This is a genomic window from Gracilibacillus timonensis (assembly GCF_900086715.1).
GTDB lineage: Bacteria > Bacillota > Bacilli > Bacillales > Amphibacillaceae > Gracilibacillus > Gracilibacillus timonensis.
In genome coordinates this window covers 461,374-576,716 of the sequence record NZ_FLKH01000011.1, presented here as the reverse complement: position 1 = coordinate 576,716, position 115,343 = coordinate 461,374, and the positions used below count along the sequence as shown (strand labels likewise).

At 40.9% G+C, this 115,343-nt stretch carries 117 protein-coding genes and 1 pseudogene (2 of these 118 only partly in view); 44 read left to right on the top strand and 74 right to left on the bottom strand.

The window, feature by feature from the left end; all coding sequences use genetic code 11:
- Window positions 1-804: the 5' portion of a murein biosynthesis integral membrane protein MurJ gene (murJ, locus tag BN6556_RS10100; protein WP_066190572.1), read on the bottom strand. The gene continues 702 nt to the left of window position 1, outside the view; only the first 804 of its 1,506 coding nucleotides appear in the window; it begins with the start codon at window positions 802-804; its stop codon lies off the left edge, out of view.
- A gap of 220 nt (window positions 805-1,024) precedes the next feature.
- On the opposite strand from murJ, the gene BN6556_RS10095 reads away from it, so the two are divergent.
- Window positions 1,025-1,933: a nuclease-related domain-containing protein gene (locus BN6556_RS10095; RefSeq protein ID WP_066190570.1), complete on the top strand. Its 909-nt coding sequence runs from the start codon at window positions 1,025-1,027 to the stop codon at window positions 1,931-1,933.
- Here the strand turns inward: BN6556_RS10095 and BN6556_RS21580 are convergent.
- From BN6556_RS21580 to BN6556_RS10080, 3 genes are all read right to left on the bottom strand, one after another.
- Entirely contained in the window at window positions 1,877-2,545 is a 669-nt protein-coding gene (locus BN6556_RS21580; protein WP_161485686.1) for a hypothetical protein, read from the bottom strand. The two genes, BN6556_RS10095 and BN6556_RS21580, sit on opposite strands and share 57 nt — an antisense overlap.
- A gap of 93 nt (window positions 2,546-2,638) precedes the next feature.
- Complete coding sequence (gene ade, locus BN6556_RS10085; protein WP_066190565.1) at window positions 2,639-4,405, bottom strand: adenine deaminase; 1,767 nt, start codon at window positions 4,403-4,405, stop codon at window positions 2,639-2,641.
- Window positions 4,406-4,426: 21 nt separating this feature from the next.
- Window positions 4,427-5,740 carry an NCS2 family permease gene (locus BN6556_RS10080; protein WP_066190561.1) on the bottom strand — a complete coding sequence of 438 codons (1,314 nt, stop codon included), beginning with the start codon at window positions 5,738-5,740 and terminating at the stop codon, window positions 4,427-4,429.
- Window positions 5,741-6,295: 555 nt separating this feature from the next.
- Between BN6556_RS10080 and BN6556_RS10075 the strand changes: the two genes are divergently transcribed.
- Window positions 6,296-6,946 (top strand): YehR family lipoprotein, encoded by a 651-nt coding sequence (locus BN6556_RS10075; protein WP_066190558.1) that lies wholly within the window; start codon window positions 6,296-6,298, stop codon window positions 6,944-6,946.
- 81 nt (window positions 6,947-7,027) lie between these two features.
- Here BN6556_RS10075 and BN6556_RS10070 read toward each other — a convergent pair whose 3' ends face one another.
- From BN6556_RS10070 to BN6556_RS10055, 4 genes are all read right to left on the bottom strand, one after another.
- Window positions 7,028-7,876 carry an SDR family oxidoreductase gene (locus BN6556_RS10070; protein ID WP_066190556.1) on the bottom strand — a complete coding sequence of 283 codons (849 nt, stop codon included), beginning with the start codon at window positions 7,874-7,876 and terminating at the stop codon, window positions 7,028-7,030.
- Window positions 7,877-8,019: 143 nt separating this feature from the next.
- Window positions 8,020-9,216 carry an MFS transporter gene (locus tag BN6556_RS10065; protein ID WP_066190554.1) on the bottom strand — a complete coding sequence of 399 codons (1,197 nt, stop codon included), beginning with the start codon at window positions 9,214-9,216 and terminating at the stop codon, window positions 8,020-8,022.
- Window positions 9,209-9,640 carry a MarR family winged helix-turn-helix transcriptional regulator gene (locus BN6556_RS10060; protein ID WP_066190550.1) on the bottom strand — a complete coding sequence of 144 codons (432 nt, stop codon included), beginning with the start codon at window positions 9,638-9,640 and terminating at the stop codon, window positions 9,209-9,211. The genes BN6556_RS10065 and BN6556_RS10060 overlap by 8 nt, the downstream gene beginning before the upstream one ends.
- Before the next feature lie 137 nt (window positions 9,641-9,777).
- On the bottom strand, window positions 9,778-10,242 hold the full coding sequence (locus tag BN6556_RS10055; RefSeq protein ID WP_148436727.1) for a hypothetical protein: 465 nt from the start codon (window positions 10,240-10,242) through the stop codon (window positions 9,778-9,780).
- 53 nt (window positions 10,243-10,295) lie between these two features.
- On the opposite strand from BN6556_RS10055, the gene BN6556_RS10050 reads away from it, so the two are divergent.
- Window positions 10,296-11,468: an IS256 family transposase gene (locus tag BN6556_RS10050; RefSeq protein WP_066190544.1), complete on the top strand. Its 1,173-nt coding sequence runs from the start codon at window positions 10,296-10,298 to the stop codon at window positions 11,466-11,468.
- Between the two features lie 329 nt (window positions 11,469-11,797).
- Here the strand turns inward: BN6556_RS10050 and BN6556_RS10045 are convergent, their stop codons facing one another.
- The 6 genes from BN6556_RS10045 to BN6556_RS10020 all read right to left on the bottom strand — a co-directional run bounded on the left by BN6556_RS10045 (window position 11,798) and on the right by BN6556_RS10020 (window position 18,048).
- Window positions 11,798-12,439 carry an endonuclease III domain-containing protein gene (locus BN6556_RS10045; protein WP_066190540.1) on the bottom strand — a complete coding sequence of 214 codons (642 nt, stop codon included), beginning with the start codon at window positions 12,437-12,439 and terminating at the stop codon, window positions 11,798-11,800.
- Window positions 12,436-12,912 carry a GNAT family N-acetyltransferase gene (locus tag BN6556_RS10040; protein WP_066190537.1) on the bottom strand — a complete coding sequence of 159 codons (477 nt, stop codon included), beginning with the start codon at window positions 12,910-12,912 and terminating at the stop codon, window positions 12,436-12,438. Before BN6556_RS10040 ends, BN6556_RS10045 begins: the two co-directional genes overlap by 4 nt.
- 95 nt (window positions 12,913-13,007) lie before the next feature.
- Complete coding sequence (locus tag BN6556_RS10035; RefSeq protein ID WP_066190535.1) at window positions 13,008-15,584, bottom strand: ABC transporter permease; 2,577 nt, start codon at window positions 15,582-15,584, stop codon at window positions 13,008-13,010.
- Window positions 15,581-16,264, bottom strand: coding sequence for an ABC transporter ATP-binding protein (locus tag BN6556_RS10030; RefSeq protein WP_066190533.1), 684 nt, complete (start codon window positions 16,262-16,264; stop codon window positions 15,581-15,583). Before BN6556_RS10030 ends, BN6556_RS10035 begins: the two co-directional genes overlap by 4 nt.
- Window positions 16,265-16,358: 94 nt before the next feature.
- The gene (locus BN6556_RS10025; RefSeq protein ID WP_066190531.1) at window positions 16,359-17,360 is read right to left on the bottom strand and encodes a sensor histidine kinase; all 1,002 of its coding nucleotides are present in this window, start codon (window positions 17,358-17,360) and stop codon (window positions 16,359-16,361) included.
- Window positions 17,353-18,048, bottom strand: coding sequence for a response regulator transcription factor (locus tag BN6556_RS10020; RefSeq protein WP_066190528.1), 696 nt, complete (start codon window positions 18,046-18,048; stop codon window positions 17,353-17,355). Before BN6556_RS10020 ends, BN6556_RS10025 begins: the two co-directional genes overlap by 8 nt.
- Before the next feature lie 166 nt (window positions 18,049-18,214).
- Between BN6556_RS10020 and BN6556_RS10015 the strand changes: the two genes are divergently transcribed.
- From BN6556_RS10015 to BN6556_RS10005, 3 genes are all read left to right on the top strand, one after another.
- On the top strand, window positions 18,215-18,721 hold the full coding sequence (locus BN6556_RS10015; protein ID WP_066190523.1) for an RNA polymerase sigma factor: 507 nt from the start codon (window positions 18,215-18,217) through the stop codon (window positions 18,719-18,721).
- Complete coding sequence (locus BN6556_RS10010) at window positions 18,708-19,517, top strand: hypothetical protein (protein WP_066190520.1); 810 nt, start codon at window positions 18,708-18,710, stop codon at window positions 19,515-19,517. The genes BN6556_RS10015 and BN6556_RS10010 overlap by 14 nt, the downstream gene beginning before the upstream one ends.
- Window positions 19,518-19,615: 98 nt before the next feature.
- Window positions 19,616-20,239 (top strand): NUDIX hydrolase, encoded by a 624-nt coding sequence (locus BN6556_RS10005; protein WP_066190517.1) that lies wholly within the window; start codon window positions 19,616-19,618, stop codon window positions 20,237-20,239.
- A 218-nt stretch (window positions 20,240-20,457) separates the two neighbouring features.
- Here the strand turns inward: BN6556_RS10005 and BN6556_RS10000 are convergent, their stop codons facing one another.
- Window positions 20,458-21,087, bottom strand: coding sequence for a hypothetical protein (locus BN6556_RS10000; RefSeq protein WP_148436725.1), 630 nt, complete (start codon window positions 21,085-21,087; stop codon window positions 20,458-20,460).
- Between the two features lie 56 nt (window positions 21,088-21,143).
- Window positions 21,144-22,664, bottom strand: coding sequence for a Na+/H+ antiporter NhaC family protein (locus BN6556_RS09995; RefSeq protein WP_066190509.1), 1,521 nt, complete (start codon window positions 22,662-22,664; stop codon window positions 21,144-21,146).
- A 172-nt stretch (window positions 22,665-22,836) separates the two neighbouring features.
- On the opposite strand from BN6556_RS09995, the gene BN6556_RS09990 reads away from it, so the two are divergent.
- The 3 genes from BN6556_RS09990 to BN6556_RS09980 are packed head-to-tail and all read left to right on the top strand — an operon-like array spanning window position 22,837 to window position 25,355.
- Window positions 22,837-23,538: an ABC transporter ATP-binding protein gene (locus BN6556_RS09990; RefSeq protein ID WP_066190506.1), complete on the top strand. Its 702-nt coding sequence runs from the start codon at window positions 22,837-22,839 to the stop codon at window positions 23,536-23,538.
- Window positions 23,535-24,698 carry an ABC transporter permease gene (locus tag BN6556_RS09985; protein ID WP_066190503.1) on the top strand — a complete coding sequence of 388 codons (1,164 nt, stop codon included), beginning with the start codon at window positions 23,535-23,537 and terminating at the stop codon, window positions 24,696-24,698. Before BN6556_RS09990 ends, BN6556_RS09985 begins: the two co-directional genes overlap by 4 nt.
- Before the next feature lie 9 nt (window positions 24,699-24,707).
- A complete protein-coding gene (locus BN6556_RS09980; protein ID WP_066190499.1) occupies window positions 24,708-25,355 on the top strand; it encodes a TetR/AcrR family transcriptional regulator in 648 nt (215 codons plus the stop codon).
- Window positions 25,356-25,385: 30 nt separating this feature from the next.
- Here BN6556_RS09980 and BN6556_RS09975 read toward each other — a convergent pair whose 3' ends face one another.
- The 9 genes from BN6556_RS09975 to BN6556_RS09940 form a co-directional block, all read right to left on the bottom strand.
- Window positions 25,386-27,446, bottom strand: coding sequence for a copper-translocating P-type ATPase (locus tag BN6556_RS09975; RefSeq protein WP_066190496.1), 2,061 nt, complete (start codon window positions 27,444-27,446; stop codon window positions 25,386-25,388).
- Between the two features lie 200 nt (window positions 27,447-27,646).
- Complete coding sequence (locus BN6556_RS09970) at window positions 27,647-27,835, bottom strand: hypothetical protein (protein WP_066190493.1); 189 nt, start codon at window positions 27,833-27,835, stop codon at window positions 27,647-27,649.
- A 15-nt stretch (window positions 27,836-27,850) separates the two neighbouring features.
- Window positions 27,851-27,988, bottom strand: a complete 138-nt coding sequence (locus BN6556_RS22080) for a hypothetical protein (RefSeq protein WP_161485685.1) — start codon at window positions 27,986-27,988, stop codon at window positions 27,851-27,853.
- A gap of 114 nt (window positions 27,989-28,102) precedes the next feature.
- Window positions 28,103-29,995 (bottom strand): ABC transporter permease, encoded by a 1,893-nt coding sequence (locus BN6556_RS09965; protein ID WP_066190486.1) that lies wholly within the window; start codon window positions 29,993-29,995, stop codon window positions 28,103-28,105.
- Window positions 29,970-30,734, bottom strand: coding sequence for an ABC transporter ATP-binding protein (locus BN6556_RS09960; RefSeq protein ID WP_066190484.1), 765 nt, complete (start codon window positions 30,732-30,734; stop codon window positions 29,970-29,972). The genes BN6556_RS09965 and BN6556_RS09960 overlap by 26 nt, the downstream gene beginning before the upstream one ends.
- 546 nt (window positions 30,735-31,280) lie before the next feature.
- The gene (locus BN6556_RS22075; protein ID WP_161485684.1) at window positions 31,281-31,448 is read right to left on the bottom strand and encodes a hypothetical protein; all 168 of its coding nucleotides are present in this window, start codon (window positions 31,446-31,448) and stop codon (window positions 31,281-31,283) included.
- Between the two features lie 240 nt (window positions 31,449-31,688).
- Window positions 31,689-32,684: a sensor histidine kinase gene (locus BN6556_RS09950; protein WP_066190480.1), complete on the bottom strand. Its 996-nt coding sequence runs from the start codon at window positions 32,682-32,684 to the stop codon at window positions 31,689-31,691.
- Entirely contained in the window at window positions 32,681-33,388 is a 708-nt protein-coding gene (locus BN6556_RS09945; RefSeq protein ID WP_066190477.1) for a response regulator transcription factor, read from the bottom strand. The genes BN6556_RS09950 and BN6556_RS09945 overlap by 4 nt, the downstream gene beginning before the upstream one ends.
- 388 nt (window positions 33,389-33,776) lie before the next feature.
- A complete protein-coding gene (locus BN6556_RS09940; RefSeq protein ID WP_187374476.1) occupies window positions 33,777-34,157 on the bottom strand; it encodes a hypothetical protein in 381 nt (126 codons plus the stop codon).
- Window positions 34,158-34,450: 293 nt separating this feature from the next.
- Here BN6556_RS09940 and BN6556_RS09935 point away from each other — a divergent pair, with 293 nt between their 5' ends.
- The 3 genes from BN6556_RS09935 (at window position 34,451) to BN6556_RS09925 (ending at window position 36,527) form a co-directional block, all read left to right on the top strand.
- On the top strand, window positions 34,451-34,816 hold the full coding sequence (locus BN6556_RS09935) for a YxeA family protein (RefSeq protein ID WP_066190470.1): 366 nt from the start codon (window positions 34,451-34,453) through the stop codon (window positions 34,814-34,816).
- 413 nt (window positions 34,817-35,229) lie between these two features.
- Window positions 35,230-35,913, top strand: a complete 684-nt coding sequence (locus BN6556_RS09930) for a hypothetical protein (RefSeq protein ID WP_066190467.1) — start codon at window positions 35,230-35,232, stop codon at window positions 35,911-35,913.
- 26 nt (window positions 35,914-35,939) lie between these two features.
- The gene (locus tag BN6556_RS09925) at window positions 35,940-36,527 is read left to right on the top strand and encodes an AAA family ATPase (protein ID WP_066190463.1); all 588 of its coding nucleotides are present in this window, start codon (window positions 35,940-35,942) and stop codon (window positions 36,525-36,527) included.
- A gap of 85 nt (window positions 36,528-36,612) precedes the next feature.
- Here BN6556_RS09925 and asnB read toward each other — a convergent pair.
- Window positions 36,613-38,462 (bottom strand): annotated as a pseudogene (gene asnB / locus BN6556_RS09920) (asparagine synthase (glutamine-hydrolyzing)).
- A gap of 316 nt (window positions 38,463-38,778) precedes the next feature.
- On the opposite strand from asnB, the gene BN6556_RS09915 reads away from it, so the two are divergent.
- Together BN6556_RS09915 and BN6556_RS09910 are read left to right on the top strand one after the other, a co-directional pair.
- A complete protein-coding gene (locus BN6556_RS09915) occupies window positions 38,779-38,958 on the top strand; it encodes a hypothetical protein (protein WP_066190461.1) in 180 nt (59 codons plus the stop codon).
- Window positions 38,959-39,229: 271 nt separating this feature from the next.
- Window positions 39,230-39,946 (top strand): RpnC/YadD family protein, encoded by a 717-nt coding sequence (locus BN6556_RS09910; protein WP_148436723.1) that lies wholly within the window; start codon window positions 39,230-39,232, stop codon window positions 39,944-39,946.
- 209 nt (window positions 39,947-40,155) lie between these two features.
- Here BN6556_RS09910 and BN6556_RS09905 read toward each other — a convergent pair whose 3' ends face one another.
- The 5 genes from BN6556_RS09905 to BN6556_RS22815 form a co-directional block, all read right to left on the bottom strand.
- Window positions 40,156-40,596, bottom strand: a complete 441-nt coding sequence (locus BN6556_RS09905; protein ID WP_066190451.1) for an NUDIX hydrolase — start codon at window positions 40,594-40,596, stop codon at window positions 40,156-40,158.
- A 69-nt stretch (window positions 40,597-40,665) separates the two neighbouring features.
- Window positions 40,666-40,875, bottom strand: coding sequence for a GNAT family N-acetyltransferase (locus tag BN6556_RS22485; RefSeq protein WP_235817501.1), 210 nt, complete (start codon window positions 40,873-40,875; stop codon window positions 40,666-40,668).
- Between the two features lie 472 nt (window positions 40,876-41,347).
- Window positions 41,348-41,539, bottom strand: coding sequence for a hypothetical protein (locus tag BN6556_RS09895; protein ID WP_066190449.1), 192 nt, complete (start codon window positions 41,537-41,539; stop codon window positions 41,348-41,350).
- A gap of 189 nt (window positions 41,540-41,728) precedes the next feature.
- Window positions 41,729-42,343: a GNAT family N-acetyltransferase gene (locus tag BN6556_RS09890; RefSeq protein WP_066190446.1), complete on the bottom strand. Its 615-nt coding sequence runs from the start codon at window positions 42,341-42,343 to the stop codon at window positions 41,729-41,731.
- Between the two features lie 12 nt (window positions 42,344-42,355).
- A complete protein-coding gene (locus tag BN6556_RS22815; protein WP_148436756.1) occupies window positions 42,356-42,577 on the bottom strand; it encodes a 2TM domain-containing protein in 222 nt (73 codons plus the stop codon).
- A 110-nt stretch (window positions 42,578-42,687) separates the two neighbouring features.
- Here BN6556_RS22815 and BN6556_RS09885 point away from each other — a divergent pair, with 110 nt between their 5' ends.
- Window positions 42,688-43,218: a TetR/AcrR family transcriptional regulator gene (locus BN6556_RS09885; protein ID WP_148436721.1), complete on the top strand. Its 531-nt coding sequence runs from the start codon at window positions 42,688-42,690 to the stop codon at window positions 43,216-43,218.
- Window positions 43,219-43,306: 88 nt separating this feature from the next.
- Here the strand turns inward: BN6556_RS09885 and BN6556_RS09880 are convergent, their stop codons facing one another.
- The 18 genes from BN6556_RS09880 to BN6556_RS09795 form a co-directional block, all read right to left on the bottom strand.
- Complete coding sequence (locus BN6556_RS09880) at window positions 43,307-43,954, bottom strand: hypothetical protein (RefSeq protein ID WP_066190441.1); 648 nt, start codon at window positions 43,952-43,954, stop codon at window positions 43,307-43,309.
- Window positions 43,955-43,966: 12 nt separating this feature from the next.
- A complete protein-coding gene (locus BN6556_RS09875; protein WP_066190438.1) occupies window positions 43,967-44,377 on the bottom strand; it encodes a permease prefix domain 1-containing protein in 411 nt (136 codons plus the stop codon).
- The gene (locus BN6556_RS09870) at window positions 44,374-44,703 is read right to left on the bottom strand and encodes a PadR family transcriptional regulator (protein WP_066191294.1); all 330 of its coding nucleotides are present in this window, start codon (window positions 44,701-44,703) and stop codon (window positions 44,374-44,376) included. Before BN6556_RS09870 ends, BN6556_RS09875 begins: the two co-directional genes overlap by 4 nt.
- A gap of 562 nt (window positions 44,704-45,265) precedes the next feature.
- Window positions 45,266-46,600, bottom strand: coding sequence for a GH1 family beta-glucosidase (locus BN6556_RS09865; protein WP_066190435.1), 1,335 nt, complete (start codon window positions 46,598-46,600; stop codon window positions 45,266-45,268).
- 20 nt (window positions 46,601-46,620) lie between these two features.
- The gene (locus BN6556_RS09860) at window positions 46,621-47,448 is read right to left on the bottom strand and encodes a carbohydrate ABC transporter permease (RefSeq protein ID WP_066190432.1); all 828 of its coding nucleotides are present in this window, start codon (window positions 47,446-47,448) and stop codon (window positions 46,621-46,623) included.
- Window positions 47,449-47,462: 14 nt separating this feature from the next.
- Entirely contained in the window at window positions 47,463-48,356 is an 894-nt protein-coding gene (locus tag BN6556_RS09855) for a carbohydrate ABC transporter permease (protein ID WP_066190428.1), read from the bottom strand.
- A 68-nt stretch (window positions 48,357-48,424) separates the two neighbouring features.
- The gene (locus BN6556_RS09850) at window positions 48,425-49,732 is read right to left on the bottom strand and encodes an ABC transporter substrate-binding protein (RefSeq protein WP_066190426.1); all 1,308 of its coding nucleotides are present in this window, start codon (window positions 49,730-49,732) and stop codon (window positions 48,425-48,427) included.
- A 244-nt stretch (window positions 49,733-49,976) separates the two neighbouring features.
- Window positions 49,977-50,987: a LacI family DNA-binding transcriptional regulator gene (locus BN6556_RS09845; RefSeq protein ID WP_066190424.1), complete on the bottom strand. Its 1,011-nt coding sequence runs from the start codon at window positions 50,985-50,987 to the stop codon at window positions 49,977-49,979.
- A 36-nt stretch (window positions 50,988-51,023) separates the two neighbouring features.
- Complete coding sequence (locus BN6556_RS09840) at window positions 51,024-51,692, bottom strand: YesL family protein (protein ID WP_066190421.1); 669 nt, start codon at window positions 51,690-51,692, stop codon at window positions 51,024-51,026.
- 179 nt (window positions 51,693-51,871) lie between these two features.
- Window positions 51,872-53,587, bottom strand: a complete 1,716-nt coding sequence (atzF, locus tag BN6556_RS09835) for an allophanate hydrolase (RefSeq protein WP_066190418.1) — start codon at window positions 53,585-53,587, stop codon at window positions 51,872-51,874.
- A 15-nt stretch (window positions 53,588-53,602) separates the two neighbouring features.
- On the bottom strand, window positions 53,603-54,301 hold the full coding sequence (gene biuH / locus BN6556_RS09830; protein WP_066190416.1) for a biuret amidohydrolase: 699 nt from the start codon (window positions 54,299-54,301) through the stop codon (window positions 53,603-53,605).
- Between the two features lie 29 nt (window positions 54,302-54,330).
- Window positions 54,331-55,617, bottom strand: a complete 1,287-nt coding sequence (locus tag BN6556_RS09825; RefSeq protein WP_066190411.1) for a cytosine permease — start codon at window positions 55,615-55,617, stop codon at window positions 54,331-54,333.
- A 12-nt stretch (window positions 55,618-55,629) separates the two neighbouring features.
- Window positions 55,630-56,283: a GntR family transcriptional regulator gene (locus BN6556_RS09820; protein WP_066190409.1), complete on the bottom strand. Its 654-nt coding sequence runs from the start codon at window positions 56,281-56,283 to the stop codon at window positions 55,630-55,632.
- 281 nt (window positions 56,284-56,564) lie between these two features.
- The gene (locus BN6556_RS09815; protein WP_066190408.1) at window positions 56,565-57,281 is read right to left on the bottom strand and encodes a hypothetical protein; all 717 of its coding nucleotides are present in this window, start codon (window positions 57,279-57,281) and stop codon (window positions 56,565-56,567) included.
- 89 nt (window positions 57,282-57,370) lie between these two features.
- Window positions 57,371-58,828 carry a hypothetical protein gene (locus BN6556_RS09810; RefSeq protein WP_066190405.1) on the bottom strand — a complete coding sequence of 486 codons (1,458 nt, stop codon included), beginning with the start codon at window positions 58,826-58,828 and terminating at the stop codon, window positions 57,371-57,373.
- The gene (locus BN6556_RS09805; RefSeq protein WP_066190399.1) at window positions 58,821-59,384 is read right to left on the bottom strand and encodes a GNAT family N-acetyltransferase; all 564 of its coding nucleotides are present in this window, start codon (window positions 59,382-59,384) and stop codon (window positions 58,821-58,823) included. Before BN6556_RS09805 ends, BN6556_RS09810 begins: the two co-directional genes overlap by 8 nt.
- Window positions 59,385-61,913, bottom strand: coding sequence for a class I SAM-dependent methyltransferase (locus BN6556_RS09800; protein ID WP_066190396.1), 2,529 nt, complete (start codon window positions 61,911-61,913; stop codon window positions 59,385-59,387).
- A 463-nt stretch (window positions 61,914-62,376) separates the two neighbouring features.
- Window positions 62,377-62,556 carry a hypothetical protein gene (locus BN6556_RS09795; RefSeq protein WP_066190393.1) on the bottom strand — a complete coding sequence of 60 codons (180 nt, stop codon included), beginning with the start codon at window positions 62,554-62,556 and terminating at the stop codon, window positions 62,377-62,379.
- A gap of 207 nt (window positions 62,557-62,763) precedes the next feature.
- Between BN6556_RS09795 and BN6556_RS09790 the strand changes: the two genes are divergently transcribed.
- From BN6556_RS09790 to BN6556_RS09765, 6 genes are read left to right on the top strand one after another with little or no spacing between them, the layout of a single operon-like run.
- Window positions 62,764-63,387, top strand: a complete 624-nt coding sequence (locus BN6556_RS09790; RefSeq protein WP_066190391.1) for a TetR/AcrR family transcriptional regulator — start codon at window positions 62,764-62,766, stop codon at window positions 63,385-63,387.
- The gene (locus BN6556_RS09785; RefSeq protein ID WP_066190383.1) at window positions 63,384-63,785 is read left to right on the top strand and encodes an OsmC family protein; all 402 of its coding nucleotides are present in this window, start codon (window positions 63,384-63,386) and stop codon (window positions 63,783-63,785) included. The genes BN6556_RS09790 and BN6556_RS09785 overlap by 4 nt, the downstream gene beginning before the upstream one ends.
- Complete coding sequence (locus BN6556_RS09780) at window positions 63,782-65,116, top strand: purine-cytosine permease family protein (RefSeq protein WP_066190380.1); 1,335 nt, start codon at window positions 63,782-63,784, stop codon at window positions 65,114-65,116. Before BN6556_RS09785 ends, BN6556_RS09780 begins: the two co-directional genes overlap by 4 nt.
- 32 nt (window positions 65,117-65,148) lie before the next feature.
- Window positions 65,149-67,248 carry a hydantoinase/oxoprolinase family protein gene (locus BN6556_RS09775; protein ID WP_066190377.1) on the top strand — a complete coding sequence of 700 codons (2,100 nt, stop codon included), beginning with the start codon at window positions 65,149-65,151 and terminating at the stop codon, window positions 67,246-67,248.
- The gene (locus BN6556_RS09770; RefSeq protein ID WP_066190375.1) at window positions 67,245-68,711 is read left to right on the top strand and encodes a hydantoinase B/oxoprolinase family protein; all 1,467 of its coding nucleotides are present in this window, start codon (window positions 67,245-67,247) and stop codon (window positions 68,709-68,711) included. Before BN6556_RS09775 ends, BN6556_RS09770 begins: the two co-directional genes overlap by 4 nt.
- On the top strand, window positions 68,711-70,438 hold the full coding sequence (locus BN6556_RS09765) for a hydantoinase B/oxoprolinase family protein (RefSeq protein WP_235817483.1): 1,728 nt from the start codon (window positions 68,711-68,713) through the stop codon (window positions 70,436-70,438). Before BN6556_RS09770 ends, BN6556_RS09765 begins: the two co-directional genes overlap by 1 nt.
- 49 nt (window positions 70,439-70,487) lie before the next feature.
- Here BN6556_RS09765 and BN6556_RS09760 read toward each other — a convergent pair whose 3' ends face one another.
- The gene (locus tag BN6556_RS09760) at window positions 70,488-70,832 is read right to left on the bottom strand and encodes an AAA family ATPase (protein WP_066190368.1); all 345 of its coding nucleotides are present in this window, start codon (window positions 70,830-70,832) and stop codon (window positions 70,488-70,490) included.
- Between the two features lie 456 nt (window positions 70,833-71,288).
- Between BN6556_RS09760 and BN6556_RS09755 the strand changes: the two genes are divergently transcribed.
- From BN6556_RS09755 to BN6556_RS09730, 6 genes are all read left to right on the top strand, one after another.
- Window positions 71,289-71,936 carry a hypothetical protein gene (locus tag BN6556_RS09755; protein WP_066190366.1) on the top strand — a complete coding sequence of 216 codons (648 nt, stop codon included), beginning with the start codon at window positions 71,289-71,291 and terminating at the stop codon, window positions 71,934-71,936.
- 352 nt (window positions 71,937-72,288) lie between these two features.
- On the top strand, window positions 72,289-72,579 hold the full coding sequence (locus BN6556_RS22810) for a YcxB family protein (RefSeq protein WP_066190363.1): 291 nt from the start codon (window positions 72,289-72,291) through the stop codon (window positions 72,577-72,579).
- A gap of 110 nt (window positions 72,580-72,689) precedes the next feature.
- Window positions 72,690-73,208, top strand: a complete 519-nt coding sequence (locus tag BN6556_RS09745; protein ID WP_066190361.1) for a YcxB family protein — start codon at window positions 72,690-72,692, stop codon at window positions 73,206-73,208.
- Between the two features lie 131 nt (window positions 73,209-73,339).
- On the top strand, window positions 73,340-73,864 hold the full coding sequence (locus tag BN6556_RS09740) for a YcxB family protein (protein ID WP_066190358.1): 525 nt from the start codon (window positions 73,340-73,342) through the stop codon (window positions 73,862-73,864).
- Window positions 73,865-73,999: 135 nt separating this feature from the next.
- Window positions 74,000-74,515: a YcxB family protein gene (locus BN6556_RS09735; RefSeq protein WP_066190356.1), complete on the top strand. Its 516-nt coding sequence runs from the start codon at window positions 74,000-74,002 to the stop codon at window positions 74,513-74,515.
- A 116-nt stretch (window positions 74,516-74,631) separates the two neighbouring features.
- Window positions 74,632-75,153 (top strand): YcxB family protein, encoded by a 522-nt coding sequence (locus BN6556_RS09730; protein ID WP_066190353.1) that lies wholly within the window; start codon window positions 74,632-74,634, stop codon window positions 75,151-75,153.
- Window positions 75,154-76,252: 1,099 nt separating this feature from the next.
- On the opposite strand, the gene BN6556_RS09725 is transcribed toward BN6556_RS09730, so the two are convergent.
- The 5 genes from BN6556_RS09725 to BN6556_RS09710 all read right to left on the bottom strand — a co-directional run bounded on the left by BN6556_RS09725 (window position 76,253) and on the right by BN6556_RS09710 (window position 82,180).
- Window positions 76,253-78,916, bottom strand: a complete 2,664-nt coding sequence (locus tag BN6556_RS09725; RefSeq protein ID WP_066190350.1) for a peptidoglycan-binding protein — start codon at window positions 78,914-78,916, stop codon at window positions 76,253-76,255.
- A gap of 290 nt (window positions 78,917-79,206) precedes the next feature.
- Window positions 79,207-79,911 carry a hypothetical protein gene (locus BN6556_RS09720; protein WP_066190345.1) on the bottom strand — a complete coding sequence of 235 codons (705 nt, stop codon included), beginning with the start codon at window positions 79,909-79,911 and terminating at the stop codon, window positions 79,207-79,209.
- A 220-nt stretch (window positions 79,912-80,131) separates the two neighbouring features.
- Window positions 80,132-81,208 carry an RNA-guided endonuclease InsQ/TnpB family protein gene (locus BN6556_RS09715; RefSeq protein WP_066190342.1) on the bottom strand — a complete coding sequence of 359 codons (1,077 nt, stop codon included), beginning with the start codon at window positions 81,206-81,208 and terminating at the stop codon, window positions 80,132-80,134.
- A gap of 5 nt (window positions 81,209-81,213) precedes the next feature.
- On the bottom strand, window positions 81,214-81,612 hold the full coding sequence (tnpA, locus tag BN6556_RS21570; protein WP_078060065.1) for an IS200/IS605 family transposase: 399 nt from the start codon (window positions 81,610-81,612) through the stop codon (window positions 81,214-81,216).
- A 232-nt stretch (window positions 81,613-81,844) separates the two neighbouring features.
- Window positions 81,845-82,180: a hypothetical protein gene (locus BN6556_RS09710; RefSeq protein ID WP_066190339.1), complete on the bottom strand. Its 336-nt coding sequence runs from the start codon at window positions 82,178-82,180 to the stop codon at window positions 81,845-81,847.
- A gap of 326 nt (window positions 82,181-82,506) precedes the next feature.
- Here BN6556_RS09710 and BN6556_RS09705 point away from each other — a divergent pair, with 326 nt between their 5' ends.
- Entirely contained in the window at window positions 82,507-82,779 is a 273-nt protein-coding gene (locus BN6556_RS09705) for an AbrB/MazE/SpoVT family DNA-binding domain-containing protein (RefSeq protein ID WP_066190334.1), read from the top strand.
- A 19-nt stretch (window positions 82,780-82,798) separates the two neighbouring features.
- A complete protein-coding gene (locus BN6556_RS09700) occupies window positions 82,799-83,215 on the top strand; it encodes a type II toxin-antitoxin system death-on-curing family toxin (protein WP_066190331.1) in 417 nt (138 codons plus the stop codon).
- Window positions 83,216-84,086: 871 nt separating this feature from the next.
- Here BN6556_RS09700 and BN6556_RS09690 read toward each other — a convergent pair.
- Together BN6556_RS09690 and BN6556_RS09685 are read right to left on the bottom strand one after the other, a co-directional pair.
- Window positions 84,087-85,346 (bottom strand): anaerobic sulfatase maturase, encoded by a 1,260-nt coding sequence (locus tag BN6556_RS09690; protein WP_235817482.1) that lies wholly within the window; start codon window positions 85,344-85,346, stop codon window positions 84,087-84,089.
- 554 nt (window positions 85,347-85,900) lie between these two features.
- On the bottom strand, window positions 85,901-86,089 hold the full coding sequence (locus tag BN6556_RS09685; RefSeq protein WP_066190326.1) for a hypothetical protein: 189 nt from the start codon (window positions 86,087-86,089) through the stop codon (window positions 85,901-85,903).
- On the opposite strand from BN6556_RS09685, the gene BN6556_RS22805 reads away from it, so the two are divergent.
- A complete protein-coding gene (locus BN6556_RS22805) occupies window positions 86,071-86,217 on the top strand; it encodes a putative holin-like toxin (protein WP_392388590.1) in 147 nt (48 codons plus the stop codon). The two genes, BN6556_RS09685 and BN6556_RS22805, sit on opposite strands and share 19 nt — an antisense overlap.
- Before the next feature lie 203 nt (window positions 86,218-86,420).
- Here the strand turns inward: BN6556_RS22805 and BN6556_RS09680 are convergent, their stop codons facing one another.
- Complete coding sequence (locus tag BN6556_RS09680; protein ID WP_066190324.1) at window positions 86,421-87,896, bottom strand: Msr family ABC-F type ribosomal protection protein; 1,476 nt, start codon at window positions 87,894-87,896, stop codon at window positions 86,421-86,423.
- A 472-nt stretch (window positions 87,897-88,368) separates the two neighbouring features.
- Between BN6556_RS09680 and BN6556_RS09675 the strand changes: the two genes are divergently transcribed.
- Genes BN6556_RS09675 through BN6556_RS09660 form a run of 4 tightly spaced genes read left to right on the top strand, consistent with a single transcriptional unit; the run spans window position 88,369 to window position 90,776 of the window.
- Complete coding sequence (locus BN6556_RS09675) at window positions 88,369-89,409, top strand: YdcF family protein (protein ID WP_066190320.1); 1,041 nt, start codon at window positions 88,369-88,371, stop codon at window positions 89,407-89,409.
- A gap of 19 nt (window positions 89,410-89,428) precedes the next feature.
- Window positions 89,429-89,758 carry a DUF4870 domain-containing protein gene (locus tag BN6556_RS09670; protein WP_066190317.1) on the top strand — a complete coding sequence of 110 codons (330 nt, stop codon included), beginning with the start codon at window positions 89,429-89,431 and terminating at the stop codon, window positions 89,756-89,758.
- Between the two features lie 51 nt (window positions 89,759-89,809).
- Entirely contained in the window at window positions 89,810-90,529 is a 720-nt protein-coding gene (locus tag BN6556_RS09665; protein ID WP_066191287.1) for an AAA family ATPase, read from the top strand.
- Window positions 90,530-90,572: 43 nt separating this feature from the next.
- Entirely contained in the window at window positions 90,573-90,776 is a 204-nt protein-coding gene (locus tag BN6556_RS09660) for a DUF3951 domain-containing protein (RefSeq protein WP_066190314.1), read from the top strand.
- A gap of 16 nt (window positions 90,777-90,792) precedes the next feature.
- On the opposite strand, the gene BN6556_RS22070 is transcribed toward BN6556_RS09660, so the two are convergent.
- On the bottom strand, window positions 90,793-90,933 hold the full coding sequence (locus tag BN6556_RS22070; protein WP_161485683.1) for a hypothetical protein: 141 nt from the start codon (window positions 90,931-90,933) through the stop codon (window positions 90,793-90,795).
- Window positions 90,934-91,013: 80 nt separating this feature from the next.
- On the opposite strand from BN6556_RS22070, the gene BN6556_RS21890 reads away from it, so the two are divergent.
- Entirely contained in the window at window positions 91,014-91,340 is a 327-nt protein-coding gene (locus tag BN6556_RS21890) for a hypothetical protein (RefSeq protein ID WP_148436717.1), read from the top strand.
- A 95-nt stretch (window positions 91,341-91,435) separates the two neighbouring features.
- Here the strand turns inward: BN6556_RS21890 and BN6556_RS09650 are convergent, their stop codons facing one another.
- Window positions 91,436-92,170, bottom strand: coding sequence for a class I SAM-dependent methyltransferase (locus BN6556_RS09650; RefSeq protein WP_066190310.1), 735 nt, complete (start codon window positions 92,168-92,170; stop codon window positions 91,436-91,438).
- 71 nt (window positions 92,171-92,241) lie between these two features.
- On the bottom strand, window positions 92,242-92,991 hold the full coding sequence (locus BN6556_RS09645; RefSeq protein WP_205410320.1) for a Fic family protein: 750 nt from the start codon (window positions 92,989-92,991) through the stop codon (window positions 92,242-92,244).
- Between the two features lie 246 nt (window positions 92,992-93,237).
- On the opposite strand from BN6556_RS09645, the gene BN6556_RS09640 reads away from it, so the two are divergent.
- The 6 genes from BN6556_RS09640 to BN6556_RS09615 all read left to right on the top strand — a co-directional run bounded on the left by BN6556_RS09640 (window position 93,238) and on the right by BN6556_RS09615 (window position 99,162).
- Window positions 93,238-94,023 (top strand): tyrosine-protein phosphatase, encoded by a 786-nt coding sequence (locus tag BN6556_RS09640; RefSeq protein ID WP_066191285.1) that lies wholly within the window; start codon window positions 93,238-93,240, stop codon window positions 94,021-94,023.
- Between the two features lie 31 nt (window positions 94,024-94,054).
- Window positions 94,055-94,864 carry a metallophosphoesterase family protein gene (locus BN6556_RS09635; RefSeq protein ID WP_066190306.1) on the top strand — a complete coding sequence of 270 codons (810 nt, stop codon included), beginning with the start codon at window positions 94,055-94,057 and terminating at the stop codon, window positions 94,862-94,864.
- Window positions 94,865-94,910: 46 nt separating this feature from the next.
- Window positions 94,911-96,236, top strand: a complete 1,326-nt coding sequence (locus tag BN6556_RS09630; protein ID WP_066190303.1) for an ABC transporter substrate-binding protein — start codon at window positions 94,911-94,913, stop codon at window positions 96,234-96,236.
- Between the two features lie 65 nt (window positions 96,237-96,301).
- Window positions 96,302-97,261 (top strand): carbohydrate ABC transporter permease, encoded by a 960-nt coding sequence (locus tag BN6556_RS09625; protein WP_066190302.1) that lies wholly within the window; start codon window positions 96,302-96,304, stop codon window positions 97,259-97,261.
- Between the two features lie 15 nt (window positions 97,262-97,276).
- Window positions 97,277-98,098 carry a carbohydrate ABC transporter permease gene (locus BN6556_RS09620; protein ID WP_066190299.1) on the top strand — a complete coding sequence of 274 codons (822 nt, stop codon included), beginning with the start codon at window positions 97,277-97,279 and terminating at the stop codon, window positions 98,096-98,098.
- Window positions 98,099-98,112: 14 nt separating this feature from the next.
- On the top strand, window positions 98,113-99,162 hold the full coding sequence (locus BN6556_RS09615; protein WP_066190296.1) for an ABC transporter ATP-binding protein: 1,050 nt from the start codon (window positions 98,113-98,115) through the stop codon (window positions 99,160-99,162).
- Window positions 99,163-99,484: 322 nt separating this feature from the next.
- Here the strand turns inward: BN6556_RS09615 and BN6556_RS09610 are convergent, their stop codons facing one another.
- The 3 genes from BN6556_RS09610 to BN6556_RS09600 all read right to left on the bottom strand — a co-directional run bounded on the left by BN6556_RS09610 (window position 99,485) and on the right by BN6556_RS09600 (window position 101,300).
- The gene (locus BN6556_RS09610; protein WP_066190293.1) at window positions 99,485-100,105 is read right to left on the bottom strand and encodes a histidine phosphatase family protein; all 621 of its coding nucleotides are present in this window, start codon (window positions 100,103-100,105) and stop codon (window positions 99,485-99,487) included.
- Window positions 100,106-100,699, bottom strand: a complete 594-nt coding sequence (locus BN6556_RS09605) for a histidine phosphatase family protein (protein WP_066190290.1) — start codon at window positions 100,697-100,699, stop codon at window positions 100,106-100,108.
- A 166-nt stretch (window positions 100,700-100,865) separates the two neighbouring features.
- Entirely contained in the window at window positions 100,866-101,300 is a 435-nt protein-coding gene (locus BN6556_RS09600) for an Lrp/AsnC family transcriptional regulator (protein ID WP_066190287.1), read from the bottom strand.
- 239 nt (window positions 101,301-101,539) lie between these two features.
- On the opposite strand from BN6556_RS09600, the gene BN6556_RS09595 reads away from it, so the two are divergent.
- Both BN6556_RS09595 and speB read left to right on the top strand, forming a co-directional pair.
- Window positions 101,540-102,613 carry a YkvI family membrane protein gene (locus tag BN6556_RS09595; protein ID WP_066190284.1) on the top strand — a complete coding sequence of 358 codons (1,074 nt, stop codon included), beginning with the start codon at window positions 101,540-101,542 and terminating at the stop codon, window positions 102,611-102,613.
- Between the two features lie 2 nt (window positions 102,614-102,615).
- Window positions 102,616-103,584 carry an agmatinase gene (gene speB / locus BN6556_RS09590; RefSeq protein ID WP_066190280.1) on the top strand — a complete coding sequence of 323 codons (969 nt, stop codon included), beginning with the start codon at window positions 102,616-102,618 and terminating at the stop codon, window positions 103,582-103,584.
- A gap of 539 nt (window positions 103,585-104,123) precedes the next feature.
- Here speB and BN6556_RS09585 read toward each other — a convergent pair.
- The 8 genes from BN6556_RS09585 to BN6556_RS09550 form a co-directional block, all read right to left on the bottom strand.
- Window positions 104,124-104,618 (bottom strand): GNAT family N-acetyltransferase, encoded by a 495-nt coding sequence (locus tag BN6556_RS09585; RefSeq protein WP_078060018.1) that lies wholly within the window; start codon window positions 104,616-104,618, stop codon window positions 104,124-104,126.
- Window positions 104,619-104,631: 13 nt separating this feature from the next.
- Window positions 104,632-105,057 carry a DUF1801 domain-containing protein gene (locus BN6556_RS09580; protein WP_066190277.1) on the bottom strand — a complete coding sequence of 142 codons (426 nt, stop codon included), beginning with the start codon at window positions 105,055-105,057 and terminating at the stop codon, window positions 104,632-104,634.
- A gap of 286 nt (window positions 105,058-105,343) precedes the next feature.
- Window positions 105,344-106,093, bottom strand: coding sequence for a glucosamine-6-phosphate deaminase (locus tag BN6556_RS09575; RefSeq protein WP_161485682.1), 750 nt, complete (start codon window positions 106,091-106,093; stop codon window positions 105,344-105,346).
- Entirely contained in the window at window positions 106,090-108,597 is a 2,508-nt protein-coding gene (locus tag BN6556_RS09570; protein WP_078060017.1) for a hypothetical protein, read from the bottom strand. Before BN6556_RS09570 ends, BN6556_RS09575 begins: the two co-directional genes overlap by 4 nt.
- 16 nt (window positions 108,598-108,613) lie before the next feature.
- Window positions 108,614-109,438 (bottom strand): carbohydrate ABC transporter permease, encoded by an 825-nt coding sequence (locus tag BN6556_RS09565; protein WP_066190270.1) that lies wholly within the window; start codon window positions 109,436-109,438, stop codon window positions 108,614-108,616.
- Between the two features lies 1 nt (window position 109,439).
- Entirely contained in the window at window positions 109,440-110,300 is an 861-nt protein-coding gene (locus BN6556_RS09560) for a carbohydrate ABC transporter permease (RefSeq protein WP_066190267.1), read from the bottom strand.
- Between the two features lie 87 nt (window positions 110,301-110,387).
- Window positions 110,388-111,644 carry an ABC transporter substrate-binding protein gene (locus BN6556_RS09555; protein ID WP_066190262.1) on the bottom strand — a complete coding sequence of 419 codons (1,257 nt, stop codon included), beginning with the start codon at window positions 111,642-111,644 and terminating at the stop codon, window positions 110,388-110,390.
- A gap of 132 nt (window positions 111,645-111,776) precedes the next feature.
- Window positions 111,777-112,913 carry an ROK family transcriptional regulator gene (locus BN6556_RS09550; protein WP_066190259.1) on the bottom strand — a complete coding sequence of 379 codons (1,137 nt, stop codon included), beginning with the start codon at window positions 112,911-112,913 and terminating at the stop codon, window positions 111,777-111,779.
- Window positions 112,914-113,131: 218 nt separating this feature from the next.
- Between BN6556_RS09550 and dps the strand changes: the two genes are divergently transcribed.
- Entirely contained in the window at window positions 113,132-113,617 is a 486-nt protein-coding gene (gene dps / locus BN6556_RS09545; RefSeq protein WP_066190257.1) for a DNA starvation/stationary phase protection protein Dps, read from the top strand.
- A gap of 82 nt (window positions 113,618-113,699) precedes the next feature.
- Here the strand turns inward: dps and BN6556_RS09540 are convergent, their stop codons facing one another.
- Both BN6556_RS09540 and BN6556_RS09535 read right to left on the bottom strand, forming a co-directional pair.
- Window positions 113,700-114,695: an NAD-dependent epimerase/dehydratase family protein gene (locus BN6556_RS09540; protein ID WP_066190251.1), complete on the bottom strand. Its 996-nt coding sequence runs from the start codon at window positions 114,693-114,695 to the stop codon at window positions 113,700-113,702.
- Window positions 114,696-114,711: 16 nt separating this feature from the next.
- Window positions 114,712-115,343: the end of a M20 family metallo-hydrolase gene (locus tag BN6556_RS09535; protein WP_066190246.1), read on the bottom strand. It continues 634 nt past the right edge of the window; 632 of the gene's 1,266 nt are visible here — the last part of the coding sequence; its start codon lies off the right edge, out of view — the gene reads right to left on this strand; its stop codon occupies window positions 114,712-114,714.

Here is a 115,343-nt window from a genome sequence, read left to right as displayed (position 1 = left end):
CGTCTGTGGCAGATGCACAAGATTCTTGGCGTAATTAACATAGGTGATCACCCCTTCTCGAAAGTAACTGGCATAGACGTTGTCTACCATCAGATTCAACTGCCCAATCATGATGGTGATACCCACTGGAAGTAACTCCAGGTAATAACGGCTGGCTAAGCGAATATGGAGCTTATGTTTCGTCAGCTGGAGCCGTCTGATGAACAACTTTTTAAACAGAAAGGAAATGAGGCTTCCTAGTAAATAGCCCCATGCCAGGACATAGACGCCTAATTGTGTGACAAAGAGTATCGTAAAACCTATCATGGTAACCCAGACAAACATCTGGGAGAGAGCCGAGAGATGGTAACGATAGGTCGCGTCCAGATAGCTTTCCAGGACGGCATTGATACAGACGATACATACGGCGATCATCAGAATCCGCATTATTCGAGTGGCAACTGTCGCTGTTTCTTCGTTAAAAGCGGGATAAAGCAAATCTATTAAAAAGGGTGCCAGGATCATCCCAAGAATGGCTAACAGTATGCCGATGACAAAGCTTGATTGGAAGATATGGCTCAAAAAGGCGACTTCCGCTTGCTTTTTTTTATATTGAAAATACTGGGGTACAAATACCTCTTTCATCCCGTTTTGCATGAATAGAATCATCATATTGGGAATAATAAAGGCGGCTAGGTAGGCCTCGGCTAGATAACTATCACCAAAATAGTTGGCAATCAAGATATCGCGAGCTAAGCCAGATATTTTCAATAATATGGTGCTGATGAACATAATCATCGCGGAGATGCCGATTTTTTTTCTCACATGATAACCTCTCTATATCTCTCATTTTTTTCACTATAACAAAGCTTTTTTTCTACTTCTATAGGTTTTGGAATTATTTACATAATCTTTACACGGGCTTCATATTCGTTTACGTGTTTGTAATAGGTTCTCCAGATGGGGTTGGGGCTATACTCAGGTTTAGGATTGCGATTGTGGTGCGGTTGTTATATGATGGGATGGAAAGGAGTTGGATATATGAATGATAATGAAAACATTACAGAAACCAGATGAATTAAGTGTGTACCAAGCACTGCATGAACGACAGCCGTTTTCCTCTGAAGAAAAGCTGGCCTTCCAAAACCTCCAGCAAGGCTACCTCGGAGAATCACGATTAGCAACGTTATTGTCAGAAAGCGTTATGGAATCCTTTTTGATCGTGCATGACCTTCGCCTCCAGATTGGCACAACCACCTTCCAAATCGACGCCCTTATTTTTACGGGTGCAACCATTTATTTGCTCGAAGTGAAGCATTATACCGGGGATTACAAGTATGATAACAAGATATGGTATAAAATCCCTGATCATGAAATCAGCAATCCGATGCTGCAATTACAACGCAGCGAATCCTTATTACGCAGATGGCTGCATGCCCACCACGTAACTACTTCGCTTGAAGCTCGCATACTGTTTACCCATGATCAATTTTTTCTCTATCAAGCCCCTGTTAGCAAGCATTTCGTATTTTCCACGCAATTATTGCGATTTATCCGTTCGATTAATCAACAAGCACCAGCAGAAATGAAGGAACAACGTATCGCTCAACAACTGATAGACGCGGATTTGGGCGCTTATCCACATCCATCGTTACCCGCCTATTCCTATGATAGGTTGCGGAAGGGGATTCGCTGTAGATCTTGCGCGCGATTGACGGTCGTTTCAACCGGTAGGAAGTTGACCTGCTCCCGCTGCGGTGCGGTGGAAAGCATGGAGGAAGGCTTGCTGCGTCATATCGGGGAATTGCGCTTGTTGTTTCCTGGGGAGAAGTTGACGTCGCAGTTGGTTTATGGGTGGAGCGAGGGTATTTATTCGATGAAAAGTATAAAGAGATTATTAGAAAAACACTTCACACCAGTTGGGAAGCATAAGTGGACCTACTATATAGATTAATGGTAATAGCTTGGAGGTAAAATGGTGGGTTTTGTAGATAGGTTTTGTTAAATGATGTTTTTGGGGGATGAGTTTCGGCTGTTGGAGGGTTCTTACGGACGGAATTTCGCCTGTGAGCGATTTTTTGTCTGTTAGATTCATTCTTACGGACAAAATTTTACCTGTGAGCGATTTTTTGTCTGTTAGATTCATTCTTACGGACAGAATTTCGCCTGTGAGCGATTTTCTGTCTGTTAGATTCATTCTTACGGACAGAATTTCGCCTGTGAGCGATTTTCTGTCTGTTAGATTCATTCTTACGGACAGAATTTCGCCTGTGAGCGATTTTCTGTCTGTTAGATTCATTCTTACGGACAGAATTTCGCCTGTGAGCGATTTTCTGTCTGTTAGATTCATTCTTACGGACAGAATTTCGCCTGTGAGCGATTTTTTGTCTGTTAGATTCGTTCTTACGGACAAAATTTTACCTGTGAGCGATTTTCTGTCTGTTAGATTCATTCTTACGGACAAAATTTCGCCTGTGAGCGATTTTCTGTCTGTTAGATTCATTCTTACGGACAAAATTTCGCCTGTGAGCGATTTTTTGTCTGTTAGATTCGTTCTTACGGACAAAATTTTGCGATTCGGCGTTTTTTTCCGTAAGAGCCTAAGCTTGTAAAAAGATTCATCCGCGACGCTGTAACAAGCTGCACGGATGAATCTTTTTTAAGCTTCGATAAATAACGGCAGAAACGCTTGGGTGGCTACGTCCACTAGGCCGAGATCTGAAATGCGTATTTCTGGGATGACGGTTAAGGTTAAGGAGGAAAAGGCCATGGCTGGTGAACGCCTACCTACTTGCACTCCCATGGATCTGGCGGTTGTGCTGAATTGCTCCACTTTTTTTGCCATCGATTCTATTGGTTCGGGGGACATCAGCCCGGCTAGTGGTAATTCCAATAGCTCGCGAACCTCTCCGTTCTCCACTAAGCAGAGGCCGCCGCCTGCTTGCTTGATTTGTTCCACAGCGAGCAACATATCTGTCGCATTGGTTCCAGTAACTACCAAGTTGTGGCTATCATGGGCCACCGTGGTTGCGTATGCCCCTTGGTGAAGCCCTGAATTCTTCAATACACCAACAAAAGGTTGTCTGCCTTGGCCATGCCTACCGATAACCGAAGTAAAGGCGTAATCATCCGGCAGAGAGGCAATCTGCCCATCCTCGACCTCGACTGTTAATACCCCTTTTGCGGTTGTGCCATTTTTGAGGAACTCCATTGTTTGCAGTTTCACTTGCCCAGTTGGAACAGGCGCCTGAATAACCATATCCGTCTCCGTTAACGCTGGAATATCTACTGTATTTCTCAATAATGGTGGTACGTTGCTGGTGATGTCTGCTTGCAGGATGCCACTTTTGACTTGTTGTTTACCCGCAACAAACACATCCTGCACTTCCATCGTTTCTAATGAATCGACTAATGAAAAGTCAGCACGGAATCCGGCTGCAATGGCACCGCGATCACGCAATCCAAAGCGTATTGCTCCATTAAGCGAGGCATAACGAATCGCCAAAGGTGCTGGTATCCCCTCTTCAATACAACGACGGACGACGCGATTCATCTGACCATTTTTCAGCATATCACTTGGTTCTACATCATCGGTACACATCGCAATATTCGTGGCATGCGGCACCTCTTGCCAGGCCTCGGCTGCAATATCCGCAAATTGACTGATACTGGATTCGCGAATATAGACCAGCATGCCGGCGCGTAATTTTTCTAAAATCTCATCGGTGCTCCGGCATTCATGATCGGTATCCACGCCTGCTGTTAAATAGGCAGCCAAATCCGAGCCATATACTCGCGGTAAGTGCCCTTCATTCCTGACTCCAGCTTGCAGCCCTTTCTCCACAATGCCTGCCATTCGCGGGTTTTGATTAATTACTCCGACATAATCCATGACTTCTGCAATCCCTACTACATTCGGAAGTTTTAACATTTTCTCGATATCTTCTGGATAGAATTCCGCTCCCGCTGTTTCCATACCTGGTACAGCCGGTACACAAGATGGGATCGTAGTCAGAATCTCAACTGGCAGATTCTTGCTGGCATGAACCATATATTCGACCCCCTCTGTCCCCATGACATTGCCGATTTCATGGGGATCGATCACTGCGACCGTTGTACCATGACGAAGCACCGCCCTCGCAAACATATCCGGGGGAATCATCGTGCTCTCAATATGAACATGGCAGTCGATCAGACCTGGCACGGCATATTTCCCTTCCCCGTTGATCTCTTGCTTTCCTGACATTGCAAAGGAAGGCAGGCCCTCTTGATAGGGCGCAACCGCCGCAAAGCGATCGTCTTTCACCCCAATATCAGCCTTGTATACCTCTGCAGTAAAGACATTGACCAGATTAACACCGCGGATCAGCCAATCCATCGGCTCGTCGCCACGTGCAGCGGCTACCATATGCTTTCGTGAATACATCGTTTCGCTTCCCCCTTTTCATTAATGAGCTAATGACACAAAATAAATAATTAATGGAATCAATAATACATATAAACCCCAGTGCAGTTCCTTATATCTACCGGAAAATAATTTAACGACGACATAAATAATGATACCTGCCGCGATCCCATTCCCAAAGTTAAAGGTAAAAATAGTGATCACGATCGTCATAAACGCTGGCAGGGATTCCGTCACGTCATTAAAATTGATATTCCGAACGGCAGAGAGCATGGTTAACCCTACTAATATCAACGCTGGCGCTGTAGCCTCGGTAGGGATAATAAAAATTAACGGTGTAATAAACAAAGTTAGTAAAAATAGAATACCTGCAGATACTGCTGTTAACCCTGTTCGCCCACCAGCCTCTACACCTGCCGCAGACTCTACATAGGTCGTCATGACCGGCACAGAAAAAAAGGAACCAAGTATTGTTCCACCTGCATCGACGGAAAACGGCTTATCGATTTTCGGCAGGTTTCCGTCTTTATCCAGCATATTCCCTTTACCTGCCACACCCAACATCGTTCCCAAACTGGAAAAGAAATCCGGGATGAAAAAGGCTAGTAAGAAAGGAAAATACGTGATTTTTAGAGCTTCGATAATATCTAACTCAAAAGCAACTGGTGCAATGCTTTGTGGCATCGAAAATATTTTATCCGGGAGAGTCGTGATTCCCATTGGTATACCAATGATCGTAACAATAATAATGCCAATTAATAAATGCCCTCGCACATTTCTTGCCAATAATATACTCATTATGAAAAAGCCAATCAAGGCCAGCATGGCGTTAGGTGAACCAATATCACCCATTTGCAGTGAATTGGATTCCTCACTGGCTACCACCAATCCCGCATTTCGAAACCCGATCAGGGCAATAAACAACCCGACACCGGCGCCAATGGAAAGCTTGATCGCTGGAGGCATTAGCTTGACAATCAGCTGACGCAGGCCAAGCACCGTAAATAAAATAAACAAGACCCCTGAAATAAAGACCATCCCCATACCTACTTGCCATGGGATACCTTCTGAGACGACCAATGTGATCGCCAAAAAACCAACAGAACCAAGCCCGGGCGCTAGAGCGAAGGGACGATTACTATACAGCCCCATCACAATCGTAACAACCGCGGTCATGAGAATCACAGCGACAGTTACCGGTCCTTTTGGCATACCCGCTTCCTCCAGCATGCCTGGCACTACAATTAAGACATACAACATCGTCATAAAAATCGTTAAACCGGCGATGAGCTCTGTTTGCACATTGGTATGATTGGACTTCAATCGAAATAATCTTTCCGTCCATTTTCCCTTCATTTTCACAGCTCCTCTTTTTTTAATGAAAAATACGAACATTTTTCTATTTTAATTGTTTTTTGTTCGAATTTGATAATAGTAAACTTATCAATTTCCGTCCTAATTGTCAAGTTGCAAATCGACACATACCGACACAAGGGCGATATGGGGGATGATGCAAAACTGCTCCATTTTTTTCTGTGCTGATCAAACTACTCTAATGTCAGCCCGGTTCATTCCAGGTTAAAATCATTCCTTTTCTTATCATACCAAGAATTCTATCATTTATTGTGAAAAAAAAGGGCTAATGATCGCTGTTTGACATTTTCCAAAAACCATTAGGAAAAGCTATTCATTCAATTAGTCCTGAACATATAGACATCCATGCGCCATTTCAAATAAAAAATAGATTAATAGGCTTAATTATCTTCGCAATATCAGAAATTTACTACATAAATAAGCAAATAAAATCCCATCCTTCAGCCTATTGCTAAATATGGCATCTTTATTTATTGTTATTGATATGTTTGTATGAAAATCATACTACTTAAACTTCAATAGAGAGGGAGATCACACATGAACAAATGGTTAATGTTTTGTCTAACATTATTGCTTAGTGTTGCGTTAGTTGCTTGTGGTTCTGACGACGCAGATAGCGATGCGGATACCGGTAGTGATAATGAGACAACAGAAGACGCGGCGAATAACGAAGAGGATGCAGATGGTGACACAGACGAAGCAGCTGATGATACTACTACAGAAGAGGAGCCTGCAACAGACGAGGAACCGGCGGCTGATGCTAATGAAGAGCCTGCTTCTTCTGAATTAGATATTGATCCGAATGGGCAAAATGAGGTAACAATTGAAATGGAGCAAGGTGGCGCTGTATCTACTGTTACTTATTTAGCAGATGGTGACATGGTAACCGAACAAACCGCATATAACGAAACACCTTATAGTGCGTTGGGTGTAGCGGACAAAGAAGAAGCAGAAGCGGCATTACAAGCTGATGTAGAAGCTTATCAGTCAACAGAAGGTGTGACTCACGAAATTGAGTACCAAGACGATAAGCTTATTGAAGAGGTAACCGTTGATTATCAAGCCGTTGATTTCGAACAGCTTGCTCAATTGACTGGTTCAAGCTTTGAAGGAAATGTAGAAAATGGTATCAGCCTGCAGAGATCCGTTGAAATGCTGCTAAATCAAGGATACCAACTTGTTGAATAAGCAGATAGTAAGCTAATGTTTAGACCAGTAAAATGTATCCAAAAGAGATATTGCGTAACTGCAGTATCTCTTTTTTTACTCCTATTTTTTTCTCAATTGCCATCTGATCAATGCCTCCAGCCATCGCCAAGGAAGCAAGCCTGTCAGTATAACAGCTAACATGGAACCTCTGCCCATGGCATAACGCAGCCGAGGTTTACGTTTTGCGGAGATGTTAACGATTTTTTTTGCTACATCGATTGGCTGTCCCGCCTGTTTGGTTAACAGCTTTCCGACCGATAATACTTGTTTCATTGGATGTTGATAAGGAGAATCGGTGGGGCTCGTATTCTCGATATGGGTAAAACCTTTCGTCCAGATATCCGTCTGATAGGCGCCAGGTTCAATCAAAATGACATCCACACCATAGTTGGCCAGCTCCAGCCGCAATGATTCACTAAAGCCTTCCAAGGCGAATTTGGAGGAGGAATAAGGCCCATAACCCGGAAAGGCAATCCGCTCGCCTACACTGCTCATATTAATAATCTTACCGCTTTGTTGCTGTCGCATTAATGGTAGAATCGCCTGTGTCAAAAACACTACACCGAAAAAATTCGTTTCCATACTCAGCCGCCAATCTTCTTCACGGATTTCTTCATTAAAACCACCAATCGATACCCCTGCATTATTGACAAGTACATCAAGGCGCTGGTATGTTTCTGTCAGTTTTTCGGCGATTTCGATGATTTGCGTTCGTTTCGTTACATCTAAGGACCAGACTTGGATGCGCTCCCTTACTTGCTGTTCCTCGGCTAAAGTTAGTAAGGGCTCCTGCTTACGGGTATCGCGCATCGTAGCGATCACGAGATAACCCGATTTTGCTAATTCCACTACGGTCAGCAGACCAAAACCGCTCGAAGCTCCGGTTACCATGGCTACAGATCTCTGCATTAACCTCCTCCTTCCTTTGTCTCATATTAACATATTTCGTTACGGCTACGCTTATAAATGCGTGAGCAGTGCGACTGGATTTTTGGAAGAGTTTTATTAGAAAAAACAGGACCCCCTCTCTACGAAGAAGCCCTGCTTGCTGTCTATTCATGAACGAGATGATGCTCGGCCGCCACTTTATCTTTTTTACCATGCAATAAAAAGTAAAGACCTGCCGCCACGATAACTACCAATCCTAATATCGTATAAAGTGTACTATAGCCGGTAATTGGTACAATCAGACCTAACAAATAAGGTCCGAAGCCAAGCCCGCCATCTAGAAAAATAAAGAAGGTAGAGGTTGCCAATCCCATGCGGTGCGGTGGGGTTAACTTCACTGCAATCGCCTGCGTGCATGATTGGATGTTACCAAATCCTAAACCAATCAACACCCCTGCCAATAATAAAACAAAGCCATGCTGAACGGCGCCTAACAACAACATCCCTACCATAAATAATAGGAATGCTGGGTACATCACGTAATTAGCTCCTCTGGCATCCATTAAGCGTCCGGTAAATGGACGGGATACGAGCACCGCTACCGAATATACCAAAAAGAAGAAGCTGGCGACACTTACTAAGTTCAGTTCGATCGCATAAAAATTAATATACGATAGCACACTAGAATAACACAAGGCCGCCACTAGTGTAATAATAGCAATCGGTATCGCCCTTGGTTCAACAAAATGTGAGATATGAAACCCTTTTTTCTCGATTGCTTCTTCTCCGGCGGGCAATGGAGCGAGTTTGACCGCAAATGCGGTTAGCAAGCTTAACACACCAAGCGCCAGACAAACAGTAAAAATCGTATTCATGCCAGTATGCTGACTGAGATATAATCCAACAAATGGACCAATCGCCGTTGCCAAGGTGGCGCTCATACTATAATAGCCAATCCCTTCCCCTTTTCTAGAGGTTGGAATTACTTGTGCAACGATCGTTCCTGTTGCCGTGCTAGCCACGCCGTATGCCAGACCATGCAAGAGACGATTGACATAGAGAAATGCCAAGCCAATATTTAAGAAATAAAGCGACGTTGCCAGGATAAAGGCAACCACTCCAATAAATAAAGTACGTTTACGGCCAATCGAATCAATGCTGCGCCCTGTAAACAAACGACCAATTAATGCGCCCACAATAAATAAGCCCACAACCAGCCCCGACTGACTCGGCGTCGCTCCGAACTCCTCTACCGCAAACATGCCAATAATAACGACTAATAAATAAAATACCAATGTTAGAAAAAAGTTAATCGTTGATACGATTAAAAAATCCTTTGTCCATAATTTTGCTTTACTCACGTACGTTCCCTTCTTTGCTGATCATATTGTTTTGAATCTTGTTCAATGCTTGAAAAATGTTTTTTATCTCTTGCTCGGTACATCCTTCTAATATTTGATGTTCCAGTTTGGTTATCTTCTCCCGGCATTCCTGGTAAATAGCGGCACCATGGTCGGTTAACTGGATCACCTTTTCCCGGCGATTCTCACTGGGGATGACTTGAATAAGATTTAACTCTTCCAAGCGATGAACCCTACGCGTAATCGACGGTTTTTCCACATGATAATGAGAAGAAATCTCCACCAATGTCGAATGCCCCTCTCGTTGGACATAAAAAATCACTTGCCACAAGGAGTAAGAGAGGTGATACTCTGCTAATAATTCATTTAATTGTGTCACCATCGGACGATAAACCTGCATAAACGAGCGAAAGAACCCTTCCATGTTTTGTTCACCTTCTTTGGTTATCTTGGTTAACTGTTACTTTAGGTAACTATACACGTTTTTTTCAGTTTTGTCAATGTTGTGGGGTGGGGGGTGATGGGGTGGGCTTGCTATTGGAGGGGATGACGATCCTTTTTTCAGATTTCCCTTGATTTTTGGCCGTTATTTTTGTGATGACAACCTTTTTTGCGGGTTTCGCTCGGATTTTGGTCGTCATTTTCGGGATGACGACCTTTTTTGCGAGTTTCGCTCGGTTTTTGGTCGTCATTTTCGGGATGACGACCTTTTTTGCTAGTTTCGCTCGGATTTTGGTCGTCATTTTCGGGATGACGACCTTTTTTGCGAGTTTCGCTCGGATTTTGGTCGTCATTTTCGGGATGACGACCTTTTTTGCGAGTTTCGCTCAGATTTTGGTCGTCATTTTTAAGATGACGACCTTTTTTGCTAGTTTCGCTCGGATTTTGGTCGTCATTTTCGGGATGACGACCTTTTTTGCTAGTTTCGCTCGGTTTTTGGTCGTCATTTTCAAGATGACGACCTTTTCTGCGAGTTTCGCTGATTAAGCCCATATAATTGTGTAAAAAGGAAAAGGCCTCGTTCATTTCCTGTTATAATGTTTTTATCCCACTAAAAACTTATAAAGGAGAAATGAACGATGACCCATATCCATTTTAAACTGAATTTTGAAGAATTAAAAGAAAAAGTATTAGGATCGGATTTAGAAGATGTGATGAAATCAGCGTTAGTGATTGTGCTGAATTCGTTCATGGAGAAAGAACGGGATGACTACCTAGAGGCAGCATCTTACGAAAGAACCGAAGGGCGTAAGGACTATCGCAACGGTTACTATGAGCGCGATTATAAAGTACCTGTGGGAACCTTAAAATTACATGTTCCCCGAACGAGGAAAGGGGAATTTTCCCCATCCTTGTTTGAAAAATATACACGCTCCGATCAATCCTTGGTCTTATCGATGCTGGAAATGGTGGTGAACGGGGTATCTACTCGAAAGGTCACCAATATCATGGAAGCGCTCTGTGGAGAAGGGGTGTCTAAATCCATGGTATCGAATATCACCAAGAAATTGGATCCCCTGGTCATGGAATGGGCCAATCGCCCGTTGAATGTGAAGTATTATCCCTATATCTATACCGATGCCATGTATATCAAGGTAAGAGAGCATCATAAAGTGGTCTCTAAAGCGGTGTATATTGCGGTAGGGGTCAACGAAGAAAAGAAACGGGAAATCATCGGGATGACAGTTCAGCATGCCGAGTCGAAGGAAAGCTGGAGCCGTTTCTTGGAAAGTTTACAATCGAGAGGTCTCCAGTCGCCCAAACTGGTTATTTCGGATGCCCATGAAGGGTTAAAACAAGCCATTCAACAACGGTTCATTGGTACGAGTTGGCAGCGTTGCACGGTCCATTTCAAACGGAATCTGTTCGATACCTTGCCGAAAAAAGGGAGAGAGGAGGCCAAGAGATGGATCAAACGTGTATTTAACGCGAGCAGTGTAGAGGAAGCGCGAGCGTTAAAAGATCAGTTTTTGAAGGCGTATGAAGATCAGCCAAGATTTACGAAAGTAGGAGAATTGTTAGAAGAAGGATTTGATGATGCGGTTCAATTTATGAACGAACCCGTTGATTATCACGTGCAGTTACGGACCACCAACAATGTGGAAAGAATCAATGGAGAAGTCCGAAGAAGAGAACGAGTGATTCGCATATTTCCTAACACTCAATCCGCTTTTCGGTTAATTGGGGCCGTCCTCATGGATATCGAAGAACAATTAGACCGAGGCAATCGAATATACTTGAAAGGTACCTAAAAGCCCGCCAGCGTCGGCGCGAAAATGTGTGGAGGAAGGAGGGGGTACCCCCTCCTTCCTCCACACATTCACCATACCCTAACCGGATAAAAACATGTAAATGTATTTTACACAATAATATGGACTTGACTGTTTCGCTCAGATTTTGGTCGTCATTTTCGGGATGACGACCTTTTTTGCGAGTTTCGCTCAGATTTTGGTCGTCATTTTCAAGATGACGACCTTTTTTTCAGGTTTCGCTCGAATTTCGGCCATCATTTCCGTAATAATCATTTGCAAACAGAAAAAAGGAGCGGGGCACATTGTATATCTTGTGCTGGTGCTCCTTGTTAGTTGATTCTTTGTTGGCAAATGTCGGAGAGGGGACAGCCGCTGCATAATGGTTTCGCGCGGCAATGGCGTTTTGCGTGTTCCACTAATAGGGCGTGGAATTCATTATAGGTAGACACATCGTCAGTAAACGATTGCTCCACTTCTTGTTGGAAGAGATCGTAAGCTTTGGGCATATCATAACCCATTCGCTCGAAAATCCGACGGGTGTAGGCGTCGACCACAAACACTGGCTTTTCTAAAGCATAGAGCAAGATCGAATCGGCCGTCTCCCGGCCAATACCATAAACCTCGATTAATTCACTGCGCAATCTGTTTTTCTTCTGCTTTTTTAGCAAATCAATCGAAAAATGGTATGTTTGAAACCAGTCGATGAACGCCTTGATTCGTTTCGCTTTCAGATTATAAAAACCACTGGATTTGATCAACGGCGCCAGCTCTTCTGCGGTCATTTGATCAATCACTTCCGGCGTCATTTTTGGTCGGAAGGTATGTAAGGCCTTTTCTACGTTGAGCCAGTTGGTATTTTGAACGAGAATGGCCCCCATCATCATTTCGAATCGGCTTTCTGCCGGCCACCAATGCTGCGGTCCATAAGCGTCCAATAATCGGTGGTAAATCGGCGGATAAGGGGGTGTCATTTTTCACCTTCTTTACTTGTTTGCGATAAATCCAGAGAAAGCCGTACCATATCTACTACTTGAATGCCATTTTCCATAATCGGTTCATCGTAATGGCGCAAGAAAAAATCTCGGTCAATTGACGTCATTCGAAAACCACATTTTTGATAAAGAGCTAGCTGCTGCACACCTGAATTTCCCGTTCCTATCTCCACCGTATGGTAACCCTGTTGTCGCGCTGTTTCGATGGCGTGCAGGACCAATTTTTTACCTCGGCCTTGTCCTTGATAAGCTGGATCTACCGCCACATTAACAATTTCTACGGTATCGGGGCGGGTAGGCAGCAGGATGTAGACACCTATCGTTTGACGGTTTTCTTCCAGCACATAGCATTCGCCCCGTCTAACGTATTGGTCGACTAAACGCTCAGACGGATCGGCTAACAGCAATAAATGCATGGGTAGGTCTTCTCCATTTTCTATTAATGTGATCATATCATGGAACTCCTTTACCTCTAGTTTAGCGAACTCTTGTTCTTTTGTCAAAGGAAAAGCAGGATGCCTTGTATCAAGCTAACCTGCCTCTCCCTTTAAATATTCTCTTGTCTCAACGTCTCTATCACATTATCATCTTTGATTTTGGAAATAGAGTAAAGCATGGCCGCAGCAACAATCAAAAAGACAGCTAGTATCACAATGCCAATATATAGCCACGGCAAGCGGAAGCCGTAATCGTAAGCATTCTGTGTCTGCATGTGAATCAGGTACATTATTGCCACACTAACCGGCAGCCCGTAGAGCAGCGATTTCACCCCATAGAAAATACTTTCAAAGCGAATCATCTTGCGAAAGGCCTTTGGGGTCATACCAATTGATTTCATCGTGGCAAATTCCCGTTTTCGCAAGGCCACACTGGTGGAAATCGTATTGAAAATATTAGCAATCGAAATTAATGTAATCAATGTGATAAACCCGTAAATAAAGACAGATAACGCCAAGGCCAGCTGTTGATCTTGCTGTTGATACTGATACAGATTCGTAATGTCTACTTCATTTCCACCCTCTAACGATTCGATATCGGTGACCGTCTGCTCAGGATCGTCAGAAGAAAGATAGATTTGCGTTTCAAGATCTCGATCATCTGCTAAGGATTCATCCAGCTGCTCCAATGTGGATTGATCGAATAAAAGGAACAACGTATTGGGTGAAGGGTAAAAATCTCCCATCGGAAATTCATCCGTCAGGCTAATCAGTCCAACATCACCAGCATGATGCACTTCAAATGCTTCGGTATCTTCTTGATATTGCTCGACCTGAAGTGGCAGTTGATCCCCTACTTCCACGTCCAACATGGCGGTCTCTTCATATTTATTGTCGCTATTCATAAAGGTAACGGTATTCACGAGTACTCCTTCTATTTCCCCATCTGCTGGGTTGGGAATATCATGCTCGTTGAGATAATTTTTCCAATCAGATGCTTCCATCCCAATCATCTGAATCATATAGGGATAACCATCTTCACTTATCTCATTGGCCCAGTCTTCTCCCATCGTATCCCCCGCTATCGATTCAGGCAGACGAACCTGCACATAGCGCTGGTTATACATAACGGAATCTGTGACATCATCGATATCCGCCAGATCATCCTTTAGCTGTTGCAGTGTCCCTGTTTCCGTACTTTGGGAACGAATCGAAATATCATAATTTTGCTGGTCGGATTGCAGTTCAAATGACTTCAATAAGGTATTGGTAAAAAAGCCGACCGATAAGAACAGAATGATGCTGATCATTAAGGAAAAGACGGTGATCTGATAACGTTTTTTGTTGCGTTTTAAATTTTTCAAAGCGATATCTGCTTCATAGCCAAATAGCTTTTGCACCAAGCGATTGGTTTTAATCTTTTTCTTAGTCAGTTTCACGTCTTTAGCTTGGCGGATTGCGTCAATTGCTGTTATTCGCGAAGCGCGCAAAGCTGGGATAAAAGCAGAGATCATAATCGTTAGAAACGAAAGCACCACGGCGATGGCCATCGATGGCAGTGTTACTACTAAACGCAGCCCTTCTTCCATGCCGGACGCTTCTAACATGGGGCTGACGTAATGAATCGTAATGCCAATACCTAACAAGCCTGCTGCTATGCCGATCGGAATACTAATTACGGCTATAATCACACCCTCAAACAGAACGGAATTTCTCTTTTGACTTTTGGTGGCGCCAATACTGGAGAGCATTCCTAAATAACGGGACCGCTCAGATACCGAGATGGCAAAGGCATTATAGATGAGCGCGACAGCACCTACCATGACGATGATCATAATCATCGTGATCACCCCCGTCAAAAAGGCGACCATACCGGCATTGAGAGAAACTAAATGGGCATCTAGCAATGGCGTATTAAATCCCGCCGTAAGATCATTTGCGTTCGCTAAAGCCTCCGCATCCTCAAAAATCGACTGCTTAACATTTTTTACTTTGATAGTCGCCGTATCAACCGCAGCTAAGGATTGATCATCCGTATACGATACCAGACTTACACCTGGTGACCAGGGACGATCCCAGAATGGTTCTTTGATTTCTCCGACAATGGTATAGGTCTGTGCTTGTTGATTTCGCAACTCTTCTGCTACTTCATCATCTTCCATTTGCAAGGAATGATCTTGCGTTAGCGACTGGCCGCCATACCTTTCTTCATCCAATGCGTAGCGTTCCCCTAGCTCTAATTCAATCGTATCGCCAATCTGATATTGTCCTTCTAAAGCTTCAGACATCACGACCTCGTTCTCATTAGTAGGAAGCCGTCCGTCCATCACTTTGACCTGCATTTGTTCCATCGCCGCCTCATTCATGGCGCTCACATGAATATACGACTGCATGGCATCCTCGTTTGGTGGCGCATAGCCGATCTCGTTGGTTAGTCCAATGGTATCGGTATTGTCGTCTGACTGAATTGCCTCGAGCTGGTCTTGATCAAGTGGGCCCGCCATACTGTAATGCCAGTCCCCTTGATCAGAAATGACATCACGCTGCTGCATATCGATAAACGACATGCCTAAGGCAGCCACGGCGGTAATCATCGCTACCGAGATAATCACACCAAAAATCGTCACTAGTGTGCGACGTTTATTCTCTTTTAAGTGCCTGATCGTAACTTTATTGACGATATTCATGGCCGAACCACCTCGTCTTTGGCGATTCTGCCATCCTCAATCGAGATCACCCGATCCGCCTGCAGGGCAATACGATCATCGTGGGTGATCACCACTAACGTTTGATTATACGTTTTATTAAATAATTTCAATAGATCAATGATTTCTTTACTGTTTTTACTATCGAGATTACCGGTTGGCTCATCTGCTAAAATAATCGATGGATTGTTAATTAATGCTCGGCCAATCGACACTCGCTGTTGCTGTCCGCCTGATAATTGGTTGGGTAAATAGGATAATCGTTTCTGCAAACCAAGAATATTCACTACCTCATCTAAATGCTTTTGATCCACTTGGTGCGCATCCAATAACACCGGCAGCGTCATATTTTCCTCTACCGTTAAAATCGGAAGCAAATTATAAAATTGATAAATCAAACCAATTTGCCGGCGCCGAAAAATGGCAAGCTGTGTCTCGTTAAGATCGTATATGTCGGTATTCTCGACATATACTTTTCCATCAGAAGGTCGGTCTACCCCGCCTAACAAGTGTAACAACGTGGATTTCCCCGATCCTGATGGTCCGATAATCGCCACAAACTCCCCTTGCTTAATCGAAAAGGATACCTCGTCCAATGCCTTAACTGACGTATCGCCTTTTCCATAGATTTTTGATAAATGTTCAATCTTTAATATGTCCATGACATCGTCCTCCTTCTTTGGTCCGTTACTTTTAGCATACCTATCTAATATGACGCTTCCGTGACCATGAAGGTGACAATTTTGTCATGTAGATTTAAATAATCTGTTTATAAAACTTCACTATGAAGGACGTTCCCTCTCCCAGCCGACTCATCACCTCAATATCGCCCTGTTGACTGGTAATAATCGAATGCGACATCGCCAATCCGATGCCTACACTGCCATTGGCCGCATGACTTCCTTTGTAGAACCGTTTAAAAATATGGGGCAGATCCTCTTTACTGATGCCTTTTCCCGTATCTTGAATAATGATTTCTGTATAAAGGGTGTTTTCTTTAAAATGGATATCGATCTTTCCTGCTGTTGGAGTATGCTCGATCGCATTTTTCAGGAGGTTGATACAGGCCTCTTTGGTCCAGTTTTTATCCCCGGTAAAAGAAGTTTGTTCGTCTCCTTGAATGTTCCAGTGTAATTCCTTCAGTTCCATCGGTATTTCCATGGGCGCTATCACTTCTGCGATCAGGTCTTGCACCTGCACTTTTTCCTTAGCAAACTGCACCGTACCTGCGTCCAGTTTGGATAATGTTAACAGAGAAGACACCAGCCATTCCATCCGCTCCAGCTGTTTTTGCAAATGGCGAGTGAATTCTTGTCGTTTCGGATCAGGCAGTGTGGCATCACTTAATAAATCTGCCATCACCGTCATAGATGTTAATGGGGTCTTCAATTGATGGGAAATGTCTGAAATGGCGTCTGTCAACTGGTCTTTATCCTCTTGCAACATCTCTTGCTGCTCCGAAAGCATACGTGTCATTTTATATAGTTCATTTTTGACAATACTAAGATCGCCTTCTCTATTATCACGCACATCCAGGGATGTATCTCCTGCCATAATGCGGCGCAGGTATTGGGTCAGCTGTTGCAGCCTGTGGTAACGCCAAAACAGCAGCAACAAATAACTGACGGCTAGCAGTATTCCCGTGCCCGCTACCAGCATTGCTGTTGCCGGAGAGATACGCCAGCCTATCAAGATCCCGATAACGACAATCAACACCGAAGTCACGATAAATAAATAGATTTCCTTATTCCTAAGCATGATTGCCAGCCATCCTGTAGCCTAATCCCCGTACCGTCTCAATGATGTCAGGCTGTTGCGGGTTGTCTTCGATCTTCTGACGGAGGCGTTTAATATACACCGTCAACGTATTATCATTCACAAAATCACCCGCTACGTCCCAGATCATTTCCAGCAGCTGTTCCCGAGAAAGAACCTGTCCGCGGTGATTGATAAATATCATCAACAAACGATATTCCAGGGCGGTCAAGGCAAGCTCTTCTTGCTGTTTATATACTTTACCTGCTAATGGGTGCACCGTTATCGAGCCAATGGTGATTTCATCACTCGCATGAGGCTTATCCTTTTGATAACGCCTTAATACCGTCTTAATCCGGGCGCTCAATTCACGGATACGAAACGGCTTGGTAATATAGTCATCCGCTCCCATTTCCAGTCCCATGACCACATTCCCCTCGTCATCAACGACGGTTAGGAAAATAACCGGCAGATCGGCCTCCTTTTTGACACGACGACATAGATCATAGCCGCTGCCGTCTGGTAGGGATAAATCAAATAAACATAAGGCAATCGAATCCAGTTGTTGCTCGATTTGTTGGTTTGCTTCTTGTACACTATGACATAAGATCACTTGATAGCCTTCTTGGATTAAGGAATACTCTAATCCAGAGGCGATGGTATGATCATCTTCTACGATTAATAATTGCATGGAAAGAACCTCCACCTTTTTTTCGTGTGAATCATCTATTGCTATTATACAGACAGGTAGAAGCTAGATACAAATGGAAAATGGATACAGATTTTTTACTGTAACATTTTTGTATTCGTATCGTCTAATAGGTAAATCAATGTCAGAGTATGGAGGAGGTTAACGGATGGATAAAGAATTGATTTCGGACTGGTTTGATCATTATGCCGATGATGTGTATCGTTTTTTGATTTATTATATGTCAACGCCCGATGTAGAAGACCTCGTCCAGGAAGTATTTATGAGAGCAATCGACCGCTATCCATCTTTTAAAGGAGATTCCAGCCCAAAGACTTGGCTTATCTCCATTGCACGAAATTTAGCCATTGATGAGGCACGCCGCAAAAAACGCAAAGACTGGCGCAAGCTGATCAAGACCTATGAACATCAAACAGAGATATCCCCAGAGGATCTCCAAATCACCGAAGAAAGAAAACTGGACTTACATCAAGCCATTGAAAAATTGAAAGATGATTATCGTTCTGTTGTGATTTTACGAGGGATTGAAGAACTATCCGTTACGGAAACGGCACAGGCACTGACGTGGACGGAAGCCAAAGTGCGGGTCACCTTTCACAGGGCACTAAAGGCCTTGAAGACACAAGTAAAGGGGGGTTATTATGAGTCGCCATGAAGATGATTTGATAAAGGAGTTAAAGGCATTGAAAACGAATCGTTCATTGGATACCCAGAAAAAAGATGGCATGAGAATGGCGTTACAGGAACATGCGGCAAAAAAGCAAAAGCAGCAAAGGCGCAAAGTCAAGGTCAAACAAACTTTTATGCGATTTTCGACGGCGGCTGCTATTCTGATTTTTGGTGTATTTGTATACTATTTTGTCAGTATTGATCAACTCCCCATGCCGAGTAATGACCAGGAATCAAGCAGGGAAAATGAAATGCACCAAGAAGACTTGACTATGCCAGAAGAGGAAGAGACTACGGACGAAAATGAGGCTGCTTTTTCGATAGAGGAACAAGGAACGGAGATTGGTACTATTATGTTAGAAGATTCCGAGCAAGAAGAAACCCTGTATAATTATACGATTGAGCCATATGGTATTGATTTTCAAATGAGGGAGTTTTTGGCGAACTATACTGTGGAGGGTGAGGAAGTACACTTTTCCAACGATGTAAACTATGACTCAATAGATATACGTTTATGGGTCGCTGAATCTACTACCATCGAGGATATGATACCAGAAGTGCAGCAAAGGTTTGGCGAGGTGTTTGATAATGCCGAAGAGCCTGAGGCAACAACCGATGATAATCCTTATGAGGGCGTAACACAGTCTATTTCGGATCCACCCCAAGGTTATTACTTGTATCAAATCGATGATAATGTGCTTGTGATTCAATACGAATATGGTATTGCAGCAGCAGACGGCATGGCAGCAGCTTGGGAAGTATTGTTAAATTCGATTGAATAATGTTTGATTAATGCCTGTTTCCTTGTTTGGGAACGGGCATTTCTCTTCATTATACAAAAAACGAAATAATCGATACAATGGCACTAGAGGTGATATAGATGACAGAACCAACATGGCTGACATGGGCAAAAGAGCTTCAGGCATTAGCACAATCAGGACTGGCCTACTGCCAAGATGATTATGACATTGAACGATTTAAACGAATTCGAGCAATCAGTGTGGAGATGCTCTCGCAGCATACCGCTGACTTGGATCAAACAACGATCCACGATTTATTCGCTAGTGAAACGGGGTATGTCACACCTAAAGTCGATGTACGAGCGATTGTTTTCCAAGATGATCAGTTGTTGATGGTGCAAGAAAAGGCAGACGGGAACTGGGCTTTGCCAGGAGGCTGGGGCGACATTGGGCTTACTCCGGCAGAAGTGGCAGTAAAAGAGGTAGAAGAAGAATCGGGATTAGAAGTGAAGGCGACGAGGTTGTTAGGAGTTATCGATAAAAAATGCCACCCCCACCCGCCTTCTGCGTTTCACACCTACAAGATACTCATTCAATGTGACGTGGTTGGGGGCGAAACCAAACAAGGATTAGAAACCAGCGATGTCGGCTTTTTCGCGGAAGAACAGCTGCCGCCTTTGTCGGTTGGGCGTAATACGGAATCGCAATTACGGATGATATTTGACTATTGGCGAGATCCTGAACGCCCGGCTTATTTTGATTAGGTGGTGGGGTGGGCGCTCTCTAGTTTGCGAGATTTTCTCTTATGGACTGTAGAACAAGATTGGTGCTCTTCAGTCCGCGAGATTCGTTCTTATGGACTGTAGAACGGGATTGGCGCTCTTCAGTCCGCGAGATTCGTTCTTATGGACTGTAGAACGGGATTGGCGCTCTTCAGTCCGCGAGATTCGTTCTTATGGATGTAGAACGGGATTGGCGCTCTTCAGTCCGCGAGATTCGTTCTTATGGACTGTAGAACGGGATTGGCGCTCTTCAGTCCGCGAGATTCGTTCTTATGGACTGTAGAACGAGATTCGCGCTCTTCAGTCCGCGAGATTCTTACGGACAACATTTCGCGATTCATCGATTTTTTGTCTGTTAGATTCGTTCTTACGGACAACATTTTGTGATTCATCGATTTTTTGTCTGTTAGATTCGTTCTTACGGACAACATTTCGCGATCACGGAATTTTTTGTCTGTTAGATTCATTCTTACGGACAACATTTTACGATTTATCGATTTTTTGTCTGTTAGATTCATTCTTACGGACAACATTTTACGATTTACCGATTTTTTGTCTGTTAGATTCGTTCTTACGGACAACATTCTGCGATCACGGAATTTTTTGTCTGTTAGATTCATTCTTACGGACAACATTTTACGATTCATCGATTTTTTGTCTGTTAGATTCATTCTTACGGACAACATTTTACGATTTACCGATTTTTTGTCTGTTAGATTCATTCTTACGGACAACATTTTGCGATTCATCGATTTTTTGTCTGTTAGATTCATTCTTACGGACAACATTTTACGATTCACCGATTTTTTGTCTGTTAGATTCGTTCTCACGGACAACATTCTGCGATCACGGAATTTTTTGTCCGTAAGATCTCTGCTTGCACTCGCTAATGACTAGCTGCCTCCCCACTACGACGCACTTTCGACAGCACAAACACCGCCAGCACCAGCAATACAATCGTTAAAACAACCGTGAACGCACTGCCAGTCACACCGGCCACGATAAAACCGATAAAGGCGATCACTCCGTTCACCAGCGCATACGAGATTTGTGTCTTGACGTGGTCGATATGATCCGCCCCTGCACCAGTGGAAGATAGGATCGTTGTATCGGAAATGGGGGAACAGTGATCACCAAAGATTCCGCCAGATAACACCGCAGCAATACATACCAACAACGGGGCGTCTAAGGAAACGGCCATCGGGATTGCCAGTGGCAACATAATAGCAAAGGTACCCCATGAGGAGCCGGAAGCTATCGAAACAATGGCCCCAACGACAAAGAGAATCGCCGGGATAATAAAGGCCGGCACCCTGCCTTGCATCACTTCGACGATATAATTAGCCGTTCCCATTTCACCAATCACCGTACCGAGCGCCCACGCCAACACAAGCGTCACGCTCACATAGGCCATTTTCTGCATACCAGATGTATAGATTTCAAATATTTCCGCAAACTTTTTCAGCCGATAGCTGATTAACAAAATAATAATCGACAGAGCCGCAAACAAATAAGCTGTTGTCAATGCGATACGAAAATCATTACCATCGACCGGTTCAAAAGGAAAGCCATGGGTTAACAATAAGCCAAATAAAGTAATAAATAAGACTAACAAAGGCAGCCAGACCAAAATTGCTCGGCTCTCTGTTGTCGTTGCCTCTGATTGTTGTTCTGTTCTCCTTAAGGGCTTTGCATCCTTCCAATATAATTGACCGGTTTCCCTTACCCTTCTTTCCGCCTTCGCCATTGGCCCAAAATCCAATCTCGACAGTGCAACGAAAGGCACCATCAAAATCGCTAAAATCGGATAGAATTGAAAAGGAATCACTTGAATCAGGGTATCAAACTCTGAGGCCTGAATATTTAATGTATCAAATTCACTCTTGATCAAACCCATGATATATACACCCCAGCCAATAAACGGAATCAAGACCGCCACCGGTGAGGAGGTTGAATCAATCACCCACGCCAGTTTTTCGCGCGATAACTTAGCCTTATCAAAAATTTTTTCAAATACAGGACCAACAATTAATGGTGTTCCTATGTCCGAGAAGAAAATGATAATACCGCCAAACCATGCCGATAACTGTGCTTTGACCCGCGTATTAATAAACCGAGCTGTGCGATTAGCCAAGGCAGCACCGCCTCCCGATTTTTCCATTAATGCGACAAAACCTCCAATAAAAAATAACAGCACAAGTACGGCGGCATTATAACTGTCCGCTACTTGCGGGAAAAGAAAACTCCCAATTGTTTCTGTCGTTGCCGTTAAAGGGTTTCCCCCCACCATAATCAACACGCCTGCATACACACCTAGAAACAGGGATATGATGACATTTTTCGTTATAATAGCTAACACTACTGCTAAAATCGGCGGGATAATAGAAAGCCATCCCATATGTTCCATACGATCTCTCCTTCAATCAACTACAATCAAGCTTATTTTATTTAGTATAGGGAAAAACCCCCGCAAATACAAGCCTTTCTTGCTGATTCTATCCATCCCCTTGCATTATCCAAAGAAATCAACTACAATAAATGAGTAAGCACTCACTCATCAAAAAAAGAGGTGGATTGACATGATACAAATTCAGAATATCTCCAAAAATTACGGCAAACAGTCCGTATTACACAATATCTCTGTTCCGATCTATAATCGGCAAATTACTGGATTAATCGGTCCTTCTGGTGCCGGGAAGACCACACTGATTAAATGCTTAATGGGCATGGAGCGGTCGGATTCCGGCTCCATCTCGATGAATAATATCCAAGTGCCTAACCGCAAGCTGTTGAATCGCATCGGCTATATGGCCCAAAGCGACTCCCTTTATCATGATTTGACCGGGCTAGAGAATATTCAATTTTTTGCTAATATGTATGGGAAGAAAATTGCCAAAAGGCGTTTAAGGGAAATGTTAAACCTCGTGCAGCTCGATAAAGAACAGCACAAACTAGTGGAACATTATTCGGGTGGGATGAAACGTCGGCTTTCTCTTGCTATCGCCCTGATCAATCGACCAGAATTTCTCATACTGGATGAACCTACTGTAGGAATTGATCCTGTTCTAAAGCTGGACATTTGGGACCGGCTACACGCATTAAAGGAAGAAAGTACGATCTTGATCACCACCCATATCATGGACGAAGCGATGAAATGTGATCAGCTGTTATTAATGAAAAATAAAGGTATTGCCGCCAGTGGCACACCGCAGGAGATTTTAAGCAAATTTAACGTCGATAATATCGATCAAGTCTTCCTAAGATTGGAGGAAAAAGAATGAAAATATTATCCTTGATCAAACGCATTTGCAAACAAGTTCTTCGTGACAAACGCACCCTGGCCTTATTATTTATTGCACCGATCCTAGTTATTTCGTTACTCAACTATATTTTTCCCGATCCGGATGATGAAATTACGATTGCAACTATCAACGTGGATACGGAGATTATCGATATACTAGAAGAGGAAGATGTCCATGTGAAAGAAGAACAGGATATCGATCCGAAATCCTATTTACAAAACGGCCATGCCAACGGAGTGCTGGAAGAAACGGACGAGGAATGGACATTAACCATTCTCAATGATAATCCAATCGATGAAGGTCCAGCGATTCAACAGAGTTCACAGGCTGTCATGGAACGAAATATCACAAATCTGGCTGACAATATCGAAGAATTAGTTAGTAATATGGAGGAAATGACCCAAGCTCTCGAACAAATGCCACCAGAAATTCAGCAAAACATCGATTCGGAGATAACACCGGATACGGAAATCGATACAGACATTGATATGGATGAGGAAGCTTTGACTGTGAACTATATTTACGGTGATGAAGACCAAACGTTTTTTGATATTATTAATCCTGTATTGGTAAGTTTCTTTGTCTTCTTTTTCGTCTTTCTTATTTCAGGAATGGCAATGTTAAAGGAAAGAAGCAGCGGTACGTTGGAAAAGTTATTGTCCACCCCGATTAAGAAATCCGAAATTGTCTTTGGTTATCTATTCGGCTATGGTATTTTTGCTGTGCTTCAGACCGCCGTGATTATCCTCTTTTCCGTCTATATTCTGGATATGGATATCGCTGGATCGCTAGTCAACATGTTTATTATTAATATTTTACTTAGTTTGGTCGCCTTAGGACTTGGCTTACTGCTATCCACCTTTGTCAAAAGTGAATTTCAAATGATGCAGTTTATCCCATTGATTATCATCCCGCAAATCTTTTTCTCCGGGATGTTGAAGGTAGAGACGATGGAGCCTTGGCTGCAGTGGATTGCACCTATCATGCCGTTATATCATGCAGGTAATGCAATGATTGATATTGTGTTAAAAGGGGTGGGGCTAACCGATTTGATCTGGCCTTTATCCTTCTTAGCAGCATTGATTATCTTGTTCACACTGCTTAATATCCTTGGTATGAGAAGATATCGAAAGGTTTAGGTGAGAGAAATGAAATCTATTTTTGAAATGCTGGAAGAAACATTACCTAATATTGATGAGTTATCCGACAAACAACAAGCCGTCGCCAAGTCTGCCCTAAGCCTGTTTAGTGAGAAGGGGTTCCACCAGACATCGACCAAGGATATCGCCCATCATGCACAAGTGTCAGAGGGGACGGTCTATAAACATTTTCAAAACAAAGAGAATTTATTATTCAGTGTGATACTACCTTTATATAAAGAATTTGTTTTTCCAGTTGTCTTACATGAGTTATATCAAGCAGTTCAATCCGAGGAAGCAAAGCCCTTTTATCATTTTTTAGAAAAGGTAGTACGCAATCGCCTTGCCTTTGCTCAGCAAAATAAGGAAGCGATTATTATATTCGCAAGAGAGATTGTCTTTCGCGAAGAGTTTAAAACGATGATTAAGGATTTTATACCGAAACAGGTCGGAAGTGTGTTCCAGCCAGTATTAGCTATGTATATGCAGCGAGGCGAAATAAAAGATATGGCCGCAACGCGAATCATGTATTTTATTTTCACCAATATCTTTAGCACCGCCCTGCCTGCATTATTAGTCAACCGAGACATCACTGAACAGGAAATAAACCAGTTGATCCAATTAATCTATGATGGCTTACGCCCCGATCAGCAGTAAGCAAAGGGGGGATAATTCCCCCCTCCTTGCTTATGCTTTCAACAATCGGGCGTTAAAGGCGACAATTACCGTACTTAGTGACATCAACACGGCACCGACTGCTGGATCAAGGACAATACCCCATGGAGCCAACACCCCTGCCGCTAGTGGAATCGCAAGGATATTATAACCAGCCGCCCACCACAGATTTTGCACCATTTTACGATAAGTAAGTCGCGACAGATCGATAATGGATACAACGTCTTTTGGATTACTATTGACCAATACAACATCGGCTGTTTCCATCGCCACATCTGTACCTGCACCAATTGCCACACCTAAATCGGCCGTGGCTAAGGCAGGGGAATCGTTAATCCCATCTCCTGTCATGGCCACTTTTTTCTGATTAGCTTTTAATTGTTTGATCTGGTCGGCCTTTTGATCAGGAAGCACCTCTGCCATGACTTGATCGATACCTACCTCTTTTGCGACACCATTGGCCACTTTTTGATTATCACCAGTCAGCATTTGCGCTTCGATGCCTAGCTCATGCAGACGTTGAACCGCTTCTTTCGAGGAATCCTTGACTTGATCGGCTAGTGCAATCATTCCCAGCAGCTGTTCATTTTCGATCACAAATATCACGGTTTTACCTGCTTCCGATAATTGATTAAAGGTTGCTTGATCATAAGCAATACGTTGTTTTTGGACATAGCCTGGACTAACCGCCAACAAGTGATCTTCACCAATTTTGGCCGTAATACCGGCACCTGTAATCGAATCAAAACGATCTGGTTGTGTAATCTGCAGGTTTCGTTCTTTTGCCGAGTCAACAATTCCCGCAGCAATAGGATGCTCAGATTGTGATTCAATCGAAGCCGCCTTTTGCAGCAGCGTCTCTTCCGGTATATTTCCTTGCGGCAGGATATCGGTGACGGCAAATTCTCCCTTCGTTAAGGTACCTGTCTTATCATAGACAACTGTATCTATCTTCCGCGCGTCCTCAAAACCAATCCGGTTACGAATAAATAAGCCTTTTTGTGCAGATAAATACGTCGAACGCGCTACGACTAACGGAATTGCTAATCCAAGCGCATGGGGGCAAGAAATAACTAAAACAGTTACCATTCTCGTCATTGCCTCTTCGATTCCATATCCTAACAACAGCCAAACCACAAACGTGATAAGCCCAGCTGCAATCGCAATGTAAAACAACCATTTGGCGGCTCGATCGGATAACATTTGTGTTTTGGATTTGCTTTCCTGTGCCTCTTTTACCAATTGGACGACTTGCGATAGATACCCTTCTTCACTTGTTTTCGATACCTCTATCGTTAAGGAGCCAGAGGTATTCATCGACCCACCGATCACTTCTTCGTCGACTTGTTTCTCAACTGGCACAGATTCACCGGTAAGCATCGACTCGTCAACCGAAGATTGCCCTTTGATAATAATACCGTCTGCTGGTATTTTTTCGCCTGGTTTAATCAAGAGATGGTCTCCTTTGACTAAATCTCCTACCTTAACAACTTCTGTCTGACCTTCTTCATCGATTTTCGTCGCCTCATTTGGCATTAAGGCTACCAGAGATTCCATCGAATCGGACGCCTTGCTGACAGATTTCATTTCGATCCAATGCCCTAGCAGCATGATGACAATCAGCGTGGCTAATTCCCAAAACAAGTCGTGCCCTGCCAGACCAAATACCGTAGCGGCGCTGTAAAAGTAGGCAACCGCAATGGCAAAGCCAATTAATGTCATCATCCCAGGTGACTTCTGTTTGATTTCATCAATTGCCCCGCTCAGAAATGGCCAACCTCCATAAAAAAAGATGATCGTAGCAATAAGCAAGCTGAGCCATTGATCTCCCGGAAAGGATAGGGAATAATTAAAAAACGACTGAATCATGTCCGAGAGTATGATCACGGGTATTGCCAGTATAATAGAGATATAAAACCTCTTTTTGAAATCTTCTATCATGTGCTCATGGTGGTGTTGATGATCATGCGAACCGTGGTCGTGATCATCATGTGAACCATGGTCATGATGGTGATTGTGCTGGCGGTCATGATGGTGTTCATCCGATTCATGATTATGGTGATTGTGATTCATTTGTCATTCACTCCTCTCTTTCGATTATATTATACCCTATGGAGGTATAATATAAACATATGACTCTCGATTCTTGATGGATAACGTGATTAGAAGAGGAAATACAAACGTTTTTTTGAAAAAAGAAATGTGATGGCTGTTCGACACCATCGTTTCTATTAGAAAGACAGAGGGATGACGGCCATTTCAGTGCTTCTACCTCAGATTTTGGCCGTCATTATCAAGATGACGGCCATTTCAGCGCCTTTACCTCGGATTTTGGCCGTCATTTTCAAGATGACGGCCATTTCAGCGCTTTTACCTCGGATTTTGGCCGTCATTTTCAAGATGACGGCCATTTCAGCGCTTTTACCTCGGATTTTGGCCGTCATTTCTGCGATGACGGCCATTTCAGCGCTTTTCCCTCAGATTTTGGCCGTCATTTCTGCGATGACGGCCATTTCAGCGCCTTTACCTCGGATTTTGGCCGTCATTTTCAAGATGACGACCATTTCAGCGCCTTTACCTCGGATTTTGGCCGTCATTTTCAAGATGACGGCCATTTCAGCGCCTTTACCTCAGATTTTGGCCGTCATTATCGGGGATTCTCCTATACACCCAAAACTAACTTGGAGCAATGGATCGATGAATTTTACTATACTCCAAACAACCAAGCATTATCGAAGCGATGCCTTTATCTGCCGAGTATAATAAAACCTCACGATAAAGAAATAAAGAATCTGAATCGTCAAGAACAGACCTAACACACTGGCTGCCTCTTGAACCAAATTATAGAAGAACAAATTTGACAATGCCGTTAATGCTACTGCACCATGGATCAAGGCCACTACAATCGGTGCAAAAAAGAGGATCAGCGTCTGCCTGTTCAGTACCTGTTTCAATTCCTTATCGGTCAGCCCCATCTTGGTAATTGCCTGAAACTTGCGCTTATCTGCATCAACGTCTGCATACAAACGGAAATAAAGGAAACTACCTGCCGAGACAAAAAAGACAATACCAATAAATAAACCAACAAAGAGGATGGGGCCATACACCTTATTTAAAAGATATTCTTCATAAGTCGGATTACTAATAAATCCATCGCTTATCTCTTGATCCAATTGCTCGGATACTGCGATTGAGATATCCTCACCATTGCGTTCCTGCCAAGCAAAATAACTTTGCTCAGAAGAAGGTTCTGGTAAACTTTCAAAGTCATGATCAGATACCACATAATATTCATTTCCAGCAGTGGCAGGCAACACCTCCGATTCGATCAGCTGTTTCGGCTCTATTGTAGAACCATTTTCCAGCTCAAGTCCGGCATTCGCCAACACTTCTTCCTCTGTATCTCCAGGAGTTCCGATCATTAATAAAGGTATTTCCTTCCGCACCAGCCCAGGGGAGCCATCTGAAATGTTTAGTGTTTCTTCGTCTAATAAACTCGCAAAGCGATTATAGTCAGATGCTTTCACGATAACAACCGATTGATCACCTGTTTCATAATACCGCAGTTGAAGACGCTCGCCATCTGTCTCTAACTGATCTGCTTGCAAACTTTCCTCAATCACAGCAGCCGCCTCTTCCCCACCGGTGTCATCCGCTCTATAGCTGATCGTATAGGGACCTTGCTGCTGCGTTCCGGCGGATAAAAACGACTGAAAACCATACAATGTACCGATCGCCGAAAAGGCAACCGTTGAAATAATCGCCACTAAGAAAAAGGTTCTGGCATTATCCTTCATACGAAAAGAAAGGTCCGATAATAAAATCATATTGGTCTTATGCCAGAAGAAACGCTTCTGCTTTTTCAAACGTCGGATCAGAAAGACACTTAACTGGGTAAACAATAAGTAGGTTCCTAAGATAACAAGCAGAACAACTGGCAGTAGTGCTGCAACTACCTCGAGACCCTCTACCATTAAGGCAATGGAATACCCTGTACCAAGTAAGAGCACCGCCAGTAACGTTAGCCACAGATTGGCCTTGGGCTCCCCTTTTGACTGCTGATCCCCTTTGATCAAATCAATTAATTTCCGGCTTCTCAATATATAAGAAACAAACAAGGAAATGAGGAAAAACAGCACAATAAAACAGACAAACGTTAACAAAATGGCTTGTGTAGGAAGATAGAAAGGCAATTCATCCTCAATAATCAAGACATTTTCCGCAATCAACAGAATCGCCTTGGCAAATACTAACCCTCCACCAATACCACCAATCGTAGCAACAAACCCAATCAACATATTTTCAAGAAAAACCATCAGCCGAATCTGTCTCATGCTCATTCCTTGCATCATTAACAAGCCAAACTCTTTCTTACGAGATTGCAAAAAAGAGCTCATGGAATACAAGACAAAGAAAAAAGAGAACACGTAAATAATTCCCGAAGCCACATTCATCCCGATCGACACATATTGATTCATGCTCCCCCCTGATAAGGACGGGTGAAAGGCAAAAATCGCAAAGGTAAAAAAGACCATCACTGTAAACAGACTTGTTAAGAAATAGGCGGCATACAGCCTTTTATTGCGAATGACATTATTAAACGCGAACTGACGAAAAGTCATTAGCATCCCCTCCCATTAACGAGAGTGTATCGATAATTTTTTGGAAAAAGGCTTGACGGTTATCGCCACGATGAATTTCCGAATAAAATCGGCCATCTCGAATAAAAACAACCCGATTACAATAGCTTGCTGCCTGCGGATCATGGGTAACCAAAAGCATCGTTGTTTGTTCCTTTTGGTTCAACGTAGTCAGCATTTCCATTACGTCCTTCGAAGAACGAGAATCCAGATTACCGGTTGGTTCATCAGCCAAAAGCAATTTAGGCGAGTGGATCATCGCCCTTGCTACAGCTGCTCGTTGCGCTTGCCCACCAGAGATTTCATAGATTCTTTTTTTCATAATCTCGCTAATCCCCAGCTTCTCCGCAAACTGGTGGGCCTTCTCCTTCATCTCTTTGACCTTCTTGCCATCCAGCGTGAGCGGCAGTACCATGTTTTCCTCTACAGTGAGGGTATGCAATAAATTAAAATCTTGAAAAACAAATCCTAATTCTCGGCGGCGGAACTTGGCCAGCTTGTCTTTTTTCAAAAGATGTGGATTGTCGCCATTGATGGTAATATTTCCTGTGGTTGGTTCATCGATCGTGGCAATAATATTTAACAGCGTCGTTTTGCCACTCCCGGACGGACCCATGATTCCCACAAATTCATTGTCCTCCACGTTTAAATCAATATCCGTCAGCGCACGATAGGCGACTTTCCCTTCATATATCTTGCTTACTTGGTTTACATTTAACATGCGTATACTTCCTTTCTTGTACTTGATTAATGCCTAGTATATCGCTGATGGTGGTAACGGACGATTGATTTTTATTTCATTTGTCTTACATTAATGTAAGGTTTGTTATAACACAAACATGAAAGACCTAATCATGGTTAAAAATGCCCATAAAAAAAGAGAAGAAATAATCCCCTCTCCTACACATTTTTTATAGTTGATTGTTTTTTAAAATTAGCTTTATTTGTTCATTCGTTATATTTTCTTTGTCTTTTTTAGAATATATATCTAACAAGTATATTTCAAAGTGGTCTTCAGTTACCAAATATATTATTCTAAATCCACCTGACTTGCCCACATTTGCACTTGTATTTACAGCCCTCACTTTGTAAATAGACTGTTGCATTTTCAAACCTACATTAGGGATTTCATCACCTATAAAATTCCCTGTTTCTAGTAAATCTTATGTACGTCATTCCCCACTTTTTTATAGCGTTTTTTCCTTATTAAATACTTTATTCTTTTTTCAAATTCTGGTGTAGGAATGACAGAATACATGTTTTAACCTCAATCATTATCTTCTTTTATTTCATTGTAAAGTTCGTCCCATGTTTTTTTTCTTAATTTCCCATCTCTCATGTCTTTCACTTCTTGGATAGACTTTTCTAACGATTCTGCTGGTGTTTTAAGAGGCGTTTCTACAGACATTTCTTCTTCACCATCCTCATAACACATACAGTTACCACCTCTCTCATCAAAGAAATAGTAATAGTATATGTTGCTTATAACAAAATTATACACAAAAACAAGAGATATGATAATACATTGACCATATAGTTGTAGAGCTTTTAAAGCACTCTTATTATTAACAGTTATTCACAAAAGGTCATTTTACTTACAAGTAAATTATCAAATCAATGCCCTGTTCCATACGTTTCTCTCATCTTTTTTTGCACATACTCCATCTTCTAATTCCTAAAAAACCTTTTGCGTTTCCGAGAAGATAATCCGAAAGGTGGAGCCTTCACCGACTTGTGACTCCCATTCGATCTGATGTTGCAGGTATTCTGCTGCCTCTTTCACTAGATACAGCCCCATCCCGGTGGATTCTCGAAATTCCCTGCCGTTTTCTCCGGTGTAAAATGCATCAAAAATCCGCTTTTTATCCGTTTCTGGAATGCCTACTCCAAAATCTTTCACTTCCAATATGGCTTCTCTCTCCCTTTCATAAATCGAGATGATGATCGATTGGCTTTTTCCAGCAGAATACTTCACGGCATTTAAAACAAGCTGCGTCAGTATAAAGAATAACCACTTTTCATCGGTCTGTACGGTCACTCTTGCCGTTAATTCTTCCACTTTTGGATAAACTTTATTACGTATGTAGAATCGTTTATTTTCCCCATTCACCTCATGTACCAATGAGGCCAGCTGGATCGGTTTGATATGAAAATCCTGCTCTATTGTCCGCAATCTGGCCATATAAAGAATCGTGTTTAGGCCCGATTTCATGCGCTCCGTTTCTTCTCGAATACTCGACGAATCTGGTTCATCCAAGTTCTGTGCGGTGAGTTCGATGACCGAGATTGGTGTTTTCATCTGATGTACCCATTGATCCATCAGCTTCAGATGTTCTTCCTTCTCTTTGTCGATGGTATGTATCTGCTCTTGATAATGTTTATACTGGCTGCGCAACAGTTCATTTAATGCCTCGGAAACAGGATGTTGACTGCTTTTTTGCAATGATTCATCCAGTGACTTCAGCGGCTCACTCAAACGTTGATAAAACGCACGGCGACTGACATATTGATAAAAAAGATAACAGGTAAGAAAAAAGAATCCGATAAAAATCGCGTAGAATGCTGGCAGCAGATTTCGGTAACCGTCTAGCCAATAGATTAGCAGAATAGCCACAAATTGCACGATATTAAGAGCAATTAATAAGCTGTGTTCTTTCCAAAATAACTTCATTTGTCTTCTCCTTGTGCCAAGGGTGCGTGCAGCCGGTAACCAACGCCTCGAACCGTTTCCACACCATTATCTATCCCGACAGACTGCAACTTTTTCCGCACTCTTGTGATATTGACATTTAAGGTATTTTCATCGACATAGGTTTGGTCATCCCACAATTTTTCTAATAAGTCCTCCCTGCCGGCAACTCGCGGATAACGATTCATTAACGTTTCGATGATATCTGCTTCCTTTTTCGATAAATAGATTTCTTGCCCATTAAAGGTTAATTCCAGGCGTTCCGGCAAAAGTTTCAAACCTTCTATTTCCAAGAAACGTTCTTTCACATCCTGAGCGTACGCACCATAGGCCCGGCGCAGCTGACTGCGTATTTTGGCCATGACAATTTCGGCACTGAATGGTTTGGTGATAAAATCATCACCACCATTTTCCAGAGCCATCACCTGATCCATTTCCCCGACCCGTGCCGAGATAAAGATCACTGGACAGGTCGATACTTGCCGAATTTGCCGACACCAATAATACCCATCATAGCTGGGCAGGTTGATATCCAGTAACACCAAATCCGGCTCGATTTTTTGAAATACATCCATAACCTGATCAAAAACTTCCACCTTCTCCACGTGATAGCCATATTTTTCAATATAGGTTTGTAAATGCTCGGCAATCTTGGGGTCATCCTCGACAATCATCATCGTTTGCATGCTGTTCACTCCTTATTTTCCATTATTATGGCATAGATGATGGGAGACTACAAAGGGCAAGTGCGTTTTCTTACAACTTTGTAAGGTTAGCGAAAGGTGTCGTCTCTGGTCGCCGGTCTTGAGTTTGTAAGAATGGTTGGTACTTAGCAGGCCCGAGTCACAAGAGTTTGTTATCGCAGAATGAGGGGAGCGATTCTCGTTCCTCCGTCCATAAGATTTATTCTCGCGGACTGAAAAAGAGCGAAACTCGTTCTACAGTCCGTAAGATTCTTTCTTGCAGACGAAAATTTAATAAAAAGATATAAAAAGCCCCGATCAACAGTCAAACATGGCGATTGGCGACTTTTTCATCTAATAAACTATCTAATATTCTCCACTCACCTTTCTCCTACACTTCCATTTTTTCACTCTTTTTAAGCACAACCATAAATAACACAATAAGGGTCAGGCAGCCAATAGCATATTGCAATGGCGAAAGTGGATTGGATCCCACCATCACTGGATAGAAATAAAAAGGAAAATGCTCGATGAAGCTTGAGAGCAAGCCATTGTTGATACTCTCCAATACATTGGCTAAAATATTATGAACAAACAGCAGTAATGCCGTCAAAATCCCATAAACAGCCCCACTCCGAATACCGTATAATAATAAAACATAGCCGAACAAGAAAAAGGTTAACACTAGCAGAAAGATATTCGCTGAAAATCCTAGCAGGAAAGAAGCCTCTAATTCTCCAGGCACTCCCAATTGATCGGTGACTAGAAGCAAGCCGACACCCAGTGCTGCATAAAATAAACTGACACATAGCGCCACAACAATATCGCGAATACATAGTTTTTTCGGTTTTGTTTGGAGTTATTAATCAATGAAATCGTCTTAAAAGAATAATCTCGATTGACAAGGTATAGTGGGTGTAATACCGCCGCAGTTTATCAGCATGCAGAACATCCAAACAGTCTTACAACAATGTAAGGTTTTTGAAAGGAAAATAGATCTCTAAGCCTTCACTTCCTTGATATCATTGTATTCAGATAACCATTCATCGAAAGGAGCAAGAACATATGAAAAAAGTGGCTATTACCTGTGTTGGCTTACTGGCATTTCTCGCTATCTTGTTCGTCGGCATCCAGCAAACAACTGCTGGTATCATCCCTTTAAGCGACTGGTTGTTGCACAATAATGAAGAAAGCCTCTATTACGTGGAGACAACGACAGACTATGAAGAGCTGTGGAATGGCAACTATCGTTACGAGTTTACTGGATTTGATCAGGAAGGGAATAAGCAGCGTATTGTAAGGGTGATGGATAGAGAACTACAGCCAAACGCCTATTTAGAAATCTATGCAGCAGGCCGTTATGGCAAGGGATGGGTGGAGGTTCCGCAAGAGGCGGTGCCTGAGGGTGCTTTGATGCAGTTGAATCGGTAATTTATTAATAATACTTTTAATTTTCATAAGGAATAATCACCATATACTAGGCTCTGGTGGTTATTTTTTTGTTTAAATGACAGAATAATCATTAAGATGCAAATACCATAGCAGTGATTCCAATACTTTCATAAGAAGCCCCTTTTAAAAATAAAAAGCTATCGCCAAATCCATTTTTTTATCAAACCAAACACATTCATGACCTCCACATTTATCAGGCACTTTATACCGCTAATCTTTATCATTACTATTATTCCACATGACAGTGACTTCTTAAATAAAATTGACCATACCTCGTACGCTTAACTATAATCACCTATTTAAGACGATTCGAGATATTGTGTTGACTAGCGTTTTCTAGTATATTTAACTTTATATGGTTTTTAATATTATGAAGAAGGAAGTATGGAATCATGAAAAAATTCACCACGTCTATTTATAACAGCTTCGCCCTAATCATCCTTATATTAGTTCTAGCTGGGTGTGCTAATGAACAAGAAGAAACCGAGGCCAATCCAGAACAGGAGCCCGCTCTTGAAGAAGAAACAACTTCTCAAGACGAGCAGGATGATGAATCATCTACAGCCGATCGTTCCGAAAATGACGCTACGGATGAAACCGATACTACGGAAGAAACTACATCCACTACAGATACGGAAAATGACGAACCTAATAGCGCTAACGATAGCGCATTATCTGCCTATTCTTCAGAGGAAATCGAATATGCCCGTGTTTGGCTACAACTTGGAGACAATCAAGATATAGAAGCTGTGGATGTGACACGCATTCCAGCTGGTACTTCATTGAATCCTGGCGAAGAGGATATTGATGTCAGCTATCCGGAAGATGTGATTCAACTGCGAGGTTCTCGAATAGTAGATGGCATGATAACCTATAGCGGCAATGGAGATGGTACCATCAATGTCTATAACATTCCATATCGTTGGTACGGCGGGCTTTCCCGTCCTGATAATGTAACGGCGGATGATATCCAGCAAGAAAGAGAAGAGATCATTGAAAATACAGAGTTAGTTGAAATTGATCCTGGTAACGATGAAGAGGTTATAAATATTATTGATAAACTCTATATGCAGTAATCAACAATGGTGCGGGGAGGCTCGATATGATTATTTGGTTGAACGGTGCATTTGGATCTGGTAAAACAACGAGTGCATTCGAATTAAAACGAAGACTGCCCAACTCGTTTATTTATGATCCGGAAAATATCGGATATTTCATTCGTGAGAATATCCCAAAGCAATTGCATGAATCCAATTTTCAAGACCATGAGCAATGGAGAACCTTTAATTATGACATGTTAACGTATCTTTCGAATACCTATGAAGGAACCATTATTGTACCGATGACCCTTTTTAATCGCCAATATTATGAAGAAATCGTTCAAAAGCTGATCGATGAAGGTATTCCGTTACGGCATTATATCTTGTATGCTGATAAAAATACGCTGTTAAAACGGTTGAATAAGCGGCTGGAACGGGGTGATACCTGGACAAAGGCGCAAGTTGACCATTGTATCCATGCGTTTAATACCGACATTACGGAAGAAAAAATCATAACCGATAACCAACGTATTGACGAGATTGTGGAAGAAATCGCAGCTAGAAGTGATGTAAGGCTTTTACCAGATAACAGAACGTCCTTTAAAAAATGGTTCGATCGGATGATGGTATTAATCAAACATATCAGATGATCGCAGCACAAGTCATTTTTTGTAAACAGTTGCCTAAAAAGCCCTCCATCGCTAGTGATGGCAGGCTTTTTGCGCTGATAATAACCTATTCATTTCCTCTATGCACTTGATACCATATCGCAAAAACAAGTACTGTCCAAATCTTCCGACTGTAATCGACTTTGCCTTGAGCATGTTTGTCCAACAATTCAAGCACATATTCTTTTTTTATCCATTGCTCAATTGGACTTTCCTTGATCACACGTACAGCCCAATCGTACAACTCTTGTCTTAGCCAATGTCGGATGGGCACCGGAAATCCTAGCTTCTTTCGCTGTAAGACGTGATCAGGCACAATCCCTCTTACTGCCTCTCGCAGGATATATTTCGTTGTGCCATTTGTCACTTTCCACTCTTCTGGCAATTCACTGGCCACGCGAAACACTTCTTTATCCAAAAAGGGGACCCGTAATTCAAGGGAATGAGCCATGGTCATCCGATCTGCCTTTAATAAAATATCTCCGCGCAGCCAGGTATACATATCGACATACTGCATTTGATTGACAAGTGAATAACTGGCAGCATCTCTAAACAACGGCCGAGTAACATCCTGATAGGAAAGGGTAGAATCATAGTTTTGCAGAAGTTGCTGTAATTCTTCGCCCTCAAACATTTTGGCATTGCCGATATACCGTTCCGCTAATGGTGTGGTACCCCGCTCTAAGAAACTTTTCCCTTTTACCCCTTCCGGTAAGACATGGGCCACCTTCTTGAGCAATTGCTGAGCTGGGCCAGGTATGGATTGAAAGATCTTCAATGATTCCGGTTCACCGTAAATATTATAGCCACCAAAAAGCTCATCTGCTCCTTCTCCTGATAACACTACTTTCACTTGCTTTCTTGCCTCTCTAGCTACAAAATAAAGTGGCACACAGGATGGATCGGCTAATGGGTCATCCATGTGCCAAATGATTTCTGGCAATTTTTCAATATATTCCTCTGGTGTTACGAGATAGGAGGTATTGTTCACATCCAGTTTCTCGGCCGTTTCTTGAGCAACATCTATTTCCGAATAACCTGTCCGGTCAAATCCTACTGAAAAAGTTTGAATCGCTGGATTCACTTGCTTGGCGATTGATACGATGATCGAAGAATCGATCCCACCCGAAAGAAACGAACCAACTGGGACATCACTGCGCATATGTTTTTCCACTGAATCAAATAAGGCCTGCTGTATCCGCTTTACCCATTGATCTTTTTCTCTTGGAACGGGATGAAATGCTGGCTTCCAATAACAAGTAGTCTGCATCATATCCTCCTTTTCTTGACAAAGTAATGTCCAGGTGTCAATTTTTTAATGCCTGGTATAAGCGTGTCTGGCTCTGGTACAAATTGAAAACTAAAATATTGCTGCAAGGCAGGCTCATCTAATTCAGACTTATTTTGAAACAGGCTAATGCTTTTTCGTTCGGAAGCGCAGATCAACCGATCCTCTGTTTCTTCATAATAGAAAGGCTTGATGCCAAATGGATCGCGCGCACCATACAACGTTTCCTCCTGCTTATCCCAAATCATGATGGCAAACATACCACGTAAGTAAAAAAAAGCATCTTGCTTATACTTAGCGAACAGAGCGGCAATTACTTCTGTATCTGATTCCGTTTGGAAAGAATATCCCTCTTCCATCAGTTCCGCTCGAAGTTCTCTATAATTATAAATTTCCCCATTAAAAACCATCCATATTCGATTGTCCTGATAGCTTAATGGCTGCTCCCCTGATTCTATGTCAATAATACTCAGTCTGCGAAAACCTAGGAATATACCATTTTCGGCATAGTACCCCTCATCGTCTGGACCACGATGCCTGATCAGGTCTGTTTTCTCCTGCCAAGCTGTCATTTCTTTTTCTGAAAACGAGTAATCTTGCCTATCGATTACTCCTATAAAACCACACATCTGTGAAAACTCCTCTTTTTATATCTGACTTTTTTCTATACGTTACTTAATAGACGCATTAGGGAAGAGTTTGTTACAACAGATTCAAAAAAATGTTTACGACTATAATATTTTTCTACTGATTCGTTTCATTGAAAAACATTAATTTTCCATTTTGAAGGTATTTTCCTTATCAAAAATCATCAAATAACTAAGCACTATTCCGATTATCTCTCCTCTGCACCCTATGAAAATTCACTTTTACGGCTTTGCCTTTATCGTACAAAAGCGATAAGATGAACACACATTCATTCTAACGAAAGGATGTGGTATACTAATGTTAACCGCAGTAAAAGAAGATACGCATGATTATCGCTCGGCACCTCCCGATTATGATGGCCTATGGAAAAACATTATTCAAGAATTTATGGCCTTTTTGCGCCCGATTTGTACCCGGACATTGATTTTGACAAAGGCATCGACTTTGAAGGTACAGAGCTTCTCCCGCATATTTTGAGACAGGCAAAAGGGAAAAGATATACGGATAAAGCGAGACTTTGTTCAGTGGGGCTGATCTTCGCCCCTGAACAATAGCGAGACTTATCAGGAGGTTTAGAGACCGTTGTTTTCCATTACCACTTTGAGGTACCTCTCATACAGTCAGAAAACTTACGGTCTCTTAACGCTGTGACAAACTAGCCAAAGTAACACTAAAAAACGGGGAAAATCAATACGTCCATATCCATATTGAAGTGCAGGCAGTTGGGAATAAAAAATTTGCCCGGCGCATGTTTCCATATTTTTACCGCCTCTACGAAAACCATACAGAACCGATTTATGCGATCGCGCTGTTAACGGATGCCAGCGAAGCAAACTATGAAGATCAGTTTCATGATGCCTTTTATGGCACGGAAATCACGTATCGTTACAACACCTATCACTTTTACGGGAAAGACGAAGAAGCACTGAAACAATCGCCGAACCCCTTCGCATTAGTGGTGCTTGCCGGTATCTATGCCAGTAAAAAAATCAAAATAAAAGATGAACACAAAAAGAGTAAGGAACAAAAGAAGCAAGAACGCGAGGAAACCAAGTTTGATCATAAGAAGATACTGGTCGACCTAGCCTACGAAAAATATCGGCATCATCCCAAGTATCTTTCTGCCTTATTGTATTTTATTGATTACATCATGAAGCTACCAGACGAATTACAGGAACAATTTTACGAATCATTACCCATCATCCAAAACGAGAAGGAGGGCAAAAACGTTATGGGAATGGAAAAATTAAGAGACACCCCGACGTTTGGCCGACTGATTAGAGAGATTGAAGAAGCAGCTACAGAACAAGGATTGGAACAAGGGATGAAGCAAGGGATGGAAAAAACAGAACGTAATGTTGCAAAAAAGCTGTTAGACCGGGGTTATTCTGATAAAGAAATATCAGAACTAACCGGCCTTGAGCTTAAAGAAGTAACGAAGCTGCGAAAATCGCTGGAACATTGATGTATAAGGACTGTTGCACAATTAATGAGCTAATTGTGCAACTACGCTGATGATATCATTATTGGTTTGTGATCTATATCTTGCAGAAGGCGTACTGGTCATTCGTTAGAAAAAGGTTAAACTACTCACAAGCATTAAAAAAAGACAATTGGACCAATTCTTTTATGATGATCAATTAAATCAAATCACTGGTTAGCTAGTTATTTTCTCTATCTTCTCTCTCGAATAATTTCTAATAATTTTTCTGGAACTAACTGTAGATTACCACTTTGAAATTCACTTATAGGCTTCCATAATAACTTAAATGTAGTTCCGTCATCTTCTTCACCATTAAAGCAACTGGTTATATATAATGAAGAGTCATTAAATATTGCATCGTATACCATTACTATTTCATGCCCTATCTCACCGTTGTAAGTGAAAATGTTCTCAATCGCACCCAAATATTCCATATTAGTTATGCTTGCTTTTATCTCTTCTTGAACCTCTCTTTTTAATGCTTCAGAACTTAATTCTCCATATTCAATCCCACCGCCGATTGGGCGATAATAGTATTCTTTCATTACGGTGTCGTAACCTTCAGCTACTAAAATAGAATCATTGTTACTAAATAAACAAATAACCAATGGTCTAATGACTCTTTTTTTCAATAAAATCCCTCCATTTAAATTGATGTAATCCCTTCATTCCCTCAAAACCCATACTTGACTTATGGGAATTCAATTTTCAATGAATTCATCTTTCGTTAATCCAAACAATATGCAATCCATATATTTACCATTTATATAAACTACTTGTCTCCGTATTCTTTCTTGCACACAACCAAATTTTTTCATCATCTTAGCAGAAGCTTCATTTCCTATGAGAACATAGTCATTGAATTTATTAAGTCTACGTTCCAGAAATGCATACTTCAAGAGAATTCTCATTGCTCTTGTACCATAACCCATATTGATAGTACTTATTAATCACAATTCCAATACTGAAGGTACCATTTCTTTCATCAATACTATTTAAATTGATACCCCCCGACACTTATTCCTTTTAAATTTTCAATAATAAACATGATTCTTCCATTTATCTGAGAAGAATTAGCATTTCCCACTGCAGAATCTTTGGAATTTGTCATTGTAGGTGGTAATTCAGTAGAGCACTCCAACAGTCTACGTAAAGAAGTATCAAATTTACTAATATAATCCGTTTCCCCATCTTCACGTTCTATGGCTCACAATCTAATTTTATCATCTTGCCAAAAATAGTTACTGTAATCTATTTTATCCAAGACTCTTTCATAAAGTAAGAACTAAGATAAGAAATGATCGTTTGAATATAGATGTATCTTCAAATTTTAAACATATTCTTTTCGTGCAGACAAAAATAATCAACGAATAAACTTGCTTTTTAATGATTTCTCTTTTTGGCCTCTGCTTCTAATTCCAATAATTTGATAATACCTAATCCTGCAATAGCCGTTAAGAGAAGATCTACAAATCCAGTCGCAACAGAAAGATATCCAGCAAAGTAGAGAATCGTTAGACTTATAATCGCAACAGATACAAAATAGATACAAAAAAATAGGAATTTATCGTTCATTATTGGGCCTCCCATTTGACAGTGACTTATATGGCGAACCTGATAGCCAACTGTTCTTTGTAAAATAAAAAATATCCCTTTCGCTAATGATAGACAAAGGGATAGATTAGTGCAACTTTTTTCGCCAATGATACAGCTATGACGTAACCATTTTGAAATATCCCCCGTTCACACGGATTCCCCGTCCCCTTATTTTTTCATATATCTTAAAGACAACAGGTTGTTAATACCATTCTTCTTCGCCATCTTGTCCGAAAAAGGCTTTCTTTTATATTCTTCAAAGCCTAACTTCTTATATAATTTCATCGCAGGAACATTGGTATCAGCCACTTCTTCAATGACATAATCATGATAGGATGTGTTCTCCAAGATATACTGAATCATTTGAGAAGCTGCCCCTTGCCCTCTGAATTCGGAAGCTGTGCCAACAAATTCAATGGAACCGGTGTTATCGGGAAAGCTCTCATCAAGGGTTTCAAATTCTTTTTTCAAAAAGAGTCCCGCCATGCTTCCTTTGAAAAATCCTAAGTGTTTTCGCAACTCTTTTTTGTTTAATCTGACGGATAATGTTTTTCCATCCGTGCATGCTGTCATACCAGCAACTTTGTCATTTGCTATCACTAGATAAAATTGCTCTAAAATAAACATATGGGCAAAAGCTTGTGCGATTTTATGTTGATCCTTGGAAAAATAGCCCAACCATTGTGAAAATTCTTCCGCAAAAATAATTGACATCTGCATGCGTACATCCATATCTACTTGATCTGCTTTTACCACAGTAAACGTCCGCTTCCCTGATTGCATTTGGCTCACTCCTCACGATTTTTTCGGAAAAAGGGTATAACTAAAGCTTACCACAAAATCGATTACCAGAATGAAAGACCAAAGAAATAATATCTGCACTAATGCCTCGGTCTGTGAATAATGGTTCATATAAAGTATCATACTTCCTAATATTCCTCCGCCAATGAACCAGGACAGTAAATGACGATACCACTTTTTCCGTTCTTTTCTTGCACGTGCTTTTCCGTATTTGATTTTGACTGACTTCTCGCCATCTCCGAATCGATAACGGAAATGCCCATCTGCCTATTGAATCATTTGATGTCCAAAAACAATACTTACTGCTATATAAATGGAAAGTGATTGTGGAAGAGGGAATAGAACAAGCAAGCGTTAGGAAAATCGCTCAAGTTGCTGGATTCTCAGTTGGTGCGGTAAGGCACTATTTTGCCTCACAGTCCGAATTGCTGCACTTTTCGATGGAGCTTGTATCCGATCGGGTCATGCAACGAGCCATGACAAGGAAAATGAAAGAAAATCAGGAGCCACTAGAATTTGTGACAGAAGGGGTCTGTGAAGTGCTCCCCATCGATGACGAGCGAAAAATAGAAATGGAGGTATGGTTAGCTTTTTCTGCCAAAGTGCTTGTCGATCAAACGCTTCGGGAGCTGAGCAATAAGGTCTATCTTGATATGCACGATGGTTTGAAAAATGTGGTTATGGCATTGCAGTTATTAGACATGGCTAAAGATGAACTTGATCTGGATATGGAAGTAAACAGACTCCATGCCATCGTGGATGGAATGGCTATGCACTACTTATTAAATCCAGAACAATTTTCACATGAAAGCATGATGCAGACGTTAAACTATCATTTTCGTTCTCTTTGTAAATGAACAGGCTATAAAAAGGGGACGGAAATTATCCCCATCCCCTGTCGAGGTTAAAACGGCGTAGAATCGAAGCGCATTAGCGTCTTACTCCCTATTTTATCGTACTATGCTTTCTCCTGCCAGATCCATAAAAATACATACTCAATGGCCACCAGATCATGGCGAATATCGGATAAATCTCCCAGATGACATGTGGCGAGGAGACCACTCTAACCATCACAAAAAAGATGGCAGTTACTAAGGTAGCAAGGACAGACAAGCCAAAATATTTCTTTGCTTTTATACAATAAACAAGCATTGGCCACCACAATACGACATAGGTTGGATAGATCGCCCACGGGTAACCTGGTGACAGATAATAATTCAAGCCACTGTAATACACAATAGTGAGCACTGTCCCAATCCATGCCATCGATAATTTCCAGCTGTACTTACCTAAAAATGTGAGAACTACTAACAACATAATCGGCCATAGAGCATATAAAATCCACGGATGTTCCGGGGTGTGGATATAATTAATAGCTGATAAGTACAAAAGTGTTAACAAACTAGCCACAAGCACGAAGATTTTATAGCGACCTTTGCTTAATAAATATACACTGACAAGCCATAGTAAAAGTGGAAAAGCGGGATAGATAAACCAAATATAACTAGGACTGGTTAAATAGTTGACCAAGATAAGAAATAGTATGGTCATTACACTTCCAATTGCTGCGAAAACCACATGATGCTGTTTCATATTCATTACCTCCTATTTCCATTTTAACCATTGATAAAACAGCGCTAACGGCCACCATAAAACAGCAAACGTCGGATATACAAACCAAATCGTAGACGGTGAATGATAAAAATTAATAAAAATCATCAATCCAATGATTAACAAGCTTCCCCATATCGAAAAACTTAAATTATTTTTTGCTTTGGCCTTTTTCTTGTCTTTATTTTTCGGCTTACTAATACCCAATTCACTGGTTAATTCCTCGATGTTTCCAAATTCGACAATCGCCTTATTGATAGCATCTTCTTCTTCCTTGCCTTGTTCCATTAGATCGTAGACTTTCTCCTCCAGGTTTTGAAAAATTTCTTGTTTAAGTGTATTTTTCTCTTCGCTATCTGGCACATTTTTGAACAATTCCTCTACATGATCTTTTATCTTTATCAATGTAATCCCTCCATAAACAAATCAATAATTTCCTTGGTTTCTTTCCATTCTTCAGCCGTTTCTTTTAAATATGCCTTTCCTAACGTGGTGATACGATAATACTTCCGTTTTCTTCCATGTGTAACATTGCCATAATAGGATTCAATTAAATCTTTTTTTTCTAGGCGCTGAAAAACGGCATATAAGGTTGCTTCTTTGATCTGAAATCGATTATCGGTGCGCAGGCTAATTTGTTTCGATATTTCGTAACCATATTGATCCTTTTCATAAATCAATCGCAAGATAATCGACTCCAGATGACCACGAATAATATCACTTCTAATCATCATGACCCGACCTCGCTTTTTATTAATTCTATCTGATAGAGTAATATTAGCACTTATTACTCTGTCTGTCAAAGTAATTTAAAAATTGTTTTAACCTATACATTATAAAGGTTTATTTATTAAATTACATAATTTTTTTGTTTATTAGAGTAAAATCATTGAATATTACTCTATCTAAATAAGTAATTATTTGTTGTTAGGGATAAGCTCCAAAATAGAAAATGGGGTGACATGGAGTTGAGACCGTTTTTCTGTAAATATTTCAGTCATGTAATTATCTAGGTTTGAGATAAGCATGCGAAAATGAAAGTTTTGTTCTATTTTGATCCGTTAGATTGATTCTTATGGACTCAGGAACTCGGTTTCCTCTCTTCAGTTCACGAGATTCATTCTTATGGACTGAAAAACAGGATTTCCTCTCTTCAGTCCGCAAGATCCCCTTTTTCAAGAATACCGGCGTTCTTTTTTTGATCGACCTGCTTCTATCAAACCAGCATCAAAAAAGCCACCACCTTGCTCCATAATCCATGGAGGCCATAGTGATGGCTAATCGTGTTCTATATTATACTTGCCGTTCCCTGACCACGCCCCGATAGTAATGGGCACTATCCTTCCAATAACGCTCCTGCGTCTCAAAGTCGACATAAACAATGCCGAATCGTTTATCGTAACCAAAGGCCCATTCAAAATTATCAAACAGAGACCAGAGGAAATAGGCGGAAATGTTCATTCCTTCTTCATTTAGTTCAGCGATGGCTTGTAAATGCTGTTCTATATATTCGGTTCTTTCCACATCATGGACCTGTTTATCTTCGGTCAATTGATCGGGATAGGAGGCGCCATTTTCTGTTATAATAATCGGCAAATCGGTATATTCCTCACGTAAACGTCGAATCAGATCTTGAAACTCCCTTGGTGAGATATCCCAGCCCATCCCTGTCTTCTCATAGTCAGAATAAGCAGGTGCCTGCATAAAATCATTTGCGCCGTTAAACTCAACGATTCCCCTGCTGTAATAATTAATACCAAAGAAATCACATGATGCAGCAATCACCTCTAGATCACCATCCTGAACAAAAGAAAAGTCATGCACATACTTCGAAAACAGGTTAATCATATCAAGTGGATAGCTGCCTTTGAAAATCGGATCCAAAAACCAGCGATTGCTATAGCCGTCTGCATTATTTCGAGCAATTTGGTCATTCAAACGATTACTCGCTGCATAAATCGGACTCAAATTCAAGGTTATTCCGATTGGCGTATCCGACTGAAAGGTCTCTTTCAACAGCTTCACCGTTTGTCCGTGCGACAATAAGATATGATGGGCCGCCTTTAAGGCCTCTTCCATATTGCGATGTCCTGGGGCATGAATCCCTTGGTGATACCCAAGAAAGGCTGCACACCACGGTTCATTTTGTGTAATCCAGCTATCGACTAAACCATCGAGCTCTTCAAATACCTTTCCTGCATACTCCGCAAACCATTGTATTGATTTACGAGAAACCCAGCCCCCTTGATCCTGCGCCCATTGCGGTAGATCCCAGTGATATAAGGTCACGACTGGTTTGATATCATTTGTCCTTAGCTCCTCCATTAATGCCTTATAGAACGCCATGCCCTCTTCATTATAAACACCCTCTTGCGGAAAAATCCGTGGCCAAGCAATGGAAAAGCGATAGCTCTCTACACCAAGCTGCTTAATCGTCTGAACATCTTCCTTATAGCGATGATAGTGGTCGCATGCTACCTTACCATCATCTCCTTGAAACACCTTACCAGGAATCGTCGCAAAGGTATCCCAAATCGAATCACTTCTCCCGCCTTTGTCAGCTCCACCCTCGATTTGGTAAGAGGATGTTGCCGTACCAAACGTAAATGCTGTATCAAATTTCTTCACTGTCTGTTTCCTCCTCTCGGTCAACCCTTCACTGCTCCAGCAGAAATACTATTGATGATATACTTGGATAAAAATAAGAATGCAATCATGATTGGTACGACAGAAATGGCAATTCCTAAATACATTGCCCCTAAATTCGTAGCAACCGGCGAACCTCGTAAAGCCCCCATCATTACCGGCAATGTGAAGAGTTCTGGTGTACGCAAGATGACCAATGGTGTAATATAGTTATTCCATGAGCCAATAAAGGTGAATATTCCCATTGTCGCAATGGCTGGCATTAATATCGGAATGACAATGCGATGAAACATATGCATTTCAGAAGCCCCATCGATACGCCCTGCCTCCAGTAAAGACATCGGCATCGTCGTAATTAAATACTGCCGAAAGAAAAACACGGTAAAAGGAGCAGCCACTGCCGGGATAATTAACGGCCAGTACGTATCCAACATCCCTAACGCCTCGCTTAAATCATAGAGTCCTATTAATCCTAATTGACCAGGCACCATCATCATCACAATAAAAGTGACAAAGATCACGTTTTTCCATTTAAAATGATAAACTACCAGAGCAAATGCCGTCAGCGCGGAAAAATAGGCATTCAATATGGTGACAGAAACGGAAACGATCGAACTATTTAAGAAGCCACGCCAAACATCCATATAACTGATTAATGTAGTGTAATTCTCCATAATCGCCGCTCCGGGAATTAAGGAAAAGCCTTGTAATATCTCTGAATTGGATCTGGTCGCATTAATAATCATCATGTAAAAAGGGATAAAACAGATAATCACCAGCACAATCAACGCAATATAAATAAACAATTTGGCTAATTGAATTTTTTTCATATGCACGCTACCTCCTATCTTACTTCTTTTCGGTACATGGTACGGAAGGTAATGGCCGAGAATAACACGGTAATAATAAACAGGCCGTATGCCAAAGTTGCACCGTATCCGAAGTTGTTGTATTTGAACGCTTGATTATAGAGATATAGCACCATCGTATTTAACGAGCCTTGCGGTGCTCCGCGTGTATCCGTTAATAACATCGGCAGATCAAACAACTGCAGACCACCGATAATTGAGGTAATTAACACATACAATAAAATTGGTTTTAATTGCGGCAAGGTGATATTCGTAAAGGACTTCCACCAATTTGCACCATCGATCAGCGCCGCCTCATAATAATCCCTTGATATACCTCCTATGCCAGCTAATAAAATAATAAAAGAATTTCCAAACCACATCCAGGCTCCAATCAACGCCACAGCTGACTGCGCATAGGTCGGGCTGTTCAGCCAATTAATCGGACTATCAATCATACCTAGGCTAAGTAATAGCTGGTTCAAAGCCCCATGATTCCAATCTAATAAAATATTGAATAAAATAGCTACAGAGGCAATCGTAATAATATTTGGCAGGTAAAATAATGCCCGGAATACGCCTACCCCTTTTAACTTCAAACGAATATCCGAAAATAACAAAGCTAGTCCAAGCGCAATTAACATCTGAACAATAAAGTTAAAACCCCAGATCTTAATCGTATTCAGAAAGGCCTCATAAAAATAAGTATCGGTGATCAAACGAAGATAATTGCTCAAGCCGATAAATTCTGCATTGGCTATTCCGCCCATTCCGCTGTAATTTGTTAAGCTATAATAAAAGGTAAGAAAAATCGGATAGATGTTAAATACCAAAAAAACAATGACAAACGGCGCAATGAATAGGTAAGCTTTTTTGTTTGTTTTGGACAATGCTGCTTCCTCCCCTCCTAAAATCTTCTATGGAAAGGGGACACACGAACGGATGCATCCCCCACATTTTACTCTGGAACAATGAGATCAGGATAGGCATTTTCAACTTGATTATAGAATTCTTGTAAAGCCTCTTCCTTGGTAACATTGCCCTCTACATAATTACCAACTTCGGTGCCAAATAGATCGCCTATCTGCTGGTCATACTTCGTGATCGTACTGGAATCAATCTTTTGGGCTTCTTCCAGGAAGAACTTATAATGATTCTGTCCGCCTAAATATTCTTCTGAGTAGTCCTCACCGATTTTGTTCGTGACTGGAAGATAAGACAAAACATCACCTGTTGTTTCCGTTACCCATTCGGTTAAAAACTCCTCATCATGCACTAGCATTTGGATAAACTCCCACGCCAGATCTTTATTTTCGGAGTCTTTATACATTCCAATCCACGTTCCACCTGAAAAATATGGTGTAGGGCCACTAGTAACCGCCCAATCTCCTGCTGTTTCCTCCGCCTCTGTCTTTAGTACAGAATTCAAAGCCCAAGTTGGCAGGGATACGGCAAATACCTCGGTCTGATCACTATCGTCTTCTACATCTTCCAACTCATCCCAACCAACGTTATAGCTAATCGGTCCGACAAACGATTCATACCATGCTGGAGACCAGGCAGGTGCTAATGCTGTATATTGTTTATCGCGCAACTCTTTTGCATAGTCGAAATAGGATAAACGGGCATCGGTCATTACCAACTCGTTATTTTCATTGACCCATGGCTGTGGATCTTGCCCGTTGGTAAACGGCTGAATCGAACCTTCATCTGGGAATAAACGATAATTGTGTTCTTTCATTTGCTCTCCGACATCCATTAAGCCATCCATTGTAGCAAACATTTCTCCTACCTCATCTGGATCATCGGTTCCAAGCACCTCTTCAGCAATACTGCGTCGGTAGTAAATCCCCCCTGGTGTAGTTTGCCACGAAACCGCTCTTACTTCGCCCGCATCGTTCTTACCTAAATCCCAGACATATTCCATATAATCATCTTCCCACTCGTCAACATTGTAGGGATCGGCAGAGAGGTTTGCCCAATAATCTTGTTCAATCCAATCTTTCAAGTAAACTATTTCACCCGTAAATACATCTGGCGCTCCTTTTCCACTCTCTAGTGCTGGTCGTAACGTGGTCGTATAGTTTTCTGTCGGTATAATCTGCAAATCTACCGTGACGTCATGTAACTCTTCAAATCGATCAATCGGTTCTTGTAATTCATCGGTAAAGGATGTCACAACCAAATCTGCATTACTTCCTGATGAGCAAGCCCCTAATAATACGAGAACCATTGCAACTGCTGCTAAGTACAATAATCTCTTCATTTCTTTCCCTCCTGGAAATCTTTTATCGTGATAAAGGAACCTTAGAACTTCAATCTATATAGTAAAGCGCTTTATAAAATAAATATGACTAATAATATGAAAACATTACTTAAAATAGCTGTAAATTTAAATTTTAGTCATAAAGTAAGCGCTTTTTTATACAATAAATAGAATAGAAGTCTTTTCTTTTATCTAATATAATTAGTAAAGCGCTTTACATTATGATAGAAAAAATAAGCAATACCTATTTTTTCGCATCCACTGCCTGACATGTGCCTCTTTTTACTAATTGGACGGGGATTACATGATTTTCCCGGCCTTTACTTAAGTGATTAATCTCGTCTAAGAGAACAATCGCCGCCTGTTTGCCAATGACTTCGGTATTTTGTCTAATCGTCGTTAAAGGTGGATCAATGTGCCCGGTGACGGGAATATCATCAAAACCTATCACAGAGATATCCTCTGGGACTCGCAATCCCGCCTCTCTAATCACTTTCATCGCACCAATGGCCATCAAATCCCCTGAAACATAGACAGCCGTTGGTCTATCACGTAACAGCAACAACTTCAGCATCGCCTCTCGTCCGCCTTCATAAGAATAATAGCCGCCATTTACAATATAACTATCTGGTACAACAAGTCCGCGACTCTCCATCGCAGCTTTATAAGCTTCAGTACGCTCGATTGCCGTATACATGCTTTGAGTACCAGTAATATGGGCAATTTTGCGGTGCCCCAGCTCATATAAATAATCGACCGCGAGCTTGCTACCTTGACGATTATCACTATAAACCGCCTTTGCCCCTTTTTCCGGCATATCAATAAAAACAGTCGGCATATTGAATTCCGTGAAATCCAACGCATCATCACCTAGTGATTGGATAACCACCACTCCATCCACACCACGATGTCTCAAGTGTTTATAGGTCTCCTCTTTCAAGCCCATTTTCCGAGAAATAAATAATAAGTCATAGTTGTACAACTCAATTTGCTTCTTGAAACTCTCAATTACTTCACTGAAAAAAGGATGAGCCAATCCCACTCCTAAATGCTCGGCAAACACCACTCCAATCATCCATGACTTATTGGTAGCAAGTGTCCGGGCGGAAGAATTGGGTGTATACTTGAGTTCTTCCACAGCGGCTAATACTTTGCGTTTTGCCTTCTCACTTACATTGGCAGATTCATTGAGTACTTTAGAAACGGTTGTAATAGAATAACCTGATTTTTTTGCAATATCGTATATCGTAGCCATGTCATACTCCTATCGAAAGCGCTTTACACTTTTATTTTAGACAGGGTTATTCGGTTTGTCAATAGCTTCTTTTTCTAATTGTAAATTTTTCGCAGCAGTGAATGCGTCAAACGCCCGATTGGCACAGCTTATAACGATAAGTGCCGGAATACTTATCCCGTAAAAAGGTAAAACAGCAGGAAAAATAAACAAAATGACACTGAACACACTGAGCCCTGCAAAAATGAAGATGGATGATAGTGGATATAGTCCAACCATCAATAAAGCATTTTTGATGTGGCGGCCATAAGGATATTCAACATACACATATAGTGCAAATACATAACTTGACCCTAATATAAACAAGGTAGTCAACAACAGTAAAGCCGGGAATACGACGTAATCGATAACAAAACTAGACGGTAATGCCTGAACAAATAAAAAATCCAAATAAATAAAAGCCCCTACTACATAAATAGGAATCATTAATTGGTTCAACCGCCAAAAAGATTGGCGGTACACATCATGAAAACGTCTCCAAATAGTGTAATCATCATTTCCTTTTAGCTTATCTCTCATAATAGTAAACAAACTAGCGGTTGCTGGCCCTATCCCGAGAACAAATAAACCGGCCAAGGAATACAAAATCCACAATATATTCAGATAGGCTAACTTTACCGCCCACTCAAAAAAATACTGAAATCCATTGGAATGCTGACTATTCATAAGACTCCCCCCTTTTTTCTAACAAGTGTATTAAGTGCCTTAACCGTACCACTTTGTTGAGGTTTGCGCAACTAGAAAAAGTAAAAAGGGACACACCTGTTAGAAGGCTTTTGCCTATCGCCTTTTAACCGTGTATCCCTCGTTGTCCTTTAGCTTCCTGCACCAATCAGATGGACTTATCAGCTTATACTTCGCCAGCTTTTATATTGAGTAATATCCTCCACATCAGAAAGCTCCTGTACATATGCCTCACACAAGAAGCCTAAGACTTCTCTTCCATCCGCTAATTCGACTTTGCCAAGTCCTAATGGAGCTGGAATCGAATTCGCAAAAGCGCCTAGCTGATCCACAGGCATTTTCCATACTTCCAATTCGATCGATTCTCCATTCTCACGAACTCTTATTAAGCCAGGCTTCTCTACATTTCCTGATAATCTAACCATTCGATAGACAGGAGCAGTCGTTGCTTCTTCAGAAAAAATAGCTAGGTGCTCCTTCATTTGTTTTTCAAAAGGAAAGCCTCTCATATGCAACCCACAAACAGCAACCTCCACAAATTCGGACTGTTGTTGCTGGAATAAATCAGCCGCTCCCTGGATAACGGCATCCTGCCCCGCTAATCCAAATATCGTTAAACCAAACGGGACAGTATCCGCTGCTTCACCTGCTGGGACGGCAATCGCACATAAATCCAATAGATTACAATGATTGGTGTAGAGTCCCATCTTACTATTCGTTTCGATTGGATCCTTGGCTACTTGCTCTCTTGTCCACGTCCCACCACAAGTAGGCAATACAAGAACGGCATCCTTCAATATTTTTCGCACTTCTAATTGCAGCTCTTTTAATCGATGCATTGCTTGAAACAAGGCAGCTGCTGAATAGTTTTCAGGTTTACCATTAGTCAATACTTGTTTCGTTTCTGGTAAGACTTCCTCCGTATGATTGGTGACAAAATCACCAACCGCCGCCCACCTCTCCGCAATCCAAGGACCATCGTATAAAATAGCAGCAGCTTCAAGAAACAGATCCAACTCTACATATTCCTTAGCAAACGGGAGCGCTTCCCATTGTCTGACGTTTTTCTCCCATGCCGTTTGATACTCTTCTTGATATGGACCATAAAAGGTGAACGGCTGTTTAGGTAGCACTATTTTTTTCGGTAAACCTGATGCTTTTTTAGCATAAGGCTTCGACCATGGGTCCTGTTTGTCTTCACCTTGGATGATCTCATGAATCAACTGAACATCACTAAGCTGATGGGCAAAAACGGCTACACAGTCCAAGCTGGCACATGCAGGAACTACTCCCTTGACTGGCCAGGCTCCGAGACTAGGCTTAAACCCAATCACTCCATTTAATGCAGCAGGAACTCGGCCCGAACCCGCTGTGTCTGTCCCTAAGGAAAAGACCGCCTGTCCCCGTGCTACAGAAACCGCTGAACCAGAACTAGAACCACCACTGATAAGTTCTGATTTCAGACCATTATGTGTAGCACCATAAGGGCTTCTTGTTCCTACTAATCCGGTAGCGAATTGATCTAAATTGGTTTTACCAACTGGGACGGCACCTGCATCGACCAGTCTTTGCACAACGGTCGCATGCGTTTCGGGTGTGTACGCATATCCCTGGCAACCCGCGGTTGTCGGCAAACCAGCTACATCGATATTATCCTTTACGGAAAATGGAATACCCCATAATGGAGCTGTGTCTTGATCGATGTTCTCTAAATTACTCAGATATGGCTCAATGAAGGATATGTCTGGTGCAGTAATCCAGATATTCTTATCCTTTTCTGCTTCTGCTTGTTTAATAATTGCTTCCATTACCTGCCTTGGGTGAGATTCACCTGTTTGATAGCCCTCTTGCAAGGCAGTGATCGTCCATGACTTCATCTGCTCGCTCCTCTCCTACACCTTTGTTTTCATTGCTTCTAATGCCGTGATGACTTGTTCAGAATCAGAAACACTTCCGAATACCCCACCTTGCATTTTCACCATATTCAAGGCTGCCTTATGATTATTTTCATCGGTTGCACCAGTGCAGTCCTCTAAAATTAAACATTCGTATCCACGATCATTCGCCTCACGCATCGTTGTACTCACACAAACATCTGTTGTAATACCTGCTAAAATCAAATTAGTAATTCCTTTATTTCGCAAAATAAGATCTAAATTAGTAGCGTAAAAGCTACCCTTACCCGGTTTGTCAATAATAATCTCACCTTGTTGCGGCTTTAATTCTTCGATAATATCCCAGCCAGGCTCTCCTTGTACTAATATTCTGCTGCCAGATGGACCTGCCATTCCAATCTCAGCTCCGATTTGCTTACTTCGCCAACGCTTATTCTCTGGAAGATCAGCTAAATCCGGCGTGTGCCCTTCTCTTGTATGAATTACATGAAACCCTTCGATACCTCGCACATATTCCAATAAGTGTTTGATAGGCTGAATCGTTCGAGCCGTTAATGAAATATCATACCCCATTTGCGCTACATAGCCACCTTCCCCACAAAAATCTGTCTGCATATCAATGATTACCAATGCGGTTTTCTTCGGATCCAAATCTCCATTATATGGCCATTGATATGGGTTTGCTTCTACTCTCATGACTGTTCTCCTCTCTTGTTTATTATTTTTTAGGCTGCTTCGTTCATCTCGCCAATTTTTTTATGATTTTTAAAAAGGACACTGACCACCAAATAAGATGCTGCGGCAAACACAATGCCGACTACCGCTGTTGATAGACTAGTAAACTGATAGTGTGCAATCAATGCCGTTAATGAACCTACTCCCCAAGCAATAAATGGCGTATATCGTAATGATTCGACTTGCTGACTCATTTGACGGCGAATGATAAGCTGATCCACGATAAGAATCGCACCAATTGGCGGTACAATCACACCTAATAATTCGAGCCAATTGATAAAGTAATTGTAAGCACCTGCTACAGCAAGAACAATACCAACCAGCCCTAAAATAAGCGTCAATGTTCTCATCTTTTTGCCTGTAATAAAGGACCATCCTACAGCACCATTATATAGACAATGCATACATACAGATCCTAGGTTTGCAAATAGAAAGATAACTGCCAGCAAGGTGAGCAGTCCACCTTTATTAGCCACAATCCCAAAGACATCTCCTGAGCTTCCGGCTACTGATGCAGCGATAATCCCGCCGATTGCCATTGCAATCATATTTCCAATTGGAAAAGCAGATAAGGTCGCAAGCACGGCATGCTTTCTGTTTTTCGCCCAACGCGTAAAGTCAGCCGTCATCGTTCCTGAATCGACAAACAAGGCAAAAACCATCGTGACGGCAACTCCCATTGGAATGACTACTTCTGTTGTACCCTGGTAAGACCAGATATTACTTCCCGACTGCCATACATCCACCACAGAGTATATACCCATCAGTAAAAACAACGGTACGGAAATAGAACCTACAATGGTAAGGGCCTTGATCCCAATCAAAGTGGCTGCAAGGAACAGGACACCAGCAATCAACGTAACTACAAAAAGATTCACATCATATGCCGCTGCCATACTTTCTCCCGTTAAACTAGTCTGTACGGCAAACCAGCCGATCACAAGTGTAGACAGCAACCCTGTTGCGATCATATAACCTTTTCTTCCAAACGTCCGGGAAGCTAACATCCCAAAATTCATACCATATTTTGCTCCTAAAATACTTAATAACCCGACATAACCGAACAATAATAGATTTCCTAATAATACAGCTAACATTCCTTGCACAAAGCCCATCGAATGAACGAGTGTAGCTCCCGTAACGGCAGAAGTGATGATCATTGGGAAACCTGCCCATACCATCGTGACGGAAAACAATGATTTTCGTTTATTCTTTGGTACCGGGGTTGTTTCATATTCTTCTTGCATTAAATCTGATTTTGTATGTTCTGAACTCATTTTTGTCCTCCTTTATTGGTTGAACTGTAGAAAAATATCCTTACAGGTCTTTGCCAAATGTTCTTCTATTAATGCGACTAACGCTGCTTCCTCTTTATTTTTCCATAAATGAATCATTTGATAGTGATCTTCTTGTGCCTTTTCCAGAGAGTATTCTCGAGTCGTCAAGGCGTATAAGTGCATATATGGCTCTACGCGCTGCCATATTTGACGTAATGTATCATGTAAAGGCTGCGAATCGGCGTAACCATATAGTGTTAAATGGAATAATTTATTCAGTCGTTCCCAAGCTGTCTCATCTGCTAAACAGTCATCCATTTGCTCCAGAATGATCTCCAATTTATTGATTCGTTCCTTGGTTACATGGCCAATTGACCAGCGGATAGCCGTACCTTCTAACTGTTTTCTAATTTCAAATATTTCTGCGACCTCTTGTGCGGATAGTCGAGCAACGGAAACGCTCCGCCTTTGATAGATAATAAAGCCTTCTACTTCCAGTTTTCTTAGCGATTCCCTGACTGGCATGGTGCTTACTCCCATGGATTGTGCCAAATCTCTTACCGTTACACGTTGCCCAGGTGCCAAAACACCTGTAATGATTCGTTCTTTTAACTGCTTATACACTTCTTCACTGACTGTAGATACTTGTATCGTTTGATTGTCCATATACATAACCCCTCATAACTCCATTGATTTGTGATCACAAATCTGACGATGTATCTTATCTTAATCGTTAAAAGAGGCAGTTGCTAGGATGATGTTAGATTATGTGACATGGTTTTTCTGAATATCGGTTTATTGCCTCCGTTCAAATGAGCAATAAAAAACAGCACTATATTTGCTAGTGCTGTTCGCATTGATATTTATCCCAAAATATCGCTCCATGAAAAAAAGCCTCCAATTTGGCCGCAGTGTTCGTGTCTTTATGCCTAATTGGAAGCTTTTTATTATTGTTGATCGTTTGTTGGTTCTTTATCTGTTGATTCTTCCTCTTCATTTGGTTCTTGTGGTTCTTTAGGGTTTTCAGGGTCTTTTGGTTCTTCCGGATTTTCAGGGTCTTTTGGTGATTCAACAGGTTCATCCGGCTCTGTTTCCGGATCACTTGGCTGAGAATTTTCTTCATTAGCATCTGTTTCCTCACCATCGCCTGTTGCCTCATCACCTTCGGGTTCCTCTGACGAAGCTGGCTCTTCATCCGAAGGTTCTTCTGACGATGGAGTGGATGGCTGCTTTCCACTGGATCCCTCAGGTATCGTGGAACTTGGCGAAGAACTGGTAGTGGTTTCTCGTTCGGGCGACGGCTGCCATCCTTGTCCGCCTGTCGATTCCTGCACTTGCTCTGTTTCTTCCTCATACACCGGTTCCGTCTCTGTCAAAACAGGTTCTTCTTCGATCTCTTCCTCGATCGGCTCTGTTTCCTCCTCTTCTTCCTCCAGTTCCAAATCATCTGCAAACCAATCCTGATTTACGTTTGCCACCATATCCAAGTGGCTGACTACCGTCCGAGATTGGTGTAAGTCAGCGTTAAGTAAACGAATAGAGGTATTATTAAAAATAGTATTGCCATCTAAGTAACTTTTACCGATCCACGCCCCACCAACCAGAACGGTTAAACCAAAGGCGATGGTGATATAGATCGCTTTCGAATCACGATTTCGTCTCAAACCTTTCTCCTCCTCACGTCCATGTAGAAGTGTGTTGCATTATACCACATTTTGGTGAAAAAGTATAGGTTATGCAGGAGTTGATCAAGTTAACGCCATTTATTTTTAATAAAATAGTAAGTCGCCATCCCGAGAATAATACTGATAACCGATAAAATTACCAGTACATACACAGCTGGAAACTGGACAACCGGCTCATTGTTCCAAATAAAGAGATCAGCAATAATCGCCCATGCCCCAGATATCCCGGAAATAATAACAAAAACCGTAGAATAAAGCAATACCGTATCGGCATTCTTTTCTCGGCGCAGCTGCTCCTGTTTCTCTCGTTTTTGCTCCTGCTCCTTTTCTTTTTCTTGGACAAACTGCTTTTCAATCTCGGCAATCGAAAATAAAGCGTCTAATTCAACTGCCAAGTCACTCTTTAATTCTGGAATATTCAAGGTCGTTGCCAGTTTATTATATAACTGCTGTTGATGCGTGATATTAGAGACATGCAAAAAGTAGCACCTCAAAATAAAAAAGTTGATCCGTTTACGCAATTTCGGAATCGTCACCTTACGATCATGTTCCCCGTCTAATAATATTTCATCGGAATAAGGCAATTGACTTGCTAATGAGTTAAAATGGAGCAAGCCAAACCGTTGATGCAGGGCTAATATATATAAATGAAAATACGTTTTCATATTATGACGATAGTTTCCAAGAAAAAAGGCATTATTCTGTTTATCCTCTGTCAAAAAGGCAAGATTCGTCATACCCTCAAAGGAGACACCCCAATAGGAATTTTCAAACAGCTCGATATGACTGTCGTTCCGATCGGCATTGAGTTTATCTGCAGCAGGTCGATAGGATGTCTTATAGGAATGCGTTAATTGGAATAAATGGTAGTGTAATTTTTGGTGATGATCTGCTTCCTGTTTAAAGCCCTTATCGATTAACACAAAATTAAATACCGTCGCAACCTTTGGCTCATGCTGCAAGGAAGAGAAGTAATGCTCTACCGCAAAATCTGTTAATAATTGAACGGTGATAGAAGCAAAGTTTCGCGGTTCTGCTTCTGCACCCGTAAATTTTTCCTTTTGCGTGATTAGCCGGCCCTTATCAAAATGTTGCAGGTGCTTCAACTGATAATTCAATGTAACGATCTCTTCCATCTGAGACTGGGTATGGATTATATCATAAACCAAAAACCCTACATAGCTTTCAAACAAAAACAATTGAATATCCTCTACCTTAAACGTCCATTCCATTCCTTTATCATTCAGCAGGTGAAACGTATTCGATTCATTTTTCGGCAGACCGAACGAATCACGCTTCTGCTTGTGTAAACGGTACACATCACAAATGATACCATTGCCTGCTGGGTGTTCTTCTGTAGCAAATAGTTGATTAATATGATCTAATAATGAACTGCTCCATTGCAGTTGCACATTTTCCCAGATGGATGTGTCCACACTTTTTTGCGAAAAAACAAACGGGATCACCAAGGATGTCTTACTTTTGGAGCTTAAGATAGGTGTTTGCGCAGGTGAAAGATCAGCCATTGTCATCCACCTGCTTGGCAAAATAAATAGTGTCAATCCCTGCACCGCGATGATCCGGTAATACCGCACTCTCAACAAACCCTAGCTTCTGCAACACATGAATATGGGCAGCATTGGTTGACCAGGTCCTTGTAGAAATAAAGTTCAGCTGATATGCGGACGGAATTTGCTGTTGGATCAGAGCTTGATAGAAACCCTTAGTAATCCCCTGATTGCGAGCCTGCTTCGTGATACAAATCGTTGTAATATAATTACTTGGCGAAAAATTCTTCAATGGATCACTTTGATAACCATGTTTAAATGTCATAAACCCTACCACCTGATCCGAATCTTGATCTATCGCTACAAGAAATACCTGTTTTTTCATCTCGTCAAAATAGGCATGGGGCTGGACATGCTGTGATGAAACCGCCCCGCCTAAATCGGCTTGATACGAGCTTTCCCGCGAAGACAACGCAGGTATAAACTCTTGATCACATTCACAAAGTATCTGCCAAACAGCTTCTGTGTAATGGTCTTGCTCGATAGAATCCGAGAATTTGTATGTAATAGACATTTATTCACTTCCTTTGCTAGCAAAGGCATATAATCGGTGCGAATAACCATCATAGCCCTCTGTTTTACATAAATGCAGGAATTCCCGCTTCAGTTTTTTGTGTAACTTCTCATCCGGTAATGGCGCATAATAAGGAATCAAACTGGCATTGGCGAAGTTCTCCGCCAAATTCGGATATTCCTTCCCATCGGATTCAACGCTTTTGATCGATATATCTTTAAAGCCAATACTCGTCAATACATCTTCGTAGCTTTCTTTTGTCGGATAATAAATCGGATATGTCCAGTTTTGATAGTACATTTCTAAATCCAACCTAGAAATAGCTGTTTGCACTTTTTCATGTAATCCTTTATACGAATCATAGCCTCCCTGATGGATGGCGATTCTGCCATTTGGTTTGAGAGAATCATAGATTTTTTTATACATCGTTTCATAGTCGGTAACCCAGTGCAAGGCGGCATTACTAAAGACCAGATCGTACGCTTGCTGGCTGTTCAGATCCAAGGCAGTCATCACAAAGAAATGCAGCTGCTGTTTCGATATACCTGCCTGATCACGATTGGCGATCGCTGTTTCAATCATGCTATCCGATAAATCAAAGGCATCGACAGCGAGATCCTTACCTTTTTCCCATAGTTCAATGGTGGTAGAGCCATTTCCACAGCCAATATCTAAAACCTTCGCTCCATCTTCAACCGCTAACTCTCTAATCAGGGCATTTCCTTGTTTTGATTGCGTTTGCGATGATTGTTGATAATGCTCCCCACTGAATTGCTGTTGCGATTTTTCAATCATTCTCGGTGTTAAGATCGGGTTAATCATAAATTTTTGGTTATGGCGCAAAATGTAATAATGCGAATAGATATCAATATTTTTAAAATTATCAGACAAGCTGAACCGTAATTCATTGTTGTCCCAATCAATTGCCGTAAACAATTTTCGGCCAAATTCATCAAACTTGATTTCTTTAATCTTAATAATCTCCGGAAAAACGTTAAATGATTTTAACTCTTGCAAGGCCTCTATTGACGCGTCAAACAGAGCAATCGTCTTCTTTTGATAGGTATGATAAGGAACTTGGACATTCTGCACCTTCTGAAAATGGGAAAAGAACGTCCGCATCGAAGCAATATGTTCTAGTTTTTGGACGATTTGTTTCGGCAACATTGTTTGAATATTCAAATTCACCATTTTCAACTGATATTGATCTAACTTCGCCAATTTATTCAGATAGGAAAACAGCCCGATATACTGTCCAAAGGTAATGCGATTATCAATAATCCTATTCGAAGGATTATCTTCATTGTACCGTTTCATAAAGGAATCCAGCGAACCGAATAGATAGGTGGCGTAGAAATTGAGCATCTCATAAAATACATGCTCCAAGTCTTGAAAACAGGAGATACCTAAGCCCATCATGTACTCTTTATTCGTTTTATTGTACACATCACTTTTCAACTTTTGCTTATTTGTTTGGAATTGATTGATGAAATAGTCTAATCCTTTTGGTTTTTCCACGATATTCATGCCGATTTGTTTTAACAGCAGCTTAGCTTTTGCCTCCATTGAATAGGTGAAAACCGATTCTGCAATGTTTTTATGATGAAGCTCCATGATAATATCCCGCGGACCCAGGATTTTGACCAGCAGCTCGACTGGATCATGGGTCAGGCAAAAGTTAAGTACTTTTTCTTCATATGTAACGGCTCGGCTAAAGTTGTCTTCAATAAACGATGAGTTGAATTGATTGCTAATCACCTCGATTAATACATGTTCATCTGGGTAATATTTGAGAATGAGATCAGCCAGCTTTTCAATTTTATCTTTCGGACGAACATAAAATAAGAAATCATTCGTTTCGACATTTTTCGTATCAATCACCATATCTTGCTTAATTTTCTTAAATAAGGCTGATTCTGTCAGCATATTAATCAAATCACTTGGACTAATTTCTTTGTTTCTTTCCATGTGAAGCCGAACTTCATCTAATACCTCATGGACATAGTTAAAGTTACGGCAATATGTAGTAAATAAGAATAGGTTTTTGATTATAATATCTGGAGCAGACTGCTCACCAATCCACTCTTTTAAGGAAGGGGAGCGCAACGCCTGTTTAAAATCTTCCACATCAAAAAAACGATTACCAATTTCAAATTGAAAATGATTAATGCCAGGCAATGCTTCTAAAAAGAATTTGGACCTGCTTGTGATCAGAATCTTTTTATTGGCATGCTGAGAAAAGCTTTTTTCTAACAATGATTTCAGTGGTTCCCTCGCATAATGTTGATCAGCATTATCTAACAGCAAAATCTTCTCATCAGTTATATCAAATAATGTTTCATCTATTTGATCCATATTCACTTTTTCAACTGGGATATCTAACCAGTTCCCTTGCATTAAATCGTCTAATAGAGCCGTTTTACCCGTTCCTTCTTCTCCAAAAATATTAATAAGAAAGGATGGATTATTGGTTATTACCTCGCCGATATCACGAATTAATGCATCTTCACCTAATAAATGTGTAGCCACATGAATTCCTCCTTTTGTTAAGTATATGATAGATGGAATCGATGGTACAAGTCATTTAGCTGGGGAAGATTGGTTCTTGCCAAGCGAACTAGATTCCTTTTTATATTATCGGTTGGTTTTAGCTGTTAATGAAGGGGTGGGGTGTGCGATTTTGTGATAGTGAAGCTGTTGTAGAGGTCGGGATATGGTGTGGTGTGGTGTGGTTGTGGTGTGGTCTGCTCTTTCTTCCGTTGGTTAGAGTTGGTTATTCTTGCGGGCTGGGGAGCGAGGTTGGCGCTCTCCAGTCCGCGAGATTCTTACGGACAAAGTTCAGCGATTCATCAATTTTTTGTCTGTTAGATTCGTTCTTACGGACAAAGTTCAACGATTCATCAATTTTTTGTCTGTTAGATTCATTCTTACGGACAAAGTTCAACGATTCATCAATTTTTTGTCTGTTAGATTCATTCTTACGGACAACATTTCACGATTCATCGTTTTTTTGTCTGTTAGATTCGTTCTTACGGACAAAGTTCAACGATTCATCAATTTTTTGTCTGTTAGATTCATTCTTACGGACAAAGTTCAGCGATTCATCAATTTTTTGTCTGTTAGATTCGTTCTTACGGACAACATTTTGCGATTCACTCTTTTTTTGTCCCATAAGATTTTTCTTACAAACAAAGTTCGCCCCCTCCCTCCTATACAGTCCGTAAAGTTACAGCATCCTCCCCTTCAAACATAAGCGACAGAACAAGGCTTGATGGCAGGCTTCAATTTAGTTAATTGACATTTTTGCGCATTGAATCTATAGTAAACTTATCGGATTAAACTGACTGACTTGTCAATCAAGTGGGAAAGGAGTAATGCTTTGCGAAATGATACAAGAGAGCTTCTGTTGGAGGTGGCTCTAGAGTTATTCGCCACCAAAGGTTACCACGCGACCAAAGTTTCCAATATTGTGAAACAGGCTGGCGTGGCACAAGGGACCTTTTATTGGCACTTCCAATCGAAGAGTGAAATTGCCGTTACCATTATGGAAGACGGGAAAGCGAAACTACTAGATGTGATTCGCGAAGGATACCGTAGAGACATCGGGAATGTTTCTGATATGTTGCAATCATCCAAAAATTTAGTCCAGCATCTCTTTACCTATGCGAATCACAACCGGTATTTAATGATACTGCTTTTTCAAAAAGGGCATGGCGGTGATGAGCCACTGCGAAAGGCTGTCTCGGAGACGATCATGGCGATCGAAGCCGAATTCGCCAACAATATCCAACGGGCAATTGATTTGAACATGCTCGCCAATCGGGATAGTGTCGATCTACAGGCGCAGATTCTCACGAGCTTTTTTACTGGGATATTGTCTAGATGGTTATTTGGACCATTGAATAAATTAGATCATACTCCAAATACTTCTATAGACGACATCGCCGAAGAAATTGTCCGTTACGAATTCTTTGGACTAATTGGTTCAGGAGGTAAAATATGAAAACAATAGTAACATGGTCTAATAACGATTTGGAAATAAGGAATACTACAGGAGGACAGATTGTTGGTACGGAAAATGCTGATGATCAGGGATTCACCCCCATTGAACTGTTGACTAGCTCCTTGGGTGAGTGTATCGTCATCTCCCTTTCCCGATTATTAAAAAGGGATGATGTATCATTCGAAGAAAAGGATTTACAAGTCACTGTACAAGCACATAAGGCAGAAAAAGGTCCATCCAGGGTCGAACGATTTACAGTGGATATTCAACTTGCGCTTGACCTTGATGAAAAATACCGCAAAAGACTGATTAAATCTGCGCAGCGGGCTTGCACGATTGGTAATACCTTAAAGTCTGGAGCAGAAATCACCTACCATGATGGAGGAGATGACAAATGACAACAAAACCAACTAATTTAGAGGATTATTCGATTAGCCCTGTACCAGCTGATAAAAGGAAAAACACGTTTAATGTTTCCATTACCAGTTGTGCCTGGATTATCTCATTATCCACGATTTTTACTGGAGGGGCATTAGTAGCTGGTATGAATTTTCAAACGGCGGTACTTGCCGGAATTTTTGGCATGCTTATCCTTGCCGTGATCGGTTTCTTTCAAGGCTTTATGGGTGCTAAGTATGGTGTATCCACCACTATGCTTACCCGTCAGGCCTTTGGGCGATATGGCGCCAATTTGTTTGGGATTTTATTGGCATTAACGATGGGAGTTGGCTGGTTTGGCTGGCAGATTGCCTTCTTTGGCATGACCATCTCTGAAATGTTTCCAGGTCAATGGTTTGCCGAGCCAAAAATCGCTATGATTTGGGGCGGTATTTTAATGATATTAACAGCGTTAATTGGTTATCGTGGTTTGGCAGCATTGAGTATGATTGCGGTTCCACTAGTTGCCATTTTATCCATTTGGGGGCTAATTGCTGCGATTGATCATTTAGGCAGCTGGGACACTTTATTTACCGCCGAACCGACTGGAGATCCAATTTCCTTATTTGCTGGGATTACGATTGTAGTGGGTAATGCCGCAGCAGGGGCGATCGTTTTTGCCGATGTGACACGTTATGGTAAAACAGCTAAAAAAGGTGGATTTGGTGCAGCGATTGGTTATTTTCTAGGCGGTTCATTTTGTATTATAGCCGGCGCTTCGATGGCATTAGCCGCTCAGGTTCCATCAGTTGGTTCCACACCAAATATTCCAGCCGCTATGAGTCAAATCGGATTAGGCTTTTTTGCCTTTTTAATCTTGGTATTTGCGCAGTGGACGACCAATGATAATAATCTATATACTGGTTCACTTGGCCTCCGAAATGTGGTCAATGCACCGAAATCGGTTATTGTTATGGTGTTAGGTGTACTTGGATTGGTGATCGCCTTAATCGGGATTGAAGACTTCTTTGTTCCATTCCTAAACGCATTAGGTACCTATGTGCCGCCAATTGCTGGTGTAATGATTGCCGATCATTGGCTGGTAAAACCTAAGATCTTACAAAAATCCTATCAATTCGGTTCTGGCACCACCTATGCGAAATGGAACATTGCAGCGATTCTTTCCGCTGTACTTGCGGGTTGGATCAGTTCTCAAATCGCTTGGGGTATTACCGCCATTAATGCGGTTATCTTGAGTTTTGCTCTATATATCGTGCTGGCGTTTGTCTTAACAAAATTAAACATATCCTTTGAATGGGGAAGAAAATCAGAAGAAGCGGATGGTTTTTAATACCATCCCATTGTCAATAAGGAGGACTACAGATGGAACAAGCAATCCACACAAATAATTGGGTATTGGGGGTCGATGTTGGTGGGACTTTCACCGACTTAGTCGTCACGACCGAACAAGGGAGACTACTTTCCACCAAAACACCATCTACTCCCGATCAATCGGAAGGCGTCATGAACGGCATTGAAAAAGTCGCCGGCATACTGGGAGTAGAACTCGAGACCTTTTTAGCGAATTGTCCTTTAATCGTTCATGGGACAACGGCAGCTACCAATACCTTGTTGGAGTATGACGGTGCCAAGGTTGGTTTACTCACCACCGAAGGATTCCGTGATGAGATCGAGTTTCGTCGTGCTTATAAAGAAAGTGTATTCTCTGTTCGATTACAGGCTCCACATCAAATTGTCCCGAGAAGGTATCGGATCGGTATACCAGAAAGGTTAGATAAAGAAGGATCAGTCATTGAAGCGCTAAACGAGCAAGCAGTTAGAAATGCAGTCCGCCAATTAAAAGACGAAGGAATAGAAGCCATCGCCGTTTGTTTCTTATTTAGCTTTGTGAACCCAAGCCATGAGATAAGGGTGAAAGAAATTATTGCAGAAGAAGCACCGGATATGTTCGTCTCTTTATCCAATGAGATATTGCCGCAAATACGAGAGTTCGAGCGTGTCTCGACAACGATTGTCAATGCCTATACCGGGCCAAGCCTACAATCCTATTTAAACCATTTAGAAGAGAAACTACAGCAAAAGGGATTCCTCGGTGAATTATTTGTAATGCAATCGAACGGCGGGGTGCAGAATGTCGAACAAACCGGGAAGCTCGCAGCTGGCAGTCTCTTATCAGGACCAGCAGGCGGCGTTTCTGCAGGTGCTTTTATCGGAGAAAAATCGGGTAATGAAAATATTATTACAGTGGATATGGGCGGAACAAGCTATGATGTCTCTGTTATCGAACAGCTTGAGCCAACGATCACGACCGAAAGCTGGATCAGCAGGTACCGGGTTGCCTTACCGATGATGGATATCCATACGATCGGCTCCGGCGGTGGAAGTATTGCTTGGATTGACAGTGGCGGTGCCTTACGTGTCGGACCCAAAAGTGCGGGATCCTTCCCAGGACCAGCCTGTTATGGCAGAGGCGGAACAGAGCCGACAATCACCGATGTGAATGTGCTATTAGGATATATTAATCCCGATAACTTCCTTGGTGGAGAAATGAAGTTAGATCGTGCCTTAGCCGAACAGGCCGTACAACAGCATATCGCTGAACCATTAGGCATGACAACCATCGAGGCGGCACTAGCTATTTCTCAAATTGTCAACAGTGATATGTCGAATGCCGTGCAATATGTATCCTCCCAGCGAGGCTATGATCCGCGTGAATTTGCCCTAATGGCTGTCGGAGGCGCCGGGGCGATTCATGCCGGCAGACAAGCAGAGGACTTAGGTATTAACACCGTAATCGTACCTGCCTTAGCACCTGTATTCTCTGCCTTTGGTGATGTTGCTGCCAATTTAAAAGTAACCGAACTGAAAACACGATTTGAGGATCTTCATTCCTTAAACTTAGATGAAATGAACCAGGATTTCGAACAAATGGAAGCTACTGCTCGAGAAAAGCTAGGCGGAGAAAACATCGTGGACCATTTTACCACGCAGCGTTATATTGATATGCGCTATAAAGGAGAAGTCCATGAGGTCACGGTTCCCGTTCGTTCACGCACCAAAAGAATAACCAGATTAAACTTGGAAGCGACCGTAAAGGATTTCCATGAAATGCACGAGCGTCTTTATGCCCATCAAGATACAGAGCAAACCATTGAAATATTGAACCTGCGCTTAGATTTGATCGGCGTTCGTGAAAAACTAAAGATGGTCGATGAACCTTTTGGTAAAGAAGATCCGATCGATGCAAAAACAGAAGAAAGAGTCGTTCACTTTGAACAAGATCCGGTCACTGTTCCCGTTTATAATGGCGATCTGCTCACTTCAGGTAATTTAATCGGCGGACCAGCGATTATCGAGCAATGGGGAACAACGATCGTGGTTTATCCACGACAAGAGGCACTAATCGATGCGAATGGCAATTGTGTCATTGAGGTACAGCAAGCTAGAGGTGGTCTACAATGATTGAAGAACAAATTCAGTATTCCAAACTTCAGGCCATCAGCCAGCAAATGGGAGAAAGCCTCCAACGAATTTCTCGTTCTCCACTGGTCTCTCAGGATCGAGCATTTGCGACGGCGATATTCACCGATGAATTAGAGCTTGCCGTTCAGCACCAATATGAGCCAGAGCATCTATTTGCGATCAAAGAAAGTGTCACACAACTGTTTGATTATTTCTCCTTTGATATTTCTGATGGCGATATGTTGCTTGTGGCAGATTCCTATAACGGTGGAACAAAAGGACAATCGTTAACTATGGCAGCTCCATTGTTTCACCAAGGGGAGCTTGTGCTCTTTCCGGTAATCCGGGTCCAAATGACCGATCTTGCCGGTGAGTTCCCCGGAGGATTCAACCCAAACGCTTTTGAAGTATGGCAGGAAAGTATGCGTATTACACCGATCAAACTTTATAAACAAGGGCTGCTGCAGCGTGATGTCCTGCAATTCTTATTGGCAAACAGCCGGGTAAAAAGCCTGTATGAAGCAGAATTGAATGCGATATATGCCTGTTTGCGTGCAGCCCAAACCGACCTGTTATCCTTAATCAAGCAACATAAACAACGGCTTGATCATGCCATTTCGACGATGTCTGATTACAGTCATCGCCGTGTCATGGAGCAAATGAAGCAATTACCAAGACAAGAAATGAAGGCTGAACTTACCTTTAACAGCAATACCGATGTGATCCGTCTGCATACGGCGATTACAGCGATGGAAGACCGGTTGAAAATTGATTTTGCAGGAACAACCGATCAAGTAGCTTCTCCTGTCAATGCCGCCCTATCGACAAGCAAAGCTTATGCGGCATGGCCGATTCTCGCACCGATAGCCGATGAAGTTGCGGTCAATGAAGGGTTGCTGCGGGCATTCGATATTGCAGTACCTTCAGGAAGTGTGCTTCATCCGCGTTTTCCAGCGGCCGTAGGATTAAGCACAGATATTACCGGACACTATATTGCAGAAGTGATCAGCAAAGCATTAAAGAATCAGCAGACATCGGAAGAACTTTACCAAGACATTTACGGCCCAGGACCACAGGCGATTTTGTTCCCGCCATTTGGAAAAGCAAAAGAAACCGAACCGCTTTTCTTAACGCCTGGTTTCCCAGAGTCACAGCAAGGCTGGGGACCATCGGCTTTATTTGGCAATCGCAAGCTAGTATCAGCCGAAGAATTAGAATTTAACTACCAATTTAAAATGGTCGAGCGCGAAAAACAGGAGAGACAAATGGTGATTACCATCATCAATGAAGGAGCAAGCTATGATGTCATTACGATTATTCCGGAAAAAGAAGGCAGATCCTATGGCGGAATTAAGCTAAATACGAAGGAAGCAAGTCAGACATTTTCGCAAAGCACCGTTGGGACACAACTGAATCACGGGGATAAAATTACCTTTGTCTATGAGCAAGGAGGTCAAGAATAATGGATCAAAAAATGATTGCATCTCAAGTGATTGGTGGGTCGCTGGACGCCGTTGCACGGGAAATGAGCGCCACCGTTACGCGGACAGCTAGATCCCCATTATTTAATGAAGCCCATGATTTCACCACTGGGATTTTTGATTTATCAGGCCGAAAATCCCGTTTGGTAGCGCAAGCACCTGGTTGTACCTTACACCTTTATGCGATTGTAGGGGCAGTAGATCACCTGATCGACACCTTTCGATATGATCTCCATCCTGGTGACATCCTGCTGGTTAACGATCCTTACCATGGTGGTTCGCACAGCCTAGATTGGACGATTGTTATGCCAGTCTTTTACAATCGCAAGCCGATTCTGCTGCCAGCGGTAAGGAGTCATATGGGAGACAATGGCGGACCGGTTGCCGGGGGATATAACCCAAATTCAAAGGATATTTGGCAAGACGGACTGCGTATCCCCCCACTCAAAATTTACGAACGTGGTGAAAAACGACAAGATGTATTTGATTTAATCGTGGCTAACAATCGTTTATCTCACTGGTTAGAAGGCGATTTGGATGCGATGATTGGTGCCTGTAAGCTTGCCGCCAGCCGTATTCAAAATATGTTAGACCAATATGGTGCGGAAGAAATGGTTGGTGCCATGGATGAACGCATTACCTATACCGAACGCAGGGTGCGTGATGAGATCGCCAGCTGGCCGGATGGTACCTACAGCGCAGAAACCTTTGCCGACCATGACTTCCAAGGAAATAGAGACATCAAGGTGAAGGCCTCGGTTACTGTGTCGGGCAGTGATTTGCATATTGATTTCAGCGGTTCATCACCACAAGCAGAAGGCTTTATTAACAGTCCCTTATCCAACACAACATCTTTTGCCTTTGTCGGCATTTCTACTTGTTGTGACGAGGATATTCCGATTAATGAGGGCTATATGAATCCTGTCAAGGTGACGGCACCGCTTGGCACAGTTGTTAATCCTGAATTGCCTGCACCATGTGGACACGCCACGGCTTGTGTGGGGGCAGAGATTGCTGAGGCCGTTTTGTTAGCCATTTCCGAATGTGCTCCCAAACGGGTTGGCGTCAATGCCCATAAATTACCGTTAGCCTATACCAATGGGATAGACGAGGACGGCAATCAATGGGTGAATCTTAATTTCTTCGGCTATACCGGCGGAGCCGGAGCCGCTTATGAAACGGACGGCTGGGGTTTATACCCGGCCGTGATGACAGGGGTGACCCTGCCTTCGATTGAGATGAACGAGATTCAATATCCAAGCAGGGTATTGCGTCATGAATATGTGGCAGATTTCACTGGTGCTGGAAAATGGCGTGGAACCCCTGGTTTAGACGTTCAAATCCAACACCTCGCTGATAGTTCTACTAGCGTGATGATGGCAGGAGTACGCAACACGACAAAAGGCTTTGCCTCTGGTCAAGACGCACCTAGCAACCACGTGATTGTCAACTATGGAACTGACGAGGCACAGGATGTAGAAGAAACGGCCTTTGCTCTGAAAATGCCACCGGGCGGGATTATTCAATTTCACCGCGCAGGCGGCGGAGGCTGGGGTGACCCATTGGAGCGGGATCCAGAGCTGGTACTAGAAGATGTAAAAAATGGTCTGGTATCCATTACCGCTGCTGCTGAAACTTATGGTGTCGCCATCTTTGCAGAAGACCTGACGATAGATGATGAAAAAACGAAGCAATTAAGAAAACAATAAAAAGAAGCTGCCTTTTCCTGAGAATCACAAGGAAAAGGCAGCTTCTTTTTTACAAATAATTTGCCGTATAGGAAATGGGTGACTTGCGAATATCTCGCGGCGTACCTGCTGCGATCACTTGACCTCCCTTATCTCCGCCTTCAGGGCCAAGATCGACCACCCAGTCCGCCTCTCGAATGACCTGGCTATTATGCTCGACCATCATCACGGTATGGCCAGCGTCCACTAAACGATGCAACAGCTTCAACAATTGTGTGGTATCATTGGGATGCAATCCCGTGGTCGGCTCGTCCAACAAATAAAGTGATCGTTTATTACCTTGCTTGAGCAGTTCCTTAGCCAGTTTAAGTCGTTGTCCCTCTCCCCCTGATAGCGTGGTTAACGTTTGACCCATTTTGAGATAACCCAGACCAATTTCTACCAGAAGCGTGAGGGACTTGATGATCTTTCTCTCCCCAACAAACAGCGACAAGCACTCATCTATCGAACACTCTAAAATATCATTGATCGAATAGCCTTGAAAATTCACCGCTATATGGAAAATCATGAAAACACAGTTGTTAGTGCTAAAATGTCAAAAGAAGACTTAACTACGTTCAAAAGCATATTTAATCAGAGCAAAAAAGTTTATAAAAAATAGCTAAGTGGCATTCACAAGATAACTTATGAGCTTAAACAACATAATATGTACCTACTAAAGAAAGTATTGATTGGATTCTTTTTTCGTATCACACAGACCACCAAAGAATATAGAAACAACAGGATTTACTTGGTTCTATTTAAGATAAGTAAATTAAAATGACTATTTACATAGAAGCATACGAACTGAATGCGCAAAGGAGAAAAATATATGTCTTATACCTTGATATTGCAAAAAGAATGGAAGAAAGAGCTCAAATCAATGCTGCTTGGTTTTTTAATCGCTATTTTGATTTCACTCTACTTTATTATCACTCAAAATGATTCATTGTTAATATATGTGCTTTTATGGGTATATCCAATGATGGTTTCATTAATTCCTGGGCGCATGCCCCATTCTGTTGCACATGCTTTTTGGTTTAATTATTCTCAGCAGGCTCTTTATTTTTACAAATCCAAAGTCCTATTTCGGCTTGTGCATTTTTTGCTCCATATGCTATTACTTAGCTGCCTAAATCAAATATATCAAATTCTATTCGGTTTTGATTCGGCTTATTCTTCTTGGGGATTACAATTCTACATTGTCTTTTTACTGCTATACTCCTATTTAGTATGCTTAGGTGTATCCATTGAAGAAGCTGTCTCCACTCGAAATAATTTAGGCAAAATAGTACAACTTCTATTTACTATATTGGGAGTTGTTATATTGGGCATAATCTGCTCTTGGATATTCGACTTTGTATTTGAGTTGATCCCATTTACCGATAGCGATGATAATATCATGACTCTTTTAGTTTTTACAATATTTTCTTTCATCCAACACCATATAAATAAAAAACTGGTGCGTCAAATAACATAAACAGTAAGACATTATGATTATTATTTATAGAACAACATTCACACAAATATTGGGAGGTTTCATTTGTGACAGTTAATGAAGACTTAGAGATTTCCGCTGAAGGTACTTTAACGTATGATGACTATAAGAAACATGCTTCACATCACTAAAAAAAATTGTAATTAGTTACACTCTTTCTTCCTTTATCATATTAGTATGTACTTGTTTCTTTCTAACAAATGACATAAACGTTTCTCCATTTCTTATCATTCCCATAGTCTTGGTAAATTCCGTACTAGGTACTATTTTAATATGCGTAGTTACGATTATTATTTTCCAATTCAAAGGAAAAAAAGAGTTTAATAGTGATTTTATGATACATAACAAAATTAATTACAAAATAAATGGTTCTGGAATTACTCAAATTATATCTCCTTATACCAACACGTATTTTGATTGGAACAATATCATTAAAGGTTACGAAAATGAAGATATGTTCCGCTTATATATTTCAAATAACAAAGCTATTATATTGCCAAAAAGATTCTTCAAATCAAAAGAGGATATCATGGCTTTTAAACAACTTATTTCAGCCAATACTGATAAGGTGAAACTGAGAGATCAATATTTCACTTCACTTTTTTTCTTAAGTAGTAAAGATTAATTTCTTAAATATTAACAAAATAAAACTTCAATATATGTTCACTTCTAACCATTAACATATATCAGAAAACTTACAGAACATAGCATTACACATCCAAAGGAGGTTATTATTTGAATCAAGATATAGAAATAGTAGCTGTTGGCAAGATAACTTATGACGAATTCAAACAACACCATATGTACCACGTAAGAAAATTACTTATTGGATTTTTTTTCATTTCGCTTTTCTTAGAAATGTGTTTATGTTTGGTCGTAAATCAAATGCAAATATCACTATTGCCTGTATATTTAGGTATCTCTCTTTTGGCTTCAGGACTATTAACTTATTTATTATTTATAGCTCACCAAAAACGAATTAATAAAGAATTCCGCAGTGACCTCCTTGCAACTAAAGAAATCACATATACCATGAATCAGGAAGGGATAGACTATCAAGCAGAAAGAACTCATATTTACGTAGAATGGGAAAACATTGTAAAGGGTAAAGAATATAAAGATATGTTTGGCCTGTATACATCCACTATAAAGACGATCGTACTACCTAAAAGATACTTTAAATCGGACGAGGATATCATGGCTTTTAAACAACTTATTTCAGCTAATACGGATAAGGTGAAACTGAAAGATTAATATTTATAATATTTGGACTTCTATTCTATTTGCTGATGGTACGACAGACCGAACAAGCTATAAAGTCAAACATTCATTTAAAATAACTAGGTATTTTGAGATATCATTCACAAAAACTGGAGGTTTGTATTGTGGCAAATATTGATGAATTAGAAATTACTGCTGAGGGAGCATTAACATATGATGAATTCAAAAAATACAATATGTACCGACTAAGAAAAATATTGATTGGATTCTTTTTTATTACGTTTTTCTTAGAAGTTTGTCTCTGTTGGATTTTATATAAAATGCAAAACCTACCATTTATTTTTTATATAGGTACCTGTCTTTTTGCTTCAGGATTAGTTACTTTTTTGGCGTTTAAAACTTACAAAAAACGCATTAAAAAAGAATTTAATAATGATCGTCTTGCAAGTAAAGAAATGACATATACTATAAATCAGGAGGGGATAAACTATCAAGTAGGGAAATCCCAAGTTTGCATAGAATGGGGGGATATTGTAAAAGGAGCTGAACACAAAGATATGTTTTGCCTTTACATATCAAGTATAAAAGCGATCGTACTACCTAAAAGATATTTTAAATCGGACGAGGATATCATGGCTTTTAAACAGCTTATCTCAACTAATACGGATAAGGTGAAACTGAGAGACTAATATTTTATAGTATTTGGACTTATATTCTATCTGCTGATGGTATGCCAGACCGAACAAGCTATAAAGTCAAACATTCATTTAAAATAACTTGGTATTTGAAGAATGTTATTTTAAAAAATATTGGAGGTTTACAATATGGACAATAATGAAGAATTAGAAGTTACTGCTGAAGGAGCATTAACATATGATGAATTCAAAAAATACAATATGTATCATCAAAGAAAATTATTGATTGGATTTTTCATATTTGCATCCATTATAGGAATTTATCCTTTCACCGCCACCGATCACCTTCCTTTAATTATCTTTATTATTTTTTCTCTTTTGCTTGCCGTTTTAGCTACTAAAATATTATCTAGGATTTTCAAAAAAGGTGCTTATAAAGAGTTTCATAGTGATCGCCTTGCAAGTAAAGAAATGACATATACTATGAAACAGGAGGGGATAAACTATCAAGTAGGGAGATCCCATGTTTTCGTAGAGTGGGGGAATATTGTAAAAGGAGCAGAACACAAAGAGATGTTTTGTTTATATATATCAAGTATAAAGGCGCTTGTATTACCTAAAAGATACTTTGCATCTGATGAGGATATCATGGTTTTTAAACAGCTTATTTCATCTAATACCGATAAGGTGAGGCTGGAAGACTGATATTTTTGCTTCTTTATTTCTTAAGTAAAAAAGATTAAGAAGCTGTTCTTCAAACCTCGCTTGTTATATATCACTATCGATAGTCTTAAAAAATCATTATACGAGGAGCGATAATAATGTCAGAATATCAAGAAATACATGCTAGTGGAACTATCACTTATAATGAGTTCCAGAAGTATAATTCCTATCATTCAAAAAAGACTGTAATTGCCATCTCTTTATTCAGCTTTTTCTCTATAGTACTTTTAGGTATTATTATAGCAGATGGTTCATATTTTATTTTGGTTCCCTTTTCTATAATTCTTGCTTCCATAGTAGCAGTTATATCCATTTTAATATTAGTAACTGCTTTTCGAATACGTGCCCGAAGAGAATACAATAGTGACTTTCTTATGACGAAAGAAATAACATATACTATTAATGATAATGGAATAACTCAACAGATAACAAAAAAGTCCCATAACTTTATTGAATGGAATTATATTGTAAAAGGGTATGAAGATGACGATATGTTTCGATTATATGTCTCAAGAAATAAAGCAATTGTTTTACCCAAACGTTTTTTCACTTCTGAAAATGACTTAACTATATTTAAAAAAATAATTTCTAAAAATATTAACAAAATGAAGCTTAATTGATACTTTTTGCCTCAATATATATTCGAGTAAGAGGCCCGACCTTTCACACCACTTGTACGTACTATTCGATATCCGGCGGTTTCATATTACTTCAACGCATAGTTTGATATCGTTCAAGTAAACTTTTCAAGTCCTCGGTAACCAATATTGGTCACCGAGGGGTTTATGCAAGATGGGACTTTTATCTGTACGTAAGTCTTTCTTGTGTTGCCCATTCCCACACTTGTTCCTTGCTAATTCCAATTCCCTTTAGATGTTGTACTTCGTTTTCACTTTCTTCCATTCTTTGTTGCATCGTTGAATACTCTCTTTAGAGATTTGAATCTTTTGATTTGGGTGAAGAAAAATCCAAGAAACTTACATTTTCATGGGTGGTCTACTGTACTTCTTTGTTCGTTTACCGTCCATTTAAGTTTCTTTCAATGAATGTGATAACAATTTCCAGCACTCATAGACTTGCTCTCATAATATTAGAGAGTAGCGAACTCAAATGTTTGGGATATTTATCCACCGAACCATGTATTCTGCTTTGAGAAATCTACCTATCAAGGCGCAACAGGATCGAATCGGCTATCCGGTGCTGTAGGAACTTCACGATCCACTTGTTCGAAGAATTCCTTAGTGGACGAAAACAGAGAGGGAGCGACCTGCTGCCTTCCATCAACGTTATTCAATATCCACATTATTATGTCGATCCTCCAACTCTCTGTTCCGCATTTGATGCCCTCACTTTCCTATTACTTGTTCATCATACTCTCCTTTAACAGAAAACGACATGTGGTCTCCCGAGTTGCCTATATCAAACGTGTCCCAGTCTCAGACTCCGGGGAAATTGACTTCTCCTCGCTATTTGTCGGAAAAGACAATCTTGCTTACTAAAGCATAAACTCATCAGTTTTCTCATTTATAAGTTTTTTGATGCTCCATATTTCTTCAACTCGTTTGGTTTACAGTCCCCTTGCCTTGCTGTCTAAGCTTAAAGATAGCATTTGCCTGCCACACTCAAAGACCCACTACAGATGAGTGACTAACTCTTTTCCGACGGGTGGTGCTCCACCCGCTATAGGTGATGACCTATGCTCTGACGCTCTATCTTTTCTTATGTTGTTGGAGGAGTCACTTCTCTTCCTAACATATAAGCAATTAAAAAGGCTGCACCAAAAACAAGTCCTCCTGATGCTGCTCCTGCTGCTATCATTCCAATTACTGCTATGATTACGATTCCAACTAACGCCGTAACTGCTGTTGCTTTCAAGTTATCTAATGTATCATCATTAATATAAAATTCATTCTCCAAGGTAATAATTTCTCTTATCTTCCATTCTCCATATCCTGTGTCGGTTAAAAATTCCATCTCAAACGGTTTAATTACAAATCCTCTCAACTTTGGAGTAATTTCTAATACAGAAACGCGTATTTCTTCGATATTATCTGCTAATCTTAAGAATGTTTCCGACATTGCTGCTACTTCATCTTTGCCAGAAGCAGACGTATAAAATTCCATCATTCTATCTAATCCTTGTGCAGCGAATGAATCAAATAAATCTTCAGGCGTAAAACCATTTCTAGTAATATTCCAATTCACACTTCCTTCTTTCTCTAAATGAGCCTGGTAATTAAATTTCACTCCTCCGATCGTAAATGGTGATTCAATTCCTGGCAAAATAGGGTTAGATTCAGATAACTCATCTACAACATTAAACGCTCTAGATATAAAAGAATTTGGTTTGATTTTAACCTCTTCCTCTTCTTCGGGAGGGAATATCGCTTTAACTGCATCTACTGTTGCTCGTGCCATTCTTTCAATGTTGTTTTGATTCTTTAAAATATTAGCATCTGTTGTGTTATCAATAAAACCATGCTCAATTAATACAGACGGCATATTTGTTTCTCGAATTACATGGTAGTAATCTCCGTTTTGGCCTTGTCTGGATTTTGTACCTCTACTTACAAATATAGAGGAAAGATTCTTCATAATTTCTTCTGCTAGTGTTTTGCCTCTTCCTCCATAAATACTATGGTAAACTTCTGCGCCTCTTCCTCCACCTGCGTTGATGTGATTAGATATATATAACTCTGCGCCCCAGTTATTTGCTGTCGTTGTTCTATCGGATAGTGAGATAAAATTATCCGCAGCGCGAGTCACACCGACGACGTAGCCTGCTTCAACTAGCAACTCTTGTTGACGTTTAGAAATCTCTAGTACTAAATCTTTTTCTCTTAGACCATTCCCTACCGCACCTGGATCGCTACCACCATGTCCAGCATCAATAATTATTTTCTTTAATTTACCAACAGTTCCTGGTCCGCCTACGGATCCACCACCAGATCCACCATTATTTCCTGGATGAGAGGTAGAAAACAAGGAATTCCATGTCATAGGGCCTACGATACCATCTACATCTAATCCTCTGTCATGCTGGAATGCTTCTACTGAACGTCTTGTCATTGGACCAAAAATGCCATCTGCAGTACCGACGGAATAGCCTAAATCAATTAATTTCTGCTGAATTTGTTGTACGGCACTGCCTGTATCTCCTTCGCGAACTAAACCGGAATAGTTTTCTTCTGTTGTATCAGGGGATGGAACACTGACACCATTAAACATGGCGTTCCATGTTAGAGGTCCCACAACCCCGTCTCTGTCTAAGCCTTTAGACAATTGAAATCGTCTCACAGCCGCCGCAGTACCCGCACCATAAATCCCATCTTCTGCACCGGCATTAAATCCCATGTTATTTAATTGAGATTGCACTCTTGTAACATTGCTTCCAGAAGAACCGATACCAAGTAGTGTTCCCGGATACGGGATGTCTACATTGGCTGTCGTATTGCTGAATAAAGCATCCCAAGTTAAACGCCCTACGATCCCGTCTGCCTGTAATTGTTTGCTTGTTTGATATGATTTTACTTTTTGTTCTGTCTTCGGACCATAGATACCGTCTACGATACCTACAAAGAAGTTGAGCTCATTAAGCCTTTCTTGCACTAAACGTACATGACTTCCTGCAGAACCATTACCAAGCAGAACCCCCGGGAATGGCGTGTTATTATTCACATTTTCACCTGTCTGTGAATCAGACATTAATTTATTCCAAGTGTTGGGACCTACGATTCCGTCCATCGCCAAGTTACGTGATTCCTGATAAGCCTTTACGCCGTTTTCTGTACCCGCTCCAAAAATGCCATCCGCACTTCCCACATTGAAACCTAAACGATTTAATTGGTTTTGAATAATCTTAACACTATCCCCTTGCGAACCTACGCTTAACACATAACCAGGATAGGTAGCTCCGATTCCATTAGCTGTGCCTTTAAATAAAATATTCCATGTTACCTCGCCGACAATTCCATCGGTTGAAATGAAATGATCTCCTTGAAAGCTAATGACGGCTTGTCTGGTACCCGGACCAAAAATACCATCTGCTACTCCTGCGTTATAACCCATACTGTTGAGACGCTGCTGTACCAATTCTACATTTGGACCGGCTGAACCCGTACCAATTAATTGCTGAGGATAGGGATGGTTTCCTGAGGCACTGCTATCGTTAAATAGCTTATCCCATGTTAACTTTCCGACAATTCCATCTGGATTGAGCCGATTGTCTTTTTGAAATGCCTTTACTCCTTCCTCGGTACCTTCACCAAAGATTCCGTCAACATTCCCCACATTAAAACCGAGCGCATTCAGCCTTTGCTGAATTTCTGTCACATTGCTATCTGCTGATCCTACTCCATACAATAGTCCTGGAAATTGCATCATGGTTCCTCTCCTTTTTCGATGAATTTATCTTACACTTATACTGTACATCGTAAATGGGGCTGCAAAATGTCCGAAAACTCTTGGAAAAATCACTTATAAATCCAACAAATCTACCACAATTAGATCAATCCACCAATACTATATCTAATTGGTTATAATTTCTTACGCTAGGCATAAAAAAAGAACCAACCCTTTTGGATTAGCTCTTTTCATTCGATTCATAGTATGTAACAAGGAAAGTGATATCAATTTCCTTGTTACAATAAAAGAAAGTGGCATTCCCACGCTCTTTATTCATCTTCATCTATAGGCTCTCGTCCGTTTTGTATTCTAACGACATTGGATAATGAAAGATCGTACGCTCTAGATTCTTCTATAGATTCCGGATTAATTGCAGCATTTAATTCATAAAGGACATATTTCAATGAGAACAGTGCATCTTGGTTACCTTCCATAAATTCATCTCTTAAATTCAATATTTCATTGATTAATTCTTTGTCATATTCCTTTTCGAACGGATAATTTTCCTTTATCCATTCAAATTCAGCTCTACCCGGCAAGAATTCCTCGCTATACTCTTCCGCTTCTTCATGAAAAAGCATGATCGTTGTATTAATATATGCGTGATAGCCATCAATATAATTTAACACCTCGTCATCCGTCATACCCATTAGATTGTAATATTTATCCGGTGTAATGGATTTCAACATATCCACTTCTTCATCTGTTACTTCGGCCTCACCCTTGTTTGCTTGATCACCTTTATGTAATAAGTCCTTGATTTCCTCGTCTGTCATTTCATCTAATTTTTCTCTGGCTTCGCTATTTGGTTGCTCCGCTTGTTCCTCTTCCTTCGTTTTCCTGTCCATTTCTCTATGTTGCGCATCGTTTCCGTTTGCCTTAACTGTTTGGTCATTCCCTTGAAACAAAGCAAAAACGCCTATACTTAAAGCAAGCGCTATCACCAATGTAATCAAGAATCGTTTTTTTAACATCCTTTCCCCCCTCATTTCGTTTTCTGTTTTTATCCTACCATGTTCCATGATAAGTGTAAACCATCTTGAGACTCCCACGACTAAAGTCGCAAGCCCTAAACCTTATGGTTTAACGGGTGGGATTCTTGAATGACTAAACGTTCGCAGTCCATTTCTGTTTTGAACAGCCTTCAAGATGAGGGTATCTCATTACCCTTCCTAAGACAGTGCATATAGCATCTTAGGCTGATTGACTGTTACCATCAATCACAGGTGCATAACGAATATTCATAGCACCGACTAAATCACGATGTTTTTTGAATCCACATTTACACGTATATTTTCGATCTTGTGCCTTATTCTTTTCAAAACATGTAGGGCATGTTTGACTTGTGTATGCAGGATTCACATATTCCACTTTAATACCTTCTAAATTCGCTTTGTATTCCATGAATTGAGATAGACGATAGAATGACCAGCTGTGCAGGTTCTTTTCGTTTTTACGGCTTGTTCTTGCCGTCTGTCTAATATTCGCTAATTGTTCTAAACGAATGACAGAAACCCTATGATCTTTTGCAAAATTTACGATGGCACGACTAACCTGATGGTCTTGGTCTTTCATCCATCGTTGTTCCTTGTCCTTTGAATTGCGAATAGCATTTAACTTTTTTCTTTTGCCTAATGCTTTGCGTTCAGAACGGAATTTTCGTTTCACGTATTTATTTTGTCTGCCATTACCAAAGAAGCGTACCTTTTCATCATCTGTTACAGCAACAGCAGGTACTTTTAAACCTAAGTCTACACCCATGACTTTTAAACCTGTTCCTTGAACGGTAGGTATAGTGACAGAAATTTGTGCCATCCATTTATTCGCTTTCTTTGTGATACGAAGTGTGCCTAGTTTGTGTTTCAGCAAATCCATGTTACGGTTATCCTTATCCATGAATAAGGCACGTATAGGTATTTTCTTCGCTTTCCCATCCATCATAATCGGCATGGAAATGTGCGTAGAATCAAAAGAATAGTTTTGGTTATTCCAAACACATACAGTTTTTTTGAGTATAGGAATAACTTTGTACTTACTCTTCTTCCCTTTTTTAAATACGCTTTTAGCATCTTTGATTGCTTGATTTTTAACCGCACTCGGCAAAGATACAGAAATATCTTTACTTGACTTCTTTGTGCTTTTCTTTTCATCAACCATTTCAGAAACGAGCGTATTGATTACAGAAATATACGTTTTACTCATTTCCGACAAAATAGAAGCTTGTTCTTTTGTAGGTATCAATTTAATTTTTATCGTTATTGTCTGTGACACATCATTCACCCCCTTGTTTTTTGTTGTTCAACATAACGCTTAATCGTTTCACTTGATACATTTCCTGCGGTAGATACAAAATAGGAACGTGTCCAAAGACTTGGCAAGTGTTGAAGATGAGGAAATTCCTCTCTCAACTTTTTAGAAGTCACTCCTTTGATTTTTGCCATAATAGCAGCAGGGCTAAATGTTGGTAGTGAGTTCAGAAACATGTGGGTATGGTCTTTGTCACATTCTAAAGCGACAATAACGATTTTTAATTCTTCACATATTTCTTGGACTAATTGTTTGAATCGTTCCTCTACATCAGTACGAAGGAATATTTTCCTTCTATACCGGGGACAAAAAACAAAATGATAGGTGATTAATGATACGGTTGTGTTTGTTCTTCTGTATTCGTTCATATACACATTGTATCAGTTTCGTTTACAAACTACAACGGATATACCATAAATATAGAGTGAAATTTTCAGATACTTGAAGCACCACAAAACCTTATGGTTTTTAGTGGCACTCCGTATCTGACCTCACTCTCATCCCACCCCTAAAGGGGGGGCTGTCGCACCGTAGTGGGCTTTCCCGTTCGGAAAATCTGTAAAAGACTAACCCTATTCAAACAGGGTTAGTCTTTTGTGACTATATATATTCTATGAAGTGTACAGGGCCATGATATGCACTTCCAGCAATTTGTACAACTACTCGCATAATACCCTGGTTGCGGACATTGGTGAATGTCCTATTCGATGGTGAATCTTGAGATACATAACCTGTTCTAGTACCTATCGTTTGATAGGCAGGGGCTGATGTACCGCCGTCAACTGATCTTTGCAAATACATGGTCCATTCACCATATGTCCAATCAGTATAACATATTTGGTGTTGGCACAATGAAGTCAGACTAACATCTACATTAGGAAAAGATGCATTTGTTGATAATGTCCAAAGAATGTCACTAACTACTTTTGAAGGCATAATATAATTCCCTCCTTTCCCGATGAATTTATCTTACACTTATACTGTACATCGTAAATGAGGTTGCAAAATATCGGAAAACTCTTGGAAAAGTTACTGATAAATCCAGCAAATATCCGGAAATGTTTACTTATATATTATTTCTTCCTATTCGTACGTTTCTCATTACTTATTTCGATCCAGGTTATAAATGCCTATTTTTTAAGTTTATTTATTGTTTTTGTGGAAATTAGTGTTATGATTATATATATAATCATAATTATATTGACTGTAAAAGTATAATCCCCCCCTTTCTGTCAATACTATGGAAAGGAGATTATGAGGAAATGAGCGTGGAAATGTTGGGAGAAAAACATTATACAAGACGTGTTAGTCAAGTTGGGAATAGTTTGTCAGTAAATATTCCGAAAGATTTAGCTATGAAATTAAAAATGAATAAAGGCGATGAAGTTGAGGTTATATATGATGAAGAAAAGGATGGATTAATCATAAAAAAAAGAAATCGTCTTCCTGACGGTATTCGTCCAGAGGTATTAGGAGCAATGAATCGAGCAATTTCAAAATATGATAAAGCACTTCGTAACTTAAAAGATAGATAAAAGGTGGTTTTGAGGGGGAATGATGTACCTAACAGGAGAAGAAATATCAGTTATTCACTATACCATTATGGAAATGTATGATGATATGGAGCAAGCGGGAATCAAGTTCCCCGATAAATTTGAAGCCATGCTAGAAAGACCGAAAATAGAATTGTTTGGGGAAGAACAGTACCCATCGATAGAAGAAAAAGCTTGTTGTTATTATCATTCAATAGCAAGGGGTGGACATATCTTCCATAATGATAACAAACGAACTGCTCTGACGGTTTTTGAAACCTTCCTTAATGTGAATGGTTATGAATTCACCATGACCAATGATGAAGCGGAAGATTACACTGTTTATCTTGCAGAAGATGATAAATTTAAGGAAAATGATTGCATTCATTACCTTGTAAATGAACTGGAAGATTATATTAAGCCCTTGTTAACAGAATGAAAAAAGACATTTTATCAATGGATATAGCAGATAACAGTTAATACTAAATAGGTGTTGCCATTATTGGTATCGCCTATTACAGATCTACACGTGTCCTTAACCAGTAAGACGATATTTAAATAATCGAACCAAATTTGTGAATTATCATTTGTCTCATTCAACCATTTTTGCCTCTTTTAACTCTTCAACTTTCATCCAAATTCCTCGCCTATTGTTCCTTACAAGTTTATCTTACAATTGATCAGGGATTCACCTATCTCCTCGAAACAGATCGCATGGATTTTCAAGAACGGCTGCACAACTTGGGTTCGGTACTCTTATGTATATACATCTCCTCTTAATTCTCTTATAAGATCAAGAAACTCTAAAATTTCCATTAATAGGGCTGGCAATAGTAAAATGATTAAGCCCACTATGGCAAAAATCATGTTAACACTAAAAAATTTTTTTCGACTCAAAAAAATTACGACAGCATAAAGGAAAGTGCCTGCAAAAACAGCGTCTTTGAGTTCTATACCAAATCGAAACAAAAAACCTTCAGGATTCCCATCTTCATTTATTTCTCCTATATCTGTATAAATAGTCCAATAAACTAGTATTAAGATAATATAACCTAGTATCAATAATGTAGAGCTGATCGTTGTTTTATTAATCTCGTTACACTCCTTCCTTTTTACGTCGACAAGATACTCTTTCTCTTTCTTGTTCCTAAATTATCAATAATTTGTACACTATTGTAAAATAAATTCTAATTTTTACAATACATTACTTTCTATATTTTATTTTATTTGTTGATTATAATACGACTATCTCTTTTCACTAACGAGTCCAAATGATAAAGCAGTTCCCATCCCGCTATCCGCTAAAAAGACTAAACTCTATCTAATAAAGGCTCACAACATTTCTTGAATTTCTTATTACTGCCGCAGAGGCATAACTCATTTCGCCCTGGCAAGGGTTCTCCTGACCGATAATAGTGATTAATATTCGTCTTCCTGATTTTCTGGGCAACCTTTGTTATTTTTTCGTTGGCATAACGATAGACCTGCTGATAGCTTTCACAAAAATAATCAACGCCGGTCGTCGTCTGATCGCTTACTCGGTTTCTTGGACATCCGCCATGACACAAGGAGAGAAATTCACACTGTTTGCATTGATCAGGGAGATTGGGTTTCATGGCAAGAAAGTCATCCCATTTTTCATGGTGGGCTATTTCCGACAAGGTATCTTGTCCCACGTTGCCTAAACGATAATCTTCGTGAATAAAAAAATCACAGGGATATGCATCCCCATTTTGTTCCAATACCAGCATCTTAGGACACATTTCTTGGTGCACACACAGTTCGGCCTGCTGATGCAGTAATACCGCTAAGATGTTATCAAAGAAGCGAATCGATAGCTTCGGATCGCCGTCATTGTACCAATAGTGAAATGATTCACATAAAAAGTCGCCATATTCCTTCGGCGTTATGTGAAATACACCGGGCTGATCCACATGCTGTGATTGAAAGTCCATGCACGGAATAAATTGGACAAAGTCAAACTGTTCCCGTTGATAAAAATCCATTAATGCCTTGGCATGGTGGACATTATTTTCATGAATAACGGTCAATACATTAAAATCCACTTCGTAATCTCGTAAATGTTGGATCCCCTTCATAATCGCCTGATAGCTACCTTTACCGGTACTGGTTACGCGACGTTGGTCATTGATTTCCTCCGGGCCATCGATACTTACCCCGACCAAAAAGTTATATTTCTTGAAAAACGCCGCCCATTTCTCATTAATCATGGTTCCATTGGTCTGAATACTGTTACTGATCATTGTCCGTTTGGGAGCATGCTTAGCCTGCAATGCCACAACCTTTTCAAAAAAAGGCAACCCTGCAAGCAGTGGTTCTCCGCCTTGCCAGGCAAAGCTGACGACACCATTAGATGCTGCCATATATTCCTTGATAAACTTTTCTAACACCTCGTCCTTAATTCGTTCGATATGCCCTGCTCTGCCGCCACAACGACTATAATAGCAATAATCACAAGCAAGATTACAAGCCTCTGACACCGTCTTCCACATCACACCGGAAATCATTGGTTGCTTCCTGTTGATGACAGGCGTTTCAATCTCTACCATTTCGACATTCCTCCTCTCCCTATTATTGTATCCCAATTAAGATAGCGCCTTCAATAACATTGGGTATTAATTCATATATTGTTCACTTACAGCTTCTGTATGGAGCTAACCATGAAGAATGATATTCGTTTGAGACGATAAAAAAGTGCTATCCTCCATAATTTCGGGGAATAACACTTATTGATACTTAACATTTAATATTTTCATTTTCAACTTATTATGGTGAGGCATTATGGATACCTGATTATTGATCACTTATGAATACCCTCTCCATCGTTATATTTATTCTAACAATAAAAAACTAAAGTGTGCCTTTGAAGGATCATTTACATTTGTCCAAAAGTTATTTGAAATAGAACTAGATCAGTAAATCGAATTCTAACTCTATAACCCTCATGCTCAATCCGAATCATTTTTCAAAACAAACCATACTGCCAGCAATTGCATTTGTTAACGGTAGAGTAATAAAATGGGACTGTTGCACAATCAAATAATTGATGTTCAACACCCCCTTCATGCTAGCTTTATGCATTTCATTAAATACTCTTCTTTGCTTACACATCTAATCGCCGACGAAGCTTTAGAGCCGAAATAGCGAATATAACGAAGGCTGCTAATGCACCAGCAGTAACCATTATCAATACATTTCCTATCGGAGGGTTGAATAACAGAGCAACCGAAAAGATTAGAACGGCACCAGTTAATCCCATCCCTAAAATACAAAATGCTAAAACGTTATTCATTCCATCACCTCCCTCTCCTTATACTGAAGCGAAACAACCTATTACTCCAGCACTACCACATATTGCAGCTAATGATTAGTTTCGGAGCGTTAATAGTTGCGATTATGTCAGATAAAAACCATAAATAAAATCCACCCTTGAGTTAGTGGCTCATTAATAGGGTGGAAATACTCTTAACAGTGCCAGCCCCCTTGTAGGGAACTAGGCTATTGTGTAGGACTGAAGGTGTTAGCGCACCTTTAGTCTTTTTTAATTTATTCAGTTTCTAACATTAGTATACCCTTTTTGCGTAAAAAAGAAAACATCTAATGCTTTTATGGAGTATTAATATTCAATACACGCTGTTTTTGCCCTCCTGCCTAATTAACTGCTGATCCTCGATTCGGTAAACAGAATCGGCGGTTTGCTCGATAAAACGTTGATCATGAGAAACTAATAAGATCGTGCCTTGATAACCAGCGATAAAACGTTCCAATGCCTCAATCGCATCGATATCCAAGAAGTTGGTTGGTTCATCTAAAAGCAAGATATTGTATCTGCCTAAAAACAGTAAGCTTAACTGGAGACGAACGGCTTCTCCACCGCTTAAGAATTGAACATTTTTGGTCAGATCCGTGCCTTCAAACCGCATCGCATGCAAGACACTTCGTAAGAACGATTCTTTAAAATCGGAACGAGCCTTTACATAATCTAACAGGCTAGATTCACTAGTAAACTGATAACTCATTTGCCGAAAGTAACCAATCTTCGCTTTGGGAGAGATGGTTAGCTCCGGGTTGTGTGCCGCTATTTGCTGCAGCAGTGTGCTCTTGCCACTGCCATTTGCCCCTGTAAGAGCAATTACCTCACCCAGTGGCAATTGAAAACTAGTTTGATCAAGCAATACATGATCTGGGCCATCAAGGGTGTAGCGCTCACCCATTATTGGAAATTTATTGTGCAGTTCTAAGGACTTCGCCTGATGGAACACAATCGGTCGTTTGTAGGTAACTGCTTGGACCTCTTCCAGTTGATTCATGCGTTGTTCGATCGCCTTGGATGCCTTTTGCATCGCCTTCTGACTCGACCCTTTCGATTTCGTCATAAACGATTTATCCGGTTTGGCATTGGCCTCTTTTTTCGACATGCGACCTGCTTGAGCCACCTTTTGTGCCTTCTTCATTTTTTCTGCCGCCGCTTGTTCTAATCGTTGTTTTTCCTTTACAAATTGTTCACGAGCCTGCTGTTGCTGTTCGATTTCCTGTTGCTTCTGTTCGATATATTGACTGTAATTCCCGGCATATACGCGTATCTGACCTTGGTCCACTTCCCAGATCGTAGTCACCAATTCATCCAAAACGGCTCGATCATGACTAATCAGGACAAGCGCTCCATAATAATAGCGCAATTGATCTAATAAAAAGGTAATTCCATCTTGATCCAAATGAGTGGTTGGCTCATCGATCAATAATGCCTCATAATAATCACTAAACAATTGCGCCAGCTTTTTCCTCGTTTGCTCACCGCCACTAAGTCGATCGTCCGACTCCGGAACGGCCAGTTTCCCTAATAAGGCTGGATCTGCTGGATCATTGCTTGGAGCCTCTATTTGTTCAAAGTAACCACTTGTCACATGACGATGAACTTTCCCATAAGTTGGCTCGATTTGACCTGCCAGCATTTTTAATAAGGTAGACTTGCCTTCCCCATTCTTACCGACAATCCCAATCCGATCAAACTGGTGCACTGCCAGTCTTTCTATCGTCAAAATATCTTTATCTAAATACGTCATTCGTACGTTATTTAATTCATAGGATAATAATTCCATGTTGCATACCTCCACTTTTTTTAAAATACAAAAAATCACAGACGGTCTGTCTGCGAATAACAAGTGAAGGGAGTTTTGTGCCTATCCGATCCATCAAACATACCGAAATAAGCATACAGCTATGCTGCAGCATTCGATGACTACACAAATAAAGAAAGATAGACGTATCCACCTTTCTTCTCCAGTACCATATCTTGTTCAAGAAGATTATTAAAAAAGGACAGACTTATCCCGTTCACTCTGTTATCCAAACAGAGCCTTTGAACCTATTCAATTACTTAGTTCAAAGTGGGGAAACGAAGTCGCATCGCGTGTGTCATTTTTTAATAATCCTCCTTCTCGTATGTTTCCACTTCATTATATAAATTTCTTTGATTCTTGTCAACAGCGGCAAGCCTTTCCTATGCGCTCTTAGAGAAATATGATACAATGCAGGTTGTACATATCCTATTTGTTTAGAGGTGACTATCTATTGCTTTGGATCGCCCTTTTAACCTTGAGCTTATTTGTAATCTTTTTGATTTCTTATCTACGAGACCCGCGAAAAATTATTAATGGATTTTTATTTAATAGCTTTATTCTCGCTTTTTTGGTTACTTGTCTGATGTATACCTTTCAAACAGATACGACACAATGGAGTGCTTGGATTATATTCCCTATTGTAGCCATACTTATTCTTATTCCATTTGCCTTCGTTGTCCTGATTGTTGGGTTGTTTCTCAATGCAAGAACCTTAATGCGCAGGGAAGGAAGAAAACTAGCCAATTCGCTCACGCTGTTACTGGGGCTTGGCATGTTGTTTCTCTTGGTGGTAAGAATGTTGGATCTGTCCCAATTGGTATCCAACAACCTGCAGCCATTATTTGGAGGGGCGGGGCTGATCACGATGTATTTCTTTTTGCACATGTTCAACTTCTTAACTGCATATACATTGTATCAATTTAACCGGCCCAAAAGAGATCAAAATTTTGTGATCGTACTAGGTAGCGGATTGATTAATAACAAGGTCCCTCCGCTCCTAGCCAATCGGATCAATAAGGCAGTCGCCTTTTATCAGAAACAGAAAAAGGTCACTGCCCCGCCTAAAATTATCCTTTCTGGTGGACAGGGACCGGACGAGGAACGGCCGGAAGCAGAGGCGATGCAGGAGTACGCCATTCAGCAAGGGATTCCTGCCGAGGATACGATCCAAGAAAATCAATCCGTTAATACTTATGAGAACATGGTTTTCTCTAAAAAAATCCTGGATGATCGCAAACCAGACGGAGATTATCGCAGCATTTTTACCACCAATAATTTTCATCTGTTTCGTGCTGGTATTTATGCCCGTAAGGCAGGACTGAACAGTCAAGGCATTGGTGCCAAAACAGCCTTTTACTATTGGCCTAATGCCATGGTAAGAGAATATATCGCAATCGTTGTTCTGCAACGCAAGCGACATCTTGCTGTGGTAGGCAGTATTCTTTTTATTTCGATTTGCTTATCGATTATTAACTGGTTCTTTGTTTATTAACCTGAAGGAGGTGTTTGGAGTGGAAACGAATAAAATATTGTCAGCGCTTTGTTATTTCAGCATCTTCTTTGCGCCGATCATCTTACCGATTGTGGTCTGGATTGTTGGTGATGAAGAAAGCAAACGACATGCCCAAAAAGCGTTTTGGTCGCATATTATCCCCGTACTGACTGTCATTCTCGCTTTTTTTGTGGTGAGTGCCGTTGGATTCACTCAATTTATTCAATATGATCAGGGAACTGCTTTCATTATTACAATGATGGTTGCAGGATTTGTCTGCTTCTTAGTCAGTGTTTTCTATTTTATCTGGAATATCGTACAAGGCGTTAAAATCCTTAGTGCTAAGTAAGGAGAAATCAAATTGAAGAAATTAAACACAGATACACAGTACCTCAAATTTATGCAGTTGAAAAGGGAGCTTATCGAGTCTTTCGAAGTGTTCCCTTTCACCCTGCCTGTCATACAACATTTTCAGGATATCGTTTTCCATCCGAATGTCACGATGATTATCGGAGAAAACGGTATGGGAAAATCGACATTGTTAGAGGGAATTGCTGTGTCACTAGGCTTCAATCCAGAAGGCGGGTCGAAAAATTTTAACTTCTCCAGCTATGATTCCCACACCAATTTGGATGCGTACTTGCGCATCGCCAAGGGACCCTATCGTCCGAAAGACCATTTCTTTTTACGGGCGGAAAGCTTCTATAATGTAGCCACGTATGTGGAAGATATTGATCAAGATCCATCAGGCGGGGGCAGAGTAGTCGACTCGTTTGGAGGTACTTCCTTGCACCAACAATCGCACGGTGAATCGTTCTTCGCCGCCTTTAATGAACGATTTCGCGGTAATGGCTTGTATGTCCTTGATGAGCCCGAAGCTGCTCTGTCCCCACTGCGGCAATTATCACTGTTAAGCCGGCTGGATGAGCTGGTGCACCAGGGCTCTCAATTTGTGATTGCTACCCATTCTCCCATGTTAATGGCCTATCCTCATGTCAGGATTCTTGAACTATCAGAGGACGGGCTACAGGAGAAAGCGCTGGAAGAGACGAGTCACTATACAGTGATGAAACAGTTTTTTGAGGATAGGGGGCGGTTGTTTTATCATTTGTTTCGATGAAGTGGTGTGTTAGTCATGAGTATAATAAGGAGGATTGTATATCTTGATTGCTTTTATCATAGCAGGAATTATTTTTATTCTTATAATAGTAGTGATCATTAAGGTATTGGTAAAGAAAAAAAGACCCACTAACTCTTATACTCCATTTGATGCTATTACAGGTCAGGAACATAGCGAATTCCATGAAGAACGTGAAGAGTACGTACAAAAGGAAGATGAGCGGCAGGATGATGATAAGGATAAATAGTAATGGTGCTTATAAATTATTCTCCATACTTCTCTTTCAACTTTTCAAATACCTGTTCAGCTTCTAAAAAACTTTCTCCTTCTTTCCTTTGTTTTTCTGCTTGGGCTAATTTCTCGTATAACTCCAATTTTGCTAAAGTTTTTTCATCAGTCGCCATACTCATTAGAACCATATCACCGGTATTTGAGCTCCGTCACGATCTGAGATTGTAGCTTTTATTCAAGTCTTCGTTGGCCAATGATGACGGCCGTTTTTATTGCTTCTACCGAGATTTTGGACGTCATTTTTAGAATGACGCCCATTTTTGCTGCTTCTACCGAGATTTTGGACGTCATTTTCGGAATGACGGCCATTTTTGACGCTTCTACCGAGATTTTGGACGTCATTTTTGGAATGACGGCCATTTTTGACGCTTCTACCGAGATTTTGGACGTCATTTTTGGAATGACGGCCATTTTTGACGCTTCTACCGAGATTTTGGACGTCATTTTTGGAATGACGTCCATTTTTACTGCTTCTACCGAGATTTTGGACGTCATTTTCGGAATGACGAGTTGGTACTAAATCTCTCATCCTTCTATTCCTTTTACCGGCGGATCTCCCAGGGTTCATGCATTATCTGCAGCACAGCGCTCACACGTGTGTATAGATATCAGCACTTATCTCTTCTCCGCTGCGATCATTAAAAACATCGGTCTTCGTAATTCATCTTTCATTTCAGGGATTTCCTCGAGTGCTTCTGCCGATGGTGTGGATTCTTCTACTTCTTGAATCCTGAACCCGGCTTGGATGACATCGTTCATATAACTTGCTACGGTACGATGATATTTCTGCACATTATCCGCTAAAAAGTTCGTTTCCCGCAGTCCCTCTGTGTGATAATGGTCAACCGGCCAATGCAGGTGATTGCCTTCCTCATCATTATGCCAATCCTGTTCCGCCCTTGCTGTAAAAATGGGATGTTCTACGGAAAAGACAAACATACCACCTGGCTTTAGATACGGATATACTTGCCGACATATAGCAGAAAAATCTTCGACATAGTGAAAAGCTAAGGAGCTGAATACCACGTCAAATTGCTCGTCATCAAAACTCACCTCTTCCAACGGTGCCTTGATATAAAAGATTTCCGGATCATCGGTCATTGCTTGGGCCTGGATGATCATATTTTCTGATATGTCAACGCCAATCACAGATTGAGCTCCCTGTTCTTTGACATAACGGCAGTGCCAGCCAAATCCACAGCCTAAATCCAATACGGCCTTTCCTTGCAAATCTGGAAGCATTTCTTTGACAATATGCCACTCCCCAGCAGCCTCTAACCCTTTGACCGATCTGGGCATCTCTTTGTATGCTTCAAAAAATGCTTGGTTATCATATTTATTTTGTTTCATTGTCGATTCTCCTCGTATACTACTGATTTTTCTTTCTATCATGATATATTCATACTACGCCAGTCCATGCACTATACCTTTGGTAAAGGAACTTGTAACAGTCTTAAAAAATCCTTTTGCGATTCCAATTCTCTAGACGCAATAAAGTCAATAAACGCTTCATCATCTCGATGTGTCTTTTCAAGTAAAGCAATATATTCCGCTCGCAAAATGGGAGGGATCAGTGCAGGAAGATAGCCATCCTGAATAAGGGCGGTATTCATTAATAGTCTGGCAACCCTGCCATTGCCATCTTTGAAAGGATGTATAAATACAAACTTCTTGTGAAGAATGGCTGCGAATTCTACTGGATGATACTTATTTCGTTCTGTTTTGATCCATTTACATAGAGCTTCTATTTCATAAGGTATCTCCTCAACCTTACTAACTGGATAATCAGAACCCGATATAAACACGGGAATATTTCGATATTTACCTGCAAAATCCATATCAATATTTTGATAAAATAATTGATGCAGATAGAGGATATCCTTTTCTACGATCTCTTTATGATCAAGTAGTGTAAACATCTGGTTATATGCCTTCGCATGGTCGACGGCTTCATACATATCTCTCAGAGGTCTTCCTCCAACGGTTAGTCCATCTTCTATGATGACTTTTGTTTCGCTCTCCGTTAAGGAATTACCCTCTAGCGCATTAGATGTCCAGGTTAATCCGACCCGATAAAAATCTCTTATCTGCTTTAACATTTCCCCTTCAAATGGCCTTAGTTCATTAATACAATGCTGATATACTTCCAATTTTTCAAATGGCCCCATCATTTCCCTCCATTCTTGGCTTTGTTTTCTCGGCTTTTGCTTTGCCTAAACTTTCATATAGCTCCTCATCTAACGGCATGCATATAATTTCATTATGAACGCTATCTTCTATTTATACAACTTAACCATATCTTGATGTTTATTTTACAGTAGCTTTATCTATCTTTAACAATCGACTGCTATGATTGATAACTGTAGGGACCTCCCCTCTGACCTTATTCAAAAAGTAAAGGAGAATGTGAATTGAGCGTGAGCAACGTAATGCAAACAAGTCAAGCTTTGAACCTTGCCGGTGTGCACAACTTCCGTGATCTTGGCGGTATGAAGACAACAAATGGTCGCACGATCAAGCATGGATTACTCTTTCGTTCGGCTGACCTGACAGACGCTACGACAGAAGATAAGCAATTATTCCAAGATCTTGGCATTCGCACCATTTTTGATTATCGTACAGCGCAAGAGGCAAATGATCGTCCAGACCCACAACTCCCTAACGTGAACTATCATCGCGTTGCGGTCAATAAGGAAACGGGTGAAGCAAGCTATCAATCGCTTGAAGATTTATTTGCTAAAGAACAGCCAGATAGCTTCGGTACGGACCTCTTAGTGGCATTATATCACAACTTACCAATTGGAAACTATTCCTTCCAGCAGCTAATGGCACATGTCAAACAGCCAGCGGACAACCTGCCTTTGATTCAACACTGTGCAGGAGGTCGAGATCGTACGGGGATTGGTACGATGATTATTTTATTAGCTTTAGGGGTTGCTTGGGAGGATATTGTCGAAGACTTTCTCTACTCTAATGTTTTGTTAGAAGACTATCACCAGCAAATCTTTACACAACTAGAAGACAAGATACCGCCGTCACAGTTGGAGCCATTCAAAAAGGGATTCCTGTTGCAAGAACAATACTTAACCTTATCTTATCAAGCCATTCTCGCACATTATGCCACCATAGAAGAATTTTTAACCCAAGAATATGGTATCACAGCAGACATTCGCATGACCTTACAAGACTATTGTCTAGAATAAATCATTCATTTTATTAAAGAGGAGTGTTCCAATGAACAAACTATCATTTATCCATTTAACCGATACACATGTGTTGAAAGACTATCAAGGAAGTTTCCTAGAAGGACTGGACAAGAACAGTTCTAATCCTAGTGATCAATTAATCAAAATCCTTCAGTTTGCCGAAGCCCGCAAGAATAAGCTTGACTTCTTGCTTGTTACCGGTGATTTAGTGCATGAAGGGGATGTGGAGGACTATCAGCACTTAAAATCCCTGCTAGAGGAACATACCAGCCTTCCTATCCATCTAAACCTTGGCAATCACGATGTCACCCCTGCTTATTGGGAAGCCTTCCATCAGAAGTTAAATTGTGAAGACGAATTATTTTATACCGTTGATATCGATGGTTTCCGTCTCATCGTTTTAGACTCCAGTTATGATAAGAGCGGAACTGGGCGGGTCAGCGAAGAACAGCTAGCATGGTTGAAAGATGTCCTAGCTGTTCCTTCCCAATTTGGAAGCCTTGTTACGGTTCACCATCCGATTGATGAAGATATGTCTTTTGGTGATCATAGCCTGGTTAATTCTGAAGAATTGTTGAAAGTACTAGATAATGAAGAAATCATTGCCGTTTTAAGCGGACATATCCATAAAAACTGGATTAAAAGCTACCCTCATTTTCTGTTATCAGCGGCAGAAGGGACCTGCTTCGGTGTAGAATTTGATGGCGAGAAGGCGGATTTCACTGATAACAGTGCGTTTAATATTTGCACCATTGAAAATGGCCAGCTGCAGATTGAAGTGACTCGTGTACCAGAAAACAATCAAGTACTCTTTAGCTATGAATTAAATCTTGCTTAAAGAGACCGTAGTTTAGCTATTTTTTAAAAGAGGAGCTATCAAAACGATGAAAAAAATAAGTATATTTCTAACATTTGGTTTACTGTTGTTATTTCTGGCTGGCTGCGGCATTTGGGGACAGCAGACATCAACTGCTAGCGAAAGCACGTCAACCGATTTGGTCGAACTTGATCCAGACAATCCTACACCAATCAACTTTTATACCTATAGTTTGGCAATCCCCAGCATGAAGGATGGGATGGAGCAATTAATTCAAGACTTTAATGATACGGTTGGTAAAGAGAAAGGCGTCATTGTCGAAGCAGTAGCCGACCCTAATTTTCAACAATACCAAGCTGATATCACGGCTGGGAAAGAGGTGGATGTTGTCCAGCACGTGTTTGGCACCTTAGACGCCTCCAGAATGAATTTGGGCTTCGAGGCTTATGAAGATGTATTTCCAGAAGAAGAGTTAAACGCTCACTTAGAAGGTATCTCGGAAAATGCCTTACAACTCGGGGTAATCGATGAAAAAATGTACGGGTTGGCCTTTACCTTTAGTACACCGATTGTCTTTATAAATGGCGGACTGTTTGAAGAAGCCGGATTAGATCCCAATGATCCGCCGGAAACCTGGGCAGATATCAAAGACTATGCCCTGCAAATCAAAGAAGCAACCGGGAAGGACGGATTTGGATTGGAACCAGACAATGGCTGGGTTACCGATAGCGTCTTTTTCAGTAATGGGGCGGACATCTTAACAGAAGATCGTTCTGAAGCCGTTTTTGCTAGCGAAGAAGGCATGGAAGCGATGGAAACATGGAAGGATATCTACAATAGTGGTGCTCATGCCATCGGCTCTACCTCCGATGTGCCCGAGCAATTCATGGCAGGTAACTTAGGAATGTATATCACCTCAACTGCTATGCACAGCGGATTTAAAGCAGCTTCTGAGGCTGACGGTTGGGATTTATATGGCGCTGCCCTGCCACAGTTTGGTGACAAACCTAGCATACCGGTTAACTCCGGTAGTGTCCTTGCTGTACGCCCGGAATCGCCTGAAAAGAAAGCAGCGACATGGGAATTCATCAAATATGTAACAGGACCTGAGGGGTACACAACGATCACCGAACAAATCGGCTATTTACCTCTTCGTACCGGCTTAGCGGAGGACCCAGATTATTTAAAAGATTTTGTGGCTGAGAATCCTCTATATAAGATTAACTTGAAACAACTGGAACATATTCGGCCGGCAACCATCTGGCCTGGAGACAGTGCCACCGAAACCAGCGCCATCTTTAGTGATACCATTGTGGAAGCTATTTCCACCGATGCAGACGTAGCAGAATCGTTAAAAAACGCCGAAAAAGCGATTAATAACGCGCTAGAATGATCACTTGGTATGATTGCTTTTGAGCGTGAAAGCAACCATACCATTTGGAGTAAAGGATGAGGTATATGTCTAACCAGAGCCATTCGATTGATATTTCCACACTGGAGCCTGTATCAGCAAAGTCAAAGCGTGCCAGAAAGTGGCGCTTACTTACAAAACCATATATGTACCTGGCTCCAGCTCTCGTTTTATTATGGATTTGGATGTATTATCCGATGTTATCCACGTTCATACTTGCCTTTCAGAACTGGGGAATGGTGCCGGGAACGTCACCTTCTCCCGCAGGCCTGGATAACTTTGTACGTTTATTGGCCAGTAAAGACTTTGGTATTTCCATTATTAATACGATCTTCTATACCGTGGGCCTGCTTCCATTCTCGATTGTGATTCCCTTATTTCTGGCTGTAGCCACTCACAAAATGGAAGGGAAAATGAAAAATGTCTATCGCGCCATGTTCTTTATACCACTGATTTTGGCACCAGTATCGGTGGGGGCCATTTGGCGCTGGTTGTTTCACCCTACCAATGGATTGGTGAATGATCTGTTACTGCGATTTAGCTTGATCGATGCACCGATTGCTTTTTTCTCAGACCCAGTCTTTGCCAAATGGCTGATTCTTTTGATTACCGGCTGGAAAATGATCGGGTTTGGAACGATTTTGTTCTCGGCCGCCTTAACCGGGATTAGCAAAGATTATTATGAGGCAATTTCCTTGGAAGGAGCCAACCGTTTTCAGCAGTTTCGTGATTTAACACTTCCTTTGTTGTCACCAATGATTTTCCTTGTCTTAATGATGAGCTTGTTATTCTCTAGTCAATGGACGTTTGCCTATATCGATATCCTAACCCAGGGTGGTCCGTTTGGTACATCGACGAATATTTATTATGAAATGTATAAATACGGCTTCTCGAATATGGATGTCGGATTAAGTGCAGCCGCCGCCATGTTGTTCTTTATTGTCTTTGGCATCATTGCCTTTGTGTTAAATACGATCACCAAAAAATATGCCTTTTATGATAATTAGGGAGGGAGTGCAGCTATGAGACAACGAAAACTTTCCGCAAGCACCATTATACAGCATACACTATTGATTTTACTAAGCCTGATCGCTATATTCCCTTTATATTGGATGGTGATCTCATCGTTAAAAAATGAAGCTGATATTTTTAGTTCCAGTTTTATACCATGGAACGCAACATTTTCTAATTATGTCTATGCCTTTCAAGAAATGCCGATTTTACGCATGATGCTCAACTCATTTGTGATGGCAATCCTATTAACGGCTATTCAACTGATTACGAGCATTCTCACAAGCTATGCTCTGGTGCGCTGGCAAGTGAGGGGAAGTCTTTTTATTTATACGATTATCAGCCTATCTTGGCTAATTCCGATGCAAGTGATCATGATCCCTAACTATGTATTAGTCAATCAAATCGGGCTAAATGAGACGATCTTGGGGATTGTCGTTCCCTTATCTGTTTCTACCTTTGCGATTTTATCGCTCTATCAAGGCTTTCGTTCCTTCCCTAAGGCTTTGATCGATTCAGCCAGACTAGACGGCGAAAAGGATTTCTTTATCCTCGTCAAGATCATCTTACCCAATTTGAAGTCAACGATTGCTTCGCTTGGTATTCTATTATTTATCAATGGCTGGAATGAATACCTTTGGCCCATGTTGATTACGACAGAAATGGAGAATGCCCCGATTCAAATCGGCTTGCGTTCCTTTGTGAATTCGGATGTGAACATGTGGGGATCGCTGATGGCGGCAACAACAATATCTTGTCTGCCTATCTTGATTATTTATTTACTACTGCGAAAACACATTATCGAATCCTTTGTACGTTATGGAATTAAATAAAGGAGGAGTATCAAATGGCACAAATCACCTTACAACATGTCAAAAAATCGTTCGGTAAAGCGGATGTCTTAAAGGATATTAACCTAGAGATTCAAGATGGATCTTTCACCATATTGCTTGGTCCTTCTGGTTGTGGTAAATCAACCTTACTAAGGATTCTAGCAGGTTTAGAGGAGGAAAGTGCAGGTCATATCTATATGGACACAAAAGAGATTACCTATAACGAACCAAAAGATCGCGATGTCGCGATGGTGTTCCAGAATTATGCCTTATACCCGCATATGACCGTCTATCAAAATATCGAGTATGGTCTAAAAATTAAGAAAATTCCAAAAGATGAACGGAAACGAATGGTAGCGGATGTACTGGAAATGGTCGAATTAACCGATCATGCCCAAAAAAGACCGAATAAACTGTCAGGCGGGCAGCGTCAACGCGTGGCCTTGGCTCGTGCCATTGTCAAACGACCTGGTGCTTTCTTTATGGATGAACCATTATCCAATCTGGACGCCAAATTACGAAATCATATGCGCCAGGAATTAATCGAACTGCAGCAGCAACTCCAAACCACGTTTTTGTATGTCACCCACGATCAGGTCGAGGCGATGTCGATGGGAACCCATATCATTATCCTGAATCAAGGAAAGGTCATGCAGCAAGGTACACCTAAGGAGATTTATACAAATCCCGAGAACCTGTTTGTGGCCCAATTCATTGGTTCTCCAGCCGTTAATATTATCGAGCAAGGCGATTATTCGATCGGGATACGTCCTGAAAAAATGCAGCTTATCACACCTTTTGATACAGCAGCAGGTGATTACCAGCTTGAAGGTGAACTTCTTTCGACCGAACAACTCGGCGGGGAAACGATCTACCGTGTCAAGACGGCATACGGTAAACTCCATGTTAAAACGCCAAGTCAATGGGAGGCTGTGGATAATAAGATAAAGCTTTCTTTCAAAAAAGAGGATGTCTTCTTTTTCGACAATGACGGTGAACGTACCGCACCGGATTATACCTTATTAAAAGACTTGCGAGAGGAACCACAGCTTCATTTTGCATAATTTAAAAAAGGATTCCTGCTTGTGTGGGGTGGAATCCTTTTTTTGTAAGATAAGCGTATATCATTTTGCATGAATAAATTCTTATTCAGGAACAGCCGTGTCCAGCTCCAAGCGCCAAACTTTAGAGATTTCACGACACGCCCTACGATAAAGAAGACTTAGCGACTGGCAAGCCAACAGACGCAGACAGAGCTAAAGTCGCACTTATGCCCTGCGGGTGAAAGTCAACATCGACTCCTCACGTCGCCGTGTTTCCTTTATCTCAGCTGCAACGCGCAGGTCTCTACGTTTTTAAGAGGGCGCTCCTGCGCTTTTCGTTCTACTACTCTTTTGTCCAATACTCCATCCCATTCTCCTGCGTCAATGTCCAGTTCCCGTTCTGATAGGTCATACCATGCAAGCTTGTATAACCAACCGGGAAAACAGCTTGGTGATTACTCCATTCTTTTCCCTTTAACAAATGATAAATGATATTAATCACCCCGCCATGGGTGACAATCAGCACATTCTCCTGATTGCTCTTCGCTAACGGCGTTTGACAGATCTTTTGAAATGCTTTTTTAATCCTTGTAAAAAATTCCTGAGGGCTTTCTCCGCCCGGATATCTTTCTTCCATCTTCAAGCGATTGAAGTATAGACCAGGATATCGCCTGTTTGCTTCTTCATTAGGCATCCCTGCTAATACACCGTTATTCGTTTCCCGCCAATCCGTGGATGTTATCATTGGTAGATCAAGCGCCTCACTTATGTAAGACGCGGTTTGCGAGGCCCTGTTCAAATCACTGGAGATAATCTTCACAATAGAAAATTGATCTTGATGCTGTACCAAATAAGCAGCCAATTGCTTAGCCTGCTGTCTGCCCTCTTCTATCAATCCTTTCTGACTCCATCCACCGCGATACCCTTCCTCATCTCGACCATGACGCACCAGATAAACAGCCATCTACATCTTCCCTTTCTCACTAAATTGGGATAGGTGACTCGATTCATTGGCATAATTAATCTGCCATTTGCCATCGATATGTTCCAGCTCCGACAAACCGGCATTGACTAATCTTGTTTTTCCCGTTCCTAATTCATGATTAGAGAAGAGCGACAGAATGACATTAATCACCGCTCCATGGGCCACCAAAAGGACACGCTGTTGGGGATAATCAGTTAAAATCCGCTCCAACCCATGAGAAACCCTATGTACAACACTTTCCCTTGTTTCCTGATCTGGATAAATTTTATCGGGATATCGGGACATGCGCTCCTCTTTGGATAAACCTTCCGCCATACCAAAATCTCTTTCTACAAATTCTTCCATTTTTATCAATGGAATATCCAGCCTCTCATTCATTATCTCTGCCGTGCGGGCCGCGCGGGACAACGGACTAGTGACCATGACATCCCAATCGTATTGACTTAAATAATCCCTGCATTCCCGAGCTTGCTGTATCCCGGTTTGATTGAGTTCAATATCCGTTTTTCCTTGTATTTGACCTGTCTTATTCCAATCGGTTTCTCCATGTCTGACAATACAAATGCGTGTCATATCCCTTCCCCCTCATCAGCTTATGTACTTGTTGTTTATTATACTAGAAAAAAGGGGGAAACTGCTATCAGAATATATCATCCAACTGATTGGAATATCCAAAGCAGAGCAATAAGATGAATTGAAAAAAATACTGCTGACTAGTCATTGTGTCAAAACCACAAATCTAATCAGGTAAAATGATACGGTTGACAACCGGTTTATCCCATAAAATCGATGTTTTTGTATTGCCATATGGAATTAATTTCTCAATCAATTGTGTTAACTCATCCATTTCCTTTAATGCTGCTTTCATATAGTAGTGGACATGTCCAGTGGCTCGGTAACATTCGATAATACTTTTCTCCTTCTGGATTACCTTTTCAAACTCATTGTGAGAAATAGACAATTCACTTAATTCGATCATAATCAATAACTTTTTCCCTACTGAAAGAGGAGAAACGATCGCAGAGAATCGTCCAATTACACCATTTTCTTGCAACCTTTTCAATCGTTCCGTCACACTCGGTCTGCTCAATGCCAAATGTTTTGATAATTCACTGATTGACATTCGACCATCCTGCTGTAACAACTTAATTATTTCAATATCCAATTGATCCATGTCACTCACTCCAGGTTATATTTTCATAATGTTAACTATTTCGCTTAAATAACTGCAGATTGCCAAGAAAAAGCAACAAACTGCTTCGTTTTCGTATATACATTGCAATTTATTTGTACTAACATTATAACCAATCTTCAATTATTTGAAAATTCACAAAATAAAAAATGAAGGAATGAGGTTAGTGCATACTGTACATCGCAGCGCTTCTTCGTCATTTTAAAAAGGAGGGAACCATCATGAGCCATTTATCCAAGATCATTATTTTGGCAGGTGCGTTTGTATCTTTTATACTAGGTGCTGGAACTGCAACAGGGCAAGAGATTATGCAATTCTTTGTTCCATTTGGTTATATTGGGACCGGAGCTATTGTGATAGCAGCTATTTTGCATATGTGGTTTGGTGCTTATACGATGGATGTAGGTTCACGTTTGCAAGCAACGGATGCCAAAGATGTTTTTAACTATTTTTGCGGAAAATATCTAGGGTTCTTTTTTTATTGGTTTGCCCAATTATTTATGTTAGTCGTTTTTGTTGTCATGATTTCAGGAGCTGGCGCCACAGTCAGCGAACATTTTGGTACAGGAGACATCCTAGGACGAATCATTATGGCTGCTGCAGTTTTAATCACTGCCTTAGCTCGATTAAACACTATTATAAAGATATTAGGTATTGCCGGCCCTATTATTATACTATTTGCTGTCATTGTTGGGATTGGGAACTTCGATAGTGAAGGCATTCGCCATTCTAATGAACTAATTAGCGAACTACAACTACTGCAGGCTACCAACAGTTGGTGGCAATCAGGGTTTATCTATTCATCATTTGTTCTTTTAATTGCTGTACCTTTTCTTGCTAACCTAGGGAAAAATGAAACAAATAGACGCACCGTTATATTTGCTGGAATAGTAGGCGGTTTTATTATGCTGTTAGGTGTTTTTGCTATTTATACAGGCATTCTTTCCCATATTGAAGATGTACAAGACAAAGGAATTCCTACGCTTTTTCTAGCCGATCAAATCAGTTCTATATTAGCCTTGTGTTTCTCTATTATTCTTTTAATTGCTATTTATACAACTGCTGTGGGAATGCTTTGGACCGTATCACTTCAATTTTCAGGAGGGAATCCTACTATTTATAAAATCATTACCATTGCCTTAACTATCATTGGATTCTTCGGTGGAGCCTTACCATTTGCTACAATTATTGATCTTGTCTATCCCATTGTAGGATACATTGGCTTAATTTTAATGGCTTGCATGCTTTATCGCCAATTTATTAACAAAGGTTCATTAGGAAAAGAGGGAATTTAATCATGAGTAAATATGAAAAAAAAGAAAATTATATCAGAGAGAAATTAGATATGCCTTTTACAGGGATTACTTCTTTTAAGAAATATCCTATTTGTACAAATCTAGACGACCTAGATGCTGATTTTGCCATTATTGGTGTACCAAACGATATGACCACTGCTTGGCGTTCAGGAGCTCGGATGGGACCACGATCCATTCGCGAGCAATCTTCCCTTTATGCATTTGGAGCAAGCTATGACCACGAAAAAGATATTATCTATGATGAGAAAGATGTGAAGATCTTTGATTGTGGAGATGTATCGATCATTAATGGTGATGTGGAACAAAGCCATGAAAATACAGAAGAAGCAGTCAGAAAGATTATTGCAAAAGGAGCCATTCCCATTGTGTTAGGTGGAGATCATTCCGTCACCAATCCTGTTGCTTTCGCTTTAGAAAGTCATGAAAAAGTGAATGTGGTACAAATTGATGCTCATTTGGACTGGTTAAAAGAAGCCTCAGGGCAGCGTTTTACCTTAAGCAACCCGATGCGCAGGATGTCTGAAATGAATCATATCCATAAAATGGCTCAGATTGGTATTAGAGGTGTTGGCAGCAGTCAAAAGGAAGATTTTGATGATGCAAGAAACTACGGAAGTAAGATCATCTCACCTAGACAGTTAAGAAAACAAGGGATTGCTCAAGCGCTAGAACATATGCCTGAAGGTGAAAAATATTATGTAACGATTGATATTGATGGTTTAGATGCCTCCATCGCTCCAGGTGCAGGCTCTCCTTCTCCTGGCGGTTTATTTTATGAAGAAGTCAGCGATATATTAGAAGCTATTGCAAAAAAAGGGAATGTGATTGGTTTTGACTTAGTAGAAGTCAATCCGCTATATGACCCAACACATGTGACATCGCAAATCTCGGCTAGACTAATCATTGATTTTATTAATTATATTATTAAAGAAAAGCAACTAAACCAATAATATGATACTGCAGACAGTGATAAAGTGAGAATTATTTCAGCGGGGGCCGGTCTTCGCCCCTGAACGATAGCGAGACTTATCAGGAGGTTTAGAGACCGTTGTTTTCCATTCCTGTCATGGGTTAGGTTAGCTCTTTTTATTGCAGGAAAACTTACGGACTCTTAACGCTGTGATAAAGCGAGAATTCGTTCAGCGGGGGCCGGTCTTTGCCCCTGAACGATAGCGAGACTTATCAGGAGGTTTAGAGACCGTTGTTTTCCATTCCTGTCATGGGTTAGGTTAGCTCTTTTTATTGCAGGAAAACTTACGGACTCTTAACGCTGTGATAAAGCGAGAATTCGTTCAGCGGGGGCCGGTCTTTGCCCCTGAACGATAGTGAGACTTATCAGGAGGTTTAGAGACCATTGTTTTCCATTCCTGTCATGGGTTAGGTTAGCTCTTTTTATTGCAGGAAAACTTACGGACTCTTAACGCTGTGATAAACAATACATAAAGCTGCTGCACAGGGAATAAATCGTGTAGCAGCTTCATGTTCCTTTTTACTCCGCAAACAAAATAAGCATCGTAATCGACGTTCCTTCTTCCCCCACTTTGACAAAACCTAATGATTGATAAAGCTTTACCGCACTGGTATTCTCAGGATCTACACTTAACGACAAACCCGGATAAGGGGATGTCTTAGCCACCTGCAACAATTTGTTCATCAGCTCTCGCCCCAGTCCTCTCCCTCTTGCACCAGAAGTAATCGCAATGCCTAGCTCTGGAATATCATGACGAACAAAGCCATAGCCCGGATTCCGCTCATCAAACAAACGATACCATGCGGCACCGATGGCCTTATCCTCTTGCTGGTACGCAATAAATGCCGTATCCCCCTGCCTTCCCCAATCTTGATGATATTTGCGCAGATGCTCTGATTGAAGCAGTACATGTTTTGCAGGCTTATTCTCCGAGATGTAGATCGATTCGTATAACATATCGGTTAAAAAGTCATAATCCGCCTTCGTTCCGGTATAGGCTCTGATTTCAAACATGCTGTATACCTCCTTATTCGTCGGGATAGTGAGCTTGCAGAAACTGAACGGATTGCATGATTAAGTCCCGCAATACATCTTCATCTATATCAGCCAGCTTATTCACATAAACACAGCCTTTACCCGCCTTATGCTTACCGAACTTCTCCAGTAATGGCGTGCGACTGTCATCTCCAGTTGCAAAATAAAGGCTGAACTTTGCCTTACGAGGCGAAAAGCCAACAAGTGGAGCGTCTCCTTCATGACCAGTATCATATTTATAATGATAACGACCAAACCCGATAATACTAGTCCCCCACATTTTTGCTTCCTTTCCGGTTGTCTCTGTAAAAATATCTAATAAACGATAGGCATCCTCACGTTTGCGCTCGCTCTCTACTTTTTCAATAAATTCAATCACACTGTTGTCGGTTTCTTTTGTTTTTAGTTCATATGCCATTTGATTCAGCTCCTTTTTGTACATACTCATTTGGACAACTACCATGCTAAACCGTTATATTGTTTCATGCTTCCTATTATAACGGAAAACAGTAGTTTGTGGTATTGTCAAAGAAGCAGTGTTGATTAACATTATGTTATATAATAGGTAAAAAATAAAGGAAGGAAATAGTTGAGGAGAAAACAAATAATATATCGTAATATCCCCGCCATCCACATTTATCCCGGATGCTTCTCTTCAAATCCAGAAATTCACCTCGGGATAAATGCTGAATGCGAAAGGTTGACTACATTGCTTCATAGTTAGGATAGCTATCTTCTGTACATAATAGCTGAAAATGGTGATGCGTACGCAAGATGCTAGCTGGACATTGAGAAGAAACTTGTTCATAAAGCAAAGCGTAGACAGCGGGGCGTTTATTCGCTCCTGATGCAATAATGACCGCCTTGTCTGCCTCCATGATCTGAGACACTCCCAAAGTCAATCCCTGTTCAGGCGCTTGCTGTTGATCTGCAAAGTACTTAGCGCCAACCGACGTGGTGGTTTCCTCTAAGTGCACTACATGGGCCTCTTTGGTGAAATCTACTCCTGGTTCATTAAAACCAATATGTCCATTAACACCAATGCCCAAAACCGTCAGATCAATCCCTCCCAGTTCTTTAATCGTTGTATTAATTTGACGGCATTCCTCCTCTACATCATCCGCTTTTGCATCAAACCCATGAATCTGACTTTCAGCGATCTGTAATGGTTCAAACAAATTGGTATATAAAAAATGTTGACAACTTCCTTCATCCTGCTTATCCAGCCCCACCCATTCATCTAACAGGACAAAATGGGACTGACTAAAATCGGCTTCGTTTCTCCTTTGTGCCTCCACCAAATAACGCATCATTCCTTTTGGCGTGTCACCAGCTGCCAGACAAAAACAAGCATTTGGTTTTTGTTTCACTTGACGAATCACTTCAGCTGCAGCAAGACTGGATAATGCCTCATAATCTGCCACTACATTCAGCAGTGTTTGTTTGGATATCACATGCATTCTCCTCTATTTTTTATCGTTATTTCTCCATCTATTGTCATTAATTCTTGGTCGGACTGGATACATTGAATCGTTAACGGGTCGGACCAGCCAAAGCGGCAATTCCCGATATGATCTTCTTGATAGCTTATTTCCAAGTTATGTTGATTGACCTGTACCCTTGCCGACTGTATATATGTCTGAAATTCTGCAAAGCTTGCAAATGTTGCCGCGGATCCCATTCTTAAAATCCAGACATTCTTACGCCCTGGGGAAATAAGCTCTCGTTGTCTATTAATACCTTCCTTCGTTAACGTGAAGCCGTTATTGGCATATACAGCCAGAAAATGATTCTCTTTTCTCAAGAAAAACCAGCTATTCTCTTGCACCACTTCATCAAAAGCAAATGTCGGGACATAAGCATGGGTGAAATCCACCTCATGATGGTCGATGTTAAAAAGAACAATCGCCAAGGATTTATGCTGTGCTACTTTGGGCAGCACCCCGTTACCTGCCCAATAGCTCGGCCTGCCGTTACCTTGTACACTTATTTCGCCAGGATGATTAATCCATACATTCGCCTCCGGCCCCATGCTTGCTTGTATTACATGCTCTTGATATCCTGCCTCTCCCTCTTTAAACTGGAGAGCTGAAGACAGCATACCAGTCGCCTCTTTATACGTATATAAATTCACATAACCATCCTGTCCTTGGCTATTCCTGTACAAGAGGGACTGACCAGCCGGCAGTTTCGTATATGCAGCAAATGTTTCAGGTGGTCTGTAAGAGGATAAAGATAAAGATACCGAGCCAAATGTTGCGTAATTCAACACTCCTTGTCCCCAGGCAATCCATGATAGATTGGTGGTTTGGGTATTGTAATTGCCTTTAAGCTCTTTTTCATATACCCTTCCTTGTGAACAGGTAAGAAAACCATGATAGCTATTCAATGCCAGCCATCTAAAGATTCTATCCAAAGCCGTTTTGGCCTTTACTCGTATATGACTAGCTGCAGCCAAATCATACAACGTGATCAAACCGATGACATTAATCGGCATATACGGTGCAGAATTCCATTCTAATAACCCTTCACTGAAAAAACGATCAAACCACTTATTCAAACGTTCTTCCGCTCTGTTATAATGTTCCTCCCCTTGAATACCAGCATTAACGAACCACTCATTTCCCCATAACTGTCCCGCCAATAGCTCGCAGGTGTGAAACATCAGGGCATGATTTTCACTATAAAACCACATCACATCATTCCCAGGTTCATCCATCCAGTATCGAAAGTTAAGTACCATTTGTTTTATGTTTGCCTTCCGTTCTTCCGTCATCATTGGGTGATCTGGATAATGGTATAACATCTTTAAGAACATCACCAAGCTAAAATCACTGCAATCTCCTCTATTATTAATGAGGTCCATTTCTAATTGCATGATCGATTCCAATAGATCCTGCTGCTGTTCCTCTGGCGTTTGACTTAGCATAGCAGCGAGTTTGTGAATATTAGGTTCACCATACTTGGATGTGAATGCCAAGGCTTGCTTTTTCCGCTCCTGCACCGAATCAGCCGGAGATGGGGAAAGATGAATAGGGAATATTTCTATACCAAACGGCTTGCTAATTGCAATAGCTCCCTTGACTGCCCTTACTTCAATGGCTGTATATCCCATCTGGAAGTCTTCTACTTTACCAAGCCTGACCTCCGTATCTCCTTGGTTAATCAAATAACTTCGATATTGCTGCTGACATCTTTCTACTTGCATTGCTATAGACATAGTAAAAGACGTCTCTGCTTCCGAATCCCATTGCAGATAGATATCTCCACTTGTAAAAGTATCTCTTGGGAAATAAGCCTGCGTCAGTAACGCTTCGATGTGTTTCATTTCATCTGCATGATGTTCCCCTATAGGCAGTACCACTTGAAGCGGTGTTTTGTCTTGATAGTCCAAACGAAAAGAAAATTTTGTATCTCTCTCTGCCAAATCATCATAATAGATCTCCACTCTGTTCCGCCCTTTCTGAAGTCGGCACGTCATGGTCGTGGAAGAAAGTTCATTTCTAGTAAACGGTGCAAAACTAGTCGATAGCTCGCCATTCACCCATATCTGGATCCCGCCACACGTGTACACTTGGAAAGAATAATCCTTTTCCTTTTCTGCATACCATTCTGCATAGGCCCTGGCTTCTATGTGCGTAGGGGTATCCCAAAATCCTTCCTTTTCTACTAATGGATTGCCAAAGGGAGTGTGCAGTTGCCATGATTGCTCCAGTTGAGATAAACCCGCATATACTTCGTCCTGTGGAAACAGGATCAACGGACTAGCTGGTTTTCTTTCTTTTAAAAATTGTTTTCTGCCAGGGTACTCATGGATAGCGAAGCCTTCCAACAGCCAATCATTGATCCCGCCCTCTTGGACAAATTCCTCAAATATTTTGGGTGTCTGAAATACGCCTAAAGTCAGCCATCTATTAACGGCTTCTCCCTGTTGAATTGTGTAATGGAGTTTTTGCACCCTTATTCACCCTTTCTTAATCCTTTAGCCCTGCGACCATAATTCCTTGTACAAAGAATCGTTGGAAAAATAGGAATATGATAATCATTGGTACCATCGTAACTACCGCCATAGCCAAGAGTGGTCCCCAGTCAACCGAATATTCTCCGACAAAATTGGCTAACGCTAGTTCCAAGGTATACAGCCTGGTATCTGAAATAGCAATCAATGGCCAGATATAATCCTGCCACCGCCACATCACAGAGAAAATCGTCAATGTGGCTATAACTGGCTTGGCCAAAGGTATAATAATTCGTGTGAAAATCTGCCATTCATTTGCTCCATCTATTTTTGCCGCTTCAATCATTTCATCTGGTAGAGACAAAATATACTGCCTGATTAAAAACACTCCTGTTGGTGTAGCAGCTGGCGGAATAATAATGCCCCAAATGGAATTATATAAACCTAATGTCTTCAATACCAGAAACATAGGAATCATTAATGCCTCTAGTGGAATCATTAACGTCGATAAGAATAGAATTAAAATAATCGTACTGCCACGGAACTTGAACTTCGCCAGTGCATAACCTGCCATCGTATTGATTAGCAGGGTGATCAATGTGGCAATGACCGTAACAAACACAGTATTAAAGAAATACCGACCAAAATTGGCTTCACGAAATGCACTAAAATAATTTTCAAACGTCACCTCCGCAGGAAAAATCGTCGGTGGCCAGGCAAATAATTCAGAACCTGTCTTCAAAGAAGAACTGACTACCCATAAGATTGGAAACAACATGATCACGGACAATAAAATCAGAATCACATAGTACACCCATTGATATTTTTTCGCTGTCTCCATATTACACACGCCCCCCATCGCTTACCTTCCATTGAACAAAGGTGATAATCGCCATGATGATGAATAAGACAAGAGAAAGGGCACTTCCCATTCCTAAGTTACCTTGATCAAAACCTGTTTCATAGGTATATTGAACATAATATTTCGTTGCATCGATAGGTCCACCGCCTGTTAACGAAACGACTAAGGCGAATGTCTTGAAAAACTCAATAAAACTTAGAATAACTACCAATAGAGTAATCGGCTTTAACATCGGAAGGGTAATTTTTGTAAATTTCGTCCACCCTGTTGCCCCATCTATATCAGCAGCCTCATATAATGATGGTGAAATACCCTGTAATCCGGCGATAAAGATCACCATAAAAAAGCCAACTCTGGCCCAGATCGTTACCATAATCACCGATATATTGGCCATAATTGGATCAAGCAGCCAATCCACTGCATCCAGTGATAGGGAAGTCAGTATATAGTTAACCAGCCCTGTATCTTTTTGCAGAATCCAATTCCACATTAAACCCGCGACAATAAACGAAATCATTACCGGTAAATAAAAGATAGTGCGAAACATGTTGGCAAACCTTAATTTTCTCGTTAACAACCAAGCTAGCCCCAAGGCGCTAATCACCGTACAAGGTACAACGACGATGACATAGATAAACGTCCTTGTCAGCATATCCCAAAAACCTTCATCTGAGAATATCTTGATAAAATTATCTAGTCCTACAAATATCGGATCAGAAATTCCATTCCACTCTGTAAAGGCGTAATATACACCAAAAATCGCCGGCAGTCCCACAAACACACCAAAAATAATCATGTTTGGCAATAAAAATGCATACGGCACCCATGAACGAGTTCTCATCTATGTTGTCCTCCCTGTTACCTACTTTTACTGTTTTGTAATACCTGCCCTCCCTTTTGCCGAAGGACAGGTACAAATTTTCTTAGATTATTCGATCTCTGCGTTTTCGACAATTTGATCCATTGCCTCTTGCGCATTTAATTCACCTGATAACGTCTTTTGAACATTTTCTGTTAAAAGCGTTTCCACAGCTGGCATATTTGGATTCTCCCAATCCAATGTCGGAATCTGTGATGTTACACTAAGTTCGTCGGCAAATACCTTCATTTCTTCGCTTCTTACATCATATTCAATCTCTGCGTTATCTTTTCGTGTACTTAAAAAGGATGATTCGGAAACAAATTGCTCATTCACCTCTTGAGAAGCAAAATAAAGTAAGAAGTCCGCTACCGCCTCTTTATGCTCAGAATCTTCAAAGCCTACCATTTGCTTGCCACCTGCCACTGAGGATCGCTGTGTTCCTTCTGGCATATACGTGACACCCCAATCAAAGTCCGCATTTTCTTCATAATTTTGCACATTCCAATTACCTGATAGATGCATAGCGGCTTGGCCAGACCTGAATAACGAGTTCGGATTTTCTCCACCTAACCAAATCGAGCTAGGAATTAACTCTTTCTCATGTAATTCTTGAAAGTATTCTAAGGCCTCAACAGATGCTGGTTCATTTACGGTTAATGATGTTTGATCTTCACTAAATATGCTTCCTCCATTTTGATAAATCAAAGTAGAATATCTGGATGGTGATAGATCATACGCCAAGCCAAATCTGGCATCACTATTATCACTTACTTGTTGCAGGGCAGCTTCAAATTCGGCCCAATCCCAGACATCATCTGGTGAGGCAGGCACCTCCACACCGGCTTGCTCAAAATATTCTTTATTATAAAATAATCCATGTGCCGTTAAGTCAGTCGGTATGCCATAAACGGCATCGTCCCTTACAACAGTTGGAATGGCAACATCTGAAAATTGATCGAGAAACGCATCTTTGTCATCTAAATACGGGGTTAAATCCAAAAGGGCATCCTGAACGTGATTAATCCCTGATATTCTGGCCAAGTCTGGCGCATCTCCGCCAGACACCCGCGTTCTAATTCGAGTTAGTAAATCATCATAGGGTGTATCAATAATATTAAAAGTAACGTCTGGATTCTCTTCTGTATATTGATCGGTTATTTCTTTAAACACGTCTCCTTCATTACCATCACTAAACCAAATGACATCAAGTGTTATCTGATCTGCATTTTCCTCTCCAGAAGATTCCTCCCCATTATCGGAACAGCCGGCGAGTAATAAACTAAAAGACAACAACAAGACACTTATAGCAAATAACTTTTTCATTATAACTTCCTCCCCTTTTAGGAATGTTTTATATGTCAAAACAAACATAACGTTTGCTTCGTTTTATAATGAATCGCTTTCATTACCCTGCAAAACATACTCCTGTTTACTGACAGGAGATGATTTCATCTTTCACAACAAATTGTTTTCTTCTACTTCTTGAAAGGAATAATTGACCGCTCCAATCGCTCCAGCCATACTGCTTAAAGTCGCTAATTCAATCTCTGTTTTGATCGGTGTTAATTCATCCACTCTGGCTTGAAGCTTTGGAAGTACAACAGCCATAGATTCTGAAACCCCTCCACCTATTACGACTTTTTCCGGATTAAGCAAATTAATACTATTTACAATAACCACCGCTAACTCTTCCATAAATTCATTAATAATCAGGACAGCTTCTTCCTTGCCTTGACGATATTGTTCGAATACTTCTTCGGCAGAATACTGTTCGGTTCTGATCCCTTCACCGGAGGCTTTACTTTCAAATACACCAAATTTTTTTAATTGATTAAATCGCTTATTTCTAATATCTTCACGCGAAATCTGATAGCCAATTTCTCCACTCATAAAATCTGCACCATAGATAAGTTTACCTTCTGAAATAATAGCGCTGCCAATTCCCGTCCCAATCGCAATAAAGAAAATATGATCACGATTATCCCCAGAACCAAGCCACCTCTCCCCAAGAGCTGCACAGTTCACATCGTTATTAATAAACACAGGGAATGAAAAGGCTTCTTGCAACTGTTCTCTTAAAGGAACATCTCTCCATTGCAGCGCTGGTGATTCAAATACCATCCCTGTTTCTGGATTGGTAAAACCAGGAACTCCTACTCCTAATGAAACAATACTGTCTCTTGCTACTTGGGAGTCATTGATTGCCTCCTCAATAAAATCAATCAATTTGCTCATTTTATTGGTCGATGCAATACGTCGTTCATACACCTTGTTTCCAATTAAATCTGTCATAATCATTTGAATCTTGGTTCCACCAATATCCACGCCAATTCCTATTTTAGAACTAGGATTAAATCGTAGCATCGATCTTTTTCGACCACCTCGTTCGGTGGACTTACCCTTTCCCATTTCCTCCACTAACTTTCTGCTTACTAATTCTTCAATAATGGAAGAAACCGTTGCCTTACTTAACTTTAAATCTTTGGCAATCTCTGTCCTGCTTATTTCTTCACTTGACTTGATCTTATCCAGTACCATGGATCGATTGATTCGTTTGATAATATCGAATTTGCTCGCCTCTGTCTGATGCATGGGATAAACTCCTAACATAAATTTTTATGGCAATGTTAGTTTGTTTTAAAATCTAACTAACTAAATAATAACACCATTTTCTAAAAATGCAACCTTTATTTTTAGAAATCGATATAAACTGGCTTTTTTTTTCAATAAATTGCGTTTCATTTGGACAAGGCATGGGAATAATAATAATGATGAGATAATTAATGATTTTTCTTCAGGAGGTAATCAATATGATGCAATTTAGAGAAACAAAATCCGAACAAGGCAGAAAAGAATTAATGGAGTTACTGAATAAACATGTAACTAATTTAACGGATCTCTTTATTCAGACAAAACTAGCACATTGGAATGTACGCGGTCCTCGGTTTATTGCTTATCACGAGTTCTTTGATGACTTAGCAGGACGCCTGCCAGAAGCCATTGACATGCTCGCAGAACAAGTCGGTACCTTGGGAGGAACAGCTGGTAAACCAATTCAATTCATGGCACAGGAGACGTCCGTTCCAGCATGGCGATTAGAAGACAGTAAAGACATCGTGGTGATAGAGGCATTAACTGAACGATGGGCTATTGTTGCTAACAGTCTCCGCGAAGCAATTGATGTTGCTGAAGGAATTGACGCGAATACAGCAGATTTATTTACCGAAGTATCCCGTCAGCTTGATAAAGATCTCTGGTTCTTAGAGTCACACTTGTCTGATGGTAGTTCCGATTAATGAAGATTCCGTCATTGTTGACTGAATAACGTAAATAACCCGATGCTATGTGATGAGCATCGGGTTATTTCATATCCACTTTTTAGCTTGATTGATCTAACCAAAAATCACTAGTATCTTCTATCCATTGCATATAATCCTTATATGCTTCAGCTATACCATACTTTGGAATGTACCCTATGTCTGTCTTCAATCTCTTGATAGATAACATACTGGCATCAGCAGGAACAAAAAAGTCTACGTTGTTATCCTCCGATTTGCCTATTGTATATTGTAATGCCGGTATCTTTTCTAAAAGCATTTCACACCATTGCGCCATCGTCCATTGTTGTCCTGATCCAATATTATATATATCATATGTACTATCATTTTCTTTCCATATTTCCCATATGGCAGCGGCGACATCTCTACTATAAACCCAATCTCGAAGTCCCGGTCTTTCCATATGAACTTCCTTATATAATAAAGCACTTCTAGTCGCTTGGAAAGGACCAGATGGGGTGTGTCTAATACCTGTATATCGCTCCCAAGGACCAAATACTTGCCCTAATCTAGTAACGATAACTTCCATGTTAAACAATTCCTTGTATCTTAATGCCGTTCTTTCAGCTGCATATTTCGTAATTTCATACAATGTTCGCGGTACAGGTATCGTTGCCTCTTCATGCAGTATATTACCTTTAAAAGCAGAATCGCCATATACCGAAACGGAGCTTATATAGATAAATTTCTCGATGTGATGCTTTCTTGCCGCTTCTAACACATTTACAGTTCCCATGTAATTAACACGGGAAATATTTTCGCTGTTTGCTTGTTCTTGTTGAAAATCAGGAGTAATAACTGCTCCATGAATAACTGTTTCAATATCATAGTTATTCATAACGCTATCCAACATAAATGAATCTGTTACATCACCATGAATAAATTTATAGTGTCCTGATCGGTTGTCAAAGGAATATGTCGCTTCATCCGGAACAGGGAAGGTAGCATAATTAACAATGTCCTGCTTCTCGTCTAATAGTTTTTCGATTATATTGATTCCCACAAACCCAGATCCACCCGTTATTAAAATGGTCATATCATTCTCCTTATGGTTAGTTAGATGAGGCTAAAATTTCCTCATTAATACTTGTAAAAACACGCAATGCGCTATGATACAATAATTCTGTTCCCAATGCTAAATCATCATAGGAAGCAAACTCGGCAGGGTTATGACTAATGCCATCTTTACACCTCACGAAGATCATGCCGATATCACACGTATCTGCCATAACTACTGCATCATGGAAAGGACCGCTTACCATTAAAGGACTATTTAATTCATTCTCTCGACTCTCTTCTATCATGACTTGTTGAATCCAATCTGCACAACTTACTGGTTTTAAATTGGTGTCTTCCTGAATCTCAAACGTAAGATCATAGTTATTCGAGACTTGCTTAATCATAGCACGTATTTGTTTCTCCATCTGATTACGTCTATTTAAGTCTATATCACGAAGATCAATGGAAAACTCCACTTTTTCAGGTATGCTATTAGGTGAATTAGGGAATACGTGTAAACTTCCAACCGTTGCTACCGTCGGGGCATCCTGTTCTTTTCTTACTAAGTGATTAATCTCTCCAATCATTTTCGCTGCTCCTAATAGTGCGTCTTGCCGCATATTCATAGGGACCGATCCTGCGTGGCCAGCAAATCCTTTTAATGTAACGGTAAGCCAAATAGGAC

Bases quoted from the DNA above. Each gene is read 5' to 3' on its own strand.
- BN6556_RS10095 (WP_066190570.1), top strand. From the start codon at position 1,025: ATGATAATGAAAACATTACAGAAACCAGATGAATTAAGTGTGTACCAA.
- ade (WP_066190565.1), bottom strand. From the start codon at position 4,405: ATGTATTCACGAAAGCATATGGTAGCCGCTGCACGTGGCGACGAGCCG.
- BN6556_RS10080 (WP_066190561.1), bottom strand. From the start codon at position 5,740: ATGAAGGGAAAATGGACGGAAAGATTATTTCGATTGAAGTCCAATCAT.
- BN6556_RS10075 (WP_066190558.1), top strand. From the start codon at position 6,296: ATGAACAAATGGTTAATGTTTTGTCTAACATTATTGCTTAGTGTTGCG.
- BN6556_RS10070 (WP_066190556.1), bottom strand. From the start codon at position 7,876: ATGCAGAGATCTGTAGCCATGGTAACCGGAGCTTCGAGCGGTTTTGGT.
- BN6556_RS10060 (WP_066190550.1), bottom strand. From the start codon at position 9,640: ATGGAAGGGTTCTTTCGCTCGTTTATGCAGGTTTATCGTCCGATGGTG.
- BN6556_RS10055 (WP_148436727.1), bottom strand. From the start codon at position 10,242: ATGAACGAGGCCTTTTCCTTTTTACACAATTATATGGGCTTAATCAGC.
- BN6556_RS10050 (WP_066190544.1), top strand. From the start codon at position 10,296: ATGACCCATATCCATTTTAAACTGAATTTTGAAGAATTAAAAGAAAAA.
- BN6556_RS10045 (WP_066190540.1), bottom strand. From the start codon at position 12,439: ATGACACCCCCTTATCCGCCGATTTACCACCGATTATTGGACGCTTAT.
- BN6556_RS10040 (WP_066190537.1), bottom strand. From the start codon at position 12,912: ATGATCACATTAATAGAAAATGGAGAAGACCTACCCATGCATTTATTG.
- BN6556_RS10035 (WP_066190535.1), bottom strand. From the start codon at position 15,584: ATGAATATCGTCAATAAAGTTACGATCAGGCACTTAAAAGAGAATAAA.
- BN6556_RS10030 (WP_066190533.1), bottom strand. From the start codon at position 16,264: ATGGACATATTAAAGATTGAACATTTATCAAAAATCTATGGAAAAGGC.
- BN6556_RS10025 (WP_066190531.1), bottom strand. From the start codon at position 17,360: ATGCTTAGGAATAAGGAAATCTATTTATTTATCGTGACTTCGGTGTTG.
- BN6556_RS10020 (WP_066190528.1), bottom strand. From the start codon at position 18,048: ATGCAATTATTAATCGTAGAAGATGATCATACCATCGCCTCTGGATTA.
- BN6556_RS10015 (WP_066190523.1), top strand. From the start codon at position 18,215: ATGGATAAAGAATTGATTTCGGACTGGTTTGATCATTATGCCGATGAT.
- BN6556_RS10010 (WP_066190520.1), top strand. From the start codon at position 18,708: ATGAGTCGCCATGAAGATGATTTGATAAAGGAGTTAAAGGCATTGAAA.
- BN6556_RS10005 (WP_066190517.1), top strand. From the start codon at position 19,616: ATGACAGAACCAACATGGCTGACATGGGCAAAAGAGCTTCAGGCATTA.
- BN6556_RS09995 (WP_066190509.1), bottom strand. From the start codon at position 22,664: ATGGAACATATGGGATGGCTTTCTATTATCCCGCCGATTTTAGCAGTA.
- BN6556_RS09990 (WP_066190506.1), top strand. From the start codon at position 22,837: ATGATACAAATTCAGAATATCTCCAAAAATTACGGCAAACAGTCCGTA.
- BN6556_RS09985 (WP_066190503.1), top strand. From the start codon at position 23,535: ATGAAAATATTATCCTTGATCAAACGCATTTGCAAACAAGTTCTTCGT.
- BN6556_RS09980 (WP_066190499.1), top strand. From the start codon at position 24,708: ATGAAATCTATTTTTGAAATGCTGGAAGAAACATTACCTAATATTGAT.
- BN6556_RS09975 (WP_066190496.1), bottom strand. From the start codon at position 27,446: ATGAATCACAATCACCATAATCATGAATCGGATGAACACCATCATGAC.
- BN6556_RS09970 (WP_066190493.1), bottom strand. From the start codon at position 27,835: ATGGCCGTCATCGCAGAAATGACGGCCAAAATCCGAGGTAAAAGCGCT.
- BN6556_RS22080 (WP_161485685.1), bottom strand. From the start codon at position 27,988: ATGGCCGTCATCTTGAAAATGACGGCCAAAATCCGAGGTAAAGGCGCT.
- BN6556_RS09965 (WP_066190486.1), bottom strand. From the start codon at position 29,995: ATGACTTTTCGTCAGTTCGCGTTTAATAATGTCATTCGCAATAAAAGG.
- BN6556_RS09960 (WP_066190484.1), bottom strand. From the start codon at position 30,734: ATGTTAAATGTAAACCAAGTAAGCAAGATATATGAAGGGAAAGTCGCC.
- BN6556_RS22075 (WP_161485684.1), bottom strand. From the start codon at position 31,448: ATGTGTTATGAGGATGGTGAAGAAGAAATGTCTGTAGAAACGCCTCTT.
- BN6556_RS09950 (WP_066190480.1), bottom strand. From the start codon at position 32,684: ATGAAGTTATTTTGGAAAGAACACAGCTTATTAATTGCTCTTAATATC.
- BN6556_RS09945 (WP_066190477.1), bottom strand. From the start codon at position 33,388: ATGCAAACGATGATGATTGTCGAGGATGACCCCAAGATTGCCGAGCAT.
- BN6556_RS09935 (WP_066190470.1), top strand. From the start codon at position 34,451: ATGAAAAAAGTGGCTATTACCTGTGTTGGCTTACTGGCATTTCTCGCT.
- BN6556_RS09930 (WP_066190467.1), top strand. From the start codon at position 35,230: ATGAAAAAATTCACCACGTCTATTTATAACAGCTTCGCCCTAATCATC.
- BN6556_RS09925 (WP_066190463.1), top strand. From the start codon at position 35,940: ATGATTATTTGGTTGAACGGTGCATTTGGATCTGGTAAAACAACGAGT.
- BN6556_RS09915 (WP_066190461.1), top strand. From the start codon at position 38,779: ATGTTAACCGCAGTAAAAGAAGATACGCATGATTATCGCTCGGCACCT.
- BN6556_RS09910 (WP_148436723.1), top strand. From the start codon at position 39,230: ATGTTTCCATATTTTTACCGCCTCTACGAAAACCATACAGAACCGATT.
- BN6556_RS22485 (WP_235817501.1), bottom strand. From the start codon at position 40,875: ATGAGAATTCTCTTGAAGTATGCATTTCTGGAACGTAGACTTAATAAA.
- BN6556_RS09895 (WP_066190449.1), bottom strand. From the start codon at position 41,539: ATGAACGATAAATTCCTATTTTTTTGTATCTATTTTGTATCTGTTGCG.
- BN6556_RS09890 (WP_066190446.1), bottom strand. From the start codon at position 42,343: ATGCAATCAGGGAAGCGGACGTTTACTGTGGTAAAAGCAGATCAAGTA.
- BN6556_RS09880 (WP_066190441.1), bottom strand. From the start codon at position 43,954: ATGAAACAGCATCATGTGGTTTTCGCAGCAATTGGAAGTGTAATGACC.
- BN6556_RS09870 (WP_066191294.1), bottom strand. From the start codon at position 44,703: ATGATTAGAAGTGATATTATTCGTGGTCATCTGGAGTCGATTATCTTG.
- BN6556_RS09860 (WP_066190432.1), bottom strand. From the start codon at position 47,448: ATGAAAAAAATTCAATTAGCCAAATTGTTTATTTATATTGCGTTGATT.
- BN6556_RS09850 (WP_066190426.1), bottom strand. From the start codon at position 49,732: ATGAAGAGATTATTGTACTTAGCAGCAGTTGCAATGGTTCTCGTATTA.
- BN6556_RS09845 (WP_066190424.1), bottom strand. From the start codon at position 50,987: ATGGCTACGATATACGATATTGCAAAAAAATCAGGTTATTCTATTACA.
- BN6556_RS09840 (WP_066190421.1), bottom strand. From the start codon at position 51,692: ATGAATAGTCAGCATTCCAATGGATTTCAGTATTTTTTTGAGTGGGCG.
- atzF (WP_066190418.1), bottom strand. From the start codon at position 53,587: ATGAAGTCATGGACGATCACTGCCTTGCAAGAGGGCTATCAAACAGGT.
- biuH (WP_066190416.1), bottom strand. From the start codon at position 54,301: ATGAGAGTAGAAGCAAACCCATATCAATGGCCATATAATGGAGATTTG.
- BN6556_RS09825 (WP_066190411.1), bottom strand. From the start codon at position 55,617: ATGAGTTCAGAACATACAAAATCAGATTTAATGCAAGAAGAATATGAA.
- BN6556_RS09820 (WP_066190409.1), bottom strand. From the start codon at position 56,283: ATGGACAATCAAACGATACAAGTATCTACAGTCAGTGAAGAAGTGTAT.
- BN6556_RS09810 (WP_066190405.1), bottom strand. From the start codon at position 58,828: ATGGCTGATCTTTCACCTGCGCAAACACCTATCTTAAGCTCCAAAAGT.
- BN6556_RS09805 (WP_066190399.1), bottom strand. From the start codon at position 59,384: ATGTCTATTACATACAAATTCTCGGATTCTATCGAGCAAGACCATTAC.
- BN6556_RS09795 (WP_066190393.1), bottom strand. From the start codon at position 62,556: ATGGGACAAAAAAAGAGTGAATCGCAAAATGTTGTCCGTAAGAACGAA.
- BN6556_RS09785 (WP_066190383.1), top strand. From the start codon at position 63,384: ATGAAAACAATAGTAACATGGTCTAATAACGATTTGGAAATAAGGAAT.
- BN6556_RS09780 (WP_066190380.1), top strand. From the start codon at position 63,782: ATGACAACAAAACCAACTAATTTAGAGGATTATTCGATTAGCCCTGTA.
- BN6556_RS09775 (WP_066190377.1), top strand. From the start codon at position 65,149: ATGGAACAAGCAATCCACACAAATAATTGGGTATTGGGGGTCGATGTT.
- BN6556_RS09770 (WP_066190375.1), top strand. From the start codon at position 67,245: ATGATTGAAGAACAAATTCAGTATTCCAAACTTCAGGCCATCAGCCAG.
- BN6556_RS09765 (WP_235817483.1), top strand. From the start codon at position 68,711: ATGGATCAAAAAATGATTGCATCTCAAGTGATTGGTGGGTCGCTGGAC.
- BN6556_RS09760 (WP_066190368.1), bottom strand. From the start codon at position 70,832: ATGGGTCAAACGTTAACCACGCTATCAGGGGGAGAGGGACAACGACTT.
- BN6556_RS09755 (WP_066190366.1), top strand. From the start codon at position 71,289: ATGTCTTATACCTTGATATTGCAAAAAGAATGGAAGAAAGAGCTCAAA.
- BN6556_RS22810 (WP_066190363.1), top strand. From the start codon at position 72,289: ATGATACATAACAAAATTAATTACAAAATAAATGGTTCTGGAATTACT.
- BN6556_RS09735 (WP_066190356.1), top strand. From the start codon at position 74,000: ATGGACAATAATGAAGAATTAGAAGTTACTGCTGAAGGAGCATTAACA.
- BN6556_RS09730 (WP_066190353.1), top strand. From the start codon at position 74,632: ATGTCAGAATATCAAGAAATACATGCTAGTGGAACTATCACTTATAAT.
- BN6556_RS09725 (WP_066190350.1), bottom strand. From the start codon at position 78,916: ATGATGCAATTTCCAGGACTATTGTATGGAGTAGGATCAGCAGATAGC.
- BN6556_RS09720 (WP_066190345.1), bottom strand. From the start codon at position 79,911: ATGTTAAAAAAACGATTCTTGATTACATTGGTGATAGCGCTTGCTTTA.
- tnpA (WP_078060065.1), bottom strand. From the start codon at position 81,612: ATGAACGAATACAGAAGAACAAACACAACCGTATCATTAATCACCTAT.
- BN6556_RS09710 (WP_066190339.1), bottom strand. From the start codon at position 82,180: ATGCCTTCAAAAGTAGTTAGTGACATTCTTTGGACATTATCAACAAAT.
- BN6556_RS09705 (WP_066190334.1), top strand. From the start codon at position 82,507: ATGAGCGTGGAAATGTTGGGAGAAAAACATTATACAAGACGTGTTAGT.
- BN6556_RS09700 (WP_066190331.1), top strand. From the start codon at position 82,799: ATGATGTACCTAACAGGAGAAGAAATATCAGTTATTCACTATACCATT.
- BN6556_RS09690 (WP_235817482.1), bottom strand. From the start codon at position 85,346: ATGGTAGAGATTGAAACGCCTGTCATCAACAGGAAGCAACCAATGATT.
- BN6556_RS22805 (WP_392388590.1), top strand. From the start codon at position 86,071: ATGCTAAAACGTTATTCATTCCATCACCTCCCTCTCCTTATACTGAAG.
- BN6556_RS09685 (WP_066190326.1), bottom strand. From the start codon at position 86,089: ATGAATAACGTTTTAGCATTTTGTATTTTAGGGATGGGATTAACTGGT.
- BN6556_RS09680 (WP_066190324.1), bottom strand. From the start codon at position 87,896: ATGGAATTATTATCCTATGAATTAAATAACGTACGAATGACGTATTTA.
- BN6556_RS09665 (WP_066191287.1), top strand. From the start codon at position 89,810: ATGCAGTTGAAAAGGGAGCTTATCGAGTCTTTCGAAGTGTTCCCTTTC.
- BN6556_RS22070 (WP_161485683.1), bottom strand. From the start codon at position 90,933: ATGGCGACTGATGAAAAAACTTTAGCAAAATTGGAGTTATACGAGAAA.
- BN6556_RS21890 (WP_148436717.1), top strand. From the start codon at position 91,014: ATGATGACGGCCGTTTTTATTGCTTCTACCGAGATTTTGGACGTCATT.
- BN6556_RS09650 (WP_066190310.1), bottom strand. From the start codon at position 92,170: ATGAAACAAAATAAATATGATAACCAAGCATTTTTTGAAGCATACAAA.
- BN6556_RS09645 (WP_205410320.1), bottom strand. From the start codon at position 92,991: ATGATGGGGCCATTTGAAAAATTGGAAGTATATCAGCATTGTATTAAT.
- BN6556_RS09635 (WP_066190306.1), top strand. From the start codon at position 94,055: ATGAACAAACTATCATTTATCCATTTAACCGATACACATGTGTTGAAA.
- BN6556_RS09630 (WP_066190303.1), top strand. From the start codon at position 94,911: ATGAAAAAAATAAGTATATTTCTAACATTTGGTTTACTGTTGTTATTT.
- BN6556_RS09625 (WP_066190302.1), top strand. From the start codon at position 96,302: ATGTCTAACCAGAGCCATTCGATTGATATTTCCACACTGGAGCCTGTA.
- BN6556_RS09620 (WP_066190299.1), top strand. From the start codon at position 97,277: ATGAGACAACGAAAACTTTCCGCAAGCACCATTATACAGCATACACTA.
- BN6556_RS09615 (WP_066190296.1), top strand. From the start codon at position 98,113: ATGGCACAAATCACCTTACAACATGTCAAAAAATCGTTCGGTAAAGCG.
- BN6556_RS09610 (WP_066190293.1), bottom strand. From the start codon at position 100,105: ATGGCTGTTTATCTGGTGCGTCATGGTCGAGATGAGGAAGGGTATCGC.
- BN6556_RS09605 (WP_066190290.1), bottom strand. From the start codon at position 100,699: ATGACACGCATTTGTATTGTCAGACATGGAGAAACCGATTGGAATAAG.
- BN6556_RS09600 (WP_066190287.1), bottom strand. From the start codon at position 101,300: ATGGATCAATTGGATATTGAAATAATTAAGTTGTTACAGCAGGATGGT.
- BN6556_RS09595 (WP_066190284.1), top strand. From the start codon at position 101,540: ATGAGCCATTTATCCAAGATCATTATTTTGGCAGGTGCGTTTGTATCT.
- speB (WP_066190280.1), top strand. From the start codon at position 102,616: ATGAGTAAATATGAAAAAAAAGAAAATTATATCAGAGAGAAATTAGAT.
- BN6556_RS09585 (WP_078060018.1), bottom strand. From the start codon at position 104,618: ATGTTTGAAATCAGAGCCTATACCGGAACGAAGGCGGATTATGACTTT.
- BN6556_RS09580 (WP_066190277.1), bottom strand. From the start codon at position 105,057: ATGGCATATGAACTAAAAACAAAAGAAACCGACAACAGTGTGATTGAA.
- BN6556_RS09565 (WP_066190270.1), bottom strand. From the start codon at position 109,438: ATGGAGACAGCGAAAAAATATCAATGGGTGTACTATGTGATTCTGATT.
- BN6556_RS09560 (WP_066190267.1), bottom strand. From the start codon at position 110,300: ATGAGAACTCGTTCATGGGTGCCGTATGCATTTTTATTGCCAAACATG.
- BN6556_RS09555 (WP_066190262.1), bottom strand. From the start codon at position 111,644: ATGAAAAAGTTATTTGCTATAAGTGTCTTGTTGTTGTCTTTTAGTTTA.
- BN6556_RS09550 (WP_066190259.1), bottom strand. From the start codon at position 112,913: ATGCATCAGACAGAGGCGAGCAAATTCGATATTATCAAACGAATCAAT.
- dps (WP_066190257.1), top strand. From the start codon at position 113,132: ATGATGCAATTTAGAGAAACAAAATCCGAACAAGGCAGAAAAGAATTA.
- BN6556_RS09540 (WP_066190251.1), bottom strand. From the start codon at position 114,695: ATGACCATTTTAATAACGGGTGGATCTGGGTTTGTGGGAATCAATATA.